The 115,343-nt window shown below is 28.3% G+C and carries 99 protein-coding genes (1 of these 99 running past the window's edge); 52 read left to right on the top strand and 47 right to left on the bottom strand.

The annotated features are described in order from the left end of the window. Together CRU95_RS09160 and CRU95_RS09155 are read right to left on the bottom strand one after the other, a co-directional pair. Positions 1-201, bottom strand: partial view of an NADH-quinone oxidoreductase subunit B family protein gene (locus CRU95_RS09160; protein ID WP_013136771.1) — the beginning only. It extends 309 nt beyond the left edge of the window; only the first 201 of its 510 coding nucleotides appear in the window; its start codon is at positions 199-201; its stop codon lies beyond the left edge, outside the window. Further along, the gene (locus CRU95_RS09155) at positions 183-572 is read right to left on the bottom strand and encodes an NAD(P)H-quinone oxidoreductase subunit 3 (RefSeq protein WP_129100835.1); all 390 of its coding nucleotides are present in this window, start codon (positions 570-572) and stop codon (positions 183-185) included. Before CRU95_RS09155 ends, CRU95_RS09160 begins: the two co-directional genes overlap by 19 nt. Before the next feature lie 387 nt (positions 573-959). Here CRU95_RS09155 and CRU95_RS09150 point away from each other — a divergent pair, with 387 nt between their 5' ends. Continuing rightward, positions 960-3,350, top strand: a complete 2,391-nt coding sequence (locus CRU95_RS09150; protein WP_129100834.1) for a tetratricopeptide repeat protein — start codon at positions 960-962, stop codon at positions 3,348-3,350. A gap of 33 nt (positions 3,351-3,383) precedes the next feature. Here the strand turns inward: CRU95_RS09150 and CRU95_RS09145 are convergent, their stop codons facing one another. The 7 genes from CRU95_RS09145 to nfo all read right to left on the bottom strand — a co-directional run bounded on the left by CRU95_RS09145 (position 3,384) and on the right by nfo (position 10,973). Continuing rightward, positions 3,384-5,117 (bottom strand): ATP-binding protein, encoded by a 1,734-nt coding sequence (locus tag CRU95_RS09145; protein ID WP_129100833.1) that lies wholly within the window; start codon positions 5,115-5,117, stop codon positions 3,384-3,386. Between the two features lie 89 nt (positions 5,118-5,206). Next, positions 5,207-5,563: a hypothetical protein gene (locus tag CRU95_RS09140; protein ID WP_129100832.1), complete on the bottom strand. Its 357-nt coding sequence runs from the start codon at positions 5,561-5,563 to the stop codon at positions 5,207-5,209. A 135-nt stretch (positions 5,564-5,698) separates the two neighbouring features. After that, positions 5,699-6,271 carry a hypothetical protein gene (locus CRU95_RS09135; protein WP_129100831.1) on the bottom strand — a complete coding sequence of 191 codons (573 nt, stop codon included), beginning with the start codon at positions 6,269-6,271 and terminating at the stop codon, positions 5,699-5,701. Between the two features lie 114 nt (positions 6,272-6,385). Then, entirely contained in the window at positions 6,386-7,348 is a 963-nt protein-coding gene (locus CRU95_RS09130) for an Abi family protein (protein WP_129100830.1), read from the bottom strand. A gap of 463 nt (positions 7,349-7,811) precedes the next feature. Further along, positions 7,812-8,126 (bottom strand): hypothetical protein, encoded by a 315-nt coding sequence (locus tag CRU95_RS09125; RefSeq protein WP_129100829.1) that lies wholly within the window; start codon positions 8,124-8,126, stop codon positions 7,812-7,814. A gap of 19 nt (positions 8,127-8,145) precedes the next feature. Then, positions 8,146-9,843 carry an N-6 DNA methylase gene (locus CRU95_RS09120; RefSeq protein WP_129100828.1) on the bottom strand — a complete coding sequence of 566 codons (1,698 nt, stop codon included), beginning with the start codon at positions 9,841-9,843 and terminating at the stop codon, positions 8,146-8,148. Positions 9,844-10,127: 284 nt separating this feature from the next. After that, complete coding sequence (gene nfo, locus CRU95_RS09115) at positions 10,128-10,973, bottom strand: deoxyribonuclease IV (RefSeq protein ID WP_129100827.1); 846 nt, start codon at positions 10,971-10,973, stop codon at positions 10,128-10,130. 171 nt (positions 10,974-11,144) lie between these two features. Between nfo and CRU95_RS09110 the strand changes: the two genes are divergently transcribed. Continuing rightward, a complete protein-coding gene (locus tag CRU95_RS09110; protein WP_129100826.1) occupies positions 11,145-12,836 on the top strand; it encodes an L-lactate permease in 1,692 nt (563 codons plus the stop codon). 33 nt (positions 12,837-12,869) lie between these two features. Here the strand turns inward: CRU95_RS09110 and CRU95_RS09105 are convergent, their stop codons facing one another. Next, positions 12,870-13,283 carry a hypothetical protein gene (locus CRU95_RS09105; protein WP_129100825.1) on the bottom strand — a complete coding sequence of 138 codons (414 nt, stop codon included), beginning with the start codon at positions 13,281-13,283 and terminating at the stop codon, positions 12,870-12,872. Between the two features lie 17 nt (positions 13,284-13,300). Then, positions 13,301-15,709, bottom strand: a complete 2,409-nt coding sequence (locus tag CRU95_RS09100; RefSeq protein WP_129100824.1) for a methyl-accepting chemotaxis protein — start codon at positions 15,707-15,709, stop codon at positions 13,301-13,303. Between the two features lie 202 nt (positions 15,710-15,911). On the opposite strand from CRU95_RS09100, the gene CRU95_RS09095 reads away from it, so the two are divergent. Then, on the top strand, positions 15,912-16,475 hold the full coding sequence (locus CRU95_RS09095; protein WP_129100823.1) for a flavin reductase family protein: 564 nt from the start codon (positions 15,912-15,914) through the stop codon (positions 16,473-16,475). On the opposite strand, the gene fumC is transcribed toward CRU95_RS09095, so the two are convergent. From fumC to CRU95_RS09065, 6 genes are all read right to left on the bottom strand, one after another. Next, a complete protein-coding gene (gene fumC / locus CRU95_RS09090) occupies positions 16,472-17,869 on the bottom strand; it encodes a class II fumarate hydratase (RefSeq protein ID WP_129100822.1) in 1,398 nt (465 codons plus the stop codon). The genes CRU95_RS09095 and fumC overlap by 4 nt on opposite strands. 60 nt (positions 17,870-17,929) lie before the next feature. Beyond that, positions 17,930-18,772 carry a DUF5718 family protein gene (locus tag CRU95_RS09085; protein WP_258238671.1) on the bottom strand — a complete coding sequence of 281 codons (843 nt, stop codon included), beginning with the start codon at positions 18,770-18,772 and terminating at the stop codon, positions 17,930-17,932. A 280-nt stretch (positions 18,773-19,052) separates the two neighbouring features. Further along, positions 19,053-20,036: a CoA ester lyase gene (locus CRU95_RS09080; protein ID WP_129100821.1), complete on the bottom strand. Its 984-nt coding sequence runs from the start codon at positions 20,034-20,036 to the stop codon at positions 19,053-19,055. Between the two features lie 190 nt (positions 20,037-20,226). After that, the gene (locus CRU95_RS09075) at positions 20,227-21,288 is read right to left on the bottom strand and encodes a MaoC family dehydratase (protein ID WP_129100820.1); all 1,062 of its coding nucleotides are present in this window, start codon (positions 21,286-21,288) and stop codon (positions 20,227-20,229) included. Between the two features lie 9 nt (positions 21,289-21,297). Next, a complete protein-coding gene (locus tag CRU95_RS09070; RefSeq protein ID WP_129100819.1) occupies positions 21,298-23,817 on the bottom strand; it encodes an aldolase/citrate lyase family protein in 2,520 nt (839 codons plus the stop codon). A 12-nt stretch (positions 23,818-23,829) separates the two neighbouring features. Then, the gene (locus CRU95_RS09065; RefSeq protein WP_129100818.1) at positions 23,830-24,963 is read right to left on the bottom strand and encodes a CoA ester lyase; all 1,134 of its coding nucleotides are present in this window, start codon (positions 24,961-24,963) and stop codon (positions 23,830-23,832) included. Positions 24,964-25,314: 351 nt separating this feature from the next. Between CRU95_RS09065 and CRU95_RS09060 the strand changes: the two genes are divergently transcribed. After that, positions 25,315-26,040, top strand: coding sequence for an IclR family transcriptional regulator (locus tag CRU95_RS09060; protein WP_129100817.1), 726 nt, complete (start codon positions 25,315-25,317; stop codon positions 26,038-26,040). Here the strand turns inward: CRU95_RS09060 and CRU95_RS09055 are convergent. After that, the gene (locus CRU95_RS09055) at positions 26,037-26,423 is read right to left on the bottom strand and encodes a hypothetical protein (RefSeq protein ID WP_258238670.1); all 387 of its coding nucleotides are present in this window, start codon (positions 26,421-26,423) and stop codon (positions 26,037-26,039) included. The two genes, CRU95_RS09060 and CRU95_RS09055, sit on opposite strands and share 4 nt — an antisense overlap. Positions 26,424-26,484: 61 nt before the next feature. Between CRU95_RS09055 and CRU95_RS09050 the strand changes: the two genes are divergently transcribed. Genes CRU95_RS09050 through CRU95_RS09010 form a run of 9 tightly spaced genes read left to right on the top strand, consistent with a single transcriptional unit; the run spans position 26,485 to position 36,697 of the window. Then, positions 26,485-27,558, top strand: coding sequence for an epoxyqueuosine reductase QueH (locus CRU95_RS09050; RefSeq protein ID WP_129100816.1), 1,074 nt, complete (start codon positions 26,485-26,487; stop codon positions 27,556-27,558). Then, complete coding sequence (lpxB, locus tag CRU95_RS09045) at positions 27,559-28,602, top strand: lipid-A-disaccharide synthase (RefSeq protein WP_129100815.1); 1,044 nt, start codon at positions 27,559-27,561, stop codon at positions 28,600-28,602. Positions 28,603-28,653: 51 nt separating this feature from the next. Continuing rightward, positions 28,654-29,097, top strand: coding sequence for a 3-hydroxyacyl-ACP dehydratase FabZ (fabZ, locus tag CRU95_RS09040; RefSeq protein ID WP_129100814.1), 444 nt, complete (start codon positions 28,654-28,656; stop codon positions 29,095-29,097). 7 nt (positions 29,098-29,104) lie between these two features. Further along, complete coding sequence (gene lpxA / locus CRU95_RS09035; protein WP_129100813.1) at positions 29,105-29,893, top strand: acyl-ACP--UDP-N-acetylglucosamine O-acyltransferase; 789 nt, start codon at positions 29,105-29,107, stop codon at positions 29,891-29,893. Positions 29,894-29,898: 5 nt separating this feature from the next. Next, positions 29,899-31,122: an ATP-dependent Clp protease ATP-binding subunit ClpX gene (gene clpX, locus CRU95_RS09030; protein WP_129100812.1), complete on the top strand. Its 1,224-nt coding sequence runs from the start codon at positions 29,899-29,901 to the stop codon at positions 31,120-31,122. Between the two features lie 21 nt (positions 31,123-31,143). Continuing rightward, on the top strand, positions 31,144-32,175 hold the full coding sequence (locus CRU95_RS09025; protein ID WP_013136801.1) for a rod shape-determining protein: 1,032 nt from the start codon (positions 31,144-31,146) through the stop codon (positions 32,173-32,175). Next, entirely contained in the window at positions 32,168-32,938 is a 771-nt protein-coding gene (mreC, locus tag CRU95_RS09020; RefSeq protein WP_129100811.1) for a rod shape-determining protein MreC, read from the top strand. Before CRU95_RS09025 ends, mreC begins: the two co-directional genes overlap by 8 nt. A 58-nt stretch (positions 32,939-32,996) precedes the next feature. After that, complete coding sequence (locus CRU95_RS09015; RefSeq protein WP_129100810.1) at positions 32,997-35,006, top strand: EAL domain-containing protein; 2,010 nt, start codon at positions 32,997-32,999, stop codon at positions 35,004-35,006. After that, a complete protein-coding gene (locus tag CRU95_RS09010) occupies positions 35,006-36,697 on the top strand; it encodes a sensor histidine kinase (RefSeq protein ID WP_129100809.1) in 1,692 nt (563 codons plus the stop codon). The genes CRU95_RS09015 and CRU95_RS09010 overlap by 1 nt, the downstream gene beginning before the upstream one ends. On the opposite strand, the gene ribE is transcribed toward CRU95_RS09010, so the two are convergent. Next, the gene (ribE, locus tag CRU95_RS09005) at positions 36,689-37,306 is read right to left on the bottom strand and encodes a riboflavin synthase (RefSeq protein ID WP_129100808.1); all 618 of its coding nucleotides are present in this window, start codon (positions 37,304-37,306) and stop codon (positions 36,689-36,691) included. The genes CRU95_RS09010 and ribE overlap by 9 nt on opposite strands. A gap of 172 nt (positions 37,307-37,478) precedes the next feature. Here ribE and mnmG point away from each other — a divergent pair, with 172 nt between their 5' ends. From mnmG to CRU95_RS08960, 9 genes are all read left to right on the top strand, one after another. Then, positions 37,479-39,359, top strand: a complete 1,881-nt coding sequence (gene mnmG / locus CRU95_RS09000; RefSeq protein WP_129100807.1) for a tRNA uridine-5-carboxymethylaminomethyl(34) synthesis enzyme MnmG — start codon at positions 37,479-37,481, stop codon at positions 39,357-39,359. Between the two features lie 31 nt (positions 39,360-39,390). After that, a complete protein-coding gene (locus CRU95_RS08995; RefSeq protein ID WP_129100806.1) occupies positions 39,391-41,085 on the top strand; it encodes a hypothetical protein in 1,695 nt (564 codons plus the stop codon). Positions 41,086-41,140: 55 nt separating this feature from the next. Beyond that, complete coding sequence (locus CRU95_RS08990; protein ID WP_129100805.1) at positions 41,141-42,073, top strand: hypothetical protein; 933 nt, start codon at positions 41,141-41,143, stop codon at positions 42,071-42,073. Between the two features lie 135 nt (positions 42,074-42,208). After that, a complete protein-coding gene (locus CRU95_RS08985) occupies positions 42,209-42,982 on the top strand; it encodes an exodeoxyribonuclease III (protein ID WP_258238669.1) in 774 nt (257 codons plus the stop codon). Positions 42,983-43,100: 118 nt separating this feature from the next. Continuing rightward, a complete protein-coding gene (locus CRU95_RS08980; RefSeq protein ID WP_129100804.1) occupies positions 43,101-43,328 on the top strand; it encodes a DUF6471 domain-containing protein in 228 nt (75 codons plus the stop codon). Beyond that, positions 43,328-44,596 (top strand): DNA methyltransferase, encoded by a 1,269-nt coding sequence (locus tag CRU95_RS08975; RefSeq protein ID WP_129100803.1) that lies wholly within the window; start codon positions 43,328-43,330, stop codon positions 44,594-44,596. Before CRU95_RS08980 ends, CRU95_RS08975 begins: the two co-directional genes overlap by 1 nt. A 4-nt stretch (positions 44,597-44,600) precedes the next feature. Further along, on the top strand, positions 44,601-46,571 hold the full coding sequence (locus tag CRU95_RS08970; protein WP_129100802.1) for an ATP-binding protein: 1,971 nt from the start codon (positions 44,601-44,603) through the stop codon (positions 46,569-46,571). A 1-nt stretch (position 46,572) separates the two neighbouring features. Next, positions 46,573-47,985: a DNA double-strand break repair nuclease NurA gene (locus CRU95_RS08965; RefSeq protein WP_129100801.1), complete on the top strand. Its 1,413-nt coding sequence runs from the start codon at positions 46,573-46,575 to the stop codon at positions 47,983-47,985. A gap of 10 nt (positions 47,986-47,995) precedes the next feature. Then, complete coding sequence (locus tag CRU95_RS08960; protein ID WP_129100800.1) at positions 47,996-50,977, top strand: RNA-directed DNA polymerase; 2,982 nt, start codon at positions 47,996-47,998, stop codon at positions 50,975-50,977. Here the strand turns inward: CRU95_RS08960 and CRU95_RS08955 are convergent. Genes CRU95_RS08955 through CRU95_RS08940 form a run of 4 tightly spaced genes read right to left on the bottom strand, consistent with a single transcriptional unit; the run spans position 50,939 to position 55,520 of the window. Further along, entirely contained in the window at positions 50,939-52,084 is a 1,146-nt protein-coding gene (locus CRU95_RS08955; protein ID WP_129100799.1) for a TniQ family protein, read from the bottom strand. The two genes, CRU95_RS08960 and CRU95_RS08955, sit on opposite strands and share 39 nt — an antisense overlap. 31 nt (positions 52,085-52,115) lie before the next feature. Further along, positions 52,116-52,973, bottom strand: a complete 858-nt coding sequence (locus tag CRU95_RS08950; protein ID WP_129100798.1) for a TniB family NTP-binding protein — start codon at positions 52,971-52,973, stop codon at positions 52,116-52,118. Further along, the gene (locus CRU95_RS08945; protein WP_164969758.1) at positions 52,970-54,865 is read right to left on the bottom strand and encodes a Mu transposase C-terminal domain-containing protein; all 1,896 of its coding nucleotides are present in this window, start codon (positions 54,863-54,865) and stop codon (positions 52,970-52,972) included. Before CRU95_RS08945 ends, CRU95_RS08950 begins: the two co-directional genes overlap by 4 nt. Beyond that, positions 54,858-55,520 (bottom strand): TnsA endonuclease N-terminal domain-containing protein, encoded by a 663-nt coding sequence (locus tag CRU95_RS08940; RefSeq protein WP_129100796.1) that lies wholly within the window; start codon positions 55,518-55,520, stop codon positions 54,858-54,860. Before CRU95_RS08940 ends, CRU95_RS08945 begins: the two co-directional genes overlap by 8 nt. A 310-nt stretch (positions 55,521-55,830) precedes the next feature. Here CRU95_RS08940 and CRU95_RS08935 point away from each other — a divergent pair, with 310 nt between their 5' ends. The 7 genes from CRU95_RS08935 to CRU95_RS08905 all read left to right on the top strand — a co-directional run bounded on the left by CRU95_RS08935 (position 55,831) and on the right by CRU95_RS08905 (position 61,871). After that, on the top strand, positions 55,831-56,793 hold the full coding sequence (locus CRU95_RS08935; protein ID WP_129100795.1) for a hypothetical protein: 963 nt from the start codon (positions 55,831-55,833) through the stop codon (positions 56,791-56,793). Between the two features lie 336 nt (positions 56,794-57,129). Beyond that, complete coding sequence (locus CRU95_RS08930) at positions 57,130-58,041, top strand: AraC family transcriptional regulator (protein ID WP_129100794.1); 912 nt, start codon at positions 57,130-57,132, stop codon at positions 58,039-58,041. Positions 58,042-58,278: 237 nt separating this feature from the next. Then, the gene (locus CRU95_RS08925; protein WP_258238668.1) at positions 58,279-58,698 is read left to right on the top strand and encodes a cupin domain-containing protein; all 420 of its coding nucleotides are present in this window, start codon (positions 58,279-58,281) and stop codon (positions 58,696-58,698) included. A gap of 9 nt (positions 58,699-58,707) precedes the next feature. After that, positions 58,708-58,908: a hypothetical protein gene (locus CRU95_RS08920; RefSeq protein WP_129100793.1), complete on the top strand. Its 201-nt coding sequence runs from the start codon at positions 58,708-58,710 to the stop codon at positions 58,906-58,908. Positions 58,909-58,933: 25 nt separating this feature from the next. After that, positions 58,934-60,097 carry an NAD(P)-dependent alcohol dehydrogenase gene (locus CRU95_RS08915; protein ID WP_129100792.1) on the top strand — a complete coding sequence of 388 codons (1,164 nt, stop codon included), beginning with the start codon at positions 58,934-58,936 and terminating at the stop codon, positions 60,095-60,097. An 18-nt stretch (positions 60,098-60,115) separates the two neighbouring features. After that, entirely contained in the window at positions 60,116-60,565 is a 450-nt protein-coding gene (locus CRU95_RS08910; protein ID WP_129100791.1) for a cyclophilin-like fold protein, read from the top strand. Positions 60,566-60,665: 100 nt separating this feature from the next. Then, positions 60,666-61,871, top strand: coding sequence for an MFS transporter (locus CRU95_RS08905; protein WP_258238667.1), 1,206 nt, complete (start codon positions 60,666-60,668; stop codon positions 61,869-61,871). Between the two features lie 198 nt (positions 61,872-62,069). On the opposite strand, the gene CRU95_RS08900 is transcribed toward CRU95_RS08905, so the two are convergent. The 11 genes from CRU95_RS08900 to CRU95_RS08845 form a co-directional block, all read right to left on the bottom strand. Further along, positions 62,070-62,738, bottom strand: coding sequence for an SDR family NAD(P)-dependent oxidoreductase (locus CRU95_RS08900; protein ID WP_129100790.1), 669 nt, complete (start codon positions 62,736-62,738; stop codon positions 62,070-62,072). 8 nt (positions 62,739-62,746) lie between these two features. Then, the gene (locus tag CRU95_RS08895) at positions 62,747-63,331 is read right to left on the bottom strand and encodes a nucleotidyltransferase family protein (RefSeq protein WP_164969757.1); all 585 of its coding nucleotides are present in this window, start codon (positions 63,329-63,331) and stop codon (positions 62,747-62,749) included. Continuing rightward, a complete protein-coding gene (locus tag CRU95_RS08890) occupies positions 63,318-64,151 on the bottom strand; it encodes an XdhC family protein (RefSeq protein WP_129100788.1) in 834 nt (277 codons plus the stop codon). The genes CRU95_RS08895 and CRU95_RS08890 overlap by 14 nt, the downstream gene beginning before the upstream one ends. Next, complete coding sequence (locus tag CRU95_RS08885) at positions 64,105-66,243, bottom strand: molybdopterin cofactor-binding domain-containing protein (RefSeq protein WP_129100787.1); 2,139 nt, start codon at positions 66,241-66,243, stop codon at positions 64,105-64,107. The genes CRU95_RS08890 and CRU95_RS08885 overlap by 47 nt, the downstream gene beginning before the upstream one ends. A gap of 3 nt (positions 66,244-66,246) precedes the next feature. Next, the gene (locus tag CRU95_RS08880; protein ID WP_129100786.1) at positions 66,247-66,699 is read right to left on the bottom strand and encodes a (2Fe-2S)-binding protein; all 453 of its coding nucleotides are present in this window, start codon (positions 66,697-66,699) and stop codon (positions 66,247-66,249) included. A 574-nt stretch (positions 66,700-67,273) separates the two neighbouring features. Next, on the bottom strand, positions 67,274-68,659 hold the full coding sequence (locus tag CRU95_RS08870; protein WP_129100785.1) for an ABC transporter ATP-binding protein: 1,386 nt from the start codon (positions 68,657-68,659) through the stop codon (positions 67,274-67,276). After that, complete coding sequence (locus CRU95_RS08865; RefSeq protein WP_129100784.1) at positions 68,659-69,444, bottom strand: ABC transporter permease; 786 nt, start codon at positions 69,442-69,444, stop codon at positions 68,659-68,661. Before CRU95_RS08865 ends, CRU95_RS08870 begins: the two co-directional genes overlap by 1 nt. Next, positions 69,437-70,378: an ABC transporter permease gene (locus CRU95_RS08860; RefSeq protein ID WP_129100783.1), complete on the bottom strand. Its 942-nt coding sequence runs from the start codon at positions 70,376-70,378 to the stop codon at positions 69,437-69,439. The genes CRU95_RS08865 and CRU95_RS08860 overlap by 8 nt, the downstream gene beginning before the upstream one ends. A gap of 4 nt (positions 70,379-70,382) precedes the next feature. Then, entirely contained in the window at positions 70,383-71,888 is a 1,506-nt protein-coding gene (locus CRU95_RS08855; protein WP_129100782.1) for an ABC transporter substrate-binding protein, read from the bottom strand. Positions 71,889-71,975: 87 nt separating this feature from the next. Further along, on the bottom strand, positions 71,976-73,112 hold the full coding sequence (locus CRU95_RS08850) for a major outer membrane protein (protein WP_129100781.1): 1,137 nt from the start codon (positions 73,110-73,112) through the stop codon (positions 71,976-71,978). A 299-nt stretch (positions 73,113-73,411) separates the two neighbouring features. Further along, a complete protein-coding gene (locus tag CRU95_RS08845; RefSeq protein ID WP_129100780.1) occupies positions 73,412-74,548 on the bottom strand; it encodes a porin in 1,137 nt (378 codons plus the stop codon). A 281-nt stretch (positions 74,549-74,829) separates the two neighbouring features. Between CRU95_RS08845 and nikA the strand changes: the two genes are divergently transcribed. The 6 genes from nikA to CRU95_RS08815 are packed head-to-tail and all read left to right on the top strand — an operon-like array spanning position 74,830 to position 80,254. Further along, positions 74,830-76,425, top strand: coding sequence for a nickel ABC transporter substrate-binding protein (gene nikA, locus CRU95_RS08840; protein WP_129100779.1), 1,596 nt, complete (start codon positions 74,830-74,832; stop codon positions 76,423-76,425). After that, the gene (gene opp1B / locus CRU95_RS08835) at positions 76,426-77,355 is read left to right on the top strand and encodes a nickel/cobalt ABC transporter permease (RefSeq protein WP_129100778.1); all 930 of its coding nucleotides are present in this window, start codon (positions 76,426-76,428) and stop codon (positions 77,353-77,355) included. It abuts the gene before it with no gap. Next, complete coding sequence (gene opp1C, locus CRU95_RS08830; protein WP_129100777.1) at positions 77,352-78,200, top strand: nickel/cobalt ABC transporter permease; 849 nt, start codon at positions 77,352-77,354, stop codon at positions 78,198-78,200. The genes opp1B and opp1C overlap by 4 nt, the downstream gene beginning before the upstream one ends. Then, positions 78,197-78,973, top strand: a complete 777-nt coding sequence (locus CRU95_RS08825; protein ID WP_129100776.1) for an ABC transporter ATP-binding protein — start codon at positions 78,197-78,199, stop codon at positions 78,971-78,973. Before opp1C ends, CRU95_RS08825 begins: the two co-directional genes overlap by 4 nt. Beyond that, a complete protein-coding gene (locus CRU95_RS08820; protein ID WP_129100775.1) occupies positions 78,961-79,710 on the top strand; it encodes an ABC transporter ATP-binding protein in 750 nt (249 codons plus the stop codon). The genes CRU95_RS08825 and CRU95_RS08820 overlap by 13 nt, the downstream gene beginning before the upstream one ends. Beyond that, positions 79,700-80,254 (top strand): GNAT family N-acetyltransferase, encoded by a 555-nt coding sequence (locus tag CRU95_RS08815; protein ID WP_129100774.1) that lies wholly within the window; start codon positions 79,700-79,702, stop codon positions 80,252-80,254. Before CRU95_RS08820 ends, CRU95_RS08815 begins: the two co-directional genes overlap by 11 nt. Positions 80,255-80,305: 51 nt before the next feature. On the opposite strand, the gene CRU95_RS08810 is transcribed toward CRU95_RS08815, so the two are convergent. The 4 genes from CRU95_RS08810 to CRU95_RS08795 form a co-directional block, all read right to left on the bottom strand. Next, complete coding sequence (locus tag CRU95_RS08810; protein ID WP_258238666.1) at positions 80,306-82,831, bottom strand: methyl-accepting chemotaxis protein; 2,526 nt, start codon at positions 82,829-82,831, stop codon at positions 80,306-80,308. 162 nt (positions 82,832-82,993) lie between these two features. Further along, the gene (locus CRU95_RS08805) at positions 82,994-84,247 is read right to left on the bottom strand and encodes a hypothetical protein (RefSeq protein ID WP_129100773.1); all 1,254 of its coding nucleotides are present in this window, start codon (positions 84,245-84,247) and stop codon (positions 82,994-82,996) included. Positions 84,248-84,313: 66 nt separating this feature from the next. Further along, complete coding sequence (locus CRU95_RS08800; RefSeq protein ID WP_129100772.1) at positions 84,314-85,192, bottom strand: ADP-polyphosphate phosphotransferase; 879 nt, start codon at positions 85,190-85,192, stop codon at positions 84,314-84,316. A 101-nt stretch (positions 85,193-85,293) separates the two neighbouring features. Then, positions 85,294-85,566: a hypothetical protein gene (locus CRU95_RS08795; RefSeq protein ID WP_129100771.1), complete on the bottom strand. Its 273-nt coding sequence runs from the start codon at positions 85,564-85,566 to the stop codon at positions 85,294-85,296. Between the two features lie 380 nt (positions 85,567-85,946). Here CRU95_RS08795 and CRU95_RS08790 point away from each other — a divergent pair, with 380 nt between their 5' ends. Beyond that, positions 85,947-86,981 (top strand): cytochrome-c peroxidase, encoded by a 1,035-nt coding sequence (locus CRU95_RS08790; protein WP_129100770.1) that lies wholly within the window; start codon positions 85,947-85,949, stop codon positions 86,979-86,981. A gap of 48 nt (positions 86,982-87,029) precedes the next feature. Here CRU95_RS08790 and CRU95_RS08785 read toward each other — a convergent pair whose 3' ends face one another. Beyond that, positions 87,030-87,506, bottom strand: a complete 477-nt coding sequence (locus CRU95_RS08785; protein ID WP_129100769.1) for a MarR family winged helix-turn-helix transcriptional regulator — start codon at positions 87,504-87,506, stop codon at positions 87,030-87,032. A gap of 96 nt (positions 87,507-87,602) precedes the next feature. Here CRU95_RS08785 and CRU95_RS08780 point away from each other — a divergent pair, with 96 nt between their 5' ends. The 7 genes from CRU95_RS08780 to recJ all read left to right on the top strand — a co-directional run bounded on the left by CRU95_RS08780 (position 87,603) and on the right by recJ (position 98,774). Further along, positions 87,603-88,835 carry a TolC family protein gene (locus CRU95_RS08780; RefSeq protein ID WP_129100768.1) on the top strand — a complete coding sequence of 411 codons (1,233 nt, stop codon included), beginning with the start codon at positions 87,603-87,605 and terminating at the stop codon, positions 88,833-88,835. Next, on the top strand, positions 88,832-89,905 hold the full coding sequence (locus CRU95_RS08775) for an efflux RND transporter periplasmic adaptor subunit (protein WP_129100767.1): 1,074 nt from the start codon (positions 88,832-88,834) through the stop codon (positions 89,903-89,905). Before CRU95_RS08780 ends, CRU95_RS08775 begins: the two co-directional genes overlap by 4 nt. 1 nt (position 89,906) lies before the next feature. Then, positions 89,907-93,011 carry an efflux RND transporter permease subunit gene (locus CRU95_RS08770; RefSeq protein ID WP_129100766.1) on the top strand — a complete coding sequence of 1,035 codons (3,105 nt, stop codon included), beginning with the start codon at positions 89,907-89,909 and terminating at the stop codon, positions 93,009-93,011. Positions 93,012-93,130: 119 nt separating this feature from the next. Then, positions 93,131-93,970, top strand: coding sequence for a hypothetical protein (locus tag CRU95_RS08765; protein ID WP_129100765.1), 840 nt, complete (start codon positions 93,131-93,133; stop codon positions 93,968-93,970). Between the two features lie 107 nt (positions 93,971-94,077). Further along, the gene (gene ccoG / locus CRU95_RS08760) at positions 94,078-95,466 is read left to right on the top strand and encodes a cytochrome c oxidase accessory protein CcoG (RefSeq protein ID WP_129100764.1); all 1,389 of its coding nucleotides are present in this window, start codon (positions 94,078-94,080) and stop codon (positions 95,464-95,466) included. A 129-nt stretch (positions 95,467-95,595) separates the two neighbouring features. Beyond that, a complete protein-coding gene (locus CRU95_RS08755) occupies positions 95,596-97,212 on the top strand; it encodes a CTP synthase (RefSeq protein WP_129100763.1) in 1,617 nt (538 codons plus the stop codon). Beyond that, complete coding sequence (gene recJ, locus CRU95_RS08750; protein WP_129100762.1) at positions 97,212-98,774, top strand: single-stranded-DNA-specific exonuclease RecJ; 1,563 nt, start codon at positions 97,212-97,214, stop codon at positions 98,772-98,774. The genes CRU95_RS08755 and recJ overlap by 1 nt, the downstream gene beginning before the upstream one ends. On the opposite strand, the gene CRU95_RS08745 is transcribed toward recJ, so the two are convergent. Next, positions 98,769-99,323, bottom strand: coding sequence for a FlgO family outer membrane protein (locus CRU95_RS08745; RefSeq protein ID WP_129100761.1), 555 nt, complete (start codon positions 99,321-99,323; stop codon positions 98,769-98,771). The genes recJ and CRU95_RS08745 overlap by 6 nt on opposite strands. Positions 99,324-99,356: 33 nt before the next feature. After that, on the bottom strand, positions 99,357-100,025 hold the full coding sequence (locus tag CRU95_RS08740; protein WP_129100760.1) for a FlgO family outer membrane protein: 669 nt from the start codon (positions 100,023-100,025) through the stop codon (positions 99,357-99,359). A gap of 192 nt (positions 100,026-100,217) precedes the next feature. Between CRU95_RS08740 and CRU95_RS08735 the strand changes: the two genes are divergently transcribed. Then, positions 100,218-100,769 (top strand): DJ-1 family glyoxalase III, encoded by a 552-nt coding sequence (locus CRU95_RS08735; RefSeq protein WP_129100759.1) that lies wholly within the window; start codon positions 100,218-100,220, stop codon positions 100,767-100,769. 7 nt (positions 100,770-100,776) lie between these two features. Here CRU95_RS08735 and CRU95_RS08730 read toward each other — a convergent pair whose 3' ends face one another. Continuing rightward, positions 100,777-101,352, bottom strand: coding sequence for a FecR domain-containing protein (locus tag CRU95_RS08730; RefSeq protein ID WP_129100758.1), 576 nt, complete (start codon positions 101,350-101,352; stop codon positions 100,777-100,779). Between the two features lie 47 nt (positions 101,353-101,399). Here CRU95_RS08730 and CRU95_RS08725 point away from each other — a divergent pair, with 47 nt between their 5' ends. Further along, complete coding sequence (locus CRU95_RS08725; RefSeq protein WP_129100757.1) at positions 101,400-103,517, top strand: CHASE2 domain-containing protein; 2,118 nt, start codon at positions 101,400-101,402, stop codon at positions 103,515-103,517. Here CRU95_RS08725 and CRU95_RS08720 read toward each other — a convergent pair. Next, on the bottom strand, positions 103,439-104,656 hold the full coding sequence (locus tag CRU95_RS08720; protein ID WP_129100756.1) for a glycosyltransferase: 1,218 nt from the start codon (positions 104,654-104,656) through the stop codon (positions 103,439-103,441). The two genes, CRU95_RS08725 and CRU95_RS08720, sit on opposite strands and share 79 nt — an antisense overlap. Before the next feature lie 82 nt (positions 104,657-104,738). Between CRU95_RS08720 and CRU95_RS08715 the strand changes: the two genes are divergently transcribed. The 5 genes from CRU95_RS08715 to CRU95_RS08695 are packed head-to-tail and all read left to right on the top strand — an operon-like array spanning position 104,739 to position 110,876. Then, positions 104,739-105,467 carry a UDP-2,3-diacylglucosamine diphosphatase gene (locus tag CRU95_RS08715; protein WP_129100755.1) on the top strand — a complete coding sequence of 243 codons (729 nt, stop codon included), beginning with the start codon at positions 104,739-104,741 and terminating at the stop codon, positions 105,465-105,467. Between the two features lie 5 nt (positions 105,468-105,472). Further along, positions 105,473-106,228, top strand: coding sequence for a patatin-like phospholipase family protein (locus CRU95_RS08710; protein WP_129100754.1), 756 nt, complete (start codon positions 105,473-105,475; stop codon positions 106,226-106,228). Between the two features lie 51 nt (positions 106,229-106,279). After that, positions 106,280-109,822 carry a DNA polymerase III subunit alpha gene (dnaE, locus tag CRU95_RS08705; RefSeq protein WP_129100753.1) on the top strand — a complete coding sequence of 1,181 codons (3,543 nt, stop codon included), beginning with the start codon at positions 106,280-106,282 and terminating at the stop codon, positions 109,820-109,822. Then, positions 109,822-110,610 (top strand): 5'/3'-nucleotidase SurE, encoded by a 789-nt coding sequence (gene surE, locus CRU95_RS08700; protein ID WP_129100752.1) that lies wholly within the window; start codon positions 109,822-109,824, stop codon positions 110,608-110,610. The genes dnaE and surE overlap by 1 nt, the downstream gene beginning before the upstream one ends. A gap of 5 nt (positions 110,611-110,615) precedes the next feature. Further along, entirely contained in the window at positions 110,616-110,876 is a 261-nt protein-coding gene (locus CRU95_RS08695; RefSeq protein ID WP_013136833.1) for a hypothetical protein, read from the top strand. Positions 110,877-110,880: 4 nt separating this feature from the next. Here the strand turns inward: CRU95_RS08695 and CRU95_RS08690 are convergent, their stop codons facing one another. From CRU95_RS08690 to moaC, 4 genes are read right to left on the bottom strand one after another with little or no spacing between them, the layout of a single operon-like run. Further along, positions 110,881-112,245 carry a M99 family carboxypeptidase catalytic domain-containing protein gene (locus tag CRU95_RS08690; protein WP_258238665.1) on the bottom strand — a complete coding sequence of 455 codons (1,365 nt, stop codon included), beginning with the start codon at positions 112,243-112,245 and terminating at the stop codon, positions 110,881-110,883. After that, positions 112,229-113,056 (bottom strand): M15 family metallopeptidase, encoded by an 828-nt coding sequence (locus CRU95_RS08685; protein WP_129100750.1) that lies wholly within the window; start codon positions 113,054-113,056, stop codon positions 112,229-112,231. The genes CRU95_RS08690 and CRU95_RS08685 overlap by 17 nt, the downstream gene beginning before the upstream one ends. Before the next feature lie 10 nt (positions 113,057-113,066). Further along, positions 113,067-113,330: a YbeD family protein gene (locus CRU95_RS08680; protein ID WP_129100749.1), complete on the bottom strand. Its 264-nt coding sequence runs from the start codon at positions 113,328-113,330 to the stop codon at positions 113,067-113,069. Beyond that, positions 113,327-113,797, bottom strand: coding sequence for a cyclic pyranopterin monophosphate synthase MoaC (gene moaC / locus CRU95_RS08675; protein WP_129100748.1), 471 nt, complete (start codon positions 113,795-113,797; stop codon positions 113,327-113,329). Before moaC ends, CRU95_RS08680 begins: the two co-directional genes overlap by 4 nt. A 115-nt stretch (positions 113,798-113,912) precedes the next feature. Here moaC and rpsU point away from each other — a divergent pair, with 115 nt between their 5' ends. Beyond that, complete coding sequence (gene rpsU, locus CRU95_RS08670) at positions 113,913-114,125, top strand: 30S ribosomal protein S21 (RefSeq protein ID WP_013136837.1); 213 nt, start codon at positions 113,913-113,915, stop codon at positions 114,123-114,125. Positions 114,126-114,351: 226 nt separating this feature from the next. Next, positions 114,352-115,343: cbb3-type cytochrome c oxidase subunit I (locus CRU95_RS08665; RefSeq protein WP_129100747.1), on the top strand; the 992-nt coding region annotated here is incomplete at its 3' end.

Genomic DNA, 115,343 nt, shown 5'->3' with positions numbered 1-115,343 from the left:
ACTTGCTCTAAATATAGTTCCAAATCTGTCAAAATCGTATCTTGAAGCACCAGATGCCATCATTTCTATTGCACAACATGCCAAACCATAAGTTAAAGGCCATAAAGAGTTACTTCGTCCGAAGTTTACAATTTTGTCAACAGTTGAAAGAGCAATAGGTGCTCCTCCATCTTGAAAATATTTTATTTTATGCTGTGCCATTCAAGCGCTCCTTTTTTCCATGCATAAATAAAGCCAATAGTTAATAAAACAATAAATAGAATCATTTCCACAAATCCAAACCAACCTAGAACTTTAAAATCAACTGCCCATGGAAACATGAAGATAATCTCTATATCAAATAAAATAAATAATAAAGCCATAAGATAAAATTGCACAGAGATTGTATTTGGCTGTTTTGTAACTTCTGGTCCACATTCATAGTATGTAGTTTTTAGTTTTTCTGTATCAAGTCTTGCCATTTTTCTACTTACAAGCCTTGCTAACCACACTGTTGCAATAAAGGCACCAAAGGTTAAAACAAACATGATAAAAACACCAAAATACGGATGGGAGAAATCCATATGAGTCATAATTATATCCTTAATTTATTTATATTTAAAGAATTTAGTTTTTTCATTTTAAGTTATATTCAGTTAGATATTAGCAAAAAGCTTTTAAATCTAGACTTAATATTTATGCATATAAAATATGCATCTATTAAAAAATTTATTCCATATTTACACACTTGTACGATAAAACTATTTCATTATGGATTTATAATAAGCCTAGCTTAAAATAAAATAAACAGTTTATATTAGTTTTTTTAATAACCACTTCCAAAGTTCTATATATGCAATATTTATTCCATTATTTTACTCTTAACTCTTTTAAACTATAGAAATAATTTTTTCTCATCTTTTATTAAGGCACCTTTTTATATTATCATCACTTAAATAACTTAATATAAATGAGGAAAAATGAAACTACTATCATCGTTACTTTTTATTGCTCTATTTTTTGTAGCTTGTTCAAATATTAATCCAGAAAATAGAACTATAGAATCAAAAGAAATCTTAATCCAAAAAGCAAACAATAATAATATTGATGCAATGTTAGACTTAGTAAAATATTACAAGTTCCCAGAGACAAAAGAAGGGTTATATTATTTTAATAAATGGTATCCCCTTATAGAAAAAAGCAAAGATACCCAAGGGCAAACAAATATTGCAGAAATCTATTATAAATATGCAGATATGTTTATAAATGGAAAAGAAAAAGCTACTAATTTACTAATTAAAACATCTGACTTAGGAGACATAAAGTCTTCAGTGCTTCTTATAAAAATATATTTAAAAGGATATGCAAGTAAAGATGCAAATAAATTATTAAATAAAATAATTGATAAATTATCAAAAGAACAATTGTCAGATTTGTACACTGAATTTTCAAAAAAATACAATAGTAAACCAGCAGATAAAATTTTAGAAACAATGAAAAACAAAGGTTATGAAGAACCTTTTATAGTAAAAATGAAATATTTTAGATCATTGATATATAATAAAAAAGATACTGAGAAAGAAAAGGTCTCAACTTTTGTAAATGAAGTAATTGCTTCTAAAAATATAGAAAATATGATTACAACTGCACAACTACTTAGAAGACAATATTATTATAGAAATGATGCAATTAGAGTATATGAAGAGGTTATAAAGTATGATCATTCAAATGCTCAAGCTTATTATGACATTTATAGAGTCTTTAGCTTTTCAAGAGAAAAAGATGGTCTAAATATAGATAAAGAAACGGCTATAAACTACTTAGAAAAAGCTTCTGATTTGTCTAATGAAGATGCTTCGAACGAATTATTAAGAATATACGCAAAATCACAAGAGTATATAAAAGAGTATGTAAAGTTAAAAGAAAAACTACTTCAAAAGGATAAAGGGAAACTGGTATTAGCAAAATATTATAAAACCCATGGGAAAAATAATGCTGCAAATGAACTTTTTGAAGAACTTGCAGAAAAAGGTAATATTGATGCAATAATTGAAATCACAACAAGAACTCAATCAAAATATAATTTTGACCCAGAAGAGTTTCAACTAATAAAAAAGTGGCAAGAGTATGCTATAAAAAGTGATGATAAAGAACTTAAAAAAGAAATAATTAAAAAAATAACATTAAGTTACCGTAAGAAATATTTTACAGACTTTTTAGAAGAATTAAAAAAATCAGATACTCAAGATTACAAAAATATTTTAACACTAAGAAATCTTGCAAAAGAAAGCTATCGTGCTTATGATTATCAAGAAGCTATAAAATACTACACTTTAGCATCTTCTTATGGTGACATATTTAGTAAAAGAAGCCTTGCCAAACTTTATTTAGATAGTAAGGTAAACAAATATGATGAATCAGTCAAAATACTAGAAGAACTTACAAATAAGGGAGATGAAGAAGCAAGAAAAGATTTAATATCACTTTATACATACCCTCCATATGGATATGAGAAACAACCACTAAAAGCAATGGAAATATATAAAAAATATGCACTAAAAGGTGATATTAGGTCTATTGAAAAATTAACTATTTTCTATATTTGTGATACTTGTGGAAATGGAAAATATATAGATTATAAAGAAGGAATTAAATACCTTAATCAACTAATAAAACTACGAGGAGAAGCTAGAGACTATGCAACACTTGCTTGGCTTTACAACTATGGAAAAGGCGTAGAAGTTAACTTAGAAAAAGCAAAAGAGAATTATTCAATAGCAATAGATAAAGGATATAAATCTGGATATTACAGACTTGCAAATCTATATTATCATGATGATAAAACTTTACCAATAATAAGACTTGATTATAATGAAGCATTAAAATACTTAAAATTGGGATATGAAGAACATGACAAAGATAGTGCCTTTTTATTAGCAAAATTTTATGAAAAAGGTTTTGGAGTTAAAAAAGATCTTGAAAAGGCAGTTGAATATTATAAACGAGTAGCTTATTCAAATGACAGTGTTTCTAATTTTTTAGGTAATTATTATAAAAAAAGAAAAGAATATGAAAATGCAAGAAAATATTTTTCTTATGCTGCAAGTAATAATTATGGTGAATCTCTTATTGATTTGGGAGTTTTATACGAAAAAGGTCTAGGTGGGAAAAAAGATATTAATAAAGCTATTGAGTATTATGAAAGAGCTTACAAAAAAAATACATCGCAAAAAGATATAGCTGCATACAATCTTGGATTAGTGTATCAATATGGAAAAGGTGATATCAAAAAAGATATTAAAAAAGCAAAAGAGTGGTATAAAAATTCAAATTATAAGAAAGCAAAAGATAAATTAAAAGGCCTAAAATAAGTACTCGAAAGAGTACTTATAAGATAACTCTTTTTAAAAAAAACCAACCTTATTTTCAGAGTCAAATTGAGATTTTTGCTCTTTTGTAATATGTTCTTTGAAGTCTTCCATTTTGAAAATTGGCTCATCCATAACTGCCACTTTATAAGCAGTATTTTTAATCACCAACTCTATTTGTCCACCTGTTAGTTCTATCTCTGATATTTTATTTATATCAAAGTCTTTATCCAATGGGATATTTTCTGGTAATAGTTTTTTCCAAAGTTCTAGCCTTTGTTCTTTGTTTGGTTTTACAAACTCAATTTTATAATTAAATCTTCTTGAAAATGCTTTATCCAAACTCTCTAAAAGGTTTGTTGTAGCGATTAGTATTCCATCAAATCTTTCAATTTGTTCTAAAAAGATATTTTGCATTTGGTTATGCATCTTATCACTACCACTTGTTGATTCTGTTACCCTTGAACTTAAGAATTGATCTGCTTCATTAAGTAATAGTATTGGCTCACTTTTTGTTCTATCTCTTATATCAACATATGTTTCAAAGATTTTTCTAACATTTTTTTCACTCTCACCCACATACATAGATAGTATTTTAGAACAGTCAAAAGCTAAGACTTGTCTTTTAAGTGATTTTGCCATAGCTAAAGCTGTAAGTGTTTTACCAGTACCTGCAATACCATAGAAAATGATTCTTGCATCAATTCCTTTTTTTCTATCTTTTATCCCCCACTCTTTAAGTCTATTTATTACTTTTTTGTCAACTTGTTGTAAAAGAGCATCTAATGTTTCTTTTGTTTTTGGATTTAAAACAACATCTTCTAATGTTTTATCAGTAGATATTAGTTCAAACATATCTTGCTCTTTTATTACATTATCAATTTTGATTTTTGAAGCTCTTGTTTTCTTTTTTGCTGGGTGTGAGATTTTGTATAAAACTTCATCTGGAATATAAAAATTTCTATTTATCCCACCAAAAGGAGTTAACATCTCATCATAATCTACAAGTCCAGTTGAAACTAATTTTGAACTCTCTTCTAATAAACTTCTGTTTTTGATTTTTTCATAATCATCATGTGAAATCAAATCAATAAGTGAATTCATATCTCTTATTGATTCATCACCACCTGAATACTCCTCTTTTAATAAAGCAATAAATATCATTTGCTCTTGTTCATTTAGATCATTTTCTTTGAAAAACCCTACAAGCATGATTTCATGTGGCGTTGCTATTACTCTTTCTTTTATTCTATTTTCCAAAAGTGTAAGTTTTGATTTTAGTCTTTTTATATTTGGAGATTTTTCATCAAAATTATGTTTCACTACATTTAATTTTTGTGCTAAATCTATTTTGAAAAACTGGTCTTGCAAATATTCTAAATGATCACTATATTTTGTAATCTCAGGTAAAGACATATCCATAGAACCATCTTCCATAAGTTTTAAAAATGATGGAGTTAAAGATACACTAGAATTTAGTAACTCCAACTTTGATAATTCACTTAGTTTTACAGGTGTAAATGAGTTTTGAACTAACCAACCCAGTTCAAGTAATGATTTGATAACTTCAAGTTTCTCTAAATGCTCATATTTCTTTACATCATAAAATTCTGATAAAATATCAATCACCATCAAAGCATCTCTTCCACTTATATACTCTTTTGTAAGATATTGAAGTATTTTTCCCTCTTCTAAGTTACACTTCAATTGTACAAAAAGGTCCTCTTTTTGCAAGTCTATGCTTTGTATAAATTTAATTAATTCGTTCATTTAATAGTTATTCCTGTTTTTATTATATCTGTAAATTTTTCTTCCATAAATATCAATAATACATTAAAAAATCTTAAAAGAAGATACTCCTATTTTAAGATTTTATTTAAGCCTTCATAAAAAGTATCAGTGTCGATTTTTTCTTTAAAGTATAGCTTCTCACTTCTTTTTAATGTATCGATTAAAATCTCCTTATCTTCTTTTTTTACATTTTTGATATCATCATACTTAATATATACATTTTTTGTAAAATCTATATTAAACTGATTATTTATAATTGTTATATTATCTTTACATAAGCCCTTATATCTTGACTTATAATCATATATCGTATTACAAGAATTATTTTTATAAAACTCTTCTATCATATTTATATTAGATGAATCCATATATAAAACCCACCCAATAGCAACTAAAAACGGAGAAAACAAAAGAAGTAAAATCATAAAAAAGATCCCTAATATTTTTTTATATTTTACATGAGTTTTTATTAAAGTAGATTATGAAAATATAATTAACTAAAGAAATAAATTTTATCTCTTTAGTTAAAAGCTGAGATTTTGTAGTTGTTTTTTAAAGTATTAAATAGAAAAAGATTTTTCTATCATATCTTTTATTTTTTCTTGTAAATCAGGATTTTTATCTAAGATTTTTAGACTATTATAAATCTCTAATAATTCTGATTCTTCAAATGTTGAAATATCATCAGCTGATGCATATACAAATTCAAGTTTTATATAATCCACTCGTTCATCACTTGTAGTTTTTACAAAGATTTGGCTATTTGCAAAAGCATTTTTTTGTATATTTTTTGCAATATCATCACTGAAACCCAAAGGAAGATTAGGGTTTATTACTACATGAATAAAGATTTTATTACTTTTTATTTTTATAGAATCAATATCAACACAATCATAATGCTCATAAATTATCTTATCACTTTTAGCAAATAAATCATACAAAGGACAAATATCAAGTACATTTTTCTTTTTAAACTGTGGTAATGCTGACATCATAAGAAAGTAGTTATTAAATTGTTTTCTATCAAGTGGTCTTGCTACTATTTTTTTGTGTTCAAAACTGCTATTAAAAAGTGTTGCTGTTCTATTTAAGTCAAGAGTGTTGTTATTTTTCTGCTCATTGTTGTTTATCATAAACCATACCTTTATTATCTTAGGTTTATTATATATTTTTGAAGATTTTTTTGGAATGAGATTTTGTATGAAATGATAAGAATTAGAGATGAAAAACAGTTTATTAAACTATTTTTAAGCAAAGTAATTCGTTTTACTCCAAATTTGATTTTGTTCCCAGTTTTCTATAAAGCCCATACTTTCAAGTTTTACTTTAGGATATTTTACTAATAATGCTTTTATCTTTGATTTAAACTCTATTTCATCTTCTCCTATGCTTGTAAGAATAAACTCAATTACACTCAATGCGAAAAAGATTTTATTTTTACTAGTTTTCATCTGTTCAAAAGCCTTAAATCCTTTGGGTACTTCAAAACTAACTCCCAGTGTTCTATTCCAAATTCTACTGTGGTGAGCACAAATATTTCGAACACTAGATAATGCATGCAACCATTTATAGAAAACTACCTTATTTATCCCCTTTATCCTTTTTATGACTTGCTTTTGTTCTTCCTCTTTTAATATCATAAAAAACTTTGACAAAGTTCCAAAAGAGATAATTTCAACTACACTCCAAACAGGTAAATCAACTGAATTATATTTTTCTTTAAAATGTTTTATAAAATATTCTTTTGAACGAGATTTTTCTTTTAAAATATCATTTTGTAGTTCGTAAAACTTGTCTGCTTTGTTTTCTCTAAAATTATTAAGGACTAAATAGCCAAAGGCATCATACTTTAATGAATGGAAATAAGCTATTTGAGTTCTAAAATATATTTCTATACTTTCAATTGCTTCAAAGATAATTTTTCTTAACTCCGCATCAAAATAATATAAAGAGATTATATCTTCAAAAGAGTTATCAGGTAAAAATATATTTTTGTTTTCGCTATTTTGTGGATATTGAAAAGGTAAAAAGTATGCACTAAGTCTATAATAGTTTATATGTTGTAGTTTTGTCAAAGCAAAAGATTCATTTGAAATAAGCAATTTTCTTTGTTTTAAAATTTCTAATTGTTCATTAAAAGTTTTATGTTTTTTTTGATACGAATTTTCTTGATTTTTTATGTTTTGTAGTTGTTCTTTGAAGTCTAACATGAAGAAAACCCTCTCTTTGGCACTTGAAGCAGAGGTGGAGGGGGTGTGTTAATGAAATAATATCTTAGATTTTCTTTAGGTGCACTTAAAAACACTTATTACTCTTTTAATTAATTTCTTATAATTATACTAAAGTTATATAAAAGTTATCTTTTGTGTTTGATTCCGTAGAGTTATTCAATAATTCCGAAAACTTGATTTAAATTTTCTTAATCTCTCTTGAACATCCTTTGGATGTCTCGCTTTTACTTTTTTTATCCGTAAAAAAATAACGAAAAAAGCTCCCTACGGCTCGTATCAGTCTTCGACTTCCCAAATCTTATGACTATGATTTACTTTCAAATAAAACTCATGAAAATGACCGTTTAACTCATTTCTTAACATTCAAACAGTTATTTGAGGGTTACGCAAATCAAAGTCAACAATTTGGCGATTGCAAATGTTGATTTTTTGTACAACTGTTTTAAACTATTTCAATATCTACGCCACTTTTCTTAAATATTGACAAAAATTTTTCTAATATTGTTTGTAATGACACCCACGCCATAGCAACAGAACCTAAAAAAACAATTAATTTATACTCTTCATAATCTCCTAGAGATTTATTTATACTAATTAAATCTAAAAACAATAATATACTTGTATATAAAGACATTGAGGCTATTATTAAACTCATTATATTACTAAGCGAAGGTAATTTTTTCATTTTCATTAAAAATAATAAAACATAAATCATTAAAATGCTCAATGATATAAATATACTAATATTTACTGACATTAACTTCTCCTTATATATTTTACTTTAGATAATTAGCATGAATTTTTAAAATATCATTTTGCAACTTTGCAATCTCATCATATTTTTCAATCTCTTTATTAAATGTATTTATAACATTAGATTTTTCAAGTACACTTAATTTTGGTATATTAAAATTCTTTAATTCTTTTGTAGATATTTGAGGCATTGCAGTACCTTGAACAATTTTCATTAATGCCTTTTGTCCAATATCTGACTTTAAATACATATATAAACAGATGGCTTCACTTTTTATGTCGTTATCCTTTTCAAGTCTAATTACTTGTATTGCTTGTGAAGCAAGAAGATAATTTATATTTTCACCTACAATTCCTATTTTTCCTACAACTCCTTTTGCACTAACTAGAATATCATAAGGCTTTAATTTATAAGTTTCAAACTGTTTTTCATTAATATTTATTTTTTTAATTTTCTTTCCACTAATTGTATATCCTGCAAATGAAAAATCTGATGGTGATAACTCAACTACATTTTCGCCATCATCTACATCTTTTAATGTTTGTGATTTTCTGATTATTGATACATTCTCTAACTTTATCCATTTGAAGGATGAGGGAATACTCTCATTTTTTGTAATATATCTATCAATTGAAAAATTAAAATTATTGTTCTTAATTACCTCGTAAGAAATAATTCTACTATGACTCTCAACTTTTTTCTCTAAATAAATTTTTACTATCTCATTAATATCTTTTAAAACCGTTTTACGTCCGATTTTAGTTAAAAATTTTTCATCTTTTAGATTTATAAACTGTATATTTTTATTATTCTTATTTTTATTAATAATAAAAAGTGTTGTTTCAATTGATGTTGCAGAATACATGTTAGGGGGCAACTGTATCATTGTTTCAAGAATATTATTTTCTATTAAATACTTTCTAAATTCTTCTTCAATACCAGATCGAAAGGTGAATCCCACTGGCATCAAAATCACAGCTTTGTTTTTTGTTTGAGATATTACATGTTCGAAATGTGCAACATCTAATCTTTTAACATTCTTATGAATCTTAAATCGATTAAATTTATCCCCCATCGTATCAAATTGTTTCATTAAACTTAATGGTGGAAATGCAATAACAGAATCAAATTTTTCTAATGAATTTTCTTGTGAAAATTTTGGTTTTTCTAAGCTATCTGTTAATCTAAAATCTATTTTTTTATTATCCCACAACCTTAACAATGAAGCAACAAAACTTTTCTTAGAATCATCATATTCACAACAAACTTTTCTAGTAGTTAACTCTGAGACTTTTAAACCATCTTTAAATGGTACATAAATTGGTGACTCATTTTCTTCGTCCAGAAGTTTTATACTTAATTCAACAATTTGTTTTGATACTACAGATGTATGTAAACCTTCTCTATATTCAAAAGCTTCATAAATTGAAGGTATTTCTACATTTTGTGAAATATTAAAAAGTTCAATAAATAAATCATCTTTAACATTTTCGATTTTTTCAAGTCCATCTAATATCTCAGTAACATCATATATATTTTTTACTTCTTTTAATTGACTTTTTAAATCTTCAAATCGTATACTTTTCTCATTAAATAAGTTAATTCTAGTATGAGGGATAGCAGATAACTTTTTCAACACTACTAGCGTATAAAGAAGTTCTAATACTTCTTCAATAGTTAAATTTTGTTTTAGGTTTTCAAGTTCTTGTAGTTTAAACATATCAATTCCATTAAGTAAGATCTGTACTATTTATATAGTACATAATAGAATTATAAAAGAATAAAACTTAAAATTACATTAATTAGTAAGATCTGTACTGATTAATGTAGCCAATCATATTTATTTTGTTTAAAAGCTACAAGATTTAAATCAGTGAATAGATTTCACAGAAAATCAAGGCGAAAAAGAAAAGGTTTGTAGGAGCTTACATTTGGAGTAAGTGACTAAAACCTTTTCTTTTTTAACGCAGAGTTATGAAGGAAGATGCTTATTAAAATAAGTCTTTATTTCTCAACAAGATTATAGAGTGCTTCTATCTCTTGTTGCCAAATCTCCTCATTAATAGTCTCTAAAACCAACGGAATATCATCCATTCTCTCATCATTCATAATAAACTTAAAGGCATCCCAACCAATTTTACCAACACCTAAAGAATCGTGTCTATCTACTCTACTTCCTAAATCTGGTTTTGAGTCGTTTATGTGCATACCCATTAGGTATTGTCTTCCTACTATTTGATCGAACTCGTTCCATGTTTTATCATAGGCTTCTCTTGTTCTTATGTCGTATCCAGCTGTGAACATGTGACAGGTGTCTATGCAAACTCCAACTCTGCTTTTATCTTCTATTTTATCAATGATGTAAGCTAGATGTTCGAATTTATAGCCTAAATTGCTTCCTTGTCCTGCTGTGTTTTCTATTACTAGTTTTACATCTTTTGTGGCATCGATTGCTTTGTTCATTGAAACTGCTATATTGTCTAAACACTCTTCTTCACTTATCTTTCGCAAATGACTTCCTGGGTGAAAGTTTAGTCTGTCTAGTTTTAGGATTTCACATCTTTCAATCTCATGGATAAATCCATTTAGTGATTTTTGACGACTCTCTTCAACTGGGTGTCCTAAGTTTATTAAATAACTATCATGGGGTAAAATATGCTTTGGCAATATTCCACATTTGTCCATCTCTTCGAACCATTTATCAAGAACATCATTTTCTAAAGGTTTTGCTGCCCATTGTCTTTGGTTTTTTGTAAAAAGGGCAAAGGCTTTTGCTCCTATTGCTGTTGCATTGATGGGTGCATTGTACACTCCCCCACTTGCGCTTACATGTGCTCCTACATATTTCATTTATCATCCTAGTGTCATTTTTTATGGGGGATTTTACTCAATCTTGGATTTTATGTTCCTTATTGTTTCATTTTAGTTCATATATTAATAAATGCTACACAAATGCTATTTTTATCATGTGAATATCATTTCCTTTAATTATTATTTAGCCTGAAAAAATAAGGAGATTTTATGGAGATAAGCACACAAGCTCTTTTTGCTGCACTTCCTATATTTGTTGCAGCAATCTTATTAGTTGGATTTAGATGGCCAGCTAAGAAAGCGATGCCAGTTGTATTTGTAGTGACTGCACTTGTAGCCTTTTATGTATGGCAAGTAAGTTTTAATAGAATACTTGCATCATCAATTCAAGGTTTTTTAATTACACTTGCTGTTTTATGGATAATCTTTGGTGCAATTTTATTGTTAAATACACTTAAACACTCAGGTGCTATAAAAGCAATTAGAGAAGGGTTTAATAATGTAAGCCCAGATAGAAGGGTACAAGTTATTATCATAGCTTGGTTATTTGGATCATTTATTGAAGGGGCTTCTGGGTTTGGGACAACAGCTGCCATTGCTGCTCCTCTTTTGGTTGCTATTGGTTTCCCTGCAATGGCTGCTGTAATGGTAGGGATGATGATTCAAAGTACTCCTGTATCATTTGGTGCAGTTGGTACTCCTATTTTAATAGGAGTTGATAAAGGCTTAGATTCACAAAGTATTAGTAACTCTTTACAAGCTGTTGGTTCAAGTTGGGAAACATACTTACAAATCATCACAAGTGAAGTTGCAATTATTCATGCTATTACAGGAACACTAATTCCACTTTTTATGACTCTTATGATGACTAGATTTTTTGGTCAAAATAAATCATGGTCAGAAGGTTTATCTATCTTACCTTTTGCTATTTTTGGTGGATTAGCATTTACTATTCCTTATGCACTTACAGGTATATTTTTAGGGGCAGAATTTCCTTCTATTATAGGTTCTCTTGTTGGACTTCCAATTGTAATTTTTGCTGCTAAAAAAGGTTTTTTAATTCCAAAAGATACTTGGGATTTTGCACCAAAAGAAAAATGGCCAATCAGTTGGGTATCTAAACTTGAGATGAATATGGATGCGATGAATACTAAAGTTAATATGTCCTTAACTAAAGCTTGGATTCCATATGTACTTGTTGCAATTATCTTAGTTATTACAAGAGTATCGAGCGAAGCAAAAGCTTTTGTTACAGCTTGGGTAATACCTTTTAAAGATATTTTAGGTGAAGGATTAAACTATTCAATTACACCTTTATATTTACCAGGTGGGATTTTAATATTTGTAGTTTTAATCACTTTTTTCTTACACAAAATGGAATTCAAAGAGATAAAAGAATCTTTTTCTGAGTCTTCAAAAGTTATGTTAGGTGCAGGGTTTGTACTTGTATTTACTATTCCATTAGTTAGAATCCTTATTAACTCAGGTGTAAATACTGCTGGTTTTGATTCTATGCCTGTAGCCATGGCAAACTTTGTGGCACATTCTGTTGGTGATATTTTCCCATTATTTGCTCCATTTATCGGTGCTTTAGGGGCATTTATTGCAGGAAGTAATACTGTTTCAAATATGATGCTAAGTCAATTCCAATTTGGTGTTGCAAATGCCCTTGGACTTTCAACTGCACTTATGGTATCTCTTCAAGCAGTAGGAGCAGCAGCTGGAAATATGATTGCTATTCACAATGTTGTGGCAGCATCTGCTACGGTTGGATTACTTGACCAAGAAGGGGAAACAATAAGAAAAACAGTTATTCCTACACTTTACTATTGTTTAGTTACTGGAATTATTGGTTTAATTGCAATGTACTATTTTGGAATAACAGATCCATTAGTAAAATAAACTTACAAGGAGAAACTCTTCTCCTTGTAAATACTACTTACAAATTTTTTGATTACTTTTCTTACTATATAGTCCATTAATAGCTTTTTGTAAAATATGTATTTCATAACAAACTCTTCCATTAGTTTTACTTCTATTTACTAGTCCTGTTATTTCATATACATCTATTGATTTAGGATTTGGGAAAATCCCATCTACGGGCTTATGTTTAGATACAAAAATTTTATTTGTATCAAAAATATAATAACTTTCATAATCCACATATTTCACAATGTTATTCTCTTTAAACTCGATGCTAAATGGTTCATCAAAACTATTATAGAGTCCAAAAGATATATTACTTCTTTTGTCCTCTAAATTACTCATTTCCCAAATTCCTACAAGTTCTTTTGGAGTAATAGCGTAAATAATTGAAATCAATGATACTATTAAAAGAATTATTTTCATCTATACCTCTATATTTATTAAAAGCTTTCCCACTCATCATTAGCATTTGACTTTTCTGCTGTAATCACTTTTGATTTTTCTTTTTGAGTAGAAGTTTTTTCACTTATTTTTTTATTTATAGTTTTAGAAGATTCAACCACTTTTGTAGAACTTTCTTTTTTTACTATATTTACTGATTTACCTTTACCCTCAAAGTTATTTAGATTTACATTATTTACAATATCAATTGCTATTTCATTTGTTATTTGAGCAATATCATTTGTTTTATCTGCAACTGCTGCATTTTCTTGTGTAAATTTATCTAACTGACCAACTGCATCAGCTATTTGTGCCATACCTATAGATTGTTCTTTTGCTGCATTTGTTACATCATCAATTAATTTACTTGTTTCTACAATTTTTGATTCAAGGTTAGTAAAACCTTCTATCATTTTAATACTTATTGTTTTACCATTATTTGCTTTTGTAGTAGCACTTTCAACTAACTTCTTAATCTCTTTTGCAGCTTCTGCAGAACGAGATGCTAAGTTTCTAACCTCTTGTGCAACTACTGCGAAACCTTTTCCAGCTTCACCAGCTGTTGCAGCTTCTACTGCTGCATTTAAACTTAGGATATTTGTTTGGAAAGCAATTTGATCAATCACAGTAATTGCTTCATTTATATTTATAACTGTATTATTGATATCTTCCATTGCACTAACAGTATCATTTGCCAAGCTTTTACCTTGAGTTGCTGATTCTTTTGTCTCATTTGAGATTGCATTCATCTCTTGTGCTTTATGATTTGTTTGTTCAATTGTACCCGTGATTTCATCTATTGAAGCAGCCGTCTCTTCTAATGATGCAGCTTGAGATGTAGCATTTGAACTTAATGTTTTTACATTTGAAGTAAGTTCATCTGAACTTTTTTGTAAAGATAAACCATCTTCTTGATTATCTCTTAGCATATCTGTAATCATTCTATTCATCTCTATTATTTCTTTTCCGATTTTTCCAGAATGTTCACTATCTAATGTAGCTGTAAAATCTCTTTTCATATATGATGATAAGATTTGACTTATTTTATTTAAATCTTCTCCAACTAATTGTTCTAAGTTCTCTAACATAGTATTAAGAAGATTTTTCAATTCATTAAGAGAATCTGTGCTTGTGCTTTTATCTATTCGTTTATTTAAATATCCTTCACCCACATGATTTACTACATTTTTAACATTTTCAAGTAGTTCATTATCTTGATTTATTCCCTCTTGAATTTTAGTTACATTTTTATTTATACTTTTAGCCATGTCACCAAATTCATCATTTGATTTAATTTCAATTGGTTCTGTTTTGTTTGTCTCTTTGTTTAAGTATAAGAAAAATCCATCAAGTCCACTAGAAATTGATCGTAGATTAAAATTAAGTTTTTTAATAGAAAAAATAACTACTCCAGCCATTAATAAGATTCCAATTAAAGAAGCTATTATTGAAAAATTTCTTATAAAATATGCATCCTTTAAATACTCATTTTCAGGCACAGTTAAAAACAGATTCCAATAAATCCCTTCATTTCCAATAGAGACAGCTTTTGAATAATAAAAATTAACTAACCCAGTTTCTTTAAGTCTTGAAAAGGTTGTATCTTTATTCTCTTGTGCTCTATTCATAGCGTTTTCAAAGTTTCCAGTGGGAGTAACTAAAACCCCTAGATTTTCCTTTTTGGGATGTGCTAGATTATATTTATATTGTCCTACAAGGAAAAAGTAACCAGTATCATAATACCTTGTCTCTTTTGATTTTTTAGCAAAAGTTTCTAAATTAATATCAATCCCTGCTACCCCTATGTATTGGTTATTGTTGTAGATAGGTACTCCAATACTTACCATAATTACTTTTTTGCCATTTACAGGATATAAATATGGCTTAGTAATATATAATTTACCACTTTCCATAGGACCTTTTATCCATGCATCTTTCTCAGAATAAACAGCACCAGGAGAAACCTTTATACCAGAATCTGTTCTTGTGATATAAGGATTAAATTGTCCAACTATATCATAACCTTCTTTTCCAGCCAATTCCATATTTTCTGGGAAAAGGAGTGTCTTATCTTTTATTTTAAACCAAATTCCAACTATAAGTTTATTTTGATTTAAAATATCTTTGAAATATTGAATAACTTCTTTTTGCTCCAAAGCAATACCAGTTTTAAAAGGCGATTCAAACTTTTTAGCCATCAATCTAGTGATAAGAATAGTTTGGTCAACTTCTCCTTGTATTATACTAGCTTCTTTGAATGCAGCCTCTTGTAAATATTTTTTAGCTTCAGTTTGTGAAGTTTCATATGAATACTTAATAACAAAAAACATTGTTATTCCAAAAACTATAAACATAGTACTTAATACTTGTAATAATAACTTATTACCAAACCCCAATCGGCTTTTCATCTATTCTCCCTTTTTGTTTCTGTTAATAATTCGTTAATATAATATTATACATCAATTTGATTACAAAGGAGACAATTAACCTAATATCTTTGCAAATAATTAAGATAGTTTAAATAATCTTTTATGCATAGAAATTAACATTTTATGTAATTTTAAAAATTGCTATAATAAACTAAAATATAATTAAATAAAAGGTTACTAGATGATACTAGATTATGAGAAAATAGATGATTTAAATAGATATAAAATAATATCTGATACAGTAGTTCCAAGACCTATTGCTTGGATAGTTACAGAAGATAATGGAGTTTTAAATGCAGCTCCTTTTTCATACTTTATTCCAATATCAAGTAATCCAGCTACTTTGATTGTAGCTATTGGAAGAAAAGATGATGGAAGTCCAAAAGATAGTTTAGCAAATATTTTAAAAACAAAAAAGGCCACAATTTGTTTTGCAAATAAAGACAATGTGGACAAAGTAAAACTTTGTTCAACTATGTTAAAAAAAGAACAAAGCGAAATAGAAGAGTATGATATAAAAGTGCAAAAAATACTTGAAGATTTCCCACCTATGATTTCATCTTCCCAAAGTGCTCTATTTTGTGAATATTATGACACAGTTAAAATACCGGGGAAAACTACGCCTCTTATTTTAGAGATAAAAAAACAGTTCATAGAAGATGATAGAATCAATGAAAAAATGCATGTAAATGTAGAAAATATAGGAAGAAGTGGAGCATTTTTTAAAGCTATGGTAGACCTTTAAATTTTAGGTCTTACCATCTCTTCGGGTTTTACATACTCATCAAACTCTTTTTCACTAAGTATTCCCAATCGTAGAGCTTCTTCTTTTAAAGTTGTTCCATTTTTATGGGCTGTTTTTGCTATAAGCGCTGCTTTTTCATAACCAATATAAGGATTTAGGGCAGTTACTAACATCAAAGAATCATTTAAGTATTTTTCTATATTTTTTATATTTGCATTTATTCCAACTGCACAATTATCATTAAAAGCTTTCATCGTATCACTTAAGAGTCTGATTGACTGCAAAATATTATAAGCAATCACTGGCTTAAAGACATTTAATTCAAAGTTTCCTTGGCTAGCACTAACACTAACTGTTGTATGATTTCCCATAACTTGAACAGCAACCATTGTCATGGCTTCACTTTGGGTTGGATTTACTTTTCCAGGCATGATTGAACTTCCCGGTTCATTTTCTGGGATACTTAACTCACCTATTCCACATCTAGGACCTGAAGCTAACCATCTTATATCATTTGCTATTTTCATAAGATTAGAAGCCAAGGCATTTAAAGCTCCACTTAAAAAAACCTCTCCATCATGTGAAGTTAAAGAGTGAAATTTATTTGGATGTGATACAAATTTATATTTTGTATTAGTATTTAAATTCAAGTTTTCACAAACAAGGCGCGAAAAATCTGGGTGGGAATTTAATCCAGTACCAACAGCTGTTCCGCCAATAGCTAGTTCGCAGATGTATTTCATACTATCATCTATTTGATTTAGTGCTTTTTTTAACATCTCAACATAAGCTGAAAATTCTTGCCCCAAAGTAAGTGGCGTAGCATCTTGAAGATGTGTTCTTCCTATTTTGATAATATTTTCAAACTCTTTTGTTTTATTTTCTAGTGTTATTTTTAGTTGCTTTATTGAAGGAATTAATTGTTTTTGGATTTCTAAAACAAAAGCTATTCTCATAGCACTTGGATATGTGTCATTTGAACTTTGAGCTTTATTTACATCATCATTTGGATGAATTAGTTTTTCGACTCTAAAATCTTTTCCTAAAAGTTCAGTTGCTCTTGAAGCTATTACTTCATTTAAATTCATATTTGATTGGGTTCCACTTCCTGTTTGCCAAACAGCTAAAGGAAAATTATCATCAAGTTTTCCCTCAATAATCTCATCACAAACTTTTGAGATAACATCTTTTTTTTCTATTGGAAGTTTTTCTAAATCAAAATTTACTATTGCGCATGATTTTTTTAAATATGCAAAAGCTTTGATTATCTCTTTTGGCATTTTTTCAATACCTATGGGAAAGTTTTCCAAACTTCTTTGGGTTTGTGCTGCCCAATATTTATCATTTGGAACCTTGATTTCTCCCATAGTATCTTTTTCAATTCTATAATCCATAATAATCCCTTTGTTTTTGTTAATTATATATCAAAAAACAAAGAGATTATTTAAAAAATATTATTGAACTATTTGATGAAGTTTAGAACATTGTGAAAGTAATACATCTGATCCTGACATATCGTGTAAAATATCTTCAAAAGAGTGAAAGTGTGCATTATAAACATATATAAATATTTCATCCCCTTTTTCTAAATAGTGATGTTTACCAAACTCAGTATATGCCGTAGCACCTGCTGCTATTAAGATACCTTTTTTATTATTTATTTCTTTAAAATATTGAGGTAGTGCTTCAAGTGGTCCTACTTCTTCTTGGGTATTAAATTTGTCTATCATCCAATCTTTTAATTGACCAAAAAAGTAAGAGTATGAATTTACAGCACTAACTGTTCCATAATCATGTACAATCCCATCTCTTTTTAAAAATGAAGCGATGTGATATTTATTTAAAATTCCTTTTTCATCAAAACTATCTATTTCGATAAATTCAGTTGCAATTCCCTTTGATGATGCTCCCCAGTTCTTTTTGCTACTTAGCATCTTCCCATCTTGTACTCTATTTGAACAATCATTAAATGCCCCAAAAAATCTTGGTTTTAAGTCTACTAATTTGTCATTTTCATATACGAAATCACAAATTAATCCTACTTCTGCTTCAACTTGTAAATGCTCTATTCCATTATGATTTATTTCATCTGTACAAATAGGAAATTGTCCTAAATAACTCTTATCATTTGGAATATAAAAAGGAAATAATCCTTTTGGTGCATCTTTTTCCTCTGTTTTGATTACTGAAAATTCATCTGCTTCCCCTGCTTCCCCTAAGTGATTTGCAAAGTTTCCTGCAACACCAAAACCTAAATAATCTTTTAAGTCTTCTGTATTTATATTGTATTTTTTCATTTTTTGCCTTTAAATTTTAAAATTTATGACAATTTATTTTTTATTTTGGGATGATTATTTATTAAAGTGAGAATATTTTCGTGAAGTTTATGTGGGTAGTTAAATTATCTTATCTAAAAATCTACCAGCGGTATAAACTCTTCTCACTATTGTTGGCGAGCATGACCAGTTTTTTATTAGCAAGTACTGTAAAGTTGTAGTTTGTCATCTTTTATCCTTTCGTAATTTTTGAAGATAAAAGATTACTCTCTTATCTTCAAAATCAGCTTAAAATTTTAAACTAAGAAAAAAATCTTTTTTCTACTTCATCTAAAAGTTTCCCACCAGAGAATTTAGCTCTTTGAACTAGTTCCCAAAAATATCTATATGTTGCTCTATCATGTAGTTCCCCATCATATTGAATAGGTCCCCACTCAGCATTTTGTGCAGCTAATAAAATATTTTGAGCAGCTTCAAGTTCTGTAAAATCTGGTTTCATAGCATCTACAATTGCTTGTACTTGTGTTGGATAAATTGACCACATTCTCATAAACCCAAACTCATTTCTTGCACGCTCTGCATCTTTAAATGTTTGGTATGGATTTTTTAAATCTAAAGTTACATTGTGACAAGGAATAACATGATTTTCAATAGCTGCTTGACATACTTTTGCTTTAGCAGCTGCAATTAATCTATGTTCAAATTGACCTGGGCTTCTCATATTGATAGCTGGAATTGCCCCTTGGTAACCAGATACAAAGTCCATAAGACCGAAATCTAAAACTTGTAACCAAGGTAGCGTTGCAGTTTTTTCAACATCTCTTAATGCCCCATGAGTTTCAATTAAGATATGAATTGGAATCTCTCTTTTTATTCCAGCTTCCTTTGCTACTTTTTGAATATACTCAATTTGTGTTTTAGCGTCTTCATAACAAGTTGATTTTGGCAGAGTAATATATGCAAGTTTTTCACCAGCACCAGGTACTAAAATATCAATATCTTGTCTCCAATCAGGGTGTGAAAAATCATGGATTCTAGTCCCTGCCATCGCATAAGGATTTGCTTCTGAGTTTACAACTCTTACTATCATTTCTGCATGTTCTACTTCTTTTCCTGTTTCTGCTCCATCTTCACAATCACAAGTGATATCAAAAACTGGTCCTAGTTTTTTTTGCATTTCAAAGCCTTTTAAAATAAGCTTTTCACTTCCTGCAAAGTGCTCACAAGTTGGGATGATTGGTAAAGATTTTCCTGATTCAAATAGTGCTTTATTTGGATGTGTCATAATATTTCCTTTTTAAATTTCGTCCCTCAATTTTAAAAGGGACCTTTTTTATTTAATGTCTTCTTTTCATCATGGGAATTAAATTCCCATTAAAACTAGCAAATGCGGTTTCGCTTTGCGAAAAGTTTCCTTGAAAAGAAGCAAAACCTAAAGAAGGCAACGAGTTGCCTCTATCGTAATACTCTTTAATTTAATTTTTTTTAGGGATTACAACAGTGTAATCTAAATCTAATACAACTTCTTTTTTATACTTCCCATTTTCATCAAAAGTAGTATCAAAAGTCTCTGGTCTTTGGTTTTTAAGTGCTACTGTTCGAAGTCGCAATAATCCCAAATCTTCTCTTTCATGATTAATTGTTTCAATTACTTCAGTAAAGGCATAAATAGTATCTCCTGCATATGTTGGATTGGCGTGAGCTCCACTATTTATTGAGTAAATCCATTGGGCATTTTGTAAGCCATTATATGAAATACTTCTAGCTATTGAGATAACATGTCCCCCATACATAAGTCTTTGACCCATTGGAGTGCTTTTCATCATAAAATCATCAAAATGTACTTTTGCATTATTTTGATAAAGTTTAGTAGCTAAGGTATGATCACTATCATCAATAGTAATACCTTCTGCATGATTTAATCTCTCACCTACTTCATAATCTTCAAAAAAATAAACTCCACCTGTAACATCAGTGTTTATATCTTTTAAAACTGGAATATTTATCTCTTGTGCTATGGTTTGAGTTTTTGCAAAAGTTGGAACAGTATTTATTCCACTCATTTCACCTTTATTTCTTTTATGAACCATAACCCATCTTTTTAAATTTAATACCTCATTTTCATCTTGGTTGTATCCAATAGAGTGCACATAAACCACTCCACTTTTACCATTTGAATTCTCTTTTAAACCTATAATTTCAGTCTCAAGTCTTACTGTATCTCCTACAAATACGGGATTGGGGAAAGACACTTCGGCATAACCTAAATTTGCAATTGCATTTAAAGAGATATCTTGAACAGATTTTCCAAATGTCAAATGAAACATCAACAAATCATCAAGTGGTTTTTTTGCATAACCCATATCTTGAGCTAAAATATCCGATGAATTTAGAGAAAATCTACTTCCAGTAAGGGCGATGTAAAAAGATACATCACCATCACTTATTGTTCTTGGAAGTGGATGAACTATTTTTTGACCAATTTCAAAATCTTCAAAGAAGTTCCCAAAATTGATTTTAGTACTTATTTTAGACATTTTTCTTCCTTATTTACCAAATAGATTTTGACCTAAAGATTTATAAGTCTCATAAAGTGTTATCATCTTTTTAGCCCATTTGATTCTACTTATATCCACAAGTTTATCTTGATATAAAATAACTTCTTTACCATCTTTTACAGCATCTTCATATAGAGAAATCATTTCTTCATACTCTTTTACCTCTTCTCTTTTTGGAGTAAAGATATCATTTATATACTCTATTTGCACAGGATGAACTAAAGCTTTTCCATCAAATCCTAAATCAAAGGCATCTTTTGTAGAATCTTCACAAGCAAACTCATCATGTACATCATAATGAGGTCCATCAATTACTACTTTATCATAAGCTTTAGCAGCAAGTGATATTTGACATAGATAATTAAGAATAGCTTTTGAACCTTTTTTTACATCTATTTGCAGTCTATTTGCAAGTTTATTAGAACCTGCAACTACTACTTCTACTCTAGAAGATGCAGCACATATTTCTTGGATATTTAAAACTGACAATGGCGACTCAATCATTATCATCATTGTTAATTCTGGGTTTACCTCATCAATTAGTTTTGCAGCTTCTAACACATCTTCTTTATTATCTATTTTAGAAAAAAGTATTCCATCAAGTTCTATCTCTTTTGCTAGTTGTAAATCTTTTTGTAAATCTTCGCTTCCTAGATTATTAACTCTAAGAATTCTTTCTGATTCCCCAAATTTTGAACCCTCTTCTTTAAATACTTCTTTTAAAACAGCTCTTCCAGCTTCTTTTTGTTCTGTTAAAATAGCTTCCAAATCAAAAATCACAGTATCTGCTAAAACAGTTTTTGCTTTTTGCACATACTTTTTATTATATGAAGGTACATATAAAAGTGATCTTCTTGCTTTGTATTCAATAATCTCTTCACCAACACTTAAAGCCACTTCTTGTTCATGGATATTTTTAACAAGTTGTTTTCTTAAAACTTTACCATTTTTAGTTCTTGGATAATCACTCATGGCAAAGATTCTTTTAGGCGCTTTGTATTTTGCCAAGTTATCTTGAGAATATTTTAAAATCTCAGCTTCTTCTTTTTCACTTAAAGGTTTATGTCCAATTACTGCAATGGCAACTAATGTTTTATCTTTTTCAATATCTAAACCAAAAGCAACACAATCAGCAACTTTATCATGAGTTTTTACAACTCTTTCAATCTCATGTGGAGATACTCTAAATCCAAAAGTATTGATAATATCATCTTTTCTACCTATAAACCAAATATAGCCATCTTTGTCTTTTTTAGCATAATCACCTGTGAAAAAGTATCCATCATGTTTAGCTTTTGATGTTTCATCATCTAGTTGCCAATACTCTAAAAATAACCCTGGATCATCAACTCCTATACAAATCATTCCCTCTTCTTCAGTATCTACTTCTTCTAAAGTATTTGGATCTATTAGTTTTACGATATGTCCTGGTTGTACAAAACCTGCACTTCCTGGTCTAATTGGATTATTAACAGAGTGTGAAATATAATAAGAACATTCACTCATACCTATTGCTTCATAAATATCTTGTTTAAATCTTTCTCTCCAAAGTCCTAACATCTCATCTGATAAATGCTCTCCTGCACTCATGCAGTATCTTAAACTTGGACAATCTTCAATCGTTGTTTTTGTTTTTTGGATAATTTGTCTATAAATAGTTGGAACTCCAATAAAAATAGTACATTTATGTTTTTTAATTAGGTTTATCCAAGTTGAGGCATCATTTGCACCTTCATAAGCAATAACTGTATGACCATTATATAAAGGATCCATCAAAGCTGAACCTAAAACATAAGTCCAGTTAAACTTCCCAGAGTGCATAATTCTGTCATTTTCTTTAAAGTTAAACCAATACTCAGTTGCAGGAGTTCTTCCCACAAGTGATCTATGTGAATGTAAAACACCCTTTGGATAACCAGTTGTTCCTGATGTATAAACCAAATATGCAGGCTCACCTGATTTTGATTTGTAATGATTTGGTGTTGCATCACCATTTTTTAAAATCTCATTTAAAGAATATACATTTATACCTTTTGGTTTTTTAAGATTATCAACACTATCAATTGCTGCTACAATTATTGTTTTTAGATTATCTACATTTTCTAAGTATGGAACTAGGTTTTCATACATAGTTGCAGATAATACTATAGCACTTGCTTGAGAATCTTCTGCAAGATACTTAACCTCAGAACCACTTAAAAGTGTAGAAGTAGGAACTGCAATAATTCCAGCTTTGATACTTCCAAAAAATGAAATTGGATAAGCCAATGAATTTTTCAAACAAACTAAAACTCTATCTCTTGCCCCAATTCCAATACTTGTAAGGAAATTTGCAACTTGATCAGATTTTTTAGCTAAATCTTTATATGTTATTTCATCAGTACCTAATTTGTCATCTTCTATAACCATTGCTGTATTATTCTCTTTTGGTGTTCCCAAATGAGCTGATGTACAAGCAACCCCGATATTTAAAAATTCAGGTACTTCGATTTTAATAGTTGAACTCATATTATCTCCTTACTATATTTGACCATAAGGCCAGTTTTCTTTAAATGTATGTAACGGCATTTTATTTAATACTGTTAAGGCAAAAGATTGATCCTCTTTACTTAAACTTCTAAGTGCATATCCTCTTAGAAGATTTTGCAAAGACTTACCAAACATTGGAGGATCTAACATCTCACCTTTATATCTAATAGCTCCACTTAAAAGTGCATCTGCTTCAATTGCAGCACTTAATATTTCTATATCTTTTGCTATTTCTTTAGGACTTGGAGTAAAAGCAACTTTACAAACATTTATGTGGTTTGGAGTAATTACTTGTTTACCTGTTAAGCCCATAGCTGTCTCTCTTTTTGCGTGTTCATAAACATGTCGTGAAGCATTATCACCATGTAAATCTAACCATCTTCTAATATCTTTTTTCTCAACACAAGAATCAGGTAATGAATTAGGAGTAAGTAAAACTTCAACCCCTCCAATTACACCTTTACCTTTAATTCTAGCTTCCATTGTAAGCATATTAAAAAATGTCTCTAACTCATCAATCCAACCCTCAGGTGTGATTTTATATGCCATTGCTTTTGAGAAGTCATGGATACCAAATACCACATGTTGAACAGTTGAGTGACTCATAAGTCTATCAGCTATTTGAAGTGATTTTGGATGCTCAATGATTGGTTGAATTTGTAAACTACTACCAATAGAAACCAACCAAGAAGATAAATCTCTAATCTCAGCATCTCCATAAACTTCACCAGCTTTTGCTAATACAATTGCATCGATGTATTTATGAACTTGTTTTAACATCTTTAAATCTTCTTCATACTCATCAGTTCTAAAAGGGTTAATTCTAATAGCTATTTGAAAATCCCTTTGAGGAAATTTTGGTAACTCTTGAATTAAAAGTTCCCTACTCATAGCTTTTTGTCTACAACCATCTTCTAAATCAAATAACACTGTATGTGCTTTTGTTTTATAAGCGTGTTTTTGAAGTCTAAGTTTTGCTTGCTCCATAGTCTCATAGCTTCCATCTAGTGGATTAAACTTAATTGGAGGATAATATATTTGAATCCCTGGCCAATATCCACCAAGTACTGGTTTCAAATCGTCATTTGCTGTTAATTTTGATAAATCTATTACAGAAGAAGTCATGATATTTACCTTTATAATTTTCTTTTTGTAAGGGAATTAATCCATAGGTAAAATAAACTCAAATATAAATTATAATATTAATTTTTATATTAAGTAATAATTTATAAATAGTTCTAAATACCATCTTTAAGTGCTTTTACAAAATGTTTTAAAAGCAAGTTTCACATAGTGAGAAAATTTTTTCAATAAATCTTGCAATCTAAAATAAAACTTTTGTAATTATTTAATTAAGATGTTACTTTTGGTCAAATAAAAATCTATTAAGTTAAAATTAAACATACACAGACAAAAACAAAAGCAATTTAAATAAAAAATGTTAAAATAAACAAAATTAAATAAAGAGATAATATATTGCAAAATCAAAATAAGTCATTAACAAAAGGTTTGTTGATTTTAAAATCAATCATGAATTCAAATAAACCTTTAACAGCTAACTTTTTATGTCAAACCCATGATATAGATAAAAGTACCATGTCAAGACTTATCACAACTTTAGTAAATGAAGGTTTCATCGAATATGTTGAAAACTCTAAAGAGATAGTTTTAAGTGATATTATGAATAATATATCACAAATAGAAGCTAGAAATAAAATAGTTGAGAAAACAAGAACTTTACTTGATGAAATATTTTATTTAACCCAAGAGTGTTCATATATTGGAATACTTGAAAAAAATGCCGTTTTATATTTAAATCAAGTGGATAAATCAAATCGAGTTTTAAAAACAAAAGACTCTATAGGTCTTCATGCCCCACTACATGCCAATGCCTTTGGAAAAGTTTTATTAGCATATGAAAATGTGGATTTTAAAACTTTAGATTTGAAAAAATACACAGCAAATACAATTACTACCGTTACAAGGCTAAAAAAAGAGATTGAAGAAGTGAAAAAAAATGGTTATGCCATTGGTTTTGAAGAGTACGAATTTGGACTTTTCTCAATAGCTGTTCCCTACTTCAATAATAAAAAAGAGTTTGTAGGAACTCTTGGAATATCTGGATTATCTGCAAGGGTAAATAAACAAAAGTCCCACGAACTAGGTAAAAAGATTTTTGACTTGGTTAATCCTGTTATTTAATCTTTTTTTATCTTTATTAAAATATTATGTTCTTTATCCCTAAAAACTGTCTCTTTTTTGTTGTTATTAAAAACAGTTTCTAAAAAATCATCTTCATAAGAACTGCTCAAATATTTTCTATTAAACTCTTTTATACTTTCACACTCAAAAGTAGAAGTACAAACTCTATCTTTATATATTTTCATGTCCAAAATAGTTTTCCCTGCACTGTAAATTTGAACTTGAGTATAATTATTAAACTTAGAAATAAAGCCTTTATCATAAAATTTCATAGTAGGTGTTTTTATAAGAATCGTCGCACTTGTAGAGTGTATAACCTGTTTTTGTGCACAAGATGAAAAAAATAAAATAATAAAAATAAAACTAGTAATTTTTTTTAACAAAATAGATCCTCTTTGAATTTGAAAATAATTTTACTATAATACGATTAAATAAAGGATTTAAATGCTCGTTCACATATGTTGTTCCGTTGATAGTCACTATTTTTTAGAAAGACTACAACAAGATTTCCCCGATGAAAAATTAGTTGGTTTTTTTTATGACCCTAATATTCATCCTTACAATGAATATTTACTAAGACTAAAAGATGTTGAATACTCTTGCCATAAATTAGGCATAGAATTAATAGAAGGCCCATATAATCTTGAAGAGTGGTTAAGAAAAGTAAAAGGCCTAGAGAATGAACCTGAAAAAGGTGATAGATGCACAGTTTGTTATGATGATAGATTAGAAACAAGTGTAAAAAAAGCTGTTGAATTAGGTCACGACAAATTTACTACAACCCTACTTATCTCACCAAAAAAATCACAAGAAAAATTAGAAATAATTGGAGCCGATTTAGAAAAAAGATATGATTTACAATGGATTTTCAAAGATTATAGAAGTGGTAAAGGAATGGAAGAGCAAGCAAAAGTTGTAAAAGAAAACTCTTTTTATAGACAAAATTATTGCGGCTGTTTATTTGGATTAGCTCCCCAAAGAGAGAGTCAAGATAAACTTATGGATGAGATGTTTTTACCTATTTCAAACCAAATTTTACCCCAATCAATAGAATATCGACTAGAATTATATAATAATAGAACAAATTTAGATGAAACAAATATTCCATATAAAATAGTTAAACAAAAATTTCTAAACTATAGACTTTTAAATGCAAAAGTTAAAGTAAATAAAGAAGTTATTCCTTCATATTTTTTATGTTATTCAACAATAAGTAAAGGTAGAACAAGTGGAAAAATAGCATTTGAAAAAGCAGAAGTTCACTATTTAAATAAAGATGAAGTTAAAATAATCACAATAGATACTTTCAATGATTTTACTCAATCTCACTATAGAGATGTTAAAGACTTGATGTATCATCCTTTGACTTTTGAAGCTGAACTAAAAGTAAGAAATGAAATCACTCAAAATCCTTATGGCTTATCTGCAATTATAGTTGTTGATGAGATAAGTGAAGGGAAATATGAGATTTCTATTGATGCAAAAACCTATGAAGATGTAAAAGAGGTAATTATATAAATGAAACTTCTAGTAAGCGCTATGGAAACTTCTTCAAATATACATTTAGCAGAACTTAAAAAACACCTAAATGATGACATTGAACTTATTGGAATATTTGATAAAAAACTTGGAAATCCAAATTATGATATTGAGCAACTTGCTATCATGGGATTTGTAGATGCCCTAAAAAGGTTACCTTTCTTTTTTAAACTAAAAGATGAAATGGTAGAATTAGCAAAAGATGCTGATAAAGTTTTACTTATGGACTCTTCTGGTTTTAATTTACCGCTAGCAAAAGCAATTAAGAAAAAATATCCAAATAAAGAGGTTATTTATTATATTTTACCACAAGCCTGGGCATGGAAAAAAGGAAGAATTCCTAAAATTGAAAAATATTGCGATAAGCTTTGTTCAATCTTACCTTTTGAAAAAGATTATTACTCAAAAAAAGAAAAAATCACTTATGTTGGTCACCCTTTACTTGATGAAATAGAAGATTATAAAACTACAGCTTCAACTTCTAACAAAATAGCTTTTATGCCAGGAAGCAGAAAAAATGAGATTATAAATCTTATGCCAATATTTAAAAAACTTATTAAAAATATTCCAAATAAAGAGTACATTTTAATTATCCCTTCTAAGTTTGATGAAGAATATATTAAGAACATTTATGGAGATATTTCAGCATTTACTATTTCAAATAATGCCCATGAAAGCCTTAAGAAAAGCGATTATGCCTTTATTTGTAGTGGGACAGCAACCCTAGAAGCAGCACTTATTGGAACACCTTTTACACTTAGCTATATCGCTAAGAAGTTAGATTATTTTATAGGTTCACGACTTGTAAAACTTCCAGCTGTTGGATTAGCAAATATATTCTTTTCAAAGATGGGTAAAGAGCTAATTCATAGTGAGTTTTTACAAGAAAATGTAACTGTTGAAAACCTCTTAAATGATTATAAAAAAATGGATACAAACAAGTTTATGGAAAATTCAAAAGTTCTAAGAGAATATCTTAAATTTGGAAGTTCTAAGAATGTGGCTCGCATAATTCAAAACTAATTTAAATTTTGATAGAATATATGCCTTAAATAAAAAGATATAGGAAAATATATGCTAGACGTTACACAGATTCAAGAGATACTTCCACATAGATACCCTTTCTTACTTGTAGATAGAATTACAAGCATGGAAGAAGGCAAAAGTATCATTGGTTTTAAAAATATCTCTATTAGTGAACCTGCTTTTATGGGACATTTCCCTGGGCATCCAATTTATCCAGGTGTATTAATTCTTGAAGGAATGGCGCAAGCTGGTGGAATCTTAGCTTTAAAAAGCAATGATTTATCATATGAAGAGATGAAAAGTAAAGTTATTTATTTCATGAGTATTGATGGGGCAAAATTTAGAACACCAGTAAAACCTGGTGATAAATTAGAATACAGAATTGAAGTAAAAAAACTAAGAGGTACTTTAATAGTGCTTGATGGTAAAGCTTTTGTTGATGATAAGTTAGTTGCAGAGGCTGAATTAAAAGCTATGGTAGTGGATAAATAATAAATATATGAATAATATCCATAAAACAGCTATAATAGAAGATGGCGCAATTATCGGTGATAATGTTACTATTGGCGCTTATACTATCATAGGCTCTAATGTAAAAATTGGAAATGGAAATATAATTGGCTCACATACTGTAATTGAAGGTAAAACTACAATTGGTGATAATAATAAGATTTACTCACATGCAGCCCTTGGAACTGATCCTCAAGATTTAAAATTTGATGGTGAAGAAGTTGAACTAATTATTGGAAACAATAATAAAATTAGAGAATTCACACTTTTTAATCCAGGGACTAAAGGTGGAGGTTCAATTACAAAAATTGGTGATAATAATCTTTTTATGGGTTATGTGCATGTTGCCCATGATGTAATTATTGGGAATCATTGTGTATTTGCAAATGTTGCAACACTTGCAGGACATGTTGAAATTGATGATTATGTAGTTGTTGGTGGATTAACACCAATTCACCAGTTTTGCAAAATTGGAAGCCATGCTATGATTGGTGGAGGTTCTGTCTTAACTCAAGACATACCACCTTTTTGTTTAGCAGAAGGAAATAGAGCAAATCTTAGAGGTCTAAATCTAAATGGACTTAGAAGAAGACTAGGAAGAGAAGATATAAATGCTGTGAAAAAAGCATACAAAGATGTTTTTGAATCAGGACAGCCAATCCAAGAGATTGCAAATGAATTAGTAAAAACTCAAGATAATAAATATGTATTAGAATTTGCAAACTTTATTATAAATACAAAAAGAGGTATTCCCTTTATAAGAAAGCAGGAGAGATAGAACATATGAGCAAATTAAAATGTGATTTTTGTGGAGCAATAGATAGTGCTCAAAATCCAGTAATATCAGGAGACAATGCTTGTATTTGTAAATCTTGTGTAAACGCTGCCCATGATATTATTAGTGGTAAAGAACCAGCAGAAGATGAACAAACATTAAATCCTGATGTTAAAGCAGAAAGTGAAATAAAACTTCATACACCAAGTGAATTAAAAGCTTTACTTGATGATTATGTCGTTGGACAACATAGAGCTAAAAAGGTTCTTTCAGTTGCGGTATATAACCATTATAAAAGAATTTTTAGAAGAGATGAAATTGGTGAAGATACAGAGATTAATAAATCAAATGTTTTACTAATAGGACCAACAGGTTCTGGTAAAACACTACTTGCACAAACAATCGCAAGATATTTAGATGTTCCTTTAGCAATAGCAGATGCTACAAGTTTGACAGAAGCTGGTTATGTTGGAGATGATGTTGAAAATGTTATTACTAGACTTTTACAAGCAGCTAATGGTGATATTAAAAAAGCAGAAACTGGAATTATTTTTATAGATGAAATTGATAAAATAGCTAGAATGAGTGAAAATAGATCAATCACTAGAGATGTATCAGGTGAAGGTGTTCAACAAGCTATGCTTAAAATCATCGAAGGAAGTGTTGTAAATGTTCCACCAAAAGGTGGAAGAAAACATCCAGGTCAAGATATGACTCAAGTGGATACTACAAATATCTTATTTATTTGTGGTGGTGCTTTTGACGGCTTAGAAGAGATTATCAAAAGAAAAAAAGGTAATAATGTTTTAGGTTTTAACCAAACTAAAAGTAGTAAAAAAGATGAATCTGATCTTATCTCTTTAGTTGAAGCTGATGACTTAGTTAAATATGGCCTAATTCCAGAATTAATCGGTAGATTACATATGATTGCTACATTAAATGAGATAACAGAAGAAGATATGGTTCATATTTTAACTGAACCAAAAAATGCTTTAATAAAACAGTATATTAAACTTTTTGAGATGGACAAAGTAAATTTAGAATTTGACAAAGATGCTTTACTTGCTATTGCTAAAAAAGCAATTGAGCGAAAAACAGGGGCAAGAGGTCTTAGATCAATTTTAGAAGATATTATGCTTGATATTATGTTTGATTTACCAAATTACAAAGAGAAAACTATCACTATTACAAAAGATGTAGTAAGTGATAAAAAAGACCCAAAAATCGCTTAATTTAAAAAGGAGAAAGAGTATATGTTTTTAGACAAATTAATTGGATTCTTTTCTAATGATATGGCTATCGACCTTGGTACTGCGAATACTATCGTTTCTGTAAAAGGAAAAGGTATTATTATCAATGAACCATCAGTTGTAGCTGTTCAACATGATAAGTATGGAAAAGATAAAATATTAGCAGTAGGTGTTGAAGCTAAACAGATGATAGGGAAGACACCTTTGAATATTCAAGCTGTTAGACCAATGAGAGATGGAGTTATAGCAGACTTTGAAATGACAGAGAGAATGATTAGATATTTTATCGAAAGAGCTCACTCAAGAAAATCTTTTATAAGACCTAGAATCATCATTTGTATTCCTTATGGAATTACTCAAGTTGAAAGAAAAGCTGTAAGAGAGTCAGCACTAAGTGCAGGAGCAAGAGAAGTATTCTTAGTGGAAGAACCAATGGCAGCTGCAATTGGGGCTGGAATTCCAGTTTCTGATCCATCTGGTTATGTAGTTGTGGATATTGGTGGGGGTACAACTGAGATAGGTGTTACTTCACTTGGGGGACTAGTTCTATCTAAATCAATTAAAACAGCTGGTGACAGATGTGATAAAGCGATTATGGATTATGTAAGACAAAATTATAATTTATATATTGGTGAAAGAACTGCTGAAACTATCAAAATAGAAATAGGAACTGCTGTTAAACTTGACCAAGAGTTAAAAATAAGAGTAAAAGGTAGAGATAACTCTGGGCTTTTATCTACTATTGAATTAGGTTCTGAAGGTGTTAGAACAGCAATAAAAGAACCACTTAGAGAAATTGTTGCTGCTGTAAGAAGTGTATTAGAAGATATGCCACCTGATTTAGCAGGTGATGTTGTTGATAATGGTGTTACACTAACAGGAGGTGGAGCACTTATTCGAGGTTTAGACACATATTTAGCTGATATTATTAAATTACCAGTTAGAGTTGCTGATGAGCCACTTTTAGCTGTAGCTTACGGTACAAGTAAAGTATTAGATGAGGAAGCTTTATTAAGATTAATTTCTAATGAATAAACTACTCTTCGTTCTCCTTTTTATAATCATGGTTGGTCTATACATTTTTAATGTAGACCAATCATTATCTTCAAAATTTATTTTTATCAATAAGATAAAAGATTACTACACAGAAAAACTTGTAATTGTTGAAGAGACCTTAACAAAATATTTTTTTCAAGCCCAAACCATAGAAGATCTTACCCTAGAGAACCAAGATTTAAAAAAATTTAGACTACTTTATGCAGAAAAAAACTTAGAACTTACTCACATAAAAGACGTTCATGTGGACTTAAAAAACTACAAAGCTGATTTAAGACTTGCACAAGTATTATCATATGTTGAATTTGATGACTTTACAAAAGTTTGGTTAGATGCAAAAAAAACAGACTCTCAAATAGAGGGATTGATTTCTGAAAACTATGCAGCTGGAATAGTTGTAAATAAAAATAATCAAGCACTAGCTTTATTAAATGGAAATGAAAAAAGTAATTATGCGGTTTATATTGGTGAAAATAAAGCACCTGGAATTACTCATGGTAAAGCAAATTCAAATATCCTTTTAGCAAAATTTATTCCAATTTGGATAAATATAAAAATAGGAGATGAAGTAATAACTTCTGGCATGGATAATATCTTTTTTGAAGGTCTAAAAGTTGGTAAAGTAATAGCAATCAAAAAAATGGCAGATATGCAGGAAGCTCAAATTGAACCTTATATTAATGCACTTAATCAAAATTTCTTCTATATATATTCTAAAAAGTCACTAAAAAAAACTAAATAATTTTATTAAGTCGTCAGTAAGTATCTTTATGATTAAATTTATTTAATAAAGGATTCTTATGTCAACTACACTTATTAATGATTTATCAATTCTATATGTTGAAGATGATGCAACTGTTAGAGAGTCACTATCCTCTACCTTAAAACTTTTATCAAAAAAGATTTATCCAGCTAGTGATGGACTTCAAGCACTAGAAATAATAAAAAACCAAACAATTGATTTAGTTATAACAGATATAAAAATGCCAAAATTAGATGGTCTTGAGTTATCAAAAAAGATACAAGAATTAAATTTAAATATACCAATCTTAATCACAACAGCACATGATGAGATAGATTACTTACATAAAGCAATAGAACTAAATATTGATGCATTTATCACAAAACCTTTAAATATAACTTCTTTGATACAATCAATTACGAAATTAGCAAAAATCATATCAACTAAAAAAGAATTGGAGAAGAAGAAACAACAACTTGAACAATTCAAAAAAGCAGTCAATTTCTCAAATTTGATACTTGATATTTCACAAGAAGGTGAGATATTAAGTATCTCTACAGAAAATTCAATAGAATTTGATTTATTCAATCCAGATAAAATAAAAATAACAAATATAAAAGAGTGTATAAGTGATGAAAACTTTTTACATATTTTAGAAAGTGTTAATGACTTAAATATATTTCATAAAAACTTATCTTTAAAAATAAATGAAGAACAATATACTGTAAATATAACTGCATTTGCAAATGAATATGGGGATGATGTAAAAACAATAAATCTTATTCTCAAAGATTTAACAAAAACATTAAAGAAAAAAGATCAAATAATAGAAAGCCTCTATATTGATCAAAGTACAAATTTAAAAAATAAATTTGCTTTATATAAAAGGATAAATGAACTTTCTACTAGTGATTTAATGCTTTGTATAATTGATTTAGATGATTTTAGAAAACTTACAAAATTATATGGATATAAAATGGGAGATAAAATCTTAAAAATCGTTTCCCAAAAAATATTAAAAATCATAAATGTAGAACAAAAAGAGGAACTCTTATTTGAATTATACAAACTTGAGTCTGATAAATTTGTACTTTTAGTTTTACCGAAAAGCCCTTTAGAAGATGATGATATTAATGCAATAATGAGTAATTTAATAAATAAATTAGAAGATAATTCATTTGAAATAGAAGAAAATGTATCTTTAGATATATCTTTTACTTTTGGAATTGCTTATAATGAAGAAGAAGATATTTTAACAGAAGCTTTAATTGCAAAAGATGTAGCAAGAGAATCAAAAAAAGATTTTGTCATTTATAATAAAATTAAAGGAATAAAAAATATATTTGCTAGAAATTTACAGTTACAAAAAAAGATAAAAAACGCCTTTGATGAAGATAAAATTATTCCTTATTTTCAGCCAATAATAGACAAAAATAAAAATGTAGTAAAATATGAAGCTTTAGCTAGAATAATTGACACAGAAGATAATAAAGTGCTAACTCCTTTTTTCTTTTTAGAGCAAATAAAAGCTTCGAAAAACTACTCTAAATTTACAAAAACAATTATAGAAAAATCTTTACAATGCACAAGTATTTTGCAAAAAGAAATATCTATAAATCTATCTTTTGAAGATATCTCAAATCCCGAAATCATACTTTTTTTAGAAGAGAAACTATTAAAATATAGTTCTATTATAACTATAGAATTATTGGAAAGTGAAGGATTAAAAGATATAGAAAAGACTATTAATTTTTGTAACTTAATGAAAGATTATGGAGCAAAAATTGCTATTGATGATTTTGGAGCAGGATATTCAAATTTTGAGTATTTTTTTACTCTACCAATAGATAAAATTAAAATAGATGGAAGTTTAATAAAAAAAGTGAATGAATACAAAGGATATGTTTTAGTAGAGGCTATAGTTAATTTCTGCAAAAAACTAGATATCAAAGTTGTTGCTGAATTTGTTGAAGATGAAAAGACTTTTGAAACTCTCAAAAGTCTTGGTGTTGATTGGTTTCAAGGGTACTATTTTAGTAAACCAAAACCTATAGAAGATTTCAAATAATGGAACAAATAAAAAAAGAAAATTATCTTAAAAAATTTAGTATATTTTTCATATTATCAGCTGTATCTTTTACTATTTTAATACTGTGTTTTGCACTATATGAGATTGTAAAATATAGAGATATTATTTATAAAGAGAAAGCACAACATGAAGATTCTCAAAAAACAAATACTATAAACAAATACTATGATAACTATAAGCAACTTTTAAAATCTATACAAATAAATCCTTTGTTTACAATCTATCTAAAAAATCCTTCTAAAGAGAATCTAAAGAATTCCATATCCCTTTTTGAAAGTTTTGTTTCTTATGATAAACATATAACTCAATTGAGATATATTGATATAAAAGGACAAGAACAAATAAGAATTGATAGATCAAATGTAAATAGTAATTACAAAATCATAAAAAATCCTATTTTACAAAATAAAGAACATAGAGATTATTTTGAAAAAAGTATCAAACTAGCAAAAGGTGAAGTTTATACCTCAAAAATCGATTTAAATATAGAAAATAAAAAAATAGAAATTCCTTATAAACCAGTTTTAAGATTTGCAGTACCTATTTTTGAAGAGAATAAAAGAGTTGGTATCCTCATAATAAATATTTTTGCAGAAGAATTATTAGACACTATAAAAGAATCAAAAGATTTTGATATAACTATTTACGACCAAGATAAAGAAGTTTTAGTATCTAATAATAACTTGCAAAATGAATGGACAAGATATTTAAAAAAAGCAAAAGTAATAAATAAAAATTCTATTATTTTTGAAGATTTATTAATAAAAAGTTCTGATTATGAGAACTTGTTTATAGCTTTTTCTTCAAAAAGTTGGCTCAATAGATTTTTGGCTTTTTTTGACTATAAAATCTTTTTATTATTTGCCTTAGTTATATTCATAGCTTTTCTTTCAGCTTATTATTTAGCTAGGATTCCAAAAAAACTTTTTGATAAAATTACTTCACAGCAAGAAATACTAATCCAACAATCAAAAACATCTGCAATGGGAGAGATGATAGCAATACTTGCGCACCAATGGAGACAGCCATTGAATCAAATCTCTGTTTTGATACAAGAAATAGAATTCAAAAAACAGCTAAATCTTTTAAGTGATGAAGAGTTTGAAACTATTTCAAACAAAATAAAAAATAGTTTATCTTATATGTCCCATACAATAAATGACTTTAGAGATTTTTTAAAACCCTCAAAAGAAAAAAACAAATTTAATATTTTAGATGCAATAAAAGATACCATTACCTTAATTGATGCAAAATTTTTAAATGATTATGTATCGTGTGAGATTATAAATAATTCTAATTCAATAAATGAATATACTATAACTTCTTATGAAAATGAATTTAAACATGTAATAATTAATATCTTAAATAATTCAATAGATGCATTAAAAATGAGTAATGAAGAAGCTGATAAAAAAATCACAATAGAGTTATCTAGCAAAAAGAATATTATAAACATAAAAATTTCTGACAATGGAGGTGGAATAGAAGATTCTATAAAAGATAAAATCTTCGAACCTTACAAATCAACAAAAGAAGCACAACAAGGGACTGGACTAGGGCTTTATATGTCTAAATTAATTATTGAAAATAACTTTCATGGTAAAATATCTGCCAAAAACTTAGACAATAAAGCAGTCTTTACAATCACCCTTTATAAAGATTTAATATGATGCCATCATCTTATCAACTTGCCCCCAGGTTAAGTCATCACTTTTTTTATCTTTTTTAAACATATTGTAAATATATCTTGCAAACATATCTGTTTCTAAATTTACTTTTGAGCCTATTTTATAAGTTTTAAACAGAGTATTTTCAACAGTATGGGGAATAATTGTAAGCCTAAAAGAGTCTTCCATCACTTCATTAACAGTTAAAGAAACCCCATCAATACTAACACTTCCCTTTGGAATAATATATTTTGAATACTCTTTAGGTAGAGAGATTATAAAATCAGTAGAATTTCCATTTTTTTTTATTGATTTTACAGTTCCTAGACAATCCACATGACCTTGTACAATATGTCCTTCAAATCTATCACCCATCATCATAGCAGGCTCCATGTGAACCTTACCTTTATAGTTTTCCATAGCTAATATTTTTTGAGATTCAGGAGAAAGTTCTACACTAAATGTCCCACTTGAAACTCTAACAACTGTCAAACATGCTCCATTTATTGAGATAGAGTCTCCAATCTTTGGTTCATATTTTGCTTTTAGTGTAAGTACATTTGATTTGAAACTTAGCACCTCAGCCATCTCTCTTATTAGTCCTGTGAACATGTTTTTCCTTTAAAATTGCTGTAAATCTTGAAATATTTGGTATAATACCGAAAACTTATTGAGAAGCTAATTTTAAACTATTCTAATTTTTTAACCTAACTTTCAAACACTTTTCAATATAAACAAAAAAAGATAAAGATACATTAGACAATTGTATACTTATGGAGATAAAATGAAATATGATGTAATCGTAGTCGGTGGAGGACATGCTGGAATTGAAGCCTCATTGGCAAGTGCAAGAATGGGTAAAAAAACTCTTCTTGTAACTATGCTAGTTGAACAAATCGGAGCAGCAAGTTGTAACCCCGCTATTGGTGGATTGGCAAAAGGACATTTAGTAAGAGAATTAGATGCCCTTGGTGGAGAGATGGGACTTTGTACAGATAGTGCAGGTATTCAATTTAGAATATTAAACGCTTCTAAAGGTGCAGCAGTTCAAGGAAGTCGTGCACAAATTGATATGGATAGATATAGAACATACATGAGAAAAGTATGTCACAATACAGAAAATCTAGAAATCTATCAAGATGAAGTAAGTTCACTTTTAACAAAAGATGAAAATGGTCTTGAGGTTTGTGGTGTAAAAACAAAACTTGGTGAAGAGTTCGAATCAAAAAAAGTAATCCTTACAACGGGAACATTTATGAAAGGTCTTATTCACATAGGAACTTCAACTTATGATGCGGGAAGAGCGTGGGAATTACCCTCTTCTACTTTATCAACACAGCTAAAAGAGTTTGGACTAAATGTTGGAAGATTAAAAACAGGAACACCTGCAAGAATTGATGCAAAATCAATAGACTTTTCAAAAATGGAAGAGCATGGAGGAGATGAAAAACCAACTCCTTTCTCATTTAGAACAGATAAGTCAACTTTTAACCCAAAACAACACCCTTGTTATATCACATATACAAACTTGGGAACACATGGGAAAATAAGCAGTAATTTCCACAGAGCACCTCTATTTACTGGACAAATCAAAGGAAGTGGACCTAGATACTGTCCAAGTATTGAAGATAAGGTAAATAGATTTTCTGAGAGAGATAGACATCAACTGTTTTTAGAGCCTCAAACTGCAATGGCAACAGAATATTATATCAATGGATTAAGTACTTCTATGCCAATTGATGTTCAAAAAGAGATGATACACTCAATAGCTGGTTTAGAAAATGCCAAAATTGTGAGATATGGATATGCCATAGAGTATGATTATGTTGACCCAACAGAACTAAAACATACCCTTGAAACTAAAAAAGTAAAAAACCTATATCATGCTGGGCAAATTAATGCTACTACAGGATATGAAGAAGCAGCTTCTCAAGGACTAATGGCTGGTATCAATGCTTCACTTGCAATTGATAATAAAGAGCCTTTAATCCTAAGAAGAGATGAAGCATACATTGGTGTTTTGATTGACGATTTAGTTACAAAAGGAACAGCTGAACCATATAGAATGTTTACAAGTCGAGCAGAATATAGACTACTTCTAAGAGAAGAAGGAGCAGATATAAGACTTAGTGAGTACGGTCATAAAATTGGACTTATAAGTGATGAAACAATCCAAAAAGTACAATACAAAGAAAAATGTATAAAAGGAGCAATTGATTTTATGAAAGAAGAGTGGTTTACTTCAAAAAAAGAGAATCTAGAACTTCTAGAAAAACTTGGACAAGATAAAATCAAAGATAGAGTTTTATTACTTGATATAGTTGGAAGAAATGGTGTTACAACAGAAAACTTTGATGAACTTTGCCCTCAATTTAAAGAGCTAGATAACTATATAAAAGAGCAAATAATAATTGAAGCGAAATATTATAGATATGTTGAAAAACAACAAAAACAAATAGAAAAAATGAAAAAAATGATTCAATTAAAAATACCAGAAAATTTTGATTATAAAGAAATCCCTGGACTTTCAAATGAAGCAATCGAAAAGCTAGAAAAGTTTAGACCACCAACTCTTTTCAATGCAGGAGAAATTTCAGGAATAACACCAGCTGCAGTTGATGTTATTCATTTGTATATAAATTTACAATGTAAGATACAAAAGTAAATGATAATATACATTAGTTAGTGATAATTTAATGCCTACTTCAACTAGAAATTTGACCCTTGATTTTATGCAAACTGAAAAAGGTCAATATTCTAGTTTTAAATTAAATGCTATTCTTGGATTAAAATATAACCACAATAATAAAAATAGCCACAACTTTTTAGTACAGTTCCAAAACATAAAGACTAACTATCTAGAAACAGTTGAAATCACCCCAGAACTTTTAAGATATAAATTTAAACTAGGAAATACTTATAAAGAAGGTAAACTCGTTAATAAAGATTTAAATGAGTTTGAAGATTATCTTGAAATTGATACTTTACAAATGAAAGAACAACAACCTATTTATAAAGTACTTTCAAAAAATAGTATCAAATATATTTTAGGTAATAATGATTTTAATGCCTTTAAATACGGAGGGAACTTTTGCTATGTACATGAAAATGAAGATGCTAAATATATTATTCCTTCATATGTTATAGCACTTTATTACTATTTTAAATCTTCTTCTATGAAAGAGTCTTTGTATAAAGGAAATCCATTTATTTTATATGATAGTGTAAATTCAAATCTAGGCGATAAGACAGATGCTATCTTAGTATTAGAGTCACATGCTTCTAAACTTGATGGACCATTTATATATAGATTTTTGACAGATGAAATTGCACAAAAAGGTTTCGTAGATTTTTCAAGATATATTTCAGCATTTAAAACTAAAAATGATATGGATAAAAAGCCTACGGTTTTAATCCCTATAAAAGCCTTATTCCCGACAAGAGAAATTTTTAATATCAAAATACGATACATTGAAATAGAAGATAGTTCTAGCAATAAAAAAACTTATCTTGTAAATGAAATACAAAATGATGATTCAACCTTAGATTTTGAAAAGCTTACTATTTTAAAGAAAAAGAAAAAAGATAGGAAGATTGATCCAAATGATGAAGAGGGATTGCATATAAAAGGTAGAAAACCTAAAAAAAGAAAGAAAACTGTTAATACTGATACACCTTCTTTGATTTATGGTACAAACAAAATTAGAGAAATTGAAAATACTCAAAACCTATCATTAATAAATAAAGATATTACATATGGCTCACTTGAAGAAGAGAACCCAAATGTACCTATAGTAACTGACAAAGAAAAAAAAGGTGAAGTATCAGTAAGTTTTTCAAAAGGAGAAAACTCTGGTGATGAAACAGCACAACAATCAAGATTAGAAACAGATAATGATAATAAAAATGAAGTTTCTAAACCTCCTACTTTTGATATCTTTTTAGAAAGTATTGAATTTATTGAAAACTCTAATCTTGTTAGTGAATTTATATATAATGACATACCAAAGAATGTACCTGTTAGCTATACAAAAAGTGATGAACTAACAAGTCAATGTTCTATCCATAACAGAATAAAACAATATGTTACTTGTGCTTTTGAATACAATGACATAAAAATAGTTTTAATTGAAGTAGAGTCAGAACATAATGACTTTGCAACTTGGGTTATTGCTTCAAAAAATGAAATATTTGAAGATGCAATTACTGAAGCTCTTGAGATGAGATATTCTGAACAAAAGGTTTTACAAGAAATAAAAGATACTTATAATGATTTAAATACACTAAAGTTTAATACTCATCGGCATGCTCAAATCAATGATGAAAATGAGCATGAAGAGGTTCTGGAGAGATGGTTATTAAGATTACTAAATATAATTAATTGGCATTAACTTAGAATGTTTTAAGAATTATTTTACAATAATAATATATAAAATAAGGACAAGTATGAAAGAACTAATAAACATTGAATCTAAGCAAGACCTCGAAAAATTACTTTTAGCTATAATAGAAGATAAAGAAATAGAAATTAAAGAAGTAAAACCTATTGCATTTAACTTAAGATTTAAAGGTGAAAAGTTTAAAGTTAATAATGGTTATATTTCTGCAGACTTTGCAGATTTGTTAGTTACATTTAAAAAAGATTATAGAGAATTTTTAGTAACTACTATTGGCAAATCAAAAGCAAGAGAAACTGAAATATTTTTCAAAGTTGAAGATGGTAGTATTCAATTAGACTTTCTTAATGATCTACCAAAAGAAATATGGGAGCAAATTAATAAAATGACTGGAAAACAAATTTCAATAACCCTAATAATTGCTATATTAGCATACTTTTCTTCAAGTTCTTGGCAAAATTATTTAGATACTCAAAAAGAAACATTAAAAATTTATTTAGACAGTAAAAATAAATCAGATGCTTTTGAAATTGCTTCCAATGCAATAGATATTTTAAAAGAAAATAAAAAACTTGAAGTGAGAAAGAATAGACCTATAAAAACAGCTATTGAAATGTTATCTACAAATGAGGAATTAGAGATACAAACAGATGAAACAAAAAAAGAATTATACAATGAAACTGATGCTGAAAAATTTGCTTATGATGAAGAAGAAAAAGATACTATCACAAAATATAATGAAAGTTTCAATATTAAAGGTTTTACAAAAGAAACCTATGGATGGAATATTAAAATAGAAAGTCACAATAAAGAAATGAAACCAAAAACTTTTTGGGCAACTTCAAAATTATTACCAGAAAATAATATTAAACTATTTGAGGATGCAGATAATAATAAGGCAAGAAAATTAGAAGTTACTGTTGTGAAGAATAAAGGAAAAGTAACAGAAGCTTATATTACTAATTTAATAATAAAAAAATAATAATAAAATAGTTCTTACCTTTATAAATACTTTTATACTTTAAAAATAAATTGGAATTAATGCTAATTTATTTAATATTGTATAATAAAACTTAAACTTTATATAATTAGATATTTTCTTATATTGGATAAAATTTTGAATACTAAAACAATAACAATCTTTTCGTGGAATGTAAATGGAATAAAAGCTATTTCTAATAAAAAAGCTTTACTTTGGGTTGATACATTTAAACCAACAATTTTATGCTTACAAGAAATTAGAACTCAAGAAAAAGACATCCCAAATACCTTTAACAAAGTTTATAAAAATATTGCCATTAACTGTGGAAATGTAAAAGGAATGTCTGGAACCTTGACCTATACAGACTTAAATTTGGAAAGCGAAAGTTTTACTGAAGAAGTGGATATAAAAAGTGAAGGTAGAATTATTGAACACCATCATAAAAATATTGTTATTTTTAATGTTTATATTCCAAATGGAAAATCATCAGAAAAAAGACTAAAATATAAAATCAATTTTTTGAATAAATTTTATAGATACAGTGAAAGATTAAGAAAAGAAGGAAAATCTATTATCATATGTGGTGATTTTAATACTGCTCATAAAAATATAGATTTAAAAAAAACAAAAATACATTCAAAATCAGGATTTTCAGATACAGAAAGATTGTGTCTAGATAAATTTCTTAAAAAAAACTATCTTGATACATACAGATTTATACATGGAGAAAAAAAAGAAGCATATACATGGTGGTCCTATCGTTCTAATGGAAGATTAAAAAATGAAGGCTGGAGAATTGATTATATTTTTATTTCAAAAGATTTAAAAAACAATTTAAAGAATGCTTTTATTCTTGATGAAGTAATAGGTTCGGATCATTGTCCAATTGGGATAGAATTAGTAATTTAAGAAAAATATAACATATGTGTTATATTTATATCACTTATGTTGTATTTTTCTTTCAATGTTTTTTATTTAGTTTATGGTATATTATAGTAATTAAAGAAAGTTTATTAGTTAGGTTTTAATGATAGATAAAAAATGGTCGAATTATATTAAATCTTTATTGAAAGCAGAAATAAAAAAGAAAAATATAACTTATGAACAACTTTCTATTAAATTAAAAAACTTAGGAGTTTTAGAAACTCCAGAATCAATAAATACTAAAATTAATAGAGGAACTTTTAGTAGTGTCTTTTTTATTCAGTGTTTACTTGCAATTGATGTACAAAAAATAAAGTTTGAAAGACCCTAATGACAATAAAGACAGAATATTTTAGAGATTCTAAATACAATATTAATTCATCTTCTTATAATACACTTTCATATTCAACATTTTCTAAAATTCATCAAATGACTGCTTACCTTGCAATGTTTCCACCTAGCCTACCAAACTATTTTATTGAAAACTTTTCAAAAAAAAATGATTTAGTTTTTGACCCTTTTTCAGGAAGAGGAACAACTATCTTTGAAGCATGTAGATTGGGAAGAATTGGTATTGGAAATGATTTAAACCCATTGGCTGTATGCTTAACAAAAGCAAAGGCTAACTTACCTTTAAATATTAAAAATATCCATAAGCGTATTAATGAACTTGAAAAGAGATACATAAAACCTGATACTAATAACATTTCTGAAGACATAAAAATTTTATACGATGAAGAAACTACTTTAGCTCAGCTAATATATTTAAAAAAAGAATTAAGTAAAAAGAAAAAGATTGATAACTTTATTTTAGCAATATTAACAGGTTTAATGCACGGTAAACAACGAAAAGATGGTTCTTCTATCTACTGTAGTATTGATATGCCTAATACTTTTAGTATGTCTCCTAATTATATAAAAAACTTTGTAAAAAAACATGGCCTAACTAAACCAAAACAAAATGTTTTTAATCTTATAAAAAATAGAGTTGAAACTATTTTAAAAGAGACGACAAATACAATTGATCAACAAAATAGTTTTAAATCATTAAAAAACTATGTTAAAGGGTATTGTTTTAATGCTGATGCAATTAAAAGTTCTGCAAAAATAAAATCTAAATATGGGAAGGAAAGTGTTAAATTAATTGTAACCTCTCCACCTTATTTAAAAGTAATTAATTATGGAAAATATAATTGGATAAGATTATGGCTTCTAGATGAAGATATAGAAAAAGTAGATAAAAATGTTGGTATATACCATAAAACCCAAAAACAAAACTTATCAGACAATTTATCACTTGTAAAATATGCCCTATACATGCAGGATCTTTTTAATAGTTGGAACGAAATACTAAAAAAAGATGGTTATGCTTTTGTAGTTATTGGAGATGTAAATGAAGGTAAAGGTGAAACTTTAAATCTTGCCCAGGAAACTTGGAATTTGATACAAAAAAATGGTGGCTGTAAACTTAATCTAATGAATATTATTACAGATAACCTAAATGAAAATGGGGAAGTTAAAGTTACTAAAATATGGGGAAATAAAAAAGGAAAAGCAACTGAAGTTGACCGCATTATGATACTAAAAAGGAGAACATAATATAATGGAATTTCTTGATAATCTCACATCTAAAAATTCTCAATCAGAAATAGCAGGTGGTTTTTTCGAATCAATTGAATATAATGATGAAAAATTTGTTGGGTTTACATACGAAGTAGATTACAATAATGCAAAAATTCTTACTAATGACAAATGGAAACTTAATGTAAAAGGGCTCCCTCATGGTACCTTCTTAATTGCAATTTATAATAATGAACTATCAAAATATTCTAAAGAGGGAATTTTATTGAGAGTTGTAGATATTGCGAAAATTCCTCAATCAAGTATGATAATTGAAGCTATGATTGACACTTATATGGAACAACCTGAAGCTAGAAAGAATTTGTCTCCTGATGTTTATACTAAAAATTATTATCAATTTTCAGGTTTGAACTGTAGAATTTTAGGTACTTTCTTTTTTGAAGAAAAAGAGTTAAAATTTGGAACAGACCTTGAAAACTTTTTAGGGGCACACAAATATAAAGTATTTAAACCCTCTAATGAACAACTAGCAAAGATTGTAAACTCTAAAAATGAAAAAGACACTGATGAAATTAATCTAGAGGTAAAAATTGGAGATCTTAGGTACTCTTCAAGTAAATCCTATACTTTATTAAATCAAGGTGATTATTCAGTTCCTGTTGTCATAAAACCAAATGATATCGTTGCAAGAAGAACAGCATTCTTTGGTATGACAAGAACTGGTAAATCAAATACTATTAAAATAGTAATGAGTGCTATAGTTGATTTAAATAAAAAATTTATCGAGCACAATAAAACAAAGCAACTAACAACTGAAAGTGAAAACTTTAAAAAAGCTATAGGGCAAATTGTCTTTGACATAAACGGTGAATATACTTTTCCTAATAAACAAGATGTTGGTTCTATTTATGATAAATTTAGTACAAATGGAACAGTTATCAGGTATTCTGTATCTCCTAAAAAAGTTGATAAATATGCAGATGTTAGAGCTTTGCAGTATAATTTTTACAATAACTCTATGTTAGAATTTACCTTTGATTTTTTATGTGAACAATTGATGTTTCAAGATAAACAATATGTAAGTGCTTTTAAAAATGTTAAATTATTTGATACTTATGATGAAGATGATATTGAAAAAAATGAAAAAGAAAAATCTTTTTATAAAAGTAATAGGCTTAGAAAAATTGCTCTATACAAATGTATTTTATACAGAGCTGGCTTTAAAGTTAATCAAAATTACAAACTTTATTTTAAAGGTATAGATGGAGCCTCTATTAGTAATGATGGAATTTCTATTAAAGATGCAGATAAATGGTTTGAAACTAATTATGAATTAATGCAAACTGTAAAATCAAAAAGTACAAGTTTAGATGTTTGGGATAGAGATTATGAAGCTTTATATAATATGCTCCTCGCCAATAGAGGTGGCGGTTATAAAATTTTATTAGAATATTCTAAATTGCACTCAACTAATGGGGATAGTGATTATAAAATTGAGATAGATAAACTGTTAAGAGAAGGAAAAATTGTTCTAGTGGATTTATCAAGTGCTAGTGAACAAATTCAAAAGACTTATATCACAAGACTTTGTACTCATATTTTTAATGAATCCATGAATAAATTTACAGAGGATATAGAACCTGAATTTATACAGATGTATTTTGAAGAGGCACATAATATCTTTCCAAAAGATGATAAAGATTTAAAAAGTATTTACAATAGATTAGCCAAAGAGGGGGCAAAACTAAAACTTGGTATTAGTTACTCTACTCAAGAAGTTAGTTCAATTTCTTCAAGTATCTTAAAAAATACACAAAATTGGTTTATTTCTCATCTTAATAATAGGGATGAATTAAGAGCTTTAGAAAAATATTATGATTTTGGTGATTTTAGTGATAGTATTATGAAAAATAGTGATGTAGGATATGCTAGAATAAAAACTTATTCTAATAATTTTATTATCCCTGTACAAATCAAAAGATTTGAGGTATAACATGGGACAACCAGGGGAAAAAGCATCAAAATTTAATCATCAATATATTATTAATGATAAAAAGGTTCAAGACTACTTAAAAAATTGTTATATACCTGATGTTGAACATTTATCAGATCTTGATCTTAAAGAATTTAGTACAGATTTTTCAACTATAGAAGATAAAGTGGAATCAGACATAGAACAAATCTTCGTTGTAGATGGAGGCTATCAAATAGTTACGATAAAAGACAACTATCCTTCTGCTCAACTTGCATATTATAGTTTAGGCTTTTTATACTTTGATAGAAAATTACTTAAAACCTTAAATGAACAACAAACTATTGATCCTGATGATATTGGAAAATTAAAAAATTTATATAAATATCATTTTGTGCTTCCTGTTAAAATAATAAAATTTAAAACAGGAACCTTTGTTAATACAATAAGAGAAACTATTTTCAAAATTTTTCTTGAAAATAAATTAACTGATAGAGATTCAAAAAGTACTCTTTTAAATACTGTTAAATGGCTTACTTTTAAAGAATATCTTAGTCATGAGAATAAAGGTAAAGGTGAAATTAGTGTAACTTGCCATAATTGTAAAAGTAGAGTAGCCTTTAAAAAAAAATCAACCTATGATGATTGTATTAACGATACTATTAAGTGTGATTGCGGAGAAATAATATATTTTACAGATATTTTTAGTTTACATGATTTAGTTGATGATTTTAATGGTGCAACAGGTATAGTTTCTTATTTAATGAGTGTTTTTGAAGTCTGTTTGATTTTAACTTTTTTTAGGGTAGCCCATGAAAATAAAAAAGCACAAGAATTAGCAAAGTGCATGTTTATAAAAGATGGTTCTTTAGCTTTATATAGTAGGCTAGATGATTTTAATAAATATGTAGTAAGACCTTTTATTCAAACTTTATATAAAGCATCGATTAAAGGTAAAAGAAGTTTTGTAAATATCGTAGGATTAGAAAAGAGTGGTATGTTTATTGAACATCTTTCTAATATGGAAAATAAAATTAAAAATAACACTCTTGTTTTACCTAACTTAAAATATATAAAAAAATACATAACAGGAGATACGTCAACTGTCTTTGGTGAGAATACTTATTTTGGTACAAAGATGATGTATAAACTTGACAATAGTTTATCCTTTGTAGTAGATTTTCCTCTTCCTTGCATTAGTGAAAATAATAAATGTATGGATTATATAAAATATATTAATAACCCAAATGTTGAAGATTTCTTAAATCTTAAAACAATGATTAATATACTTTGTGAACTTCGGTGTGATATGTATAATAGAGCTTTTATTCCAGTTACTCTAATAAATAAACTTGTGTCACTTTCAGATATTCCAAGTAATAAAATGCTTACACTATTTACAAAAGAGTCAATTAGTAACTCTAAAACTATATAAGTGCGAAGAAATGAAAAAATATTCTAATAATTTTATTACATTAGCAGATCTCTACTTAGCTTACAAAAAAGCAAAAGTTGAATCTTTTTATGATGGTAACCATCCAACTTCCATTTCATTCGCCAAATATGAAGAAAATTTGGATAATAACCTAAAAAAATTACAAAAAAAATTACAAGATAAAGAAACACTATGGCATTTAGATAAAGAATACTTAGGAAACTCCCTTTATATGCCTAAATCAATCAATACTTCAAATTGGCAAGAAAAAAGCCACTATGTAGGTCTTGATCCTTTTGAAAACTGGTCCAGACAATTTGATTTAAATAACAAAAAAAAACTCGAAACTACATATAGATTAGTCATTGATGCATCTGTTAATTTTCATATTATTTCAAGCCTTTGGATTCTAAAAGTAGGTCACCTATTTGAAGAAAAACTTAATAAAAACTTTACCTATGGAAATAGACTTAGAAGATATAAAGAAAAAACTGATGAGATAGGCGAAATTAACACAGATACCTTAGGATTATTTCAACCATATTTTTCAGCATACAAGAAGTGGAGAGAAAAAGGTCTCGATACAATGAAAATATCTGTAGAAAAGGGATTGAATATTCATGCAATTACAATGGATTTATCAAGATTTTATCATAATGTAAGTCCAAATTTTATTTTAGCCCCAACATTTCTAAAGATTATTGGGGTAACTTTAGATACAAATAGTAAATTATTGACAGAAGAAATTATTAGTGCCATGAACACTTGGTATAAATACACTCCAGATTACGATTCTCGAACAGAGGGTGCATTGCCCGTAGGACTTTCTGCTTCAAAAATAATCTCAAATATTTTATTATATGAATTTGATAAGCAAATTAACGAACACATTAACCCTCTCTACTATGGTAGATATGTAGATGATATTTTTTTAGTTATTAATTCTCCCCAAGAGATTCAAAATGCAGAAAATCTAATGAATTGGATAACTACCAATATACCATGTTTGCAAAAAAATAATGATAGTTTAACAATTAACTTTCAGTATAGTTTAGATTCAACCTTAATTTTTGGTAGTGATAAGCAAAAAATATTCTATTTATCTAGTGAACATGGTCTTGATTTAATCAATAATATTAATAAGCAAATTAAACTTCAATCTAGTGAATATCGCTTATTAGCTAATCTACCTGATTCAACTTCTGAAATGGCAGCAAGAGCATTACTTAGTACAGCAGATGCTAGCCTTGAAGCAGATGCACTTAGAAAAACAGATGTAGTTTCTATAAAAAGGCTAGGCTTTTCACTATTATTAAAAGATATTGAATCTTATGCAAAAGACTTAAAATCAAGTAATTGGAAAGATTTGAGAGTAAAATTTTATACTCTAATAAATAGATATCTCTTAGCACCTTCAGGTATTTTTGATTATACAGGATATTACAATAGAATATTCTCTATTATGATTGCTTGTAATGATTTAAAAGAAGCTTCAGAGTTTATCGATAATTTAATCTTTACCTTTCAACTCCTTGAAGAAACTACAGATGATAAAACAGATATACAAATTAAATTTAATAGCTATAAACAATATATGGTTAAAGTCCTTATAGAAACTGCTTTTGTTTCTTCAACAGTTAAAGGCTTTGAGGAATGGACGAAACTTGGGAGAATTATACGCAAGCTACAAAATATTACTCAAGATAAAAATCTTCCTTCTAGAAGAGACTCTATAAAAAAACTAAGTAATACCTTATTAATTAAAGATTTAGGGAAACGTCCATATAAAGAATATTGGTATTACTCTCAAACTGAAGATGCGAAGGATAAAGATATACCAAAAAGAAGATCTATTCAAAAAATACTTAAACTCGCTTCTATAAGGTACTTTAGAGAGGCTGCAAATTTAAAAATACCTCATTGGAAAGCATTAACCTTCCCCACAAGACCTCTAACCCTACAAGAAATTATACTAATAATTCCAGAAACACTACATAATAGAAGCCTCTTAAAAAGAGCTATCTTAGGATTAAGAGGTGCAGGAGTTAAAAGTGATGAGATTATAGGCTTTTCAGCTTTGGATGAGACATTACTCCTTAATATTCCAAATAAAATTATAAATAAACAAATTATTGTTGCTTTAACAAGTTATAAAACAGAGGATAAGCAATGGGAAGCTGTTGTAAAAGGTACCCCCGATAGGTCTGTTCAAAGATACTCAAATCTAACGCAATTAATTAATAAAATACTAAAAGAAAAGAACAAAATTAATTATATAACTTTTCCTGAATGTAGTATACCAAGAAGATGGGCCTTCAGTATAGCATATAAGCTTGCCCAACATGGAATTTCATTAATATGTGGCTTAGAATATTATTCAGAACCTAAAATAAAAGGTTTGAAGAATGATAGTTTACTATCCCTAGTTACTGATTGGCCAGGATATAAAACTAATTTAATTTATTTACAATCAAAGTTAAAACCAGCATTAGCTGAAAAAAAATACTTAACTACACAAAGTAAAAAACTATATGAACCACCAATTTCCAATACAAACCTTCCAATTTATAAACATGGTGAATTTTATTTTGGATTATTGATATGCAGTGATCTTACAAATATTCTAAATAGATCTTTTTTTCAAGGTAAAATTGATGGTTTATTTATTTTAGAATGGAATTCAGATATTGAAACATTTAATTCCCTAATAGAATCTACTGCATATGATTTACATTCATTTGTTATACAAATAAACAATAGAACATATGGTGACAGTAGAATAAGAGTTCCTTTTAAGGAATCCTATAAAAGAGATTTAATTCGTGTAAAAGGGGGAATTAGTGACTTTTATGTTTTAGGGAGTATTAACTTTGATGAATTAAGAAGATTTCAAAGACAAAAAAAGTCTTCTCTAAATCCTAAGTTTAAACCCCTTCCTATAGGTTATGAAGTTTCAAGATGGAGAAAACGTAAAACAAATTTTACTTTGTGAATTTTTATAAATTTTTACAAATCCCTTATGAATTGTAAAATGGCAACCTACAATTTCGGCTACATTTTTCTGATTTACAATTTTATCTTGTCTTTCTAAATAATTTATCGCACCAATTACTTCACTTTCACTAATTATTCTTCCACTTTTATTTTCTTTAGGAATAAGTTCTTTTAACATTCGTTCATACCAATAAGGTATATATTTAAGTCCATGAGTGAACTCTTTATATGTTAAATGATTAGATTGAATAAAATCTAAAAAGTTAAAAGGAAAGTTTTTGAATAGATGATAAATCATACTATTTACATAAAAAGTTTTATAAATAGCACTTGCTTTTTTTGAATTATAAACCTCTAATTTTTTGCATATTAATTTATATTCGTCTAGTTTTGAAAAGTTTTTTAAAACTAAATCTTGTTTTCTATCTAACAGATAATATAATCTACAAAAGATATGAAAAAACATTACAGACCAAACTTTTTGTCCATTTATCTCAAAATATCCTCTTTCTAAACCCTCTTCAAACCATCTTATAGCTTCTAAGCCATAATCATCGGGGATATTATCTTGATGTGTATCAGTCAAACCTAAATCTGCACCACAATTGCTACAGTATTTTATCTTATCCGTTAATTCCGTCTTTAAAAGTTTTATTGGTTTATAACAATGCCAACATCTATCAGTTAAAAAAATCTTATGTTTAGGACAAGCTGTATAAAAAAAGTATCTCCACTTCTTTCTCCAATAAGGTATTTCATCGGTTTCTAAACATTTAGGGCAGTACATCAAGCCAAAGTGTGTTCTTTTATCTATTAGTCTTCTTATTTGCTGTGGAGGATATAAACTTTGATTTATAAAAAGATAGCCTTCTTGACTTCGTAAAGATATCTTATGTAGCTCTTCTTTTGTCAAAATACTCTTCATAGCTAACAAATCAAAAAACTCTTGATTGTCATAAAAATCTAAGTCTTTACGAGTATATGAATTTTTTCTTGTATTTTTAATATGCAAATTTAAAAAGGTTGTAGGATACATATAATGGGCATGAGCCATTCTTGTTAGCCATGAGCTTAAAAGTTCATCTTCTAAAGGGTGTAAATGTATTTGAAATGGATAGTTTAGTTCTTTTTTGAGATCATAACGACTCCTTTATCTCTTTTTTTGTAATTCTTTCACTTTTTGTTCTAATAGCATAAATTGAAGCATCTTTTAAAATATCTATTGCTTCTCCAATACATCCTTTTGATAGTCCATGAAGATAACTTAGTAATTCATAATTTTTAAATATATTTGATGCTTTTTTTAATGGTAACATAGCTTCCATAGTAGCAATAAACCTTAAGAAGTTTTCATCATTATTCCATAGTGGTAATTCATAAGGTTTAAATCTTGATTTTGTTTGATTATCAATTGATATGGCAGACATAGCATCTTGAGTACCTGCAAGGATTATAGGTATTCCTGTTTTATTATTTAATGTTTTAAGGGAGGTAATAAGTTGAGCCATTTTATTATGTGGACCATGTAGTACATTTTGAATCTCATCTATTATTATCAATTTTGTTTTCATCAAATTTAAATAAAAAACTGCCTCTTCCTTTTTCTTTGAGACTTTCTCTTTATGATTCACTGGAACATTCATACTTGATAAGATTTCAGTAAACATTATTGACTCATCAGAAGAGGCTTCAGCTATGACATATACAAGAGGCATCAAGTGAATTAAATCTCCATCTTCATCTATATACTCATCTTTTGCAAATTTTCTGTAAAAACGTTTTAAAATAGCTGATTTCCCATTGTTGCTATCTCCATACAAAAGCATCCCTCTACTTCTTATACTTTTAGGAGCATTGTATATATCTTCAATTTTTGCCAATATTTTATTTGCATCAGGATAATCAATCCATTTATCTTTTTGAATAAAAAAGATTCTTTCTTCATCACTTAAATCAAGATATTTTTTTAGCTGAGGAGATAAATTTTCATTCATACTTCATCCTCCTCTATTAAATCAAAACTAAACAATTCTGGTGTTCCTATCTCTATATTTTTAACAATTGTTTTACTAAGTTCTTCTTGATTTTCTTCTATCTCTTCTTTCACTAATTTTTTCTCTTGCTCAAGTTTTTTGGTTAAATGGTTTTTTGAACTTTTTTTACGTCTTGCTTTTTTTGTTTTAACTTTAGAATTTTCCTCTATATCTCTCATTCTCTTATATGTTTGAAAAAGAGTCATTTCATCAAGTGAATGAGTATCTCCTTTATCTGCTTTTATTTTTGCAATGGTTTCTCTTAGCTCTGAAAGATTTATCTTAGGATTTGTAATATTTCTATATGGTAATTCAAAATATTCCTTTATATCAGGATCATAAAAATATATTTTACTTATATCTCTAGGGTCTCTTTTACAAATAAATAATTTACTTCTTCCTTTTTTAGTTGCAGCTTGGGGAACAATCCATTTTCTTAAAGTTTCTGAGAAATAGGTAACATGATCTAATGTAATACCAGTTTTTTGGACTGTTCTTTCAAAGGAAGGTAGTAGTGAATATCTTAAAAATTTAGTATTTTCTATAATTGGAGGTAAGCCAGTTCCTGGATAATCACCTAAGCCAAAGATTCCTTCCATATATTTCTCTTCAGGAGTCATTTCAAGTTCACTGTGTACTTTTTTATGATACACATTTACAATTAATTCAGTAAACCATTGTTCAAATTCACCTATTGTCATTGCTGCATTCTTTTGAGAATTATAATTTCCTCTTTGAACAATATTAGAGAACATTGTTCCTGATAAATTATGAACTTCACTACTTAAAGTTTTGAAAACACGCTCAACATTTGCACCATAGAACGAGCGACCAACTGGACGCCAATCTATTTCTATAGAATATTGTTCACAAAACCTAGTTAAGTCAATTCCTCTAAATTCACCTGCATTATCGGTAGAAATTTCTCTAGGCAAACCATAAATAGGCCATTCTCCATCAACTCCTTGTTGTTTTAAGAAATCCTCTTTAGGCATAATCATATTTAAAATACACTGCCCAGTATTAAAAAAGCTAACTGGCTCATATGAAATATAAAATCCCATTATCATTCTACTAAATACATCAATTCCTAAAGTAAGATATGCTCTTCCAATAGATTCTCTATTTTCTTCATCAACTAAATCCAAATCCAATGGTGTATGATCTATTTGTACAAGTTCTAAAGGAAAATTACCTCTTGGATTTTTACCTGGTGTTCCCCAAGTGTCAGTTACTTTACTTGAATCCCTTTGTCTTGTAACTTCTTTTGAACTCAAATTATCAATTCGTTTTCTGATTGTATTTAGATGTGGAGGCTTTAAATTTGCATTGTGAAATTTTTCTTGAATGATTCTATAAATATAAGGTATAGAGTATTTTTGTGAATTTAAATAATACTCATCAATAACTGCTTTTATAATTGTTTCATCTTCTTTAGGAAGTCTATTCTTTTTAGGACCTCCTCTTTTCTTTAAATTTGGAACTAAAGAACTTAGAGTTCCCGTACTATTGTAATCTTGTATCCATCTATATATTGTAGGTACACTTGTATTATGTTCTTTTGCAACTTCTTCAACATCTTTTTTTGTATTTCTTTTACCTGTTAATAAGGGCTTTATAATCTTATATTTTTTATTTGCTTCTTCCCATTCTTCTTTATCATATAGGCTAATATCTACTTCTTGGATTTTTTCTGGCATTGATTTTAAAGTGTGAATTTTCAAAACTTTAAACTCATAAGGGAATTCGATCTCTTTTGCTAAAACTTCTTTTGTGGAGATTTGTTTAGATATTTCATATTCTCTATTTTCAAAATAAACTTTTGCACCTATATTTAAAGAAATTTTATTCATCATTTAACCTTAGTTGTGAGTTCATATTTATTTGTATGTTTTGATAATCAAGTTTAATGAGCTTATCAAACACCAATTTCCAAACATATGGTAAATATTTAGCTTGCTCAAATCTATTTTCAGTAATTAATGTTAATAGTTCCAAAACAGATAATTCAGCGTTTTCTTTTAAAATTTTAAGGATTATTTGTTCCTTTTCATTATCACTTGGATGAAAAGCAAATGAGTAAAGAAACTCCATATTTCTTAATGTTTGTATATCAATACATCTCTCATCAAAAGTATCAAAAATCAAATCATTTTGTTCTGCATATAGTCTTGCTTGATTAAATTTGATTTCAAGTTTATCTTTTTTTTCTATCAACTCTGTACTATATTTAACCTCTATAAGTTTTGATTTTCCTTTTTTATAATTAATAAGACAATCTGGATGATAACTTGTGTTTCTATTTTTCAATTTATAATCTATTTTTATAGGTTGTTCTAAATAAGTTAATACATTATCATCAAATTCTAAAGTAACAAATAAAGTTTTTTCAAGCATTGACTCAAAAAATAAACTTCTATCATTTTTCTTACTAGGAAAATATCCAGTTACTGAGCGAAAAGTTTTCTTTGGTTTTCTTTTTGGTAATTTATTATTATTAATTTCCATATTAATACCTTTAGTATTATTATATAATGTATATTATTAAAAAATATGATTGTTTTAGTAATTAATAAAATAATTTTGTAATTTTAAATAATCATTTAACTATAAGTCCTAATAATAAACTTATCTAAAATAATGTACAATTTTAACGGAATTTGGATGTCAGCTCTCCTGCTGTTCCCAACCTTTATTAAGGTAATGCAAAACTGAAAACAAGAATGAGTTATTGTGCCTTTATGGATATAATAAACTTTTTTACTAACGGGAACTTGTAGATTAATATAGTTTATATATATAATGAGGTAATAAGATAATGAAAAAAAATTCACTTTCAGAATATGAGTTTAAAAAAGAAACTCAAGAGTTAAAAATTAAAGAAAATATTAGTTTAACAAAAGCTAAAGATATAATTGCTAAGAAATATGGCTATTCATCTTACTACAAAATAAAACCTTTCCTAAAAAAAATGACTAATTATGATTTAGTTGAAGGGCTACAACTTCCATCTAATGTTCCACAACTAAAAGCTCCAAAAATAGGGAATAAAGAATTAACATCTTTAATTGCAATATGTTTTGGACATATACCACAAGCTAATAAAAATAGAATAGTATATGAGTATGAAATAAACTTAAATGCGACACAGTTTGGAAATATAAAAGAAGATACAAAAATCAAACTTTATAATATACTTTCAACTATCATGGATGTTAATACTTTGCTACAAGAATCCTTCTTTTCAGAATTAAGTATATTAGATGGAGTAGTTAAGATGAAATCTCTTTTCTTAATTAATTTTCCATTTGGAAAAAAAAGAGAGTTACTAGAAGATGTATATGACCAAGACCTTATTACTCTTATTTTTTCAATAAAACACACAAACAAAGAGGCCATAAAAAAGAACAATGAGCTAAATGCGGATAAATCTTTAGATAAAAACATTGAAAAGCTTTGTCTATTAACTTCAATTAATGAAGACAATACTAAACAAATACTTCTAATTGAACTAAATATAAATATTAGAGAAGGTAAGGTACTATCAAGGCAATATGATAAATTTGGTGTAGTACCAAAATTACTTTATCTAAATGATAGTTTTAACAAAGAGAAAATAGCTGATGAACTTTTAGATGATGTTATTTTTGAATTAAAAGAATACAGTAAAATAAATAATATCAATATGGAAAAAGATCTAGCTAAAATAAAAGACAACCTTAATTTTAAGATAGATAAAAGTATGATTATTACAAATATCTTAAAAGATATAGTAGGATAGATTCAATATTATATGCAGCGGCAAAGGCTGCATATTTTAAACAGATTAAAGTTTTATACAAAAATAAAAGAATATAGAAAACCATATTCTCATTAATTAATGTATCTCACATACAAAATAAAACAGTAAAAAATGCAACTGCATAAAAAATAAAATTTATCATCTTATTTCTAAAGGCTAAGTTCAAATGAACTTAGCCTTTTTTATTGTAATTATTTTATTTCAAAAGCTATTTATAGGAATAGGCAAGAGAAATAGAGTATTTATATAGCCATTCCCTTCATAATTTTATATAATAATGTAATAATGAAAATATTTCTTAATTAAAGGATTATCATGACTGATTCAATTGATTCGTACAGATTTGAATTAATAGATTTTTTAAAATCAAAATACAGTTTCTCTGGTGCCATACAATCTTATATTCCATGTTTAGATTTTTATTTTTCCAACCAGCCATCAGAATTTACTAGTATCATGTATGAACCGTCATTATGTATTATTTTACAAGGATCAAAAGCTGTAGGTTTTGGGGATAACCTCTACAATTATAATTCAGAAGAGTATTTACTCTCATCAACATATGTACCTGCAAAAGTTCAAATCCTCGAGGCATCACAAGAAAAGCCATATGTATCTTTAAGAATAAGATTTAAAATAGAAGATATTTATGAAGTTCTTAAAAATACTAATCCAGAAAAACTATTGTTTACTAAAAAATCTGAAAAAGGACTCTTTTTTGATGAAATAAACGAACGATTGTATAATCCAATAACAAGACTGGTTAAACTTTTAGATAAGCCTAAAGAAGACATTAACTATCTCTCTCCTTTTATTATTAAAGAGATTCTCTTTATTTTAATTAATGACAAAAGTGGATACTTTTTAAATAAGTTTGCAATGGAAGGTACAATTTCTAATAAAATAGTGAAAGTAATTAATGAAATAAAAGACAATTTTAGTGATAAACTGTCTATTAAAGAATTAGCTGATTTAATCAATATAAGTGAGTCTTCTTTGTACCAAAACTTTAAAACTATTACATCGATGTCTCCCCTTCAGTTTCAAAAAAAACTTAGACTTGAAGAAGCAAAACAGTTACTATTAGGTAGAAACATTGAAATTGCAGAAGTTGCTTATATCGTTGGATATGAGAGTCCTTCTCAATTTAGTAGAGAATTTTCCAGAATGTTTGGTACATCTCCTAAAGCTTTTATACTCTCTAACAAAATAGAACAAACTGCTTAATATTTTTCTTTCTCAAAATGTAGAGTAAACTTCTCTGCATTTCATCTCTTATCATCTAAATTTTTATTTTTATAGTATTAGGCAACTAGCATGGATTAATGTTCTAGTTAAATTCTTTTAAATGAATTAAAATATATAAGAGAAAATTTGGAGAGAACAGATGAAAAAATATTTTTACTAGGTTTCGTTGTGATGTGTATATCACTTCAAGTTAAAGCAAATCAAGGAGAAAAAAATATGGACAATATATCAAAAATAGAATCAAGAGCATCAATAGCTGTAAGTAAATCAGATTATAAAAACTACTTTACAGGAGGAGAGGTAAGAATAGATATGCTTTATCCCCAAAGTGATGCAAAAACACATGGAGGTGCATATGTGACTTTTGAGTCAAAAGCTAGAACAAATTGGCACTCTCATCCAGCTGGGCAACATATTATAGTAAGTTCTGGAGTTGGGTACTATCAAGAATGGGGAAAACCTATTCAAGTTATAAAAGCAGGAGTTGTTGTTTGGATTCCAATAGGTGTAAAACACTGGCATGGAGCATCTAAAGATATAGCTATGACACATCTAGTAGTAACTGGTACAAATCAAGATGGAAAAAATGTTGATTGGTTAGAAGCTGTTAACGATAAACAATACACTAGTAACTAAGGACAAAAAATGAGGCAATTAGTCAAATTATTTTTATTTCTACCACTTTTTATTTTTGCAAATGAGAGTATGGGAAGTGATAAAATAAAATCTTTAAATAAAAAAGAGCAATTAGAAGATTTTATTTTAATTCTAAATACTAAAGTTGGGAAAAATGAAGCAAAAACTGCAAACGATATTTTACAAGAAGTTTTGAAAACCAGAAAATAATTATTTTAAATTATAGGGAAAAATTATGTGTGAAGAATCGAACAAAAACAAAAGAAGAGACTTTATAAAAAAAACCACAATGATTGGTGCAGGTTTAGTTTTTTATAAACCAGCAGATATTTTAGCAAATGAAAAAGGATATATAATGAATAAAACAATAAAAACAAAAGCTTACGCAGCATTCGATGAATCAGGCGTAATTAAGCCATGGGAGTTTGAAAGAAGAGCTGTAGGTGATGATGATATTTTAATTGAAATAAAAGCAGCAAGTATTTGTCACTCTGATATTCATCAAGAAAAAGGACACTGGGGAAAACAACAATATCCACAAGTCCCAGGGCATGAAATTGCAGGAATTATTACTCAAGTTGGAAAAAATGTAACTAAGTTTAAAGTTGGTGATAGAGCTGGTGTTGGTTGTATGGTTGATGGTTGTACTACTTGTGAAAATGAAGAACAGTATCAATCTGATACTTTGTTTACCTATGGATTTCCAGATAAAAGAGAACCAACTGGAATTAGCCAAGGTGGTTATTCAACTCATATAGTTGTAAGAGACCATTTTGCAGTGCATCTTCCTGAAAATCTTAGTTTTGAAAAAGCAGCTCCACTTTTATGTGCGGGAATTACTACATATTCACCAATAGTAAATGCACAAATTAAAAAAGGAGATAAAGTTGCCGTTGCAGGTATTGGTGGGTTAGGTCATATGGCTGTAAAACTTGCAGTTTCAAAAGGAGCTGAAGTATATGCATTAACAACAACAGCAGACAAAGTTGATAGCATAAAAGCAATGGGTGCAAAAGAAGTTATTGTAGTAGATGATACTAAAAAATTACAACAATATGCTGGACAAATGGATTATTTGATTTGTACTATTCCCTATCAATTTGATGTTGCATCTTATGCCCGTGTTGTTAAGCCTTACGGATACTTTACCTTAGTTGGTATGCCAGAAGATTTCAAAATCACTTTAAATAACCTTGGTTTAGCAGCAAGTAGAGTTAACTTTAATGCTTCACTTATTGGAGGAATGAAAGAGACTCAAGAGATGATAGATTATTGTGCAAAACACAATGTTTTACCTGAAATTGAAATGATTAAAGCCCAAGAGATTACACAAGCTTGGAAAAATATCGTTGATAAAAAAGCACGATATAGATATGTAATTGATACTGCAACAATTTAAAAGATTTTGAGATTAAGTATGAAACAAAAACTATTAATCATTTTTTCATTATTACTATTTTTACAAAGTTTTATGACAATTACTGCAAATGAAATAAAACAAAAGAATAAGGATATGGGCAATAAAATTACAATTACAATAGGTCAAAAAGAATTTGTTGCAACGCTAGAAGAAAATGAAACAGTAAAAGAATTAAAAAAAAGGCTACCACTATCTATCACTATGAATGACCTACATAGCAATGAAAAGTATTATCACTTTTCAAAAGCTTTGCCAACAGACAGTTATAGCCCTAAGTTTATAAATGCTGGAGATATAATGCTTTATGATAATTACAGTTTAGTTCTTTTTTATAAAACTTTTTCTACACCATATAGGTATACAAAGATAGGTCATATTGATGATACTCATAGTTTAGAAGAAACTCTTGGTTCAGAAGATATTGCTATCACATTTGATCTCAAATGATTTTCTTATCACTCAATTATACATATTAAGGTACAAGAAATACTCTTCTTGTGCCTATCTATCACATAGCAAACAACTTTAAAATATTATTAGGAAAAACATGAAGAAAAGAATAAAAATTAATGAAGAATCTTCTGTTCCACTTTGGGGAGCAGTTTGGGCAATGTCATTATGTGCAATGGTTTTAGTTGCATCAGAATTTATGCCAGTAAGTTTACTAACACCAATAGCAAGTGAGTTAGCAATCACAGAAGGTCATGCGGGACAATCTATATCAATATCAGGGCTATTTGCATTAGTTACGAGCCTTTTTATTACATCAATTATTGGACATACAGATAGAAGAAGCGTATTACTTTTTTTTACAGCCTTAATGGGTGTAGCAGGGGTAATGGTAGCATTTGCACCTAATTCAAATATATTAATGATTGGTCGAGCTGTTTTAGGTATTTGTATTGGTGGGTTTTGGTCTATGTCAGCTGCTACAATTATGCGCCTTGTACCTAAAGAAATTGTACCAAAGGCATTAGCTATCTTAAATGGTGGAAATGCCTTAGCAACTACAGTTGCAGCTCCTTTGGGAAGTTTTCTTGGTGGGATTATTGGGTGGAGAGGAGCATTTTTTTGTATTGTTCCAATTGCTGTTATTACTTTCATCTGGCAATATAAAAGTATGCCACACTTGCCTGCACGGCATGTATATGGACATAGACCAAAGCTTAGTAGTGTATTTAAACTTTTAAAACAATGGAAGGTTACTTTAGGAATGCTTGCAACAATGTTCTTTTTTATGGGACAATTTGCACTATTTACTTATCTTAGACCTTTTCTAGAAATACATACAGGTGTAGATGTTGAAACACTATCACTAATTTTATTAGCTATGGGTGTATCAGGTCTTATAGGAACTTTTGTTATTGGAAATATTTTAAAAACAAGACTTTATAGTTTACTAATTATCATTCCTTTTTTAATGATAATTATTGTAATTTCTCTTCTTTATTTTGGAGATTCTTTATTAGCTGTATTTATTCTTATGAGTTTTTGGGGACTTTTGGGAACATCAGCCCCAGTTGCTTGGTGGACATGGCTTAGTAAAACTTTACCTAATGATACAGAAGCTGGTGGAGGATTGATGGTTGCAGTTGCACAATTGGCTATTACCGTAGGTGCTGCAGGTGGAGGTTTACTTTTTGATATTTACGGTTATGAAATTACTTTTGTATTTAGTGCAATCATTTTAGCAGTTGCCACACTCATGGCAAGTGTAACTGCAGTTTATACATATAAAAAAGAAAAAGCATAATAAAAATTTAAAGGATTACTCATGCTTAAAACTAAGTACGAGTAATTCTTCTAATTTAAAAAAAGATTTACATCTTCTAAAGTATCAATATCCCTACAAAAAGTTTTTTTAAGCTCAATATTTATACAAGCCTCTTTTTGTAAAATTAATTTAAAATATAACGCCTGTTGATTTTTCACACAATTTTATAAGTTCTTCTTAAGCTTTAATATCATTAGCTTTTGAAGAGTATAAAGTCTCTTGAAGATGATAGAAATATTTCCCACTCATCTTTGCATCACTATTTGTTGCTAACCATACTTGAGTAGCACTTCCATCTTCTAAACTATCTGGTGCATTATAATTACTCATTTTTGTTCTTACCCATCCTGGATCAACCACATTGACATAGACATCTTTCCATTTTCGAGCAAAGAATAAACTCAACATCAAAATATAAAGTTTAGATGTTGAGTAATCAACTCCTATTTCTAAACTCAAATTTAAAATATTTATTTTACCTTGTGGATGCATATTTGAACCAATATAAATGAGCCTTTGAGGTCTATTTATAAGAACTGTAAGCATGTAAGGCGCTAAAACATTTACTTTAAAGATGGATTCATTAGAAGTATGAAACAGCCCAGCATTATGAATAATAGTGTCAAGATTGCCTAAATTATTGACCTCTTTGGCTAATGATTTAATTTCTTCAAAATCACTTAAATCTCCCACAATAACCTTAACTTTTCCCATTTCTTTATATATATGTTTTGCGCGAGTAATGTCTTTGGCATGAAATATCACTTCGTGCCCCTGTTTTATAAGCATTTTTGCTACATAAAGTCCAATTCCATCACTGGAACCTGTTATAAATATTTTTTTCATAAGCTCTCTTATTGGGTTATTCCACTTTTCATATCTTCAACGGTATCAATATCAATAGAATACTTTTTTTCTAAACTTATACTAATGCATTTTTCATTCTTTAAAATTGATTTTGCTCCATAATCTTCTTTTAATTTGAGTAATCTTTCATAGTATATTTTTGGGAAAATAGCTGGGACTGTAGAGCTTTTTGAATTTTCATATTGTGTTGCTATTATAGTTTTATTATTCATAGCATTTTTTAATGATTGTAAATGTTCAATTGGAACAAATGGTTGGTCACAAAGTATTATCAAACTATTTTTATAGTTTTGTGTGTGTTCAATTCCAAAAGAGATAGAACTTCCTATACCTTTTTCATAATCTTTATTAAATAATATATTAATATTAAAATTTTCTAACTCTTTTTTACAAGCCTCTTTTTCATATCCAAGTATCATAAAAACATCAGAAGACAGAGCTAAAGCTTTTTTGACTGTAATTTTTAAAAAAGTTTCTTCTCTATATTTTAATAACTGTTTTGTAATATTTCCTAATCTTGAAGATGTTCCAGCAGCTAAGATAATAATGGCTAAATCTTTAGATTTTTCCATTTTTTCTAGCCTCAATTTGTGAGCATATTGATAAAGCAATAGATTGATGAGTGTTCCCACCAATCTCCAAACCAATAGGAGCAAAAAATCGTTTGTCATTTTCTAAAGCAAACTCTTTTTTTATTCTTTGCATATTCTTTTTATTTCCCATCATTCCTATATAATTCATATTTGAATTAAGTAATGCTTTTAAATACATATCATCCGTTTTTGGATTATGACTTAAAATAACTGAAGCATTATATGAACTTAAATCCATATCTAAAATATTTTCTATACTTTCAAGTTCCAATAAGGTATCAGCTTCTTTTACAAATTCTTTATGAATCTTTATATCTATGACTGTTGTTTCCCAACCCATTAAATTTGCCATAAGAATCAAGGAAGTAACATGAGCTCCGGAGCCAAAAATCAAAAGAGAATAAGTTTTTTTTATATATTCATTAATTTTGTCATAATTTTTTTCATAAAAAAATGGTTCTATTTTATATTTTGAAGTTCCATGACCTGAGGATTCATCTTGTGGGATTGATTCAAAAGTAAATATTTGACCAGTTTTTAAAGCTTCTTTTGAAGATTCTATTATTTTATTTTGTAAAAACTTACTTCCTAAAACACCTGCAAATTCATCATTTGAATTTACAAGCATTTTATTTCCAACTTTGGCATAAGTAGAACCCTGTGTTTCAATAACGCTGGTTACTACAACATCAAGTTTTTTATCTTTACAATATTGAATAAACTTTAAATGTTCTTTATCTTCAAACATGAACTTATCCCAATTTAATTGGAAAACTTGTGTATCTTTTTCCCGTTGCATCTGCTATTGCATTTATAACTGCTGCAAACATTGGAGGAACTCCAACTTCACCGATACCACCAATTTTTTCTCCAGAATTTATAATCTCAACTTTTATTGAATCAGGTGCATCTTTTATTCTATTTACTTCATAATCATAGAAATTGTTTTGGTCAACTGCTCCATTTGTTAATGTAATTTGTGCATATTTTGCATATCCAATTGTAAAGTTAACAGCACTTTCAATTTGATTTTCAATTCCTAGTGGATTCATTGCATATCCACAATCAACTGCACTCCATACATTTTGTATTCTAAAATCATTATTTTCAACTTTTATTTTTATTACATAAGCAACAATACTTCCAAAAGATTCTGCAATTGCAACTCCATAACCACTATTTTTTTCGCGTTTTTCCCAATCTGACTGCTTCGCAACATTTTCTAAGAGTTTTATATATCTTGGATTTCTTAAATTTTTAATTCTAAAATCAAGTGGATCCATATTTAAAGCATTGGCTGCTTGGTCAATGATATTTTCTACTACTGGTGCTGAAACAGTATGTCCAACTGAACGCAACCATAAAACAGTTACAGGTAAATCTGGACAAAATGATTTTAAATCATGACTTGATATTTTATATGGATGATCTTCCAAACCTTCTCTTTGCGTTCCATCAATACCATTTTTAAACATAAATTGTTCAAAAGGTGTACCTTTTGTTAAAGATTGATTTATAAGATTTGCTTTAAAACCTGTAATATTTCCATCTTTATCAAGAGATAATTTTGCATTAGCATAACTTAGTGGTCGATAATATCCCATTTTTATATCATCTTCTCTTGTCCATAAAGTCATTATTGCATAAGGTTCATTTTTTGATACATAAGCGGCATCTTTAATAAAATCAGCAGTTGGATTTGCTCTTCTTCCAAAGCTACCTCCTAAATAGTTCGTATAGTATTCAACATTTTCTTTTTTTACTTCTAAAATTTCTGCACATACATCTCTATAGATAGTTTGCATTTGACCACCAACTGACATATAAGCAGAATCTTTTTTATGATGTACTGTACAATTAATTGGTTCCATAGCTGCATGGGCTAAATATGGAAAAATATACTCTGCTTCTACAATTTTATGAGCATTTTTAAAAGATTCATCAATATTCCCATCTTTTCTCATAGTATTATTTTCTTTTGTTAGATAATCTTTATACTCTTTGTCCAAATCAGATGAACTTACATTTGCAAACTCTCCATTATCCCAAACTACTGTTATTTGCTCCATAGCATTTTTTGCTTGCCACCAATGTGATGCAATTACAGCAATTTTTTCATTTGGAAGTTGTTTTATTTTTAAAACTCCTGGCATATTTTTAGCTTTAGAGTCATCATAACTTTTTATTTTAGCTCCAAAAACTCTTGGTTGAACAAGTGATGCATATTTCATATCTTCAACTCTTACATCAATTCCAAAAATACCTTTTCCAGTAATTTTTTCTTCAACTTCAATAGGATGTCTTTTTAATGATTTACCCATAAGTCTATATTCTTTTGGCTCTTTTATTTTTACATCAGTTGGTAATTGCATTTTTTTAATATCATCTACTAAATTACCATATGAAAGTTTCTCTTTTGTTCTTTTATTTATCACATAAGAGTCTTTTGTCTCTATATCAAATAATCTTACTTGCCATTTTTTAGCTGCTGCTTGTTTTAACATTAATCTAAGAGTAGCTCCCACTTCTCGAACTCTTTGTTGTTGAGTCTTAATACTCATTGAACCACCAGTAATCATCATAGGCATTCCTGGAATATTAAATACATCTTTAACAGGGGCTGGTTCAAAAATTATTTCATCCCATTTTGCATCTAATTCATCTGCAATACATTGTGAAATTCCAGTATATATACCTTGTCCCATTTCAACTTGACCTAAGAAAAAAGTGATGGTATTATCTTGAGCGATTGTAATAAAAGCATTTGGGTCTAATACATTACTTTTTTCAATAGCTGCAGCTTTACCTTTTATAGGTAAATTAAATCCAATAATAAATGCGGATGTTAAGAGTGTACTATTTTTTATAAATTCTCTTCTTTCTAATTTCATCTTTTATCCTTTCGCTACAGTCGAAACTGCTTTTAAAATTTTGTTATATGTCCCACATCTACAAATATTTCCATTCATTACTTCTTTTATTTGATCACTAGATGGATTCTTATTTGATTTTAAAAGAGCACTTGCATTCATAATTTGACCTGGTTGACAATATCCACATTGAGCTACATCATGTTCCTTCCAAACTATTCGTAAAGCTTTTAGCTCTTTATCTTCTTTATTTTCAATTGTAGTTATCTTTTTCCCTATAGCTTCACTAAGAGGAGTTGAACAACTTCTAATTGCTTTATCATCTAAAAGTACTGTACATGCTCCACATTGAGCAACTCCACAGCCAAATTTTGTTCCTGTCATATTTAGATAATCTCTTAATACCCATAATATTGGTGTATCTTGTGGAATATCTTTTAATTCATATTTTTTATCATTTATAATTACATATTTCATTTCTTCTCCTAATAATATAAAATCTTATCTATTTTATTATAGATAAATATGAAAATTTTCAATAGAATAATTATCTAAAATAATTGCCTATTCCTCTAAATATATATTTCTTAATGAAGAATTCTTATATGTGGAAAATAAAAAGTTGATTTCCAACCAAATTTTTAGTAACTAAAATATTACCAACCTCCACCTAATGCTCTATATGAAGATACTACAGATTGAAGAGAGAGACCAGTTATTTTAACTACACTTGCTTTTATTTCTTTAACTTATTGAGTATTTTGGGGTTTTATGGCATACACACTTATTGGTGGAACAGCACTGATTTTACTATTTTTACCAGCACTTTATGTAGCTTGGTTTAAAATAAGACCAATTCAAAAGTAGTTGTTTATTTTAAAGGTTGTTTTACTCTTTTGTAGAACAACCTTAAAAGAAAAATATATGAACTAAGCTAAATTACTATTATCAATATTTAATATATCATTATCAATTTTTATTGAATATGACATACAAGGTAAGATACAAAAGTAAATGACTATTTTTAAAAACTAAAAGCTTAAAAAGGCTTTTAGTTTATATACAAGATTTTATTTGATATTTTCTCTGCCAATACTCTATCATGGGTAACTAATAATAGAGATAATTTATCTTCTTTTACAATGTCAAGAAGTAAATATATTATTTCTTGCTGGCTAATTGGATCAAGTCTTGATGTTACTTCATCTGCAAATATAAAAATAGGTTTTAGTAATAGTACTCTTATTATTGCTATTCTTTGAAGCTCTCCTCCTGAAATCTCATCAGGTTTTCTATCTAATAGTTCTTTTTTTAAATTTACTTTTTCTAATAATTTATAAACTTCATTCATATTTATGTTGTGAACTTTGATTAAATCTTCAAAACTATTTTTTAGTATTTGGTTTGGTAAAAATGCACTTGGTGGTTGTTGATAGATTTTTTGATAATGTATATTTTTTGATGATAATGGTTTGTTAATTTTTCCATTATCAGGTTCTCTAAGACCAAGTACAATATCACCTAAAGTGCTTTTCCCACTTCCACTATTTCCAACTATTGCTGTGATTTCTCCTCTTTTTAATTTAAAATTTAAATCTGAAAATAGCTTTTTATCATTGTATGTTTTACTTAAATTTTTTGCTTCAATTACAACTTCATCTATAACTTCACTTTTTTCAACTTCCCATTTTGATGTTTCACTTGATAATAACTTTTTTGTATAAGGGTGTTTTGGATTTGAAAATAATAATTCGCTTTTATTGTATTCTATAAGTTTACCATTTTGTATTATTCCTAAATTATCTTTTAAGTTTTTAGCAATATCTATATCATGGGTTATTACAAATACTAACTTTTTATTCTCGATTTCTTTATTTAATCTATTTATTACACTATTACATAAGTGTTTATCAAGCCCTTTTGTAGGTTCATCGACAAGTAATACATTGCTATTAAAAGCATGTGTAATAGCTATGGTTACTCTTTGTGACATTCCACCTGAGAGTTCAAAAGGGTAGGCATTTTTAGAATTATCCAATGAAACTTCTTTTAAATCATGAAGTGCTTTTTGTTTTGAATCTTTTTCATGGTGTATATATTTATGCACTTCACTTACTTGATTGATAACATTCATTGTTGGGTCTAAAGCTCTCCATGGTTCCTGAGGTAAATATGCAATCTCTTTTCCCCACAGTTTTTTTCTATTTTTACTTGAAAGTTTGAGTATGTCTTGACCATTTAATATAATTTTTCCTGTAACATTAAACTCTTTTGGTAAAGTTCCCATAACTGCATCAATTATCAAAGATTTCCCAGAACCAGATTCTCCTAATAAAACCAAAGGCTCTTTTTCACATAAAGATAAATTTATATTTTCTACTAAAATTGAATCCTTTAAAGTGATAAATAAATCAATAATTTCTAATTTTGAGCCCATTAGAATCTCCTTTTAGAAATCAATTGTAAAGATAAAATCAATAAAAATATAAAAAATGAAGGAAGTAATATTAGTGTTACTTTTTCATCAAAATATGGCATAAACTCTACAATCATACCACCTAATTCTGCCCTTGGTGGATGTAGACCAATACCCATTGCACTTAATGTTGATATTGCAATAATTGCAGTACTCATAGCAAAAGTAGCAAGAGTAAATAATATAGGAAATAATTGTGGCAAAATTTGTTTTTTCAAAATATAAAAAGTAGAAAAACCTAATAATTTTGTTGATTCAATATAAGGCTGTACTAAAATAGTTTTTGTTTTTACCCTAGTTACTCTAAAGAACTCAACCCATAATGATAAAGATAATCCCAAATATAATAATAACAAATTACCTGGATCAAAAGCTACTAATAATAAAACTAATAATAAACCAGGAAGTGAAAGAATAATATCAGAAATTAAAATCAAAATCTTTTCTATTATTCCCTCTTTATATGCAGCAAATATTCCTAATAATATTCCAGGAATAGCAGCAGTTAACATAGTAATAAAAGCTAATATAAAAGATAATCTAGTCGCATACGCAAGTCTTGTTAACATATCTCTTCCATACTGATCTGTTCCTAATAAGTTTGAAGAATTAAAATCTGCTAATGCATTCATGAGATTTTGTTTATTTGGATCAATATCTGTAAGAAGTGGAATAAATATAATAAATAAAAATAAAACTATTAATATGCTATATCCTATAAGTGATGAATTGATTTTATTAAGCATTCTTAATCCTTAATCTTGGGTCTAAAGTACTAGTTATCATATCTGTGAAAAAATTTATTAATATAAAAAATAGTCCCATAACTAAAACAGTACCTTGTATCATAGGAATATCTCTTGCAATAACTGCATGAACTAAAGCATGACCAATACCTGGAAATGCATAAATTGATTCAACTATTACAACTCCCTCAATTAAATATATTGATTGTAATCCCAAATAAGCTATAACAGAAATAGAAGCATTTCTAATTCCATGCCTATTGATTAGTGTTAAATCTGTAAGACCTTTATATTTACCATAAGCATAATATGAAGAATTAGAAACTTCTAACATAGATTCTTTTATAAGTCTATTTGAAACAGCCGCTAATCCTAATGCTAAAGTAAGAGAAGGAAGAACTAAATACTTCCAGTTTTCAAATCCAGCTGGAGGCAATATTCTAAAATATATACTAAATATGTACATTAATAAAAGTCCAAGAATAAAAGGTGGAATGGCTCTAAATAAAATAGAAAAGAAAAAGCCTAACTTATCTATAATCCCATTATTTTTTGCACCTGAATAAATACCTAAAGGTATAGCAAAAATAAGGGATAAAAGAAAAGAAAAAAAGGCTAAATATAAAGAATAACCCATTTGCGTTTGAATCTCATGGATTACTTTTTCTCCACTTATTAGTGAGTACCCTAAATCAAATTTAAAAAGTTGATATAAAGAATCTAAATAGGCTTGAAACATAGACTTATCAAGTCCTAATTCCATTCTCACACTTTGAGCAATTTCAGCTGTTACTCCATCAGGACCATATCTTCCCGCTGCAATTTTTAAAGCGGGGTCTCCGGGAAGTAGCTGCATCATAATAAATGATACCGTACTGATAAGTAACACAAGCATTAAAACTTGTATTACTCTTGTTATAATTATTTTCTTCATTTAACTATTTATCTAACTTAATATCTGATAAGAAGTAGTTCAATTCAAAAGGGTCTACTTTTAAGTTTTTAATCTTTTTGTTTGAAACAACTGCTAATTCTGACCATGCAACTGGAATAACGGGTAAATCTTCATACATAATTTGAGTGATTTTATTATGTAAGTCTTTGTTGTCTTTTTTTCTTAATTGAGCTAAATATTTAAACATTTTTTCATTTGTCCAATTCATTGCTCCCCAATCTGCTCCACCTCTACCATAATCTTGAAGTAATGTCCCTAGTGGATTAGGAATCAATGCAAGGTTTCTACTCATAAGTGCTAATTCTAAAGTATTATCTTTATGTTTTCTTACAATCTCAGTATAACTATCAATTAAAACTTTTACATCAATACCTACTTCTTTTAATTGTGATTGAATTGCAGTAGCTAAAACAGGAAGATCAGGTCTATTGGGATAAGTATTTAAAGAAAGCTCAAATTTTTTATTATCTTTATATCTATATCCATCAGATTTTAATACCCAACCAGCTTTATCTAAAAGTTTATTTGCTTCTGTAATATTCTGTTTTATTGGTTTTATATTTGTGTTATTCCATAATTTCATTGATGGTGGGAAAAGTTGATTAGCAGCTAAGTTTTCATTTTTTAAAATAATTCTAGCCATATTTTCTCTATCTAATGCTAAGCTAATAGCTCTTCTTACATTAATATCTTTTAGGAAAAATGAAGCAAGATTGACTTTTAATAATTTTGCTCTAGGAATAGTTACAATTGTTGTATTCAAGGTTGAATCTTTTTTCAAAGATTTTAAGGAAATTGGAAGTAATGAATAAGCAATATCTGCTTCGTGACTTTTTATCATAAGTGACCTTGTTTCACCTTTTCCTACTGACAAATAAGTGATATTTTTAATATTTGCTTTACCTTTCCACCACTTGTCAAATCGTGTAAGTTTTATTTTTAATGGAGCAGTCAAGCTTTTTATTTGATAAGCACCTGTACCAATTACTTTTATTATTTTTCCTTCTTTATCAAAAGAGTTTTTTGATAAAATAATAGTACTATAATGGGCAAAATATGCTGGCAATGCACTGAATTGTGAACTTAATTTGATTTCTATAGTGTTATTTACAGCATGAATACTTTCTATTGGAAGATATCTTAATATGCTTTTTTTCAAAAGATTTTCTCTTGTTAAATTGTACTCAACAATTTTTGCATCTAATTTTGTATTATCTTGGAATGCAACATTTTTTCGAATATCAAACTTCCAAAGTAAACCATCTTTTGATACACTCCAACTTTTTGCTAAACCTGGAATTAAATTTCCTTTTTCATCCGTTGATACGAGTGTTTCTGCAACTTGCATTCTTGAAAAGATAAAACCAGATTGTGTTGGTTCTATCCCTGAAATCTCCCATGGTCCGATAACTTTGATATCTTTTGCCTCTAAAGACAAGACCATAAAACAAATTAATAATATCAGTTTTAATCTATTATTTTTTAACATTAAATTTTTCCTTTATTTTATAACTTTTCCACTAAGAGTTTTGAAATAAGTAATTCCATAATAGGACTTACTTATAATAATTTTTTGTTAAAAAGAGTATTGAATGTTAAGTCTTCCTACCATTCCTGTACCTTCACCTTTTGTTTCTAATGTACCATATCTTACATATGTAACTAGGTTTTTAGACATTTTGTATTTTACTTGTCCAAAAATATTTGTTAAATCTTTTGCATCAGCTCGTGAATGTGATCCATAATCAGCAGTAGAATAATATAATCCTAAATTAACTTTTGGTGACACATCTACATTTCCACTAATATATGTATATGCTGCATCTGCATCATTTGAAGCAGTAATTCTCCATGCATAATCCATATTTGTTTTTGCACTTGTGTCTATAGAAACATTACCTCCTTCTTTATCTGTCTCACCATATGCAGCAAAGGCAGAGAATATTCCTTTTCTTGCCATTAATCCTAATTGCCATAAACTATTATCTTTACTACTATTATCTAAATCTAGTGAAGTATATCTACCAAATGGAGATAAATTCACTCCTGAAATATCATAACTTCCACTAAATCCAACAGTATAAGTATCAAAAGTATCACTTAAATTTGCATATCCAACATCTAAAATTAAACCTGCAAATGAACTTGTTGCTCCAACCATAATAAAGTCTTCTGAACCATTTATTCCCGTAATACCATTCCATGTACTTATTTCAGCGTTATTAAAATTTGTTTGATTAAAGTACGCACCTGTAAAAGTCACATAATCAGTAGTATAAACTGAATATATCCCCGACCCAGTATTCTCATCACCTAATACATCTCTTGATGTAGTCCACGGAGAAACAATAGCTTGTTTTCCAACTGTAACAGATAGGTTTTTAACACCTAAATAAGTAAAATTAATCTCAGAAAGTTTAACATCAATACTTTTATCAGATTGGTTTCCTGTATTACTTGCAAAGTTTTCTGCTAAAAATCTTGTATTAACTTTTATATCATCATTTGCTTTTGTAGATAAATTTAAAGCTGCTTTATGAAAGTTTTGAGTTTTACCTGCACCTTTATCGGTTTCATAATCATTGTATCTATATCCAATAGTTCCAGAGATATCCACATTTTTAATGGCTTCTGCTAAATCTTTTGCATTTGCAATTGAAGAAAGACAAATAAGAGATGTCACTAAACTTAGTTTTAAAATTTTTGTAGTCATTATAATTTATATCCTTTTTGCGACTTAGTCGCAAGTAATTTTTTGAAATTCTAGTTTAGTAATCTTATATTAACATTAAGTAAAATAACTAATTTTTCAGTATGTATATAGTTTAATTAGGAATAAAAGTATATTTTTGTTTTAAAATAAATAAGTGTAGTTTTTATTTAGTATGTTTTAGCGCATGTGGATTTATAATCTTCATAATAAAACACTAAAAAATGAAGTTATATAGTTAGATAAACTAAAAAAGGATTAATATAAATAAACCCTCCAGAGGGGTTTATTTAAAGTTTTTATTAAAAAGAGTATTGAATGTTAAGTCTTCCTACCATTCCTGTACCTTCACTTTTTGTTTCTAATGTACCATATCTTACATATGTAACTAGGTTTTTAGACATTTTGTATTTTACTTGTCCAAAAATATTTGTTAAATCTTTTGCATCAGCTCGTGAATGTGATCCATAATCAGCATTAGAGTAAAATAACCCTAAATTAACTTTTTTTGTTACATCTACATCTCCACCAATGTATGTATATGCTGCATCTGCATCATTTGAAGCAGTAACTCTCCATGCATAATCCATGTTAGTTTTTGCACTTGAATCTATAGATACTTTTCCACCTTCTTTATCTGTTTCACCATATGCAGCAAATACAGAAAAGATTCCTTTACTTGCCGATAATCCTAATTGCCATAAACTATTATCTTGACTACTGTTATCCAAATCCAATGAAGTATATCTTGCAAAAGGAGATATATTTACCCCTGAAATATCATAGCTTCCAGCAAGTCCAACAGTATAAGTATCAAAAGTATCACTTAAATCAGCATATGCAACATCTAAAGTTAAACCTGCAAATGAACTTGTTACTCCAACCATTGTAAAGTTTTCTGAACCATCTATTCCTGTAATACCATTCCATGTACTAATATCTGCTGTATTAAAATTTGTTTGATTAAAGTACGCACCTGTAAAAGTCACATAATCAGTAGTATAAACTGAATATATCCCCGAACCAGTATTCTCATCACCTAATGAATCTCTTGATATAGTCCATGGAGAAACAACTGCTTGTTTTCCAACTGTAACAGATAAGTTTTCAGAACCTAAATATGTAAAATTTGCTTCTGAAAGCTCAACATCGACATTTTTATTAGCCTCATTCCCTGTGTTACTTGCAAAGTCTTCTGCTAAAAACCTTGTACTAACTTTTATGTCATCATTCACTTTTGTAGATAAATTTAATGCTGCTTTATAAAAGTTTTCAGTCTTTCCTGCACTTTTATCTGATTCATAATCATTGTATCTATAAGAAATAGTTCCAGATACATCTACATTTTCAATAGCTTCTGATAAATTCTTTCCACTTGCACTTGAAGAAAGAATAACAAGTGCACCAATTAAACTTAATTTTGGAATATTTACTCTCATTACGATCCTTGTGGTAATATAATATTGTTATTAGTATTAAAAGTATAATGAAAAATCGTTAAATTATGGTTAATATTTAGACAATTTTCTTAATTCAAAAGAATTTATCCATTTTGTAATGTCTTTTCTTCTATTTCTAATTAAGCTAAGTTAAAAAAAATAAAAAATTATTATAAATAAATATTAGATTATATGGTTCTAAAAATACATAAGCTAATATAAAAATTATATTCTCCTAACGACAAGATGATTATAATAAAAAACTTTTTACAGGAATATTTATGAAATCACTGTTTTTAAAAACAACAATTATATTATTTATTATTTTTTTCTTGGTAGGTTGTCAAGAAAAAAGAAAAAATGAAAATATAAATAATAATCAATTAGTATATGCAAGTACAAAAGATATTAGAAATATCAACCCCCATTTATATGCAGGTGAAATGTCTGCACAAAATATGGTTTTTGAATCATTAGTTATAAATACAAAAGATGGAATAAAACCTAATCTTGCAGAAAGATGGGAGATAAGTAACAAAGGTAAAAAATATACTTTTTATTTGAGAAAAGATGTTTTCTTTTCAGATGGAACAATCTTTGATGCAAATATCGCAAAAAAAAATATTGATGCTGTATTATCAAATAGAGCAAGACATGCATGGCTTGAATTAGTAAATGAAATAGATGCAACAAAAGTAATTGCTCCCTATATACTTGAAATAACTCTTAAAAATCCTTATTATCCAACTTTGATAGAATTTGCTATGACAAGACCATTTCGTTTTATATCTTCAAAATGTTTTATTAATAATGAGACAAAGAATGGAATAAGTTGTTATAGTGGAACAGGTCCATGGATATTAAAAGAACATAAAAAAAATGCATATGCATTATTTGTTAGAAATTCAAATTATTGGGCAAATAAGCCAAAACTAGAGAAAGTTAAATTTAGAGTAATTCCAGATCATCAAGCTATTTTATTAGCATTAGAAAAAAATGAAGTTGATTTGATATTTGGTGCGGATGGAGATATGATTGATTTAAATGCATTTTCAATGTTAGAAAAAGAAAATAAATATGCAACATTATTAAGCGATCCTGTTGCATCAAGAGCAATATTATTAAATACAAAACAACCCATAACAAAAGATTTGAAAGTAAGAGAAGCATTACAATATGCGATCAATAAACAAGCTATTGTAAAGGGAATATTAAATGGTTCAGAAAGCATAGCACACTCACTTTTTGCTCCTACTACTGCTTATTCTAATATACAACTAGATGCAAAAAAGTACAATCCTTTAAAAGCAAAGGAAATATTAGATGAAGCTGGTTGGAAGTTAAATAACAATGAATTAATTAGAACAAAAAATAATAAAAAATTAGTATTAAGACTTTATTTTAATGCAAACAATGCACAAGAAAAAACTATAAGTGAATATATTCAAAGCAATCTAAAAGATATAGGAATTGATTTAAAAATTATAGGAGAAGAAAAACAATCTTTCTTAGATAGACAAAAAAGTGGTGATTTTGATTTACAATATTCTCTTTCATGGGGTGTTCCATATGATCCACAATCTTATATCTCTTCATGGAGAATGGCTGCACATGGAGATTATCAAGCCCAATTAGGACTTAGTAAAAAAGCATGGTTAGACAAACAAATCAAAGCAGTTTTAATTGAACCAAACAAAACAACTAGAGAAAAAATGTATACACAACTATTGGAATATATTCATAAGCAAAGTGTTTATATACCATTGAGTTATTCAAGAACAAAAGCAGTATTTAATACAAGAGTTAAAGGTGTTACTTTTAATCTTTCTCAATATGAAATACCATTTGAAAAAATGCATATTGATAATAAGAGATAAATGAAGAGATTAATATTTAAACGACTTTTACTTTTGATTCCTTTAGTACTTGGGGTTTCACTGATTTGCTTTACTTTGATAAATTTAAATCCAAGTAACCCAGCAGAAGTTACTCTTAGAGTTAATAATATCACACCAACAAATGAAGCGATATTAGAAATGCAAAAAGAATTAGGGTTAGATAAACCTTTATATCAAAGATATATTTATTGGTTAAAAGATATCTTAAAAGCAGACTTTGGAAATAGTTATGAAACAAAAGAACCTGTTTTAAATGAGATTTTACAAGCATTTCCAACAACACTATATTTAACATTTTGTTCTTTATTTTTAATAATTACTGTAGGTTTTTCAATTGGTGTTATATGTGCAATATATGAGGGTCATTGGATTGATAGAACACTCAGAATATTTACTTTTGTATGTACATCAGTTCCTAGCTTTTGGTTTGCATTATTATTGATTTGGCTATTTTCAATAAAATTTGACTTACTACCAACAGGGGGATTAGAAGATATAAATAGTATTATTTTACCTTCAATTACACTTGCAATTTCATATATTGGAACATTCATAAGAATAATGAGAAACTCACTAGTACAAATAAAACAATCACTTTTTATCTCATATGCAAAAGCAAGAGGATTAAAAAAGCATGTTATTTTAAAACACCAAATAAGAAATGCATTACAACCTTTTATTATTGCTTTAAATATGTCTATTCCTAGACTTTTAGCAGGTACTGTGATTGTAGAAAATATCTTTGGACTTCCTGGTGTTGGAAGACTCTGTATACAAGCTATTTTTAATCGTGATTATCCAATGATTCAAGCATATATACTTTTTATGGCAGTATTATTTATTTTATTTAACTTATTTGCAGATATTTGGGTACAAATAAGAGATCCTAGATTAAGAAGATGCCAATGAAAAAGAACTTTTGGAATAAACTTTTAAAAGATCCAATTGCACTTATTAGTTTAAGTATTATACTAATTGTGATGATTCTTGGTATATTTGCACCTTTTGTTGCACCAAATAATCCATATGATGTAAACTTAAGTAATAAACTTCTTTCATATAGTCTAAAATACCCTTTTGGAACAGACCATTTAGGAAGATGCATAGCCTCAAGATTGATATATGGTATTAGAACTACACTATTTTTTGCCCTAATTGCAATGGTAATTACTGTTTTTTTGGGTTTAATATTTGGTCTTCTTGCAAGTTTTTTTAAAAGTTGTGAAACAATTATCTTAAGAGCCTGCGATATAATGCTTTCTTTTCCAAGTGAATTAATGATGCTTGCAATTATTGGAATAATGGGAACAGGTATTGAAAATATTATTATTGCTACGATTATTGCTAAAGTAGGTTGGTACACAAGAATGACATATACTTTTTCTCTTAAATATACTAATCAAAATTATATTTTATTTTCACGCCTTTTAGGAAATCCATCAAGAACAATATTAAGAAAACATTTATTTCCTTTGCTATTAGGAGATATTGCAATGTTATCAACACTAAATATTGGAGCTGTTATATTAAGTATTTCAGCATTGTCTTTTTTAGGTTTGGGCGTTCAAGCACCAGCATGCGAATGGGGTGTTATGTTAAATGAAGCAAAAAATGTGATGAGTATTGCTCCTTATCAAATGCTTCCTTCTGGAATAATGATACTTATTGTAGTTGCAGCTTTCAATTTTTTAGGTGATAGTATTCGTGATGCACTTGATCCAAATTTTTATATAGAAAATAAAGAGCAATTATGAGTTTTTTTGAAGTAAGACAACTAAATATAATAAATAAAAAAACAAATACATTATTATTAAATAATCTTAGTTTTAAGATAAATGAAAATGAAGTTTTAGGAATCGTAGGAGAAAGTGGAAGCGGAAAATCTTTAATGTGCAAAGCAATTTTAGGAATTTTACCAGAGTTCTTAAAATTAGAGGGAAGTATAAAACTAAATAACAAAGAGATACTAAACACTTCATCAAATCATAAAAATAAAATATCAATAATACTACAAGAAGCGATGAATGCATTTGATCCACTTTATACTATTGGTGAGCATATGATGGAAAGTTTACATACAAAAAAAAATAAAAAACAAGCAAAACAAAAATGTTTAATGCATTTAGAAGATATGGGATTAAAGAATGTAACTCAAATATTTAAAAGTTATGCACATGAGCTAAGTGGTGGTCAATTACAGCGTATTATGATAGCAATTGCATTTTCTCAAGACTCATCTTTAATTATTGCAGATGAACCAACTTCATCACTTGATTGTCTTAATCAAAAACAAATAGTTGATTTATTTAAAAAATTAAAACATAAGAAAAAAACACTTATATTTGTATCCCATGATCTAGCCATTATTTCTCAACTTGCAAATAAGGTTTTAGTTATGAAAGATGGTTCTTGTATCGAATATGCAGATACAAAAACTATTTTTACAAATCCACAAAATGACTTTACAGCTTATCTTTTAAAAACAAGATTTGAACTCTCTCAAAGGTTTATAAAATGCTTCAATTAAAAAATATAAATAAAAGTTATAAAAAAGATTTAATTTTAAATGATATAAATCTAAAGATAAACAAAAATAGCACAATGGGACTTGTAGGAGAGAGTGGAAGTGGGAAAACAACCCTTGCAAAATTAATATTAGGTTTAGAAAATCCATCTAATGGAGAAATATATATAAATAATATTCCTTTATCAAAATGGCAAAAAATAAATAAAGGGAAAATGAGTATAGTTTTTCAAGATTATAGAAGTTCAATAAATCCACATTTTTGCATTGAAGAAGCACTTCAAGAACCATTATGGGGAAAAACAAAACTTTCAAAGGATGAAATAAAAAAGATTCTAAAACAAGTTGAATTATCTGAAAATATACTTTTTAAATATCCCCATGAACTTAGTGGAGGACAATTACAGCGAGTATGTATTGCTAGAGCACTTATTTTAAAGCCAAAATTTTTAGTATTTGATGAAGCATTAAGTGCCTTAGATGTTTCTACTCAAGTACAAATAATACATTTATTACAAAAAATAAAAGAGCAATATGAATTAACATATTTGATTATTACTCATGATTTAGAACTTGCAAGTTCTTTATGTGATGAGATTACAATCTTAAAAGATGGAAATATTATCGAGATTATAAATTCAAAATATTTAAACAAAGTTAATCATTCATATACAAAAGCACTTTTAGATGCAGTAATACCATTAAAAGTCTTTTCTAAGGAAATAAAAAATGATAAATAAAAGAAAAATCCATTTTAAACAAGTTGATAAACTATCAGAAACAAAAGCAAAACAATTTATAATAAAAGAGTATTCAAAACATTATCTAAATCGAATCTCAAAAACACAATATAACATTTTATATCAAAAAATGGGTATTTTACTTTCAGATACCCTAAGAAATGCATTTTTTATTGCATATAATGAAAACCATAAGATAATTGGTGCAATTAGTGTTTCATTTTACGATAATCGTATAGATAAACTAAAAAAAAGATACCAAAATAAGAATATCGCTGAAATTGGACGATGTTATGTAAATGAAGAATATAGAAGATGTGGAATAGGTTCAGAATTATTTGAATTAGCAAAAAGTTTTGCACATAATAAATCATATGAAAAATTATATTTGCATACTCATTATTTTTTACCAGGAGGTTATCACTTTTGGCAGAAAATGGGTTTTAGTATTACATTAGATGAAAAGAACAACTTGCAAACTGTTCATATGGAAAGAAATATAAGAAAAATCACAAGATTGATCAAAGAAATAAAGAGATTGTAATAAAAAGGCTAAGCCCAAATAGCCTTTACCTTTTATTTTTAGATACATATACTAAAACATATTATCTATTTTTATACTATCTCTTCCGTGAAACTCTTTTTCATCTGCATCTGAAACTATTCTTTTTGATATGATATCTGTTTGCCTCGCAACTTCATTTGTATTTTGAGCAATTGAAGCATTTTCTTGAGTTTGTTTATCCAAAGAGGCAACTGTTTGTGTTATTTGTGAGATTCCTGTTTGTTGTTCTTTTGAAGAGGTAGAAACCATTTGAATCAGCTCCATTGTATTATTAATATTAGAACTTAATTTCGTATAACCATCAATCATAGTATCTGCAATATTTTTCCCCTCATTTGCTTTTAAATTTGCATTTTCAACTAAATTTTTAATCTCTTTTGCTGCTTCTGTTGATCTATTTGCTAAGTTTCTTACTTCTTGTGCAACTACTGCGAATCCTTTTCCAGCTTCTCCAGCAGTTGCTGCTTCAACAGCTGCATTAAGAGATAAAATATTTGTTTGGAAAGCTATTTGGTCTATCACTGTTATCGCTTCATTTATAGCTGTTACTTGAGAATTTATTTCATCCATAGCTAAAGTTGTTTTTTTAGCTAGTTCTTCTCCTTTTTCAACAGAGTCATTTACCTCTTGAGAATAATCAGCCATTTTTTGTACATTTTCATTATTTGACATAAGATTACTATTTATCTCTTCCAAAGCAGCAGATGTCTCTTCAATAGAAGCAGCAGCAGAGTTTGTATTTTTTGATAAAATAGCAACACTTTCAATCAATATATCAGAACTTTGATCAAGTTTCATACCATTTGTTTTATTATCAATCAACATATTTGTTATAGAATCACCTAAATTATTAACACCATTCGCTAGTTGTAATAACTGCTCTTTAAGACCTGTTGTACTTACTTTTTCTAAGTAGTGATAGTTTGTATATTTGTCTAATACACTTAAGATATTATTGATATTCAGCTCAAGATTATCTGCCATCTTATTTAGTACACTTTTTAATTGACTTAATGATGGATTTAAAGAATCAGATTGAATTCTTTTATTTAAATCACCTTTTTCAAATCCAGATAAAACATTTACAATTTCATCTATCAATTCTCTATCTTTTTCAATTCCTACTTTTGTTCTATTGATATTTTCATTTACAACTTTTGACATTTTACCAAGTTCATCTTCACTACTATCATCCAAATAATCAATTTGTTTTGTCTCATTATTTAGATATTTGAAAAATGAAATTATCCCATTTTCAAAGTTTTTAAGGGGTTTCAAAATAGTATTTCTTAAAAAAGTTATTGATATACCTATTATTACAATTAGAACTATTGCAGATATAATCATTAAGGTAATATTTAAATTAAAAATATCTTTTAAAGCTTCATCTTCTTGTATTTGAGAAATAATTGCCCATTGTTTATCAAATACTTTTATTCCTGTATAAGCAGTAAGTACATCATTACCTTTGTTATCAACTGTAATGCCTGCTCCTGTTTTATTTTTTAGTGCTTGATTTACTAAATCATTTTTAATTTCATATAAGGAAATAGTTGTATTAGCACTTTTCACACTTTTATTATCTATATTTTTAATAAATCGGTGATTACTTCTCATCTTATAATCACTTCCTAATAGATAACTAATTCCTGTATCTCCTAACCCTGACTCCTCATACTTTCCTTCAAAATTCATAATTTTATCTATAGAAGCGGGTGATAACTCTATGATTAAATTTCCCACTCTTCTATTTTCGCTATTAAAAACAGGTGATGCTAAAAAAGATGCAGGCATGTTATAACTTGGCTCAAAAGGTTTAAAATCAGAAAAAGCAACTTTCCCTTTTTCGAGTTTATATGCTTTTTCATTTACTTTTGCTAATGCACTTTTTGAATAAACTCCCTCTTTCAAGTTTGTACCAAAATCTTTTTCTTTAGCAGTTGTATAAACCACATTTCCCATCATATCAACTAAAACAACATCATACAGTGAAAATTTTTCTAATAAGGTATTAAATGTAGGATGAAATCTCATGTGAGCAAAAGTGTAGTTATTAAGGAATAAAGTTGTTTGACTCATCTTATTTTTTTCGCCAATTTTAGCTTCATTTTTTATGATATAAATATATTGAGCCATAAGTCCATTTTTGTTTTTAGGTAAATACTCTTCAAGAGCTCTTTTTTTAGGAATATTTGGTAAATCAAAATTAATCTTATTTATATATGAATTTTTATAGTGTTCCAAAACTTCTTTTTTTACTTCATCTATATTTTCAACATCATTTCCAATAGTATAAAATCCTCTTATGAGATTTTTCATTGCATCTTGGGTAGAAGCCGAGTTTGCAGTAGATAGCAATAATCCTTCAATTGTTTTAAAGTAATCAGAGATATGTTGTTTTTTAGCAGAAACAATTGATTTTAACTGATTTAATTTTTCATTTTCAGTATTTGTTGTACTTTTATACGCCGTAATTACCAAAATAATTGAAGAAAGTAAAACCAAGCTTATTATAATAAGACTTATAAGTTTAAAATTGATTGTCAGTTTTTTCATCTTTTGTAATCCTTTTAACCTGTAATTATTTGTTTTGGGCTAATTATTACTAAAGACTGTATTCAAATAGTATCTTTATGATTTTTTTTTGTTATTTATTATTTATAAGAAGAGATTATAAGAGAATTTTTGAGGCCAAGTTCAAGTGAACTTAGCCAATTTTTAAAATAGCATATCACTACTCGAGTCTTTATCTTTTGATTTTAATTTATCCATTTTAAATTTCAAATAAGAAGTATTAATATTATGAAACCCAACATTTTTTGAGAAGTCTTCTTTTTTAGTTATTTGATTTATAATCATCTCCATAGATTCAATATTTTTTATCTCTAACTCTTCCTCAAGTTCTCCATAAGTACTCATCAGAGAATCAAATGCAAAGTGATAATTATATGCCAAAGAGCCCTTATCATTAAGAAGTTTTTTTATAAAAACCCATCTATCAAAAATTATAGACCAAGCCTTTTTTTGCTCAGTTGTTGCACATAGATTTGAAACAATTTCTTTCCATTTAAATAGAGCAAAATATGCTTGATGACTAACCCATAACTCTCTTATCCACCAATCTTGATATTTTGGAAAGCCAGAAAAGGTTTTTATTTTTACTTCTGGAACTTTTATCTCTTTTAACTTTTTAAGTTCATTATTAAGACTTTTTATAATAGATTCAAGTTCTTTTATCTCTTCTTTATCACTATTTTCTTCGGATTGTTTTTGCTTCAACAGCTCCTCTTTTTCTTTTAAAGAGGTAGTGAACTTTTCTCTTTTTGCATTTATTTCATTTACCACTGCTTCTTTTTTTTGTAAAGCTCTTTCATTATCAAATTCAATATTATCTATTATATTTGAACTTAATACATAAAAATGAAGAACAACAATTGGAAGAAAAAAATCAATAGTTGAGAGTTCTTGTATATTTTTTTCATCTATTTGGTCTTTTATTGCTTTAAACTCACTTTTTATGTCTTCCAATTTATTACTAATATCATTTAAATCACCAAGACCCAATTCTATCGATTTCGTAGCCATTTCAAATAGTTCTTTATCTTCAAAATTAACATCTATAGGTAGTTCTTCTATTATTCTTAAAGCTTCTAATTTTTTATCATTACTTTGTTCAACATTTAACTTTATTCGAGAAGGTTGTGCATCAAAATACTTCTTTCTTTCAGCAAGGAAAACGAGTCTTTCTTTCTCTTCTAATTCTTTTCCCTCAATTGATTGAAGTTGTTCTAGCATTTTTTTATATTTTTCCACAAGCTCTGTTGCTATTTCTAGAGAGTTTTCAGAGGAGGCAAAAGCCATACGAGAGAGTTTATTAATCCCCGCTTCATGATTTTTTATTTGTTGTTTTTGTAAATCTATTTTTCTTTCATTTTCTTTTATCAGTGCTTCTAAAGCAACAATGCTTTCCATTTTAAACATCCTTTAAGAACATTACATAAAATTATTCTATCTAATTTATGATGAAAGAACTTATAATTATAAATTTTCTTTTATTAATTGTTTACGTATATCTTGCAATTCTTGTCGATGTTCCTCACTTGCAACGGGGTATGTTAATTGAAGTGATTTAAAAGTATCAAGAATAATTTTTGAAATAATTAATCTTGTATTCTTTTTATCATCAGCAGGAATAACATACCAAGGTGATTTTTCAGTACTAGTAGCACTTAAACAGTCTTCATAAGCTTTCATATAATCTTTCCAAAATTTTCTCTCTTGGATATCTGAGTTAGTTAACTTCCAATTTTTCTTTGGATTATCGATGCGCTTTAAAAAACGATTACATTGTTCTTTTGGTGAGAGATGAAGAAAGAACTTAATAATTCGTGTACCATTTCTATGAAGATGTTTTTCCATTTCTTCTATAGATTCATAACGCTCTTTCCAAATAGTTTTCTTATTTAACAAAGATTCGGGAATATTTTCGCCTTCCATAATCTCTGGATGTACTCGTACAATTAATACCTCTTCATAATAGGATCGGTTAAAAATGCCAATTCTACCACGCTCAGGCAAGGATTGAGTAGTGCGCCAAAGAAAATCATGCTGTAGTTCTTCAATACTTGGATGCTTGAAACTAAATACTTGACATCCTTGTGGATTTATCCCAGACATTACATGTCTTATAGCACTATCTTTCCCTGCTGCATCCATAGCTTGAAATATCAATAAGACAGAATAACTATTAGATGCATAGAGTAACTGCTGTTGGGAACTGAGTTTTTTAATATTCTTTTTTAGAAGTTTTTTATATTTTTTTTTAGATTTATATATAGACTTTACTTGTGTCGGCCACTTATCAAGTTCAACTTCCTTTTCTTTTATAACACGAAAATCTTTAGATTTTATTTTCATTACTATCCTTTCACTATCATGGAGTCTATCCTAAGTTGATTAGATATTTTATACTTACACTAAGAGGGTATCTTAGAGTAAGTATTTAAACTAGAAAAATATTAACTCATCGCTAAATGAGTATATATTGCTTGAAAAGATTCATCAATAGCTTTTTTATGGGCATCAAGTTCTTCTTTAGTAGCTTTACTTAGTGCTTCTAATTTTGACTTCCCATCTTCTAATTTTGTTTCTACTGTTTTGATTCGTTCATCCAGTTCAGCATTAGCTTTTGCATCTGTTGGAGATAAACTTGATTTCAACTCTTTTAATTTTCCTTCATACTCATTTAGTTGAGCTTGTTTTGTTTTTAAATATAGTTCAATATCATTCATAATAATTCCTTTTACTTAAATTTGTTTCTACTCTTATTATAATACATTATCTACATAATATCAATTGTTACTATTAACACTACAACTAAAATCCAATATTGGCATTAAGATTTTGTTAAAATTTATAAAAATATCACTTAAAACTATTTATTTCTTGATTGTATTACTATTTCTTCTTGCGTTTGATTTATTTTATTCAAGTTAATAATTGTATTAAAATAATATAACATAGTCAATTATTTAATAAATAATAATTTTTATCTTAAAATATAATATTTTTAATGATAAATTTTATTATTTAGTAAGTTTTATTTAATATAAATTCTAATAAAATACTTTAAGGACAATTTAATTTGTTCTAAAATTTATAAGGAGACATTATGAAAAAGTTTGTATTGACAAGTACCCTAGTACTTTTTTCAGCCGTAAGTTTGTTTGGAATGACGGATTCTGCTTTGTTAGAAAAAGCAAAAAACTCAGGTTTAAAAGCCATTCCAAAAAGTGAATTAGAGATTCTAAAATTGGTAGATGACCCTAATAATCCTATTACAGCTAAAAAAGTAGAATTAGGTAAAAAACTTTATTTTGAGCCAAGGTTATCAAAAAGTGGTCTTATTTCATGTAATACCTGTCACAATTTGGGAATGGGTGGAGTTGATGGAGTTTCAGCTGCTATTGGGCATAAATGGACAGCAAATCCTCATCATTTAAATTCACCTACAGTTTACAACTCTGTTTTAAATAAAGTTCAATTTTGGAATGGAAGATCTCCACACTTAGAAGATCAAGCACAAGGTCCTATTCAAGCTGGCCCAGAAATGGCAGCACCATCTAAATTAGTCGTAGATAGAGTAACATCAATGAAAGGATATGTTGATGAGTTTAAAGATACTTATGGGGAAAAAGTAAAAATTGATTTTAAACTTATTGCAGATACTATTGCTGTATTTGAAAGAACACTTATTACACCTTCAAGATATGATGATTTTATGAATGGAAATCTATCATCACTTAGTAAAGAAGAAAAAGAGGGTTTAAATCTATTTATTGACAAAGGTTGTACTTCTTGTCACAATGACATAGGACTTGGAGGAACGATGCAACCATTTGCAACTGCTGCTAAATACGAATTTGCTAATTTAGGAGACTTTAAAGGGGACAAAAATGGAATGGTTAAAACTCCAACTTTGAGAAATATAGAAGAAACAACTCCTTATTTTCATAATGGTGGAGTTTGGTCTTTAACTAAAGCAGTTAAAGTGATGGGTTCTACTCAACTAGGTTTAAAAATTTCAGACAATGATGCAAAATCTATTGTTACATTTTTAAAATCACTTACAGGGGAAAAACCAAAAGTTACATATCCAATTTTGCCAATTTCGGCAGAATCAACGCCTAAACCAGATATGAATTAATTATTATATAAAAGACATAGATTTTATAATCTATGTCTTTTTATAAAATTATTCAACTGCAGTTAATAATTTTTTTAAAACTGCTTTTAGAACTCTTTTTTCTTCTTCGTCTAATATTCCATATACTTTATTATTCTCTGTTGCAAAAACATCTAACATCTCAACTGCTAATTGTGCACCCTTTTCTTCAAGTTGTACAAGCATACTTCTTTTATCTTTTTTATCAGCTATTCTAGTTATATACTTATTTTCTTCTAATTTTTTTAGAACTTTTGTCATTCCTCCTGAAGAGAAGATTGTACTCTCATACAATTCTGTGGGAGATTGTATATAACCATTAAAATAAAGGCTAATAAGAACATCAATTTCTGAGTGGTTTATGCCATAATTGACCTTCATTATATTTTCATGTTTATTAAACATACTCTTGTAAATCAAGGTTAAAGGTAAACTAATGCCAAAGGTTTCATATTTTAGATTCTTTTCTATATTTTCATAGCAATTTTTTATGTAATTCTTATTCATAATGTAAGCGTAACATAAAGAACATTAAATATATCTTTCTCGCAAGATATATTTAAGTTAAAAAATGCTATCTTTTCACAAATATAAAGGAGTAAAATGAAAAAAATACATTTATTATTTTTCTTACCTATTTTTTTATGGAGTCAAGATTTAAGTGAATTGATAAATATTTCTCAAAAAAATAAACTAATTCAATCTTCACAAGAAACAGTGGAGTCAATAAAAGATGAGTACAGTAGTGTAAAAAGATCTTATTTACCAGCTGTGAGCATTGGAACTTCTTATCAAAATACTAACAGAGAAAGTCAAAGTATGCCTGAGAATGGGTATACTTCTTATGCAAAAGTTGGACTAACAATATATGATGGTAACAAAAGATATAACTTATTTAAAAGTTACAAATCATATATAAAAAGTTCTAAAGAAGATTTATCAGCACTTAAAAATGAAGTTGCCCTTGATGTTGTAAATTATTATTATCAATATCTAACTTTGGAAGCCCAAAAAGATGCTAAACAAAAAGAGATAGAACAACTAAAATCAGAAGGAAATAGAGTCAAAAACTTTGTTGATGTTGGTTCTTCGACAACTGATGAATATGATAAAATTGAATCAAGAATTCAAAGTTCAATTTTCGATCTTAATCAAATTGAATTGAATATTATAACAGTATTACATACTCTTGAATATGTAACAGGAGAAGAAGTTTCTATAAATGCTGGTTCTTCTATAAAAGATATTAATATTAATAGTGATTTTAAAGCACAAAGACCTGATATTAAATCTTTGGAATACAATATAGAAAAACTAAAATATGATGCAAGACAAGAGAAAAGTGGCTATTTGCCAAAAATCACATTAGACAATACATACTCATATTATGATAGAAACTATAAAGATAATTCTATTGCAATGGACTACAAAGATCAAAATGTATTTTCGGTGAATCTTTCATGGGATATTTTTAACTTTAATTCTACTGGTAAAAAATATAGTGCAAAATACAAAGAGTACTTAAGTAAAAGATCAAACTATGAATACCAAAAGAAAAAAGCTGATACAGAATTAAAAACAGCACTTAAAACCTATGAAATAGGAAAAGTGAAAGTAAAAGCTGCTCAAGCATCTTTAAAAGCAGCAACTAGTGTATACGATTCAATTAAATCAAAATACCAAAATGGACTTGTAGATAATGTTTCTTTTTTAGAAGCATTAACTGAAAAATATGATGCATTAAGTCAATTAAAAAGTTCACAATATGATTTAGAAATTAACAAAGCCACAATAATTTATTATAGTGGTAAAAATGTAGGAGATTATGTAGAATGAAAAAAATATTAGTAGGTTTGTTTATTTTAGGATTAAACTTTTTATTTGCAGCTGGAGAGCAAAGGCAAGCACTACCTGTAAAAGCCTATACAGTAAGCACAAATGAGACAACATTAGAAAAGGATTATCCTGCCTTAATAAAATCAAAAAGTGAAGTAAATATTATTGCTAGGGTTCCAGGAAAACTAGAAAAAAAATATTTTCAAGATGGTGATTTTGTAAAAAAAGGTACTTTATTATATAAAATAGAACAAGATACTTATCAAGCAAATTTAAATGCTGCACAAGCACAATTAGACAAAGCAGAAGCTTTACTTACAAAAACTACAAAAGATTGGAAAAGAGCAGAAAAATTATTTGCTGCAAAATCTATAAGTGAACAATCAAAAGATGATTATTTATATACATATCAAGATGCTCTAGCTGATGTACAAAATTACAAAGCAAAAGTACAAGATGCAAAAATTAGTTATCAATATACACTAATAAAATCACCTATTAATGGTCTAACTGGAAAAAGTGCTTTTGATGAAGGGAATTATGTAGGTTCAAATGAAAATAACTCAAATTTATTAACTATTACAAATACAAATCCCGTATATGTAGAGTTTTCTTTACCTCAAAAAGATATTTCTAAATATTTAGAACAAATAAAAAAAGGAAGTGTTAATTTTAGTATTTCAGCAAATGGGAAGACTTATTCAGATGGCAAGTTAAATTTTGTCTCTTCTAAAATTGATATAGCAACAGATAGTTTACTTTTAAGAACAACATTTGAAAACAAAAACAATGAACTTATTATTGGTGGATATTCTACAATAGAAATAAAAAACATAAAAATCAATAATGTATTTACTATCCCAGAAATTGCCATTTTACAATCAGCTAATGGAGCAGCAGTTTATGTAATTGATAATGGTGTTGCTACAGTTAGACCAGTTAAAATCGGTAATTTAACTTCAAGTGGAGTTATTGTTGAATCTGGTTTAAAATCTGGAGATAAAATTATTATTAGTAATATTGCAAAAGTAAGACCAAATGCTCCTGTTCAAATAATAGGTGAAAAATAATATGTTTTCAGCATTTTTCATAAATAGACCAGTTTTTTCAGCTGTAATATCTATTCTTATTTTCCTAGCTGGATTACTTTCAATGGTGAATTTACCAATTGAACAGTATCCAAAGGTTGTTCCACCTCAAATTATTGTATCAACTACATATCCAGGTGCTAGTGCAGAAACAATTTCAAAAACTGTTGCCGCACCACTTGAAGAAAAAATCAATGGTGCTAAAGATATGATTTATATGAATTCATTAGCAGCAGATAGTGGGATAGTTAGTATCAATGTATATTTTGAAGTAGGAACAAATGCTGATGATGCAAAAATTGATGTAAATAACCGTGTACAATCAGCCTTAGCAAAACTTCCAGCAGAAGTACAAAAACAAGGAGTAACAGTAACTGAGCGATCTCCTAGTTTACTTCAAGTGATAAGTTTCTTTTCACCAGATTATTCTAAAGACACTACTTTTATTTCTAATTATGCATTAATGAATGTTGTTGATGATTTAAAAAGAATTAAAGGTGTTGGTGATGCTACAATTTTTGGGGCAAAAGATTATGCTATAAGAGTTTGGGTAGACCCTGAGAAATTATCAAATTTTGGACTTACTACAACAGATCTTATAAATGCGATTAAAGAACAAAATCAACAATATGCAGCAGGTAAATTTGCAGCAGAACCAATTGCAAACAAACAAATGTTTACATATACATTACAAACTCCTCCAAGACTTAGTTCTCCAACAGAATTTGGTAACATAGTAATTAGAGCAAATAAAGATGGTAGTGCTTTGTTATTAAAAGATGTAGCAACTATAGAATTGGGTGCTAGTAGTTATAACTTGAATTCAAAATTAAATGGTTTTCCTTCAATTCCTATTGGTATATTTTTACAAAGTGGAGCAAATGCTATTGACACAGCAAAAGCTATAAAAGAAGCATTACAAAAAGCTAGTGAAAAATTTCCAAGCGGAATATCTTACAAAATACCTTACAGTAGTACTGACTTTATTGAAGTATCAATAAAAGAAGTTGCAAAAACTTTTGTTGAAGCAATTATTCTTGTTGTTGCAATTATCTTTTTATTTTTACAAAATTGGAGAGCAACACTTATTCCTGTTTTAGCAGTTCCAGTTTCTATTGTAGGAGCATTTGCAGGAATGTATATGCTTGGTTTTAGTATAAACTTGTTGACCTTATTTGGTTTAGTATTAGCTATTGGTATTGTTGTTGATGATGCTATTATTGTAATCGAAAATGTTGAGAGGCATTTAAGTGAAGGAATGGCTCCAAAAGATGCTGCATTTAAAGCCATGAAAGAAGTTTCTGGAGCATTGATAGCTATTATATTAGTTCTTTCTGCTGTATTTGTTCCTGTTGCCTTTATAAGCGGTTTATCAGGAGTAATGTACAAACAATTTGCTATTACAATTGTTGTTTCAATTGTAATCTCTGGATTTGTTGCGTTAACTCTAACTCCTTCACTTTGTGCAGTTTTATTAAAAGATGGACATGTTAAACCGCAAGGTTTTTTCAAATGGTTTAACAACATGTTTGATAAATTTACAAATGGTTATTCGTTTATGGTAAAAAGTACAATTAGGTATTCAATATTAAGTTTCCTATTATTTGGGGGCTTGATATTTATTACATATAATATGTACACAAATATGAGAACAGCACTTGTTCCACAAGAGGACCAAGGAGCAATTTTTATTTTCTCTTACAATCCTCCTGGTTCATCTTTAAATAGAACTACTAAATTGACAGATGAAATTTTTGATACGGTTAAACAAGATACAAGCGTAGAGAATACATTAACACTTAGTGGGTTAGACTTTATGACTTTTGCTTTAAGAACTAACTCTGCTGCAACAATTGTTAAACTTAAAGATTGGGAAGAAAGAAAACAACCAGATCAGCAAGCAGATGCAATTGCAGGAAAATTTACAGGACAATTAATGGGTAGAACTACAGATGGATTCTCATTTGCAGTACTTCCTCCTCCAATTATGGGTATGGGTGTTTCTGGTGGTTTTGAGATGTATGTACAAAATAAATCAGGAAGCGGTGTTAAAGATTTAAATAAATATGTTCAAGAGATAATCCAAAAAGCAAATTCAAGACCAGAATTGACAGCAGTTAGAACAACTCTTGCAACGAATGTACCACAATATTCTCTAAAAGTTGATAACATAAAAGCTAAATCAAAAGGTGTCAATATCGCAGATATTTTTTCAACTCTTAGTTCAACTTTTGGAAGTTATTACATAAATGACTTCAACTTATATGGAAGAACCTATACGGTAAATATCCAAGCAAAAAGTGAATTTAGAAAAGGGGTTGAAGACTTGAACAAAATATTTGTAAAAGCTTCAAATAATGAGTTACTTCCTGTAAGCTCTTTTGTTACAGTCACAAAAACAACTGGTGCTGATTTAGTTGAAAGATTTAATCTTTTTACATCAGCAAAAATTTCAGGACAACCAGCTCCAGGATATAGTTCAGGGGATGCCTTAAAAGCTATTGAAGAAGTTTCAAATGAGATTTTGCCAAATGATTATGCAATCAGTTGGGTAGGAACTGCTTATCAAGAGAAAAGAATCTCTAGCAAAAGTTATTTAGCCTTTATTTTTGGTATATTATTTTTATATTTAATCCTAGCAGCGCAATATGAAAGATGGATGATGCCAATTTCTGTTGTTATGGCTATTCCTTTTGGAGTATTTGGAGCAGTTGTTGCAACTATGATGAGAGGATTAGAAAATGATATTTATTTCCAAGTTGGTATTTTAGTTTTAATTGGATTATCCGCTAAAAATGCAATTTTGATTGTAGAGTTTGCAATGCAACAAAGAAAAGACGGACAAAGTATTTATGATGCAGCAATAAATGCAGCAAGATTAAGAATTAGACCTATTATTATGACATCTCTTGCATTTATGTTAGGAGTTGTTCCTTTAGCTATTAGTACAGGAGCTGGAGCTGCTAGTAGACACTCTATTGGAACAGGTGTAATTGGAGGAATGTTAACTGCCACAGTTATTGCTATTGTCTTTATTCCTTTGTTTTATATATTTGTTTCAAAACTAAGTGAAAAAAAGAATAAATAAATTCAAAAACTGAATAATTATTCATAAAAAGCAAAGAGTTAAAATATATTTTAACTCTTTGTTCGCTACTATAATAAATCCCATTTAAATCACACCTAATTATACAAAAGGTAAAAATAGTGAAAATATATATTTATGCCAAAAGTGGACATTCAATTGGATTGGAAGCTACAAGAACTTGTTGTGCAATTGCAGCAAAACTAAAAGAATTTGACCCAATACTTTGTACTTGCGATTTTAGAGCAGGAGTTTATTCAAAAGAAGAGTTAGGTATCAAGAAATATGTTAGCGTTGATGTTTTAACAAATCTTCCAAATATCATGGAAAGAGGTGATATATTAATCTTTGATTCTGATGAGACAACAGATATCATGGAAAAGAATATGAAGGATTTCTGTTCACTACTTTATAAAGTGGGTGTTGATACACCACAAAATATTGTTGATGATAAACTATTTAAGAAAAACCCTAATCCAGAATGTGAAAAAACTCTTTTTTTTGGTGATGATGATTATGGTAATTTGTTGTTAGAACTTATAAAAAACAGTTCAAAAAAACAAATAAATTTACTTTTGGGACACTATTTTTTCTTAGGGAATGAAACAAAGTTAAGCCCTTATTTTGAAAACATATTTACAGATGAAGAGTATGTTAATACAATTTCTAATTCTAAGTTTTTACTAACAACTTCTGTTCAAAGTTGTATGGAGTCTATAGCCTGTGGAAATAAACCTGTTCTATTATTAAGAGAAGACAAAAGTTATAATTTGCAATTTATTGAGAATTTAAACCTTCCTACAATAAACTATAACGAAAACTTAGATAAAATGATAATAGAATTTGAAGATATTATTTCTTCTTACCCAAACCTAAATGATATTGAAATTTTTGATTTTGAACCTTTAGTGTTACAAATAAAGAAAAAAACTGGTTCCTATAATAGTCTCAATAGTTTATAATTATAAGTTAAGCTTATGATTTTATTATGCTTCTTATAAGTTCTTATCTTCTATAATTCAAAAAACAAAGGTGGACAATATAACTTCACCTTATGAAAGGTTAAAACATGGCTTCAGAAAGTGTTCAAATTGCTAAGAAATCACCTTATCGATTTAAAAGATATTATGTTTATTTAGCAGTTACAATTATGGCTTTAGCTATTCCATTTATCAGAATAAATGGAAATCATATATTCCTATTATCATTTGATAAGAAACAACTACATCTTATGGGTATTGCATTTGATATGCAAGAACTTTATATGATGCCTTTTTTATTGATGCTACTCTTTTTAGGTATTTTTGCTGTTACAGCAATTGGAGGAAGAGCATGGTGTGGTTGGGCCTGTCCTCAAACAATCTTTAGGGTTGTATATAGAGATTTGATTGAATCAACTTTGTTAAAACTAAGAAGAATCAAAAATAAACAAAAAGAACCTGATTATTCAAAAGCTGAAAATGCGAGTAAAAAGATAGTTGGTGTTATTTTGTGGGCAATATTAGCTCTTATTGCTGCAGCTGATTTTATGTGGTATTTTGTTCCTCCTGAAGATTTTTTTACATATTTACAAGATCCTTCAGAACATATGTTTCTAATTGGAATTGTATTATCTATTGCTGCATTTTTAGTATATGATGTTGTAAAATTAAAAGAAGATTTTTGTGTTTATGTATGTCCTTACTCAAGAGTTCAATCTGTTTTATATGATGATAATACACTACAAGCGATTTACTCTACTAACAGAGGTGGAGATATTTATAATGGAAATAAAGAAAAAATTATTTTCAAAGAAAAAGATTTACCTGATCCTTCAAATGAATGTACAACCTGTGAATCATGTGTAACAGTATGTCCTACTCATATTGATATTAGAAAAGGTTTACAATTAGAGTGTATCAATTGTCTAGAGTGTGTTGATGCCTGTACTACGGTTATGGGAAAACTTGGCAAAGAGTCATTAGTTCAATGGACAAGTACAAATAATATCAAAAATAATATTCCTACAAAAGTTGTAAGAAAATCAACTGTTATGTATAGTGTTGCTTTACTAATTGTAATTGGACTTTTATTTGTAATGGGTGGTGAAAAAGAGTATATGCTTTTAAATATAAATAAAACTACTCAATTGTACCAAGTAAAAAAAGATAATCTTGTTACTAATAACTTCTTATTTTTATTCCAAAATACAGATTCAAAAAGACACAAATATGCATTAGAAATAGTGGATAACAAAGACATATTTATAGAAAGATTTAATCCATTTTCACTAGGTGCTGGAAAATTAGCTAAAAAAGTTGTAATTTTAGGAACTAAATCTGAATTGGTAGTTGACAATACAAAAGATACTCCAATAACAGTCACTATTAGGGCTTATGCAGAAGATGAGCCAGATAGAGTTCAAGTATTTAGAAAAGCAGTATTTATTTACCCAAGAGAAGATATGCTTAAAAAATAAAACTCTTTGTAAGTGTAGATTTAAATATTTACACTTACAAAAATCTTTCAGAAAATTAAACCCTACTTAACAATACTTTAGCTATAATCGCGGCTATAAATAACTACTATTTTTTACGGAGTATCACCAATGACTAAATTTATATTTGTTACAGGTGGAGTCTTAAGTTCCTTAGGAAAAGGAATAACTTCTGCCTCTATCGCTACTATTTTAAAGCAATCAGGTTACAGAGTAACTATGCTAAAAATCGACCCATATTTAAATGTGGATCCAGGAACAATGAGTCCATTAGAACATGGAGAAGTATTTGTTACAGCTGATGGAGCAGAGACAGATTTAGATTTAGGAAATTATGAAAGATTTATTGATGTAACTCTTGGGGCAAAAAATAGTTTTACTACAGGACAAGTCTATCTGTCTGTAATAAGAAGAGAAAGACAAGGTGGATACTTAGGAAAAACTATTCAAGTAATCCCTCATGTAGTTGATGAAATCAAAGCAAGAATTTTTGATGCAGCAGAAGGTTATGACTTTTTAATTGTTGAACTAGGTGGAACGGTAGGAGATATTGAAGGTTTACCATTTATGGAGTCTATTAGAGAAATAAGACATGAATTAGATAAAGATAGAACTATGAATATTCATGTAACACTTGTTCCTTATATAGCTGCTGCTGGTGAATTAAAAACAAAACCAACACAACATAGTGTTCAAGAATTAAGAAGAATTGGTATTACTCCTCATATGCTTGTTTGTAGAAGTGAGAAACCTCTACCAAAAGAATTAAAGAAAAAGCTTGCAATGTCTTGTGATATAAATAACAATGCTGTAGTTGAAGCAGGAGATGCACAATCTATTTATCAAGTTCCAATGAATTTCTTAAAAGAAGGTATTTTAACTCCTTTATCAGAACACTTTAATATCAAAATAAAACCAAATATGGATAAATGGGAAACTCTTGTAAAACATATTGTTCTTCCTCAGGATGAAGTAACAATTGCTTTTGTAGGTAAATATATAGAACTAAAAGAATCTTATAAATCTTTAACAGAATCATTAATCCATGCAGGAGCTCATTTAAATACAAAAGTTAATATTAACTGGTGTGATAGTGAGAGAATTGAAGATGTTGGAGCTTATGATATTATAGGAAATTCAGATGCAATCTTAGTTGCAGGTGGATTTGGTAATAGAGGAGTTGAAGGAAAATTAAAAGCAATTGAATATGCAAGAGTAAATAGCATTCCATTTTTAGGAATTTGTTTAGGTATGCAACTTTCTATTGTAGAATATTGTAGAAATGTTCTAGGAATAGAAGATGCAAACTCAATTGAATTTGATGAAAAAACTGAAAATCCAGTTATTTATTTAATTGATGAATTTATGGATCAATCAGGAAACAAGCAACTAAGAACTCACAAATCACCAATGGGTGGAACAATGAGATTAGGAGAATATCCATTTAATCCAAAAGTAGGTACGAAGTTAAAAGCTGCTTATGGAAACAATGAAACTTACTATGAAAGACATAGACATAGATATGAAGCAAACCCAGCTTATAAACAAAGATTAGAAGATGCAGGAATGATTGTTTCTGGTGATTCTGATGGACTGATTGAAGCAGTTGAAATAAAAGATCATCCTTGGTTTGTAGGTGTACAATTTCATCCTGAATTTACATCACATTTAGAAACACCAAATCCAATAATAACAGAATTTGTAAGACAAGCTACTAAAACAAAGTAATGTCTAAAGTCACAAAACAAAAACTTTTTGACATACTATCTGCAAGACATCTAAAGAGTACATACTCTAAGCTTGCAGATATTCCCCCACCTACTGGCTTTAAAGATATCCAAAAAGCTACCAAAAGAGTAAAACAAGCAATATTAGACAATGAAAAAATTACCATAGTTGGTGATTATGATGTTGATGGTGTTGTTTCAACTTCAATTATGGTTGATTTTTTTAGACAAGTTGGTTATGAAGTTGATTATATCATTCCAAATAGATTTGAGCATGGATATGGTCTATCTCCAAAGATAGCTGAACTAATTAATAATGGATTAGTGATCACAGTTGATAATGGAATTTCAGCATGTGCAGCAACTCAAATTTTAAATGATAAGAATATTGATGTTATTATCACAGATCACCATACTGTTGGAAGTGAAATTCCAAATGCCTATTCAATCATTAATCCCAAACAAGAAGATTGTAACTTCCCTTTTAAAGATATCTGTGGTGCTCAAGTTGCTTGGTACTTTTGTGCCTCAATTAAAAAAGAATTAAACTTAGATATAAATATGACTAATTTTTTAGACTTATTATGTATAGCAATTATTGCCGATATGATGCCAATGACAAGTCTTAATTATATTATGGTTAAAAATGGTCTAAAGAGAATTGAATCCTCAAATAGAGTATCTATATCATATTTACGAAGTACCATGAGGAAAAGCTCTTTTATTTCAGATGATATAGGTTTTATAATTGCTCCTAAAATAAATAGTGCTGGAAGAATGGATGATGCATCTATTGCCTTATCTTTTTTACTTTCAACTAATTTTGAGGAAGCCAGTGAAGCCTTAGATTTACTAGAAGAGTTAAATAATAAAAGAAAAATTTTACAAGAGAGTATCTCTTTAAAAGCAAAATATGAAATAAATCTTGAAGACAAAGCAATAGTTGTTTGGGGTGATAATTGGCATGAAGGGGTTATTGGAATAGTTGCTTCAAAACTATCACATGCTTTTAAAAGACCTGCTTTTATTTTCTCAGTAACAGATGGTATTGCAAAAGGTAGTGCAAGAGCAAATGCAGATATTAACTTACATACAATTATTTCAGAAGCAGAACACCTTTTATTAGGTTTTGGTGGACATAAAAATGCAGCTGGTATTTCTATGAAAATAGAGCACTTAGATGAGTTTAAAGCCATTATTAACTCTGCACTAAGTAAAGCATCAAAAGAGCTATATATAGAGCCTATAACATTAGGTGAACTTGATGTATCAAGTGTAGATTTAGAGTTTATGGATATTATAGAAATGTTTGAACCATATGGCTTAGAAAACCATAAGCCAATATTTAAAATATCAAATGCAAAAGTAATAAAATCAGAACTTTTTGGTAAAGAAAAAAATCATTTAAAACTTTTTCTAAATGTAGATGGTTGTGATTTTGAAGCTATTAAATTTTATAGTGAGAAAATAGATAAAAATAGTGTGGATATGATTATTTCAATAAATAAAAATGAATTTAGAGGAGATATAACTCCTCAATTCTTGATTCAAGATTTCTTATAATACAAGAGGTGCATAAACGGTATTAGAATCAGGAGTTCTTTCTAAGTCCAAAATTTCTTCATCAATTAAAGTAGATGCTGTTGATGAACTTAAAATTGTTCCACTTCTTACATCAATAAGCTTTATAAAAACTATTAATCTTTTTGTTGTAATACTATATGTACCTACAACTGCAAAATTTTCATCAATAACTTCATTATTGATTTTATTAGAATTCCTACTTAAGACACTAAATCCACGCTTTCCAATTTGGAAATTATTCCCCAATTCAACTTCTCTTACTAAAATATTTTTACTTAGCAAAGAATTTTTAAGAGTATCTGATAATAAAAAGCCTAATTTTGAGTGATTTTGAAGACTATCTAAATTTACAAAATCTGAGACTAAGACTCTTTCATTTTTGGAAATATTCTTTTCAAGTTTAGTATATGAGTTTTCAACTAGCGCTCGTAACATACCTTGAAAGTTATTAGCACCATCAATATCTTTATATACACAAGAAGTGAAAAGAAGAGGAAGTAAAAGAGATGTAAAAAAGAGTTTTATCATCCCTTTACTAAAGAAGTTTAATTTCATATATTATTATTCTTCTCGCATTATTTTAATAGTTCTTGGAGGTTTACAATCTTTAAAGATAACACAATCATTTCTTAATCCATGTTCATATGTAGATCTAGCACTCGTAATAATTTGACCTGTAGCATTATCTAAGACTCTAGCATTTAACATAATTCTTCCATATTGTCTTGAATATGTTCCAACTACTATAAAACTATTTTGAACATTCTCTTTCATCTTACTTGTATTTCTAGTAATAAAATATTCACCTTTTTCATTAACAGAAACACCCATCTGACCTCTAAACTCAATGATATTAAAACCTCTATTAGAAAGTTCATTTATCAAACTCTCACTAATAACTCTTCCAAATTCAGTAGTTTTTTTGAAGTTGTCTAATCTTACAAAAGATGTAATTAAAACAGATTTATTTGTATGCATCTTGTTATTTTGCATCATTTGAGTTGCAAGTGAAGAAATCGTAGCCTCTAAAGAATTTTGCGTAGTAACATTTTGTTGCATGTCTTCTGCAATCTTCATATGTTCTTTTGTAACTTGAACTTTTTCATTAGCTTTATCAATTCCCGCTTTTTCACTTGGATTCATAGTTACTTTCATAGCTGAATCTGAAGCACACGAAATTGTTAGTGTTGATAAAAGAATCAAACAAGAGTTTCTCAATAGCTTAAGCATGTATTACCCCTTTTTATAATTGATAAATTTTATTTAAACTTTACTTATATGTACTTGAATAGTTACCATTTTATCTCTTTGCAAGCATTGATTAAACTAATATTAATAAATGTAAATCAATGTATATTTAACTAATGAAATTATTCACATTTACATAAAAAATATGTTAAGATAAAATAAAAGGATTTCAAAATGGCAAAATTATTAGTACCTATTTCAAATGGCTTTGAAGAGATTGAAACAATAAGTATAATTGATATTTGTAGAAGAGGAAATATTGATGTAACAATAGCTTCTATAGAAGAGATAAATGTTCTTGGTGCCCATCAAATATCAATAAAAGCTGATAAATTATTATCTGATATTGATGAAAAAGATTTTGATATGATTGCTTTGCCAGGTGGATTACCAAATGCCTTTAACCTAGCGGAAGATGAACTTTTGCAAAAAATACTTAAGCAATTTAAAGAAAAAAATAAGAATATTGCTGCAATATGTGCAGCACCCTTTGCTTTGCATGTGGCTGGAGTATTAAATAAAAATTATACATGTTATCCTGGTTTTGAAACTAAAATCAAAGAAGATGGATATATCCAAAATGAAAATATAGTAATTGATGGGAAAGTATTAACTTCAAGAGGACCAGCTACTGCTACAGTTTTTGCTTTGGAAATTGTAAAGATTTTAAAGGGTGAAGAAGAGTATGAGATAGTAAAAGAAGGGCTACTAGCAAATAATTGCTAATAGCTTTTTATTTTTTATCAAAGGGAGGAATTCTTCCTACCATTAATTCAAGTTCTCTAAGCTCATCATCATTATGATCTCTTAATTTTTTTGCAGGTTTTATTGTGCCATCTGCTAATATCCAAGCCATATTATGGTGCTTTGCTTCATATGACTTATGAGCTTTTGCTGTATTTAATTCTGTTTGACCATAACATGTACAAAAATAAGATTTCCCATCAATATGCTCTACATAAACACCTGTTCCTCTAATGCCTGCTGTCATATTTTCTGTTTTAACTTCATGTTTATCACCACCTTTACCAAAGACAGCTAGAACTCCACCTGTTACTACATTAAGAGTTTTTAAACCACCCTTTTCTTGTATTGAAAATTTTGTATCAGCATTTGCTAAAAAAGCATCTTTACCTATATTAAATTTTACTTTTGAGTTTTTACCTGTTTTTATAAAATCTCCAAGTTTTACGACACTATTTTTTGTAACTTTTTTTCCATTTATATATACATCTCCACTACTTATTACACTATCTGCAAATATATTTAAAACAAAAAGAAAACAAAGTCCAATTATAATTTTTTTCATGTTTGCCTCTCAAACAATAATTTAGTACATTTATTATATCATAAGCGATGAAAATTTTTATTAAGCATAAGATATTATTCTTTTTCATATCTTTTATATTATTAACCTTTTGCTATTTAAATTTTAATAAAATAACTAGTAATTTTGATGAAAGAATTAGAGAAATATTTTTTGAAATAAGAGGAGAAATCCCCACTACAAATAAAGTAGTAATAATCGATATTGATGAAAAATCTATAAATGCACTTGGACAATGGCCTTTTAGTAGAGATTATATAGCACAAGTTTTAGCAAATCTTACAAATGCAGGTGCTGGAATTATAGGTGTTGATATTATATTTTCAGAATCAGATAGAAGTTCCCCTTCCTATATGGCAAAAAAACTAAATGTACAAGGTGATTTTAGAGATAATGATCAACTTTTAGCTGCTGTTATTTCCCAAACGCCTACAGTTTTAGGATATTATTTTACAAAAAATCTATCAAAAAATTCCGAACCAATTCCCGTTACAAAATTCACTCCTAATTCATCACCTCATCTTTTAAACTTTGAAAATGTAGTTACAAATATTTCACCCATACAAGAAAGTACTTATTCTTCTGGCTTTTTTAATGCCTTTAATGATCAACAAGGGAAGATTATTAAAATGCCACTATTACTACAATATAAAAATAAAATCTATCCCTCTTTAGTTTTTGAAATGATTAATATTGCAAGTAATACACAAAATGTAAAAATAATCCAAGATGATTATTCTATTTCTGGTGTAAAACTTTCAAATATTGATATACCAACAGATAAAAATGGTTTTATGAGAATAAATTTTAGAGGAGCAAAAAAGAGTTTTAAATATATCTCTTTTTTAGATATCTTAAATGGTAATTTTGACCCAAAAGATGTAAATGGAAAATTTATTTTAATAGGAAGTTCTATTACTACTTTAGCAGATTTGCGTTCAACAGTATACGATTTAGCCCTACCAGGAGTTGAGATACATGCAAATATGATTGACAATATTTTAAAAGGTGACTTTTTATATGAACCAACATTTGGAAAAGCTATTGATATTTTAGTTATATTTATATTAACTGTAGTTTTAGGAACACTTTTACTTTTTCTATCATCTACTAACATTATTGTTGTTATTCTTTTATTATCTACTATTCTTTATTCACTCTATTATTATTTGCTCTTCTCCCAAGGTCTTATTTTAAATCTTTTTTATCCAATAGTCTCAATTATTTTAACAAGCCTAAGTGCTTTTTATATCAATTATCAAAAAGAGCAAAAACAAAAAGAGTTTATAAAAGACAAATTTGCAAAAAAAGTCTCATTGGAAGTTGCCAATGATTTGTTATCAAATGATAATAATGATTTTAAAGCTAAAGAAAAAGAGCTAACTATTTTCTTTAGTGATATAAGAGGGTTTACAAATATCTCTGAAGAGTTTGAATCTCCACAAAAACTAATTGAAGTACTTAATAAGTATTTCGAGCCAATGAGTGAAGTAATCATACAAAACCATGGAACAATTGATAAGTTTATAGGTGATGCAATTATGGCATATTGGAATGCTCCCTGTGATGTGGAAAATCATGCGGATAAAGCAGTTCAAAGTGCCTTGAGGCAATTTGAAAAGTTAGAAGTACTTAATAATGAACTTAAAAAAGATTTTAATTTATCTATTCAAATAGGTATAGGAATTCATACAGGACTAGCAGTTGTTGGGGAGATGGGTTCATCTGGAAGAAGTGATTATACGATTATTGGAGATAATGTAAATCTATGCTCAAGAATTGAAGGACTTAGCAAATATTTTGCAGTTGAGTTACTAATCTCTGAATCTACAAAAATATTATTAAAAGACAATTACCATTTGAAATATTTAGCAAGTGTTATTGTAAAAGGTAAAAGTACCTCAATAAAACTTTATCAAGTCCTATTACCTAAAGAGTTTGAAGAGTTTGAAAATGTGCAAGAAGATTATGAAAAAGCTATTAAATGCTATCAAAATAAAAACTTCACTGATAGTAAAACTATTTTTGAAGAGATTGAAGATACTCATCCTTCTAAAATAAATAGGCTTTATATAAATAGATGTAAAGAGTATATAAGTTCAAAAGAAAATAACATTGTTTTAGATTTTGTTATGGAAGAAAAATAAGAGTTTTCACAGATTAATTTATTTTTATCACAAAAGTCTTTAAAACTATTTTCTATATCTTTATCTTTCATAAACGTAACAGAATTTTGTGAGTATTTTTTATATAAATTTTTACTTTCATAAAGTATTTCAATAGTGTTAATCCACTCTTTCTCATCCTTGATATCCAAAATAAATCCACTATTAGAAGCCTTTACAAGCTCTTTTGGTCCACCTTTATTTGTAACAATAACAGGAAGAGCAGAACTCATACCCTCCATAACAACTTGCCCTAAGGTATCTGTAGTAGAAGGGAAAATAAAAACATCAGAGCTAGCATATATACTTGATAACTCTTCTTCAAATTTTATTCCTAAAAAATGAATATTAAATTTCTTTAACTCTTTTTTGTACTTTAAAAAATGCCCATTTCCTACAATGATTAAATCAATATTTAACTTTATAGAATATACCTTCTTAAATAGTTCAATCAAAAACTCTATATTTTTCTCTTTTGTAGCTCTTCCCACATATAAAAACTTCATACTATTTATTCTTATTTTATAATCATTCCAAATATTTATATCTCTAAAAGATGAAGAAAAGCTTTTTGTATTAATTCCTGATTTTAAAATAAATATTTTTGATGCATCTATTTTTAAATCATTCATGACAATACTTTTATACTCTTGGGTTCGGACAAATATTGCCTCAAAATTACTATAAAAAAATCTTAAATAACATTTTGAGATATATCTAAAGATTTTTGAGTTTGTATTTTTATATATGTATGCAGGGAAATCAGTATGATATATTCCAGCTTTTGGTATTTTATAAAATCTAGCTAAGATTGAACCTATTATTCCAACAGGACCAGGAGTAGAAATATGCACTAGATTTGGAGAGAGTTTTTTTAATAATTTTGCCATTTTAAATGGATTTGGAAATACTAAATCTAACTCTTTATAAAAAGGCATAGACATTTTAAAAAAAGGTTTAACATTATAAATAGATTTTTTTTGTGAGAAGGCATTTTTTCTCGTAGATGTTATTATCTTAAATTCATCTTTTGAGATATTAGCAAAATCATTTAAAAATCGAGATACTCCATTTAAGTCATAAACAGTATCGCTAAATAAAACTATATTTACATTATTCATTCAAATATATTATCAAGTAATGGTTACAAAAATATTACTAAAATGATGCCATAATGTAACCATATATAATTAAAATCTAATTATGAAATACAAATCAATATTTATATCAGATGTACATTTAGGTACAAGATTTTCTCAAGCTGAAAAGCTAATTGACTTCTTAAAAGATAATGAAAGTGAAAATCTTTTTTTAGTAGGCGATATTATTGACGGTTGGTCAATAAGAAGAAAATTTGTTTGGCCTCAAGCCCATTCTGATGTTATACAAAAAGTTCTAAGAAAAGCTAGAAAAGGTACAAATGTGTACCTAATAACTGGCAATCACGACGAATTTTTAAGACCTTTTGTTCCACTTATTTTAGGAGACAATTTAGAAGTTTCTAATGAGTTTGAGTATATATCTATAAGTGGAAAAAGTTATTATGTAACCCATGGTGATTTTTTTGATTCGATTACTATGACAAAAAAGTGGTTAGCTATTTTGGGAGATTACGGATATGATTTTTTACTTTATATAAACTTTATAATAAATAGAATAAGAAAGACTTTTAAGATCAATTCAAAATGGTCACTATCAAAATTTATAAAAGATAATGTAAAAAGTTCTGTTAATTTTATAAATGATTTTGAAAAAGTTCTAACTAACCATGCAAAACACAAAGGTTATGATGGTATCATTTGTGGACATATTCATAAAGCAGAACAAAGAGATATAGAAGGAATTGAATATAAAAACTGTGGTGATTGGGTCGAATCATGCACTGCACTTGTGGAGACTTATGAGGGTAAATTTGAAATTATTACTTGGTAAAAAACATGACTAAATTGGCACTTTGCCTAAGTGGTGGAGCAGCAAGAGGTGCTTTTCATTTAGGTGCATTAGCTTTTTTTGATGAACAAAATATTAAGTTTGAAGCTTTTAGTGGAAGTTCAATTGGCTCAATAATTGCAGCTTCATATGCAAGTGGAATCTCTCCTTTAGAACAATTAAAAATATTCAAATCAAAAGAGCTAAAGAAATGTATAAAATTTAACCCTTATCTAAATGGTTTACTTAAAATCGATACAACAAATCCTTTAATAAAAGAGTTATTGCCAATAGCTAAAATAGAAGATATTCCAAAACCTTTATATATTTGTGTTTATGATTACAAAAATAAAGAGCTAATCTATTATGATAAAGGTGATGTAGTGAACTTATGTATAGCTTCTTCTGCTTTGATTCCATTATTCAAACCTTTAAAATTTGAGAATAGAAAATTATTTGATGGGGGATTGTTAAATAATATACCAGTTGAACCACTATTAAATAAAAATTATAAAATCTGTGCCCTTGACCTTCTACCAAGAAAAGAAAGAAGTTTGCAAAAAAATTACAATCCAATAAATTTAGTAAAAAAAAGAATATTTAAAACTTGGCATCTAAATATTGATTATGCAATAAAACATACAGATATTTATATCACAACCAATGAATTAAGAGAGACAAAAATGTTTACTTTTGATGGATTGGATGAACTATTTAAGCTAGGATATAAAGAAGCAAGTAATCATTTAAATTCATTTAAATAATAGATTCTTTAAGTTATAATCCCCTAATAAATATCCAAGAAAAGAATCATTATGTCACAAATACCAGAATTCACGCACTTACACCTACACACAGAATATTCGCTCTTAGATGGTGCTAATAAAATAAAAGATTTAGCAAAAAAAATCAAAGCTTTAGGAATGAAAAGTGTTGCCATGACAGACCATGGTAATATGTTTGGAGCTATTGATTTTTATAAAGCTATGAAAGCAGAAGGCATCAAACCAATTATTGGTATGGAAGCTTATATTCACAATTCTGAAGAATTAGATGATAAATCACATAGAAAAAGATTTCACCTATGCTTATATGCAAAAAATGAAAAAGGCTACAAAAACTTGATGTTTTTGACTAGTCAAGCTTATATGCATGGGTTCTATTATTACCCTAGAATTAATAAAAAAATATTAAGAGAAAATAGTGAAGGACTTGTGTGTAGTGCAGCTTGTTTACAAGGTGAAGTAAACTGGCACCTAAATACTCAAAGTGAGAGAAATGTAAAAAATGGTGCAAAAGGTTATGAAGAAGCAAAAAAAATTGCTTTAGAGTATAAAGAGATATTTGGTGATGATTTTTACTTAGAAATTATGAGACATGGTATTTCTGACCAACATTTTATTGATGACCAAATTTTAAGAATATCAAAAGAAACAGGTATAAAAGTTGTTGCCACAAATGATACTCATTACTTAAAACAAAAAGATGCCCAAGCACATGAAGCTTTTATGTGTATTGCTATGAATAAACTTTATGATGATCCAAATAGACTAAGACATAGTGTTCATGAGTTTTATTTAAAATCATCAGAGCAAATTTCAAAACTATATGCAGATATTCCAGAAACAATAGCTGCAACCCAAGAGATAGTTGAAAAATGTAACTTAGAGATAAAACTAGGAGACCCAACTCCTCCTAACTTCAAATTTACAAGGGAAAAATCACTTGAACAAGGCTTAACTCTACCAGAGCCAGAATTAGAATACTCATTAGAAAATGATAAAATATTATTTATACATGAGTGTTGGAAAGGCTTAGAAAAAAGACTTGAGATAGTACCCCAAGAGAGACATCAAGAGTATAAAGATAGATTGCAAGTAGAAATAGACATCATTAATAGTATGAAATTCCCAGGATATATGCTTATCGTTTGGGATTTCGTAATTGCTGCAAAACAGATGAGAATACCAGTTGGGCCTGGAAGGGGTTCTGCTGCTGGAAGTTTAGTTGCCTTTTCCCTTGCTATTACGGATATTGACCCTTTACCTTATGGTTTACTTTTTGAGAGATTCCTAAATCCAGAAAGAGTATCTATGCCAGATATCGATATGGATTTCTGTCAAGCTAGACGTCAAGAAATTCTTGATTATGTAATTGAAAAATATGGAAGAGCCAATGTTGCACAAATCATTACCTTTGGTAAATTACTTGCAAAAGGGGTAATTAGAGATGTTGCTAGAGTTCTGGATATGCCCTATTCTCAAGCTGATGCGATGGCAAAACTTATTCCAGATGAACTGGGAATCAACTTAACATCTTCATATGAAAAAGAACCAAAGATAAAAGAACTTTGTGATTCAAATCCCCAAGCAAAAAGAGTTTGGGATTTTGCAATAGCCCTTGAAGGACTAAATAGAAATGCAGGAACTCACGCAGCGGGAGTTGTTATTTCAAATGAACCACTTTGGAATAAAACACCCCTATTTAAACCATCAGGGATGGAAACTCTTGCGACCCAATACAACGGTAAATACGTAGAAGATGTTGATTTAATCAAATTTGACTTCTTGGGTCTAAAGACCCTAACCGTTATTGAAGAAGCAAATAAACTAATAGAGCAAAGACATGGTAAAAGAGTAAATTTCTTAACCGTGGATGTAAATGACAAAGGTGTTTACGACTTAATTCAAACAGGAAATACAATTGGATTATTTCAAATAGAGTCAGATGGTATGCAAGATTTATGTAAAAGATTAAAACCATCAAACTTTGAGGATATTATCGCCGTTCTTGCACTTTATAGACCAGGACCAATGGAGTCAGGTATGCTTGATGACTTTATTGATAGGAAACATGGTCGTGAAGAGATTAACTATTTCTATGATGAGTTTGATGCGCCATTAAGACCAATACTTGAAACAACCTATGGGGTTATTGTTTATCAAGAGCAAGTTATGCAAATCGTACAATCAATTGGTGGATTTAGCCTTGGTGGTGCCGATTTAGTTAGACGGGCAATGGGTAAAAAGATTAAAGAAGAGATGGATAGACTAAAGGGTGAGTTTGCTATTGGTGGAGTAAAAAAAGGCTTTGTTAAAGAACATTGTGAAGAACTGTTCGACCTGATTGTAAAATTTGCCGGATATGGATTTAATAAATCTCACTCAGCGGCTTATGCACTTGTGACATTTTATACTTCTTATTTGAAAAAATATTATCCATCAGAATTTATGGCTGCACTTTTAACACTAGAAAAAGATAATACAGATAAAGTTGTAAAATATGTGGATGAAGTAAAAAGATTAAAACTAGACCTTTTCCCACCAGATATCAATAAATCAGACCTAGTATTTGCTCCTAAAAAGATTGATGGACAAGAAGTAGTAATGTTTGGAATGGGTGCCATTAAAGGTGCTGGAGATGTTGCTATTAAATCTATTTTAAAAGAGCGGAATGAAAATGGAAACTTTGAGGATTTTGCAGATTTCATCTCAAGAGTTGATGGAAGTAAAGTAAATAAAAGAGTATTTGAATCTTTAGCAAAAGCTGGTGGATTTGATACGTTTGGATATTCTAGACGATCAATTTTAGAACAAATTGAGACCATAAATGAAACTGTTGGAAAAGCAATGGCTGCTAAGAAAATGGCAACAGGGTCACTTTTTGGAGATTCTAAAGAACTTACAAAAGTTGAAGTTCAATTAGAAAAATTTGAAGAGTATGAATTAAAAGATCTTTTAGAATTAGAAAAACAATCTTTAGGATTTTATGTATCAGGGCATCCACTTGATGAATATAGGGAACAATTAGATGGAATAAACTATACCCTCTCTTCTGAAATAGAAGATTTAGGAGATGGAAGTGAAGCCCTTTTTATAGGAAAAGTTGAAACAATTAATGAAAGAATCTCTAAAAAAGGTAATAAATTTGCCATTTTAAACCTTATGGATTTACATGGAAATATAGAATTAATGCTATTTGAAGATAGATTAAAAGAGTTAAGAGAAGATTTTGACTTAACTGAACCTATTGCTTTTAAAGTACGAATTTCAAAAGATGATCAATTTACTAGAATCAGTTTAAGAAAAATAGAGACCTTAAAAGAAGCAAGAAAAGAAAAAATTAAAAGAAAACAAAAAGCAATAGAAGAGCCCCCAATAACAGTAGCAGTTAACTTTACAGATGATGATAAAATCATGTATGACCTTTTTGAAATTATTGCACATAATCAAGGTAAACGAGAATTAAAACTATTGGTAAAATCAAAACTAGCCGATATTGAACTTGATACTGGATTTAAAGTAACTTCAAACATAGAAGGTTTAATAAAATCACTAAATGGAGTTTTTATAGCATAATGAAACAAATACTTTTAACAAATGATGATGGATTTGATGCAGTAGGATTAAAAGCATTAATAAAAGCACTAAGTCCTTTAGCCAAACTAACTGTAGTTGCCCCTGCAAAAAATAAATCAGCTTGTGGTCACTCACTTACTCTTGATAGACCACTTAGAATGATTAATGTGGATGATGATTATTACAAAATTGATGATGGAACACCAACAGATTGTGTATTTATTTCTCTAAATAACTTATTTAAAGAAGGCTATAAACCTGATTTAGTAATAAGTGGAATAAACATTGGCTCTAACATGGGAGAAGATATTACATATAGTGGAACAGCAGCTGCTGCAATGGAAGCTACTTTGCAAGGGATTCCAGCAATTGCAATATCACAAGTATTTAATGACTTGCCAGGTGGTATTGATCCAAAAGAAGATTTTAACTTAGCAAAAAAAGCAATCGCTACAATTGTTAAAAAAATATTTAAGAAGGAATTTCCTTTAGAAGATAGAAAATTTTTAAATATTAATATTCCTCCAATACATGAGGATGATTGTCAAGGCTTTAAAATAACAAAAGCTGGATATAGAATATATGGGAATGACACCCACAGGCACCTTAGTCCAAGAGGTGAAGAGTTTTATTGGATAGGGCTTCATCCTTTGATTTGGGAAGAGAGTGAAAAATTAAATTGTGATTTTGAAGCCATAAAAGCAAATTTTATCTCTATTTCTCCTATAATGTTAGATATGACTTCATACGATGACATAACAAATTTAAATGATTGGATAAAGGAATAAAGTAAATGAATTTTAAGAAGGCTCTAATCTGCAATATAGAGAAACTTGTTGGAGAATTAAAAGATGAAACAGAGTTAAAAGAAATTTTAAAAAGAAAATTTACAAAAAAAGAGTATAAAGTTTTTGTAGCTTCCGAAGAAGGACAAGATTTTGAACAAATTTGTGAATTAATTGATGAGAAGATAGACAGAGTTGAAGAACTTTACAAATCTGCCATCAAAAAAATAAATCAAGAGAAAATAAAAAAAGAGCTAGTTGATTTATAATATTTTATAATGAAGCTGGTTTTACGCCAGCCTCATTTAAAACTACCTCTTCATAAAGCTTTTTTGGGAACTTCACCAATACCATTCCTGCGAACTTATTATCATCTTTATTATAGAATTCTACTCTATATATTTGTCCTTTTACATCTAATGAAAATCTTTGTAAAATTTCATCTTTTTCAATTTCAAGACCAGATTCATTTTTATGAGCTTTGTTAACATATCCAATAACATTTACCCTATAATCATTTGGATAAACTAAAAAACTATTTGAAACATCAACTAAAGAACCAATTTTTACTTGTTTTTCTTTACCATCAATTTTAAATTTTATATCTTCTTTTTTTTCACTTACATCCAAATAGTCTGGTTCTAAAATAGATAATCTTCTATTTCCATAATGTATTGAATAAGTAGAATTGCCATTTTTTATTACAGTCATTACGGGACTACTTGGTTTAAAATCTATCTTTCCATCTTTTTTTGTCGGGAAATAACTTATATAATTTCTTATATCTGATAAAGGTATTTTTATTTTATCATCGTAAAATGAGATATAAATATCATTATCTATTACATCTCTTAGGGCAAGTGGTTGTAAATCAAATTTTCTTTTAAACTCTATTCCCATAATATCCATATACTTTTCAAGAGCCAAAAGATGATAATAAGTTCGTTCATGAACAGGTAATTCTTTACTTGCTTCATTCCCAAAAGCTGCTTTGCCATTGTTTATCGCATAATAAGTTAATGTTTTTTCCATCTCCTTATCACCAAGTTTTGTTTTTGTATTGTGAGTATGATAAATGTCTTCTTTTCTAATCAAATGTGCATTTACTTTTTCACAAACTTCTTTACTGATTTCAGCAAGATTTCCATATACTGGAACATTTACCTTAGATTGATCAATAATTGAACTTTGACCCCATCTATAAGGAGAATGATAATTATCTATAAATTTTTTTCTAAAATATCCACTTCCATCATGTAAATTTACTATTAGTTTTACTTCAGGCTTTTTTATTAACTCTTTTATTCTTTCCACATCAACATAATCAGGGTCTTCTTTAGAAATATATGCAAATTTTCTATTCATATCTCCAAAAGGACCTCGTGATCTTTCAATAATAGATGTAAAATTTAAATTAGGAACAATCCAAACAGAACCTTTTGTTATCTCATAATGTGTTGCGATTAAAGATGCAGCCATAAAACCACCAGGCTCATCACCTTGAATACCACCTACTATTAAAAGTGTATTATCATCTTGTACACCTTTTTTAATAAATTTAAAATTTAAATCGCTACTATGCGCATATAAATTCTGCAAAAATAAAAAAACTAATAAAACTCTAAATAACTTTAACATGCCAAGGTTCATACCTTACCCCATCCTTATTTCCAATTGTATATCTCATATCAATATATTTTAATGTTTTCATTTGTGAAAATTCACTTGTATATGAAAACTTTTCTGTAAAGTTTGCTGCTCCTAGACCTTTTTTTCCAACATCAAAATCTCCAACTGAGTGATATGTAAAGGCAGGTGGGGCAATTGATCGTGAAGCCATAGATAAATTAAGGTCCACAGAATCTAATTTATCCAAAAATAGTTTCATTTGTTTAACAACTGATCGTACTCCTGAAGTTAAATAAATAGTTGGTCCAATATCATTTTTCATTTTTAAATATGCTTCTTTAGGTTTTCCTTTGAAGATATAATGACCTGTATATGGGATTTTTTCTATCTCTTTTTTATTAATTGATGCAGTTAAGTCATTAGTTGTTCTATCTCCATAAAAACCATGATATGTTGGTTCATAATAAAAAATATGTTCAATAAAAGCTAACTCTTCTTTTGTAAAAATTGTATAATCTTTAGAATATCTCAAAATATTTATAGCTTCATCAAAAGATATTATATTAAAATTTCCATATCCAACATAGTGTTGAATATAATTAATCTTTTTTTGAACATTTCTAAAAGGTACATGGTATTTTTCTTCTAGAAAAACATCTTTTGATATATTATTAATACTATTAGTTATAGGTATCATATCTTTGGGAGAAAAGCTTTTCTCTTCAAAAATGTCAGTAGAATCTGCACTACCAATTATTGGATATATTGTTGAACAAATTGCTAAATTTTTTGCTTTGTCTAAGAACTCTCTTCTATTCATTTTTTCTTCTTTATAAAACCATTTTTACATCACTGTGATTGCCTAATAATTCATAAATCATCTTTCTATCATCTTCATTATGAACAAGTAAATCTAAAGTGTAACTTTTAAATTTTCCCTTTGAGCTAACTTTTGACTCAGTTAATTTATGTTCTCTTTCTGTTATAACTTCTTTTACAACTTTTTTTATATTAACAGTTTCAACAACAACAACTTTGTATATCCAATTGCATGGATAATCAAGTTCTAATTTATGTTCATTTAAATCAATCATCGCTTAAAATCCCCACTTTTCCCACCAGATTTACTCTCTAATTGAATATTTGAAATAACCATTGATTTATCAATAGCCTTTACCATATCATATATGGTAAGTAAACCTATACTTGTACCCGTTAGAGCTTCCATTTCTACACCAGTTTGTCCATTTAGTTTAGCAGTTACAATTAATTTGAAACCAGGTAAGCTAGGCAATTCTTCTACATCACAATTTATTCCACTTAATAATAAGGGATGACACATAGGAATTAATTCACTTGTCTTTTTTACACCCATAATTGAAGCAATAACAGCTGTTTGAAGAACTGGACCTTTTTTAGTATTATTACTTATAATTGCATTATAAGCTTCTTGGGACATAGATATTTGTCCAGAAGCAATTGCTACTCTTGTACTATCTTTTTTATCAGATACATCTACCATTTTAGGTCTATTATTTTCATCTAAATGTGTTAAATCCAAGGTTCTTCCTCATATTCTTTAATTAAGTGATTATATCAAAATATGGTTAAATTGAAATTAAGTATTATTTAAATATAATGCAACCCTAAATTTTAAAAGAAAGAGGGTGATTATAGTGCCAGGTATTAAAGTTAAAGATAGCGAATCATTCGACGAAGCTTATAGAAGATTTAAAAAGCAATGTGACAGAAACCTAATCGTTACTGAAACAAGAGCAAGAAGATTTTTTGAACCTATGACTGAAAAGAGAAAGAAACAAAAAATTAATGCTAAGAAAAAAATGCTTAAAAGATTGTATATGCTTAGAAGATACGAATCTAGACTGTAATAGTTCACTATTACCTAAAAGGGTCTCTATTTTAGAGACCCTTTTTTTATGCCCAAAATACTGACATTTAAAGTTAAATTATCAAAAAAGATTATTATGCCACCAAATTGACACTAAATCCATGTATAAAAAATTAAATACTTGGTGAATTCCAAATTTTGATTTACTATTCAAATAATAAGATTTCACAAATTAGAACTTGTATATTAATAAAAGGAGTAACTTGATGCAAAAGAATGCACGAGTTGAGTACGATTACTCAGTTGCAAAAGCCTTTACCTTTACCGCAATTTTATTTGGTATTTTAGGTATGATAGTTGGTGTTACCTTAGCCTTTCAAATGGCTTTCCCCCATTTAAGTAATTTAGCTGGAGAATATGGTACTTTTAGTAGATTAAGACCTTTACACACAAATACTGTTATATTTGGCTTTACCTTAAGCGGTATTTTTGCTGGATGGTATTATATGGCTCAAAGAATTTTAAAAGTTTCTTTGAGGGAATCACCATTTTTAATGTTTATTGGTAAATTACATTTTGTTCTTTACTTCATCACAATTCTTTTAGCAGTTGTTACACTAGTAGCTGGATACACAACTTCAAAAGAGTATGCTGAATTAGAGTGGCCTATAGATATAATTATAGTACTTTGGTGGGTATTATGGGGTGTTAGTATTTTTGGATTAATTGGTATTAGAAGGGAGAGAACACTATATGTTTCAATCTGGTATTTTATAGCTACTTTTATGGGTATTGCCATGTTATATTTATTTAATAACATGGAAATACCTACTGCTTTATATTCTGGTTATGGTTCATGGATGCACTCAGTATCTATGTATTCAGGTACAAATGATGCATTAGTGCAATGGTGGTATGGGCATAATGCAGTTGCATTTGTATTTACTGTTCCAATTATTGCTTTAATTTACTACTTTTTGCCAAAAGAGTCAGGACAAAATGTTTATTCATATAAGTTATCTATATTAGCTTTCTGGGGATTAATGTTTGTTTATTTATGGGCTGGTGGACACCACCTTATTTATGCAACTGTTCCAGATTGGCTCCAAACTATGGGTTCTGTAATGTCTATTGTTTTAATTTTACCATCATGGGGATCAGCTATTAATATGCTTTTAACAATGAAGGGTGAATGGCAACAATTACAATCTAATACATTAATTAAATTTATGATTTTAGCATCGACTTTTTATATGTT

This window comes from Arcobacter sp. F2176 (assembly GCF_004116465.1).
Taxonomy (GTDB): Bacteria; Campylobacterota; Campylobacteria; order Campylobacterales; family Arcobacteraceae; genus Arcobacter; species Arcobacter siniprincipis.
The sequence above is the reverse complement of the archived record's forward strand: the minus strand, read 5'-3'. Positions and strand labels throughout refer to the sequence as shown.

Coding starts and splice junctions, on each gene's coding strand:
- CRU95_RS08980 (WP_129100804.1), top strand. CDS start 43,101: ATGATAGATAAAAAATGGTCGAATTATATTAAATCTTTATTGAAAGCA.
- lpxB (WP_129100815.1), top strand. CDS start 27,559: ATGAAACTTCTAGTAAGCGCTATGGAAACTTCTTCAAATATACATTTA.
- CRU95_RS08745 (WP_129100761.1), bottom strand. CDS start 99,323: ATGATAAAACTCTTTTTTACATCTCTTTTACTTCCTCTTCTTTTCACT.
- CRU95_RS08825 (WP_129100776.1), top strand. CDS start 78,197: ATGAGTTTTTTTGAAGTAAGACAACTAAATATAATAAATAAAAAAACA.
- CRU95_RS09080 (WP_129100821.1), bottom strand. CDS start 20,036: ATGACACATCCAAATAAAGCACTATTTGAATCAGGAAAATCTTTACCA.
- fabZ (WP_129100814.1), top strand. CDS start 28,654: ATGCTAGACGTTACACAGATTCAAGAGATACTTCCACATAGATACCCT.
- CRU95_RS08770 (WP_129100766.1), top strand. CDS start 89,907: ATGTTTTCAGCATTTTTCATAAATAGACCAGTTTTTTCAGCTGTAATA.
- CRU95_RS09095 (WP_129100823.1), top strand. CDS start 15,912: ATGATACTAGATTATGAGAAAATAGATGATTTAAATAGATATAAAATA.
- ribE (WP_129100808.1), bottom strand. CDS start 37,306: ATGTTCACAGGACTAATAAGAGAGATGGCTGAGGTGCTAAGTTTCAAA.
- CRU95_RS08735 (WP_129100759.1), top strand. CDS start 100,218: ATGGCAAAATTATTAGTACCTATTTCAAATGGCTTTGAAGAGATTGAA.
- CRU95_RS08720 (WP_129100756.1), bottom strand. CDS start 104,656: ATGAATAATGTAAATATAGTTTTATTTAGCGATACTGTTTATGACTTA.
- CRU95_RS08945 (WP_164969758.1), bottom strand. CDS start 54,865: ATGAATAAAATTTCTTTAAATATAGGTGCAAAAGTTTATTTTGAAAAT.
- CRU95_RS08920 (WP_129100793.1), top strand. CDS start 58,708: ATGAGGCAATTAGTCAAATTATTTTTATTTCTACCACTTTTTATTTTT.
- CRU95_RS08910 (WP_129100791.1), top strand. CDS start 60,116: ATGAAACAAAAACTATTAATCATTTTTTCATTATTACTATTTTTACAA.
- CRU95_RS08805 (WP_129100773.1), bottom strand. CDS start 84,247: ATGGAAAGCATTGTTGCTTTAGAAGCACTGATAAAAGAAAATGAAAGA.
- CRU95_RS08685 (WP_129100750.1), bottom strand. CDS start 113,056: ATGAATAGAAGAGAGTTCTTAGACAAAGCAAAAAATTTAGCAATTTGT.
- CRU95_RS08975 (WP_129100803.1), top strand. CDS start 43,328: ATGACAATAAAGACAGAATATTTTAGAGATTCTAAATACAATATTAAT.
- CRU95_RS08895 (WP_164969757.1), bottom strand. CDS start 63,331: ATGGAAAAATCTAAAGATTTAGCCATTATTATCTTAGCTGCTGGAACA.
- CRU95_RS09130 (WP_129100830.1), bottom strand. CDS start 7,348: ATGTTAGACTTCAAAGAACAACTACAAAACATAAAAAATCAAGAAAAT.
- CRU95_RS08905 (WP_258238667.1), top strand. CDS start 60,666: ATGAAGAAAAGAATAAAAATTAATGAAGAATCTTCTGTTCCACTTTGG.
- CRU95_RS09100 (WP_129100824.1), bottom strand. CDS start 15,709: ATGAAAAGCCGATTGGGGTTTGGTAATAAGTTATTATTACAAGTATTA.
- opp1B (WP_129100778.1), top strand. CDS start 76,426: ATGAAGAGATTAATATTTAAACGACTTTTACTTTTGATTCCTTTAGTA.
- CRU95_RS09025 (WP_013136801.1), top strand. CDS start 31,144: ATGTTTTTAGACAAATTAATTGGATTCTTTTCTAATGATATGGCTATC.
- CRU95_RS09125 (WP_129100829.1), bottom strand. CDS start 8,126: ATGTCAGTAAATATTAGTATATTTATATCATTGAGCATTTTAATGATT.
- CRU95_RS08995 (WP_129100806.1), top strand. CDS start 39,391: ATGCCTACTTCAACTAGAAATTTGACCCTTGATTTTATGCAAACTGAA.
- CRU95_RS09015 (WP_129100810.1), top strand. CDS start 32,997: ATGTCAACTACACTTATTAATGATTTATCAATTCTATATGTTGAAGAT.
- dnaE (WP_129100753.1), top strand. CDS start 106,280: ATGTCACAAATACCAGAATTCACGCACTTACACCTACACACAGAATAT.
- ccoG (WP_129100764.1), top strand. CDS start 94,078: ATGGCTTCAGAAAGTGTTCAAATTGCTAAGAAATCACCTTATCGATTT.
- CRU95_RS08780 (WP_129100768.1), top strand. CDS start 87,603: ATGAAAAAAATACATTTATTATTTTTCTTACCTATTTTTTTATGGAGT.
- CRU95_RS08725 (WP_129100757.1), top strand. CDS start 101,400: ATGAAAATTTTTATTAAGCATAAGATATTATTCTTTTTCATATCTTTT.
- recJ (WP_129100762.1), top strand. CDS start 97,212: ATGTCTAAAGTCACAAAACAAAAACTTTTTGACATACTATCTGCAAGA.
- surE (WP_129100752.1), top strand. CDS start 109,822: ATGAAACAAATACTTTTAACAAATGATGATGGATTTGATGCAGTAGGA.
- CRU95_RS08885 (WP_129100787.1), bottom strand. CDS start 66,243: ATGAAATTAGAAAGAAGAGAATTTATAAAAAATAGTACACTCTTAACA.
- CRU95_RS08930 (WP_129100794.1), top strand. CDS start 57,130: ATGACTGATTCAATTGATTCGTACAGATTTGAATTAATAGATTTTTTA.
- CRU95_RS08795 (WP_129100771.1), bottom strand. CDS start 85,566: ATGAATGATATTGAACTATATTTAAAAACAAAACAAGCTCAACTAAAT.
- clpX (WP_129100812.1), top strand. CDS start 29,899: ATGAGCAAATTAAAATGTGATTTTTGTGGAGCAATAGATAGTGCTCAA.
- CRU95_RS08690 (WP_258238665.1), bottom strand. CDS start 112,245: ATGTTAAAGTTATTTAGAGTTTTATTAGTTTTTTTATTTTTGCAGAAT.
- CRU95_RS08880 (WP_129100786.1), bottom strand. CDS start 66,699: ATGAAATATGTAATTATAAATGATAAAAAATATGAATTAAAAGATATT.
- CRU95_RS08860 (WP_129100783.1), bottom strand. CDS start 70,378: ATGAAGAAAATAATTATAACAAGAGTAATACAAGTTTTAATGCTTGTG.
- CRU95_RS09155 (WP_129100835.1), bottom strand. CDS start 572: ATGACTCATATGGATTTCTCCCATCCGTATTTTGGTGTTTTTATCATG.
- CRU95_RS09140 (WP_129100832.1), bottom strand. CDS start 5,563: ATGATTTTACTTCTTTTGTTTTCTCCGTTTTTAGTTGCTATTGGGTGG.
- mreC (WP_129100811.1), top strand. CDS start 32,168: ATGAATAAACTACTCTTCGTTCTCCTTTTTATAATCATGGTTGGTCTA.
- CRU95_RS08815 (WP_129100774.1), top strand. CDS start 79,700: ATGATAAATAAAAGAAAAATCCATTTTAAACAAGTTGATAAACTATCA.
- CRU95_RS09070 (WP_129100819.1), bottom strand. CDS start 23,817: ATGAGTTCAACTATTAAAATCGAAGTACCTGAATTTTTAAATATCGGG.
- CRU95_RS09065 (WP_129100818.1), bottom strand. CDS start 24,963: ATGACTTCTTCTGTAATAGATTTATCAAAATTAACAGCAAATGACGAT.
- CRU95_RS08775 (WP_129100767.1), top strand. CDS start 88,832: ATGAAAAAAATATTAGTAGGTTTGTTTATTTTAGGATTAAACTTTTTA.
- CRU95_RS08855 (WP_129100782.1), bottom strand. CDS start 71,888: ATGTTAAAAAATAATAGATTAAAACTGATATTATTAATTTGTTTTATG.
- CRU95_RS08695 (WP_013136833.1), top strand. CDS start 110,616: ATGAATTTTAAGAAGGCTCTAATCTGCAATATAGAGAAACTTGTTGGA.
- CRU95_RS08970 (WP_129100802.1), top strand. CDS start 44,601: ATGGAATTTCTTGATAATCTCACATCTAAAAATTCTCAATCAGAAATA.
- CRU95_RS08965 (WP_129100801.1), top strand. CDS start 46,573: ATGGGACAACCAGGGGAAAAAGCATCAAAATTTAATCATCAATATATT.
- CRU95_RS08810 (WP_258238666.1), bottom strand. CDS start 82,831: ATGAAAAAACTGACAATCAATTTTAAACTTATAAGTCTTATTATAATA.
- CRU95_RS08950 (WP_129100798.1), bottom strand. CDS start 52,973: ATGAATGAAAATTTATCTCCTCAGCTAAAAAAATATCTTGATTTAAGT.
- CRU95_RS08800 (WP_129100772.1), bottom strand. CDS start 85,192: ATGAAAATAAAATCTAAAGATTTTCGTGTTATAAAAGAAAAGGAAGTT.
- CRU95_RS08865 (WP_129100784.1), bottom strand. CDS start 69,444: ATGCTTAATAAAATCAATTCATCACTTATAGGATATAGCATATTAATA.
- CRU95_RS09075 (WP_129100820.1), bottom strand. CDS start 21,288: ATGTCTAAAATAAGTACTAAAATCAATTTTGGGAACTTCTTTGAAGAT.
- CRU95_RS08785 (WP_129100769.1), bottom strand. CDS start 87,506: ATGAATAAGAATTACATAAAAAATTGCTATGAAAATATAGAAAAGAAT.
- CRU95_RS09110 (WP_129100826.1), top strand. CDS start 11,145: ATGGAGATAAGCACACAAGCTCTTTTTGCTGCACTTCCTATATTTGTT.
- CRU95_RS09050 (WP_129100816.1), top strand. CDS start 26,485: ATGCTCGTTCACATATGTTGTTCCGTTGATAGTCACTATTTTTTAGAA.
- CRU95_RS09105 (WP_129100825.1), bottom strand. CDS start 13,283: ATGAAAATAATTCTTTTAATAGTATCATTGATTTCAATTATTTACGCT.
- CRU95_RS09150 (WP_129100834.1), top strand. CDS start 960: ATGAAACTACTATCATCGTTACTTTTTATTGCTCTATTTTTTGTAGCT.
- fumC (WP_129100822.1), bottom strand. CDS start 17,869: ATGGATTATAGAATTGAAAAAGATACTATGGGAGAAATCAAGGTTCCA.
- CRU95_RS08790 (WP_129100770.1), top strand. CDS start 85,947: ATGAAAAAGTTTGTATTGACAAGTACCCTAGTACTTTTTTCAGCCGTA.
- CRU95_RS08935 (WP_129100795.1), top strand. CDS start 55,831: ATGAAAAAAAATTCACTTTCAGAATATGAGTTTAAAAAAGAAACTCAA.
- CRU95_RS09135 (WP_129100831.1), bottom strand. CDS start 6,271: ATGATAAACAACAATGAGCAGAAAAATAACAACACTCTTGACTTAAAT.
- CRU95_RS08925 (WP_258238668.1), top strand. CDS start 58,279: ATGGACAATATATCAAAAATAGAATCAAGAGCATCAATAGCTGTAAGT.
- CRU95_RS08845 (WP_129100780.1), bottom strand. CDS start 74,548: ATGAGAGTAAATATTCCAAAATTAAGTTTAATTGGTGCACTTGTTATT.
- CRU95_RS08755 (WP_129100763.1), top strand. CDS start 95,596: ATGACTAAATTTATATTTGTTACAGGTGGAGTCTTAAGTTCCTTAGGA.
- CRU95_RS08960 (WP_129100800.1), top strand. CDS start 47,996: ATGAAAAAATATTCTAATAATTTTATTACATTAGCAGATCTCTACTTA.
- CRU95_RS09120 (WP_129100828.1), bottom strand. CDS start 9,843: ATGTTTAAACTACAAGAACTTGAAAACCTAAAACAAAATTTAACTATT.
- mnmG (WP_129100807.1), top strand. CDS start 37,479: ATGAAATATGATGTAATCGTAGTCGGTGGAGGACATGCTGGAATTGAA.
- CRU95_RS09145 (WP_129100833.1), bottom strand. CDS start 5,117: ATGAACGAATTAATTAAATTTATACAAAGCATAGACTTGCAAAAAGAG.
- lpxA (WP_129100813.1), top strand. CDS start 29,105: ATGAATAATATCCATAAAACAGCTATAATAGAAGATGGCGCAATTATC.
- CRU95_RS08820 (WP_129100775.1), top strand. CDS start 78,961: ATGCTTCAATTAAAAAATATAAATAAAAGTTATAAAAAAGATTTAATT.
- CRU95_RS08680 (WP_129100749.1), bottom strand. CDS start 113,330: ATGATTGATTTAAATGAACATAAATTAGAACTTGATTATCCATGCAAT.
- nikA (WP_129100779.1), top strand. CDS start 74,830: ATGAAATCACTGTTTTTAAAAACAACAATTATATTATTTATTATTTTT.
- CRU95_RS09085 (WP_258238671.1), bottom strand. CDS start 18,772: ATGAAAAAATACAATATAAATACAGAAGACTTAAAAGATTATTTAGGT.
- CRU95_RS08900 (WP_129100790.1), bottom strand. CDS start 62,738: ATGAAAAAAATATTTATAACAGGTTCCAGTGATGGAATTGGACTTTAT.
- CRU95_RS08710 (WP_129100754.1), top strand. CDS start 105,473: ATGACTAAATTGGCACTTTGCCTAAGTGGTGGAGCAGCAAGAGGTGCT.
- CRU95_RS08740 (WP_129100760.1), bottom strand. CDS start 100,025: ATGCTTAAGCTATTGAGAAACTCTTGTTTGATTCTTTTATCAACACTA.
- nfo (WP_129100827.1), bottom strand. CDS start 10,973: ATGAAATATGTAGGAGCACATGTAAGCGCAAGTGGGGGAGTGTACAAT.
- opp1C (WP_129100777.1), top strand. CDS start 77,352: ATGAAAAAGAACTTTTGGAATAAACTTTTAAAAGATCCAATTGCACTT.
- CRU95_RS08870 (WP_129100785.1), bottom strand. CDS start 68,659: ATGGGCTCAAAATTAGAAATTATTGATTTATTTATCACTTTAAAGGAT.
- CRU95_RS08730 (WP_129100758.1), bottom strand. CDS start 101,352: ATGAAAAAAATTATAATTGGACTTTGTTTTCTTTTTGTTTTAAATATA.
- CRU95_RS08940 (WP_129100796.1), bottom strand. CDS start 55,520: ATGGAAATTAATAATAATAAATTACCAAAAAGAAAACCAAAGAAAACT.
- CRU95_RS08715 (WP_129100755.1), top strand. CDS start 104,739: ATGAAATACAAATCAATATTTATATCAGATGTACATTTAGGTACAAGA.
- CRU95_RS08990 (WP_129100805.1), top strand. CDS start 41,141: ATGAAAGAACTAATAAACATTGAATCTAAGCAAGACCTCGAAAAATTA.
- CRU95_RS08850 (WP_129100781.1), bottom strand. CDS start 73,112: ATGACTACAAAAATTTTAAAACTAAGTTTAGTGACATCTCTTATTTGT.
- CRU95_RS08890 (WP_129100788.1), bottom strand. CDS start 64,151: ATGCAACGGGAAAAAGATACACAAGTTTTCCAATTAAATTGGGATAAG.
- CRU95_RS08915 (WP_129100792.1), top strand. CDS start 58,934: ATGTGTGAAGAATCGAACAAAAACAAAAGAAGAGACTTTATAAAAAAA.
- CRU95_RS09010 (WP_129100809.1), top strand. CDS start 35,006: ATGGAACAAATAAAAAAAGAAAATTATCTTAAAAAATTTAGTATATTT.